The sequence below is a fragment of the Shouchella lonarensis genome (assembly GCF_900096965.1).
In the GTDB taxonomy this organism is placed as follows: Bacteria; Bacillota; Bacilli; order Bacillales; family Bacillaceae_D; genus Shouchella; species Shouchella lonarensis.
Window position 1 is genome coordinate 1 of record NZ_FMYM01000003.1, and the last position, 115,343, is coordinate 115,343.

At 45.5% G+C, this 115,343-nt stretch carries 109 protein-coding genes and 2 riboswitches (1 of these 111 running past the window's edge); of the genes, 98 read left to right on the top strand and 11 right to left on the bottom strand.

Features of this window, described 5'->3' with window-relative positions; translation table 11 throughout:
- Window positions 1–100: 100 nt before the first annotated feature.
- Complete coding sequence (locus tag BLT29_RS03150; protein WP_090774877.1) at window positions 101–1,687, bottom strand: ABC-F family ATP-binding cassette domain-containing protein; 1,587 nt, start codon at window positions 1,685–1,687, stop codon at window positions 101–103.
- A gap of 227 nt (window positions 1,688–1,914) precedes the next feature.
- On the opposite strand from BLT29_RS03150, the gene BLT29_RS13045 reads away from it, so the two are divergent.
- The 4 genes from BLT29_RS13045 (at window position 1,915) to ytxJ (ending at window position 6,709) form a co-directional block, all read left to right on the top strand.
- Window positions 1,915–3,186, top strand: coding sequence for an LPXTG cell wall anchor domain-containing protein (locus BLT29_RS13045; RefSeq protein WP_141769835.1), 1,272 nt, complete (start codon window positions 1,915–1,917; stop codon window positions 3,184–3,186).
- Between the two features lie 90 nt (window positions 3,187–3,276).
- Window positions 3,277–4,116 carry a hypothetical protein gene (locus BLT29_RS03160; RefSeq protein WP_090774878.1) on the top strand — a complete coding sequence of 280 codons (840 nt, stop codon included), beginning with the start codon at window positions 3,277–3,279 and terminating at the stop codon, window positions 4,114–4,116.
- A gap of 57 nt (window positions 4,117–4,173) precedes the next feature.
- On the top strand, window positions 4,174–6,303 hold the full coding sequence (recQ, locus tag BLT29_RS03165; RefSeq protein WP_245701035.1) for a DNA helicase RecQ: 2,130 nt from the start codon (window positions 4,174–4,176) through the stop codon (window positions 6,301–6,303).
- A gap of 82 nt (window positions 6,304–6,385) precedes the next feature.
- Window positions 6,386–6,709: a bacillithiol system redox-active protein YtxJ gene (ytxJ, locus tag BLT29_RS03170; protein WP_090774879.1), complete on the top strand. Its 324-nt coding sequence runs from the start codon at window positions 6,386–6,388 to the stop codon at window positions 6,707–6,709.
- Window positions 6,710–6,775: 66 nt separating this feature from the next.
- Here ytxJ and queF read toward each other — a convergent pair whose 3' ends face one another.
- From queF to queC, 4 genes are read right to left on the bottom strand one after another with little or no spacing between them, the layout of a single operon-like run.
- Window positions 6,776–7,273: a preQ(1) synthase gene (gene queF / locus BLT29_RS03175; RefSeq protein ID WP_090774880.1), complete on the bottom strand. Its 498-nt coding sequence runs from the start codon at window positions 7,271–7,273 to the stop codon at window positions 6,776–6,778.
- Between the two features lie 14 nt (window positions 7,274–7,287).
- Window positions 7,288–8,007 carry a 7-carboxy-7-deazaguanine synthase QueE gene (gene queE / locus BLT29_RS03180; RefSeq protein WP_090774881.1) on the bottom strand — a complete coding sequence of 240 codons (720 nt, stop codon included), beginning with the start codon at window positions 8,005–8,007 and terminating at the stop codon, window positions 7,288–7,290.
- Window positions 8,004–8,426, bottom strand: a complete 423-nt coding sequence (locus BLT29_RS03185) for a 6-carboxytetrahydropterin synthase (protein WP_090774882.1) — start codon at window positions 8,424–8,426, stop codon at window positions 8,004–8,006. The genes queE and BLT29_RS03185 overlap by 4 nt, the downstream gene beginning before the upstream one ends.
- Window positions 8,423–9,094 (bottom strand): 7-cyano-7-deazaguanine synthase QueC, encoded by a 672-nt coding sequence (gene queC / locus BLT29_RS03190; protein WP_090774883.1) that lies wholly within the window; start codon window positions 9,092–9,094, stop codon window positions 8,423–8,425. Before queC ends, BLT29_RS03185 begins: the two co-directional genes overlap by 4 nt.
- An 81-nt stretch (window positions 9,095–9,175) precedes the next feature.
- A riboswitch (PreQ1 riboswitch) is annotated at window positions 9,176–9,219 on the bottom strand.
- Window positions 9,220–9,327: 108 nt separating this feature from the next.
- Here queC and BLT29_RS03195 point away from each other — a divergent pair.
- The 38 genes from BLT29_RS03195 to BLT29_RS03380 all read left to right on the top strand — a co-directional run bounded on the left by BLT29_RS03195 (window position 9,328) and on the right by BLT29_RS03380 (window position 51,165).
- Entirely contained in the window at window positions 9,328–10,560 is a 1,233-nt protein-coding gene (locus BLT29_RS03195; protein WP_090774884.1) for an aminopeptidase, read from the top strand.
- A gap of 164 nt (window positions 10,561–10,724) precedes the next feature.
- Complete coding sequence (rplS, locus tag BLT29_RS03200; RefSeq protein WP_090774885.1) at window positions 10,725–11,072, top strand: 50S ribosomal protein L19; 348 nt, start codon at window positions 10,725–10,727, stop codon at window positions 11,070–11,072.
- 75 nt (window positions 11,073–11,147) lie between these two features.
- Entirely contained in the window at window positions 11,148–11,699 is a 552-nt protein-coding gene (gene lepB / locus BLT29_RS03205) for a signal peptidase I (RefSeq protein ID WP_245701037.1), read from the top strand.
- An 18-nt stretch (window positions 11,700–11,717) separates the two neighbouring features.
- Complete coding sequence (ylqF, locus tag BLT29_RS03210; protein ID WP_090774887.1) at window positions 11,718–12,611, top strand: ribosome biogenesis GTPase YlqF; 894 nt, start codon at window positions 11,718–11,720, stop codon at window positions 12,609–12,611.
- Window positions 12,589–13,350, top strand: coding sequence for a ribonuclease HII (gene rnhB / locus BLT29_RS03215; RefSeq protein WP_090774888.1), 762 nt, complete (start codon window positions 12,589–12,591; stop codon window positions 13,348–13,350). Before ylqF ends, rnhB begins: the two co-directional genes overlap by 23 nt.
- A 71-nt stretch (window positions 13,351–13,421) precedes the next feature.
- Window positions 13,422–13,607, top strand: coding sequence for a hypothetical protein (locus tag BLT29_RS03220; protein ID WP_090774889.1), 186 nt, complete (start codon window positions 13,422–13,424; stop codon window positions 13,605–13,607).
- 171 nt (window positions 13,608–13,778) lie between these two features.
- Window positions 13,779–14,939 (top strand): ADP-forming succinate--CoA ligase subunit beta, encoded by a 1,161-nt coding sequence (gene sucC, locus BLT29_RS03225; RefSeq protein WP_090774890.1) that lies wholly within the window; start codon window positions 13,779–13,781, stop codon window positions 14,937–14,939.
- Window positions 14,940–14,957: 18 nt separating this feature from the next.
- Complete coding sequence (sucD, locus tag BLT29_RS03230) at window positions 14,958–15,860, top strand: succinate--CoA ligase subunit alpha (RefSeq protein ID WP_090774891.1); 903 nt, start codon at window positions 14,958–14,960, stop codon at window positions 15,858–15,860.
- A 212-nt stretch (window positions 15,861–16,072) separates the two neighbouring features.
- On the top strand, window positions 16,073–16,846 hold the full coding sequence (gene dprA, locus BLT29_RS03235; protein WP_245701039.1) for a DNA-processing protein DprA: 774 nt from the start codon (window positions 16,073–16,075) through the stop codon (window positions 16,844–16,846).
- Between the two features lie 312 nt (window positions 16,847–17,158).
- On the top strand, window positions 17,159–19,225 hold the full coding sequence (gene topA, locus BLT29_RS03240) for a type I DNA topoisomerase (RefSeq protein ID WP_090774893.1): 2,067 nt from the start codon (window positions 17,159–17,161) through the stop codon (window positions 19,223–19,225).
- Between the two features lie 162 nt (window positions 19,226–19,387).
- Window positions 19,388–20,707: an FADH(2)-oxidizing methylenetetrahydrofolate--tRNA-(uracil(54)-C(5))-methyltransferase TrmFO gene (gene trmFO, locus BLT29_RS03245; protein ID WP_090774894.1), complete on the top strand. Its 1,320-nt coding sequence runs from the start codon at window positions 19,388–19,390 to the stop codon at window positions 20,705–20,707.
- A gap of 57 nt (window positions 20,708–20,764) precedes the next feature.
- Entirely contained in the window at window positions 20,765–21,679 is a 915-nt protein-coding gene (gene xerC, locus BLT29_RS03250) for a tyrosine recombinase XerC (RefSeq protein ID WP_090774895.1), read from the top strand.
- A 79-nt stretch (window positions 21,680–21,758) separates the two neighbouring features.
- Window positions 21,759–22,307: an ATP-dependent protease subunit HslV gene (gene hslV, locus BLT29_RS03255; RefSeq protein WP_090774896.1), complete on the top strand. Its 549-nt coding sequence runs from the start codon at window positions 21,759–21,761 to the stop codon at window positions 22,305–22,307.
- Between the two features lie 22 nt (window positions 22,308–22,329).
- Window positions 22,330–23,727, top strand: a complete 1,398-nt coding sequence (gene hslU / locus BLT29_RS03260; RefSeq protein ID WP_090774897.1) for an ATP-dependent protease ATPase subunit HslU — start codon at window positions 22,330–22,332, stop codon at window positions 23,725–23,727.
- 21 nt (window positions 23,728–23,748) lie between these two features.
- Window positions 23,749–24,528: a GTP-sensing pleiotropic transcriptional regulator CodY gene (gene codY, locus BLT29_RS03265; protein WP_090774898.1), complete on the top strand. Its 780-nt coding sequence runs from the start codon at window positions 23,749–23,751 to the stop codon at window positions 24,526–24,528.
- 178 nt (window positions 24,529–24,706) lie between these two features.
- Window positions 24,707–25,432, top strand: coding sequence for a 30S ribosomal protein S2 (gene rpsB, locus BLT29_RS03270; RefSeq protein WP_090774899.1), 726 nt, complete (start codon window positions 24,707–24,709; stop codon window positions 25,430–25,432).
- 131 nt (window positions 25,433–25,563) lie between these two features.
- The gene (gene tsf, locus BLT29_RS03275; protein WP_090774900.1) at window positions 25,564–26,448 is read left to right on the top strand and encodes a translation elongation factor Ts; all 885 of its coding nucleotides are present in this window, start codon (window positions 25,564–25,566) and stop codon (window positions 26,446–26,448) included.
- 82 nt (window positions 26,449–26,530) lie between these two features.
- Window positions 26,531–27,256, top strand: a complete 726-nt coding sequence (gene pyrH, locus BLT29_RS03280) for a UMP kinase (RefSeq protein ID WP_437182618.1) — start codon at window positions 26,531–26,533, stop codon at window positions 27,254–27,256.
- Window positions 27,253–27,804, top strand: a complete 552-nt coding sequence (gene frr / locus BLT29_RS03285) for a ribosome recycling factor (RefSeq protein ID WP_245701041.1) — start codon at window positions 27,253–27,255, stop codon at window positions 27,802–27,804. The genes pyrH and frr overlap by 4 nt, the downstream gene beginning before the upstream one ends.
- A gap of 254 nt (window positions 27,805–28,058) precedes the next feature.
- Complete coding sequence (gene uppS, locus BLT29_RS03290) at window positions 28,059–28,835, top strand: undecaprenyl pyrophosphate synthase (protein ID WP_090774902.1); 777 nt, start codon at window positions 28,059–28,061, stop codon at window positions 28,833–28,835.
- 82 nt (window positions 28,836–28,917) lie between these two features.
- Complete coding sequence (locus BLT29_RS03295; RefSeq protein WP_090774903.1) at window positions 28,918–29,718, top strand: phosphatidate cytidylyltransferase; 801 nt, start codon at window positions 28,918–28,920, stop codon at window positions 29,716–29,718.
- 78 nt (window positions 29,719–29,796) lie between these two features.
- On the top strand, window positions 29,797–30,945 hold the full coding sequence (locus BLT29_RS03300; protein WP_090774904.1) for a 1-deoxy-D-xylulose-5-phosphate reductoisomerase: 1,149 nt from the start codon (window positions 29,797–29,799) through the stop codon (window positions 30,943–30,945).
- Window positions 30,946–30,958: 13 nt separating this feature from the next.
- A complete protein-coding gene (gene rseP, locus BLT29_RS03305) occupies window positions 30,959–32,221 on the top strand; it encodes an RIP metalloprotease RseP (protein ID WP_090774905.1) in 1,263 nt (420 codons plus the stop codon).
- Window positions 32,222–32,245: 24 nt separating this feature from the next.
- A complete protein-coding gene (locus BLT29_RS03310) occupies window positions 32,246–33,943 on the top strand; it encodes a proline--tRNA ligase (protein ID WP_090774906.1) in 1,698 nt (565 codons plus the stop codon).
- A gap of 82 nt (window positions 33,944–34,025) precedes the next feature.
- On the top strand, window positions 34,026–38,324 hold the full coding sequence (locus BLT29_RS03315) for a PolC-type DNA polymerase III (protein WP_090774907.1): 4,299 nt from the start codon (window positions 34,026–34,028) through the stop codon (window positions 38,322–38,324).
- A gap of 236 nt (window positions 38,325–38,560) precedes the next feature.
- The gene (gene rimP / locus BLT29_RS03320) at window positions 38,561–39,031 is read left to right on the top strand and encodes a ribosome maturation factor RimP (RefSeq protein ID WP_090774908.1); all 471 of its coding nucleotides are present in this window, start codon (window positions 38,561–38,563) and stop codon (window positions 39,029–39,031) included.
- 33 nt (window positions 39,032–39,064) lie between these two features.
- Window positions 39,065–40,162, top strand: coding sequence for a transcription termination factor NusA (nusA, locus tag BLT29_RS03325; protein ID WP_090774909.1), 1,098 nt, complete (start codon window positions 39,065–39,067; stop codon window positions 40,160–40,162).
- 12 nt (window positions 40,163–40,174) lie between these two features.
- Complete coding sequence (gene rnpM / locus BLT29_RS03330) at window positions 40,175–40,444, top strand: RNase P modulator RnpM (RefSeq protein ID WP_090774910.1); 270 nt, start codon at window positions 40,175–40,177, stop codon at window positions 40,442–40,444.
- 1 nt (window position 40,445) lies between these two features.
- Entirely contained in the window at window positions 40,446–40,754 is a 309-nt protein-coding gene (locus BLT29_RS03335; RefSeq protein ID WP_090774911.1) for a YlxQ family RNA-binding protein, read from the top strand.
- A 15-nt stretch (window positions 40,755–40,769) separates the two neighbouring features.
- Window positions 40,770–43,013, top strand: coding sequence for a translation initiation factor IF-2 (gene infB, locus BLT29_RS03340; protein ID WP_090774912.1), 2,244 nt, complete (start codon window positions 40,770–40,772; stop codon window positions 43,011–43,013).
- On the top strand, window positions 43,013–43,291 hold the full coding sequence (locus BLT29_RS03345) for a DUF503 domain-containing protein (protein WP_090774913.1): 279 nt from the start codon (window positions 43,013–43,015) through the stop codon (window positions 43,289–43,291). The genes infB and BLT29_RS03345 overlap by 1 nt, the downstream gene beginning before the upstream one ends.
- A gap of 26 nt (window positions 43,292–43,317) precedes the next feature.
- The gene (gene rbfA, locus BLT29_RS03350) at window positions 43,318–43,671 is read left to right on the top strand and encodes a 30S ribosome-binding factor RbfA (protein ID WP_090774914.1); all 354 of its coding nucleotides are present in this window, start codon (window positions 43,318–43,320) and stop codon (window positions 43,669–43,671) included.
- 94 nt (window positions 43,672–43,765) lie between these two features.
- Window positions 43,766–44,695, top strand: a complete 930-nt coding sequence (gene truB, locus BLT29_RS03355; protein WP_090774915.1) for a tRNA pseudouridine(55) synthase TruB — start codon at window positions 43,766–43,768, stop codon at window positions 44,693–44,695.
- Window positions 44,692–45,657 carry a riboflavin biosynthesis protein RibF gene (gene ribF / locus BLT29_RS03360; RefSeq protein ID WP_090774916.1) on the top strand — a complete coding sequence of 322 codons (966 nt, stop codon included), beginning with the start codon at window positions 44,692–44,694 and terminating at the stop codon, window positions 45,655–45,657. Before truB ends, ribF begins: the two co-directional genes overlap by 4 nt.
- A 589-nt stretch (window positions 45,658–46,246) precedes the next feature.
- Complete coding sequence (gene rpsO, locus BLT29_RS03365; RefSeq protein WP_012959342.1) at window positions 46,247–46,516, top strand: 30S ribosomal protein S15; 270 nt, start codon at window positions 46,247–46,249, stop codon at window positions 46,514–46,516.
- Between the two features lie 134 nt (window positions 46,517–46,650).
- Window positions 46,651–48,762, top strand: a complete 2,112-nt coding sequence (gene pnp / locus BLT29_RS03370) for a polyribonucleotide nucleotidyltransferase (protein ID WP_090774917.1) — start codon at window positions 46,651–46,653, stop codon at window positions 48,760–48,762.
- A 185-nt stretch (window positions 48,763–48,947) separates the two neighbouring features.
- Entirely contained in the window at window positions 48,948–49,931 is a 984-nt protein-coding gene (locus BLT29_RS03375) for a polysaccharide deacetylase family protein (RefSeq protein ID WP_090774918.1), read from the top strand.
- On the top strand, window positions 49,924–51,165 hold the full coding sequence (locus tag BLT29_RS03380) for a M16 family metallopeptidase (RefSeq protein ID WP_090774919.1): 1,242 nt from the start codon (window positions 49,924–49,926) through the stop codon (window positions 51,163–51,165). Before BLT29_RS03375 ends, BLT29_RS03380 begins: the two co-directional genes overlap by 8 nt.
- 88 nt (window positions 51,166–51,253) lie before the next feature.
- Here BLT29_RS03380 and BLT29_RS13820 read toward each other — a convergent pair whose 3' ends face one another.
- Window positions 51,254–53,761 (bottom strand): alpha-helical endospore appendage domain-containing protein, encoded by a 2,508-nt coding sequence (locus BLT29_RS13820; protein ID WP_090774920.1) that lies wholly within the window; start codon window positions 53,759–53,761, stop codon window positions 51,254–51,256.
- Window positions 53,762–54,067: 306 nt separating this feature from the next.
- Window positions 54,068–56,551 (bottom strand): alpha-helical endospore appendage domain-containing protein, encoded by a 2,484-nt coding sequence (locus BLT29_RS03390; protein ID WP_141769836.1) that lies wholly within the window; start codon window positions 56,549–56,551, stop codon window positions 54,068–54,070.
- A gap of 212 nt (window positions 56,552–56,763) precedes the next feature.
- On the opposite strand from BLT29_RS03390, the gene dpaA reads away from it, so the two are divergent.
- The 8 genes from dpaA (at window position 56,764) to BLT29_RS03430 (ending at window position 64,791) form a co-directional block, all read left to right on the top strand.
- Window positions 56,764–57,648: a dipicolinic acid synthetase subunit A gene (gene dpaA, locus BLT29_RS03395; protein WP_090774922.1), complete on the top strand. Its 885-nt coding sequence runs from the start codon at window positions 56,764–56,766 to the stop codon at window positions 57,646–57,648.
- Window positions 57,649–57,661: 13 nt separating this feature from the next.
- Window positions 57,662–58,246, top strand: coding sequence for a dipicolinate synthase subunit B (gene dpaB / locus BLT29_RS03400; protein WP_090774923.1), 585 nt, complete (start codon window positions 57,662–57,664; stop codon window positions 58,244–58,246).
- A 104-nt stretch (window positions 58,247–58,350) separates the two neighbouring features.
- On the top strand, window positions 58,351–59,415 hold the full coding sequence (locus BLT29_RS03405) for an aspartate-semialdehyde dehydrogenase (protein ID WP_141769837.1): 1,065 nt from the start codon (window positions 58,351–58,353) through the stop codon (window positions 59,413–59,415).
- A complete protein-coding gene (gene dapG / locus BLT29_RS03410) occupies window positions 59,412–60,626 on the top strand; it encodes an aspartate kinase (RefSeq protein WP_090774925.1) in 1,215 nt (404 codons plus the stop codon). The genes BLT29_RS03405 and dapG overlap by 4 nt, the downstream gene beginning before the upstream one ends.
- Before the next feature lie 75 nt (window positions 60,627–60,701).
- Window positions 60,702–61,583 (top strand): 4-hydroxy-tetrahydrodipicolinate synthase, encoded by an 882-nt coding sequence (gene dapA, locus BLT29_RS03415; protein ID WP_090774926.1) that lies wholly within the window; start codon window positions 60,702–60,704, stop codon window positions 61,581–61,583.
- A gap of 400 nt (window positions 61,584–61,983) precedes the next feature.
- On the top strand, window positions 61,984–63,651 hold the full coding sequence (locus BLT29_RS03420) for a ribonuclease J (RefSeq protein WP_090774927.1): 1,668 nt from the start codon (window positions 61,984–61,986) through the stop codon (window positions 63,649–63,651).
- A gap of 187 nt (window positions 63,652–63,838) precedes the next feature.
- Window positions 63,839–64,570, top strand: a complete 732-nt coding sequence (locus BLT29_RS03425) for a ClpP family protease (protein WP_090775118.1) — start codon at window positions 63,839–63,841, stop codon at window positions 64,568–64,570.
- On the top strand, window positions 64,567–64,791 hold the full coding sequence (locus BLT29_RS03430; protein ID WP_090774928.1) for a YlzJ-like family protein: 225 nt from the start codon (window positions 64,567–64,569) through the stop codon (window positions 64,789–64,791). The genes BLT29_RS03425 and BLT29_RS03430 overlap by 4 nt, the downstream gene beginning before the upstream one ends.
- Before the next feature lie 133 nt (window positions 64,792–64,924).
- Here the strand turns inward: BLT29_RS03430 and BLT29_RS13560 are convergent, their stop codons facing one another.
- The 3 genes from BLT29_RS13560 to BLT29_RS03445 form a co-directional block, all read right to left on the bottom strand.
- A complete protein-coding gene (locus BLT29_RS13560) occupies window positions 64,925–67,411 on the bottom strand; it encodes an alpha-helical endospore appendage domain-containing protein (RefSeq protein ID WP_176763780.1) in 2,487 nt (828 codons plus the stop codon).
- A 239-nt stretch (window positions 67,412–67,650) separates the two neighbouring features.
- Window positions 67,651–68,706, bottom strand: coding sequence for an enoyl-CoA hydratase/isomerase family protein (locus BLT29_RS03440; RefSeq protein WP_090774929.1), 1,056 nt, complete (start codon window positions 68,704–68,706; stop codon window positions 67,651–67,653).
- Between the two features lie 84 nt (window positions 68,707–68,790).
- Window positions 68,791–70,368, bottom strand: a complete 1,578-nt coding sequence (locus tag BLT29_RS03445; protein WP_090774930.1) for a glycosyltransferase — start codon at window positions 70,366–70,368, stop codon at window positions 68,791–68,793.
- A gap of 138 nt (window positions 70,369–70,506) precedes the next feature.
- Between BLT29_RS03445 and wecB the strand changes: the two genes are divergently transcribed.
- The 37 genes from wecB to BLT29_RS03620 all read left to right on the top strand — a co-directional run bounded on the left by wecB (window position 70,507) and on the right by BLT29_RS03620 (window position 103,332).
- Window positions 70,507–71,628, top strand: a complete 1,122-nt coding sequence (wecB, locus tag BLT29_RS03450; protein WP_090774931.1) for a non-hydrolyzing UDP-N-acetylglucosamine 2-epimerase — start codon at window positions 70,507–70,509, stop codon at window positions 71,626–71,628.
- Window positions 71,629–72,079: 451 nt separating this feature from the next.
- Window positions 72,080–72,228: riboswitch (FMN riboswitch) on the top strand.
- 129 nt (window positions 72,229–72,357) lie between these two features.
- Window positions 72,358–73,008: a riboflavin synthase gene (gene ribE / locus BLT29_RS03455; RefSeq protein WP_090774932.1), complete on the top strand. Its 651-nt coding sequence runs from the start codon at window positions 72,358–72,360 to the stop codon at window positions 73,006–73,008.
- Between the two features lie 15 nt (window positions 73,009–73,023).
- Window positions 73,024–74,217, top strand: coding sequence for a bifunctional 3,4-dihydroxy-2-butanone-4-phosphate synthase/GTP cyclohydrolase II (locus BLT29_RS03460; protein WP_090774933.1), 1,194 nt, complete (start codon window positions 73,024–73,026; stop codon window positions 74,215–74,217).
- A gap of 15 nt (window positions 74,218–74,232) precedes the next feature.
- Window positions 74,233–74,697 (top strand): 6,7-dimethyl-8-ribityllumazine synthase, encoded by a 465-nt coding sequence (gene ribH, locus BLT29_RS03465; RefSeq protein WP_090774934.1) that lies wholly within the window; start codon window positions 74,233–74,235, stop codon window positions 74,695–74,697.
- A gap of 299 nt (window positions 74,698–74,996) precedes the next feature.
- Window positions 74,997–75,758, top strand: a complete 762-nt coding sequence (locus tag BLT29_RS03470; RefSeq protein ID WP_090774935.1) for a segregation/condensation protein A — start codon at window positions 74,997–74,999, stop codon at window positions 75,756–75,758.
- Entirely contained in the window at window positions 75,748–76,332 is a 585-nt protein-coding gene (scpB, locus tag BLT29_RS03475) for an SMC-Scp complex subunit ScpB (RefSeq protein WP_090774936.1), read from the top strand. Before BLT29_RS03470 ends, scpB begins: the two co-directional genes overlap by 11 nt.
- A 42-nt stretch (window positions 76,333–76,374) precedes the next feature.
- Entirely contained in the window at window positions 76,375–77,241 is an 867-nt protein-coding gene (locus BLT29_RS03480) for a GIY-YIG nuclease family protein (protein WP_090774937.1), read from the top strand.
- A 63-nt stretch (window positions 77,242–77,304) separates the two neighbouring features.
- On the top strand, window positions 77,305–77,889 hold the full coding sequence (locus BLT29_RS03485) for a hypothetical protein (protein WP_090774938.1): 585 nt from the start codon (window positions 77,305–77,307) through the stop codon (window positions 77,887–77,889).
- A 128-nt stretch (window positions 77,890–78,017) separates the two neighbouring features.
- The gene (locus BLT29_RS13565; RefSeq protein ID WP_245701044.1) at window positions 78,018–78,107 is read left to right on the top strand and encodes a putative holin-like toxin; all 90 of its coding nucleotides are present in this window, start codon (window positions 78,018–78,020) and stop codon (window positions 78,105–78,107) included.
- 519 nt (window positions 78,108–78,626) lie between these two features.
- A complete protein-coding gene (gene paaA, locus BLT29_RS03490; RefSeq protein WP_090774939.1) occupies window positions 78,627–79,571 on the top strand; it encodes a 1,2-phenylacetyl-CoA epoxidase subunit PaaA in 945 nt (314 codons plus the stop codon).
- 17 nt (window positions 79,572–79,588) lie between these two features.
- Complete coding sequence (gene paaB / locus BLT29_RS03495; RefSeq protein ID WP_090774940.1) at window positions 79,589–79,939, top strand: 1,2-phenylacetyl-CoA epoxidase subunit PaaB; 351 nt, start codon at window positions 79,589–79,591, stop codon at window positions 79,937–79,939.
- Window positions 79,936–80,727, top strand: coding sequence for a 1,2-phenylacetyl-CoA epoxidase subunit PaaC (gene paaC, locus BLT29_RS03500; RefSeq protein ID WP_090774941.1), 792 nt, complete (start codon window positions 79,936–79,938; stop codon window positions 80,725–80,727). Before paaB ends, paaC begins: the two co-directional genes overlap by 4 nt.
- A 16-nt stretch (window positions 80,728–80,743) precedes the next feature.
- Window positions 80,744–81,229, top strand: a complete 486-nt coding sequence (gene paaD / locus BLT29_RS03505; protein WP_090774942.1) for a 1,2-phenylacetyl-CoA epoxidase subunit PaaD — start codon at window positions 80,744–80,746, stop codon at window positions 81,227–81,229.
- Window positions 81,230–81,247: 18 nt separating this feature from the next.
- Entirely contained in the window at window positions 81,248–81,550 is a 303-nt protein-coding gene (locus tag BLT29_RS03510) for an EthD family reductase (protein WP_090774943.1), read from the top strand.
- 7 nt (window positions 81,551–81,557) lie between these two features.
- The gene (locus tag BLT29_RS03515; RefSeq protein ID WP_090774944.1) at window positions 81,558–82,328 is read left to right on the top strand and encodes an enoyl-CoA hydratase/isomerase family protein; all 771 of its coding nucleotides are present in this window, start codon (window positions 81,558–81,560) and stop codon (window positions 82,326–82,328) included.
- A 61-nt stretch (window positions 82,329–82,389) separates the two neighbouring features.
- Window positions 82,390–83,868, top strand: coding sequence for an aldehyde dehydrogenase family protein (locus BLT29_RS03520; RefSeq protein WP_090775119.1), 1,479 nt, complete (start codon window positions 82,390–82,392; stop codon window positions 83,866–83,868).
- Between the two features lie 61 nt (window positions 83,869–83,929).
- Entirely contained in the window at window positions 83,930–84,799 is an 870-nt protein-coding gene (locus BLT29_RS03525; protein ID WP_090774945.1) for a 3-hydroxyacyl-CoA dehydrogenase, read from the top strand.
- Window positions 84,796–85,998 carry an acetyl-CoA C-acyltransferase gene (locus BLT29_RS03530; RefSeq protein WP_090774946.1) on the top strand — a complete coding sequence of 401 codons (1,203 nt, stop codon included), beginning with the start codon at window positions 84,796–84,798 and terminating at the stop codon, window positions 85,996–85,998. The genes BLT29_RS03525 and BLT29_RS03530 overlap by 4 nt, the downstream gene beginning before the upstream one ends.
- Window positions 85,999–86,019: 21 nt before the next feature.
- Window positions 86,020–86,940: a phenylacetic acid degradation operon negative regulatory protein PaaX gene (paaX, locus tag BLT29_RS03535; RefSeq protein ID WP_090774947.1), complete on the top strand. Its 921-nt coding sequence runs from the start codon at window positions 86,020–86,022 to the stop codon at window positions 86,938–86,940.
- Entirely contained in the window at window positions 86,937–87,914 is a 978-nt protein-coding gene (locus tag BLT29_RS03540) for an NAD(P)H-dependent flavin oxidoreductase (protein ID WP_090774948.1), read from the top strand. The genes paaX and BLT29_RS03540 overlap by 4 nt, the downstream gene beginning before the upstream one ends.
- A 78-nt stretch (window positions 87,915–87,992) precedes the next feature.
- Window positions 87,993–89,345 carry a sodium-dependent transporter gene (locus BLT29_RS03545; protein WP_090774949.1) on the top strand — a complete coding sequence of 451 codons (1,353 nt, stop codon included), beginning with the start codon at window positions 87,993–87,995 and terminating at the stop codon, window positions 89,343–89,345.
- Between the two features lie 12 nt (window positions 89,346–89,357).
- The gene (locus BLT29_RS03550; protein ID WP_090774950.1) at window positions 89,358–90,497 is read left to right on the top strand and encodes a Leu/Phe/Val dehydrogenase; all 1,140 of its coding nucleotides are present in this window, start codon (window positions 89,358–89,360) and stop codon (window positions 90,495–90,497) included.
- 16 nt (window positions 90,498–90,513) lie between these two features.
- A complete protein-coding gene (gene pdhA / locus BLT29_RS03555; RefSeq protein ID WP_090774951.1) occupies window positions 90,514–91,575 on the top strand; it encodes a pyruvate dehydrogenase (acetyl-transferring) E1 component subunit alpha in 1,062 nt (353 codons plus the stop codon).
- Window positions 91,575–92,570 (top strand): alpha-ketoacid dehydrogenase subunit beta, encoded by a 996-nt coding sequence (locus BLT29_RS03560; protein ID WP_176763799.1) that lies wholly within the window; start codon window positions 91,575–91,577, stop codon window positions 92,568–92,570. Before pdhA ends, BLT29_RS03560 begins: the two co-directional genes overlap by 1 nt.
- Before the next feature lie 12 nt (window positions 92,571–92,582).
- Complete coding sequence (locus tag BLT29_RS03565) at window positions 92,583–93,797, top strand: dihydrolipoamide acetyltransferase family protein (protein WP_437182619.1); 1,215 nt, start codon at window positions 92,583–92,585, stop codon at window positions 93,795–93,797.
- On the top strand, window positions 93,797–95,230 hold the full coding sequence (locus BLT29_RS03570; protein WP_090774953.1) for a dihydrolipoyl dehydrogenase family protein: 1,434 nt from the start codon (window positions 93,797–93,799) through the stop codon (window positions 95,228–95,230). Before BLT29_RS03565 ends, BLT29_RS03570 begins: the two co-directional genes overlap by 1 nt.
- 33 nt (window positions 95,231–95,263) lie before the next feature.
- A complete protein-coding gene (locus BLT29_RS03575) occupies window positions 95,264–95,659 on the top strand; it encodes a PaaI family thioesterase (RefSeq protein ID WP_090775121.1) in 396 nt (131 codons plus the stop codon).
- Between the two features lie 349 nt (window positions 95,660–96,008).
- Window positions 96,009–97,232 carry an AimR family lysis-lysogeny pheromone receptor gene (locus BLT29_RS03580; protein ID WP_090774954.1) on the top strand — a complete coding sequence of 408 codons (1,224 nt, stop codon included), beginning with the start codon at window positions 96,009–96,011 and terminating at the stop codon, window positions 97,230–97,232.
- A gap of 2 nt (window positions 97,233–97,234) precedes the next feature.
- Window positions 97,235–97,372 carry a hypothetical protein gene (locus BLT29_RS13265; protein WP_176763781.1) on the top strand — a complete coding sequence of 46 codons (138 nt, stop codon included), beginning with the start codon at window positions 97,235–97,237 and terminating at the stop codon, window positions 97,370–97,372.
- 136 nt (window positions 97,373–97,508) lie between these two features.
- Window positions 97,509–98,090 (top strand): DUF3221 domain-containing protein, encoded by a 582-nt coding sequence (locus tag BLT29_RS03585; RefSeq protein WP_090774955.1) that lies wholly within the window; start codon window positions 97,509–97,511, stop codon window positions 98,088–98,090.
- Window positions 98,091–98,259: 169 nt separating this feature from the next.
- Window positions 98,260–98,655, top strand: a complete 396-nt coding sequence (locus BLT29_RS03590; RefSeq protein WP_090774956.1) for a YwqH-like family protein — start codon at window positions 98,260–98,262, stop codon at window positions 98,653–98,655.
- Between the two features lie 18 nt (window positions 98,656–98,673).
- Window positions 98,674–98,937, top strand: coding sequence for a DUF5344 family protein (locus BLT29_RS03595; protein ID WP_090774957.1), 264 nt, complete (start codon window positions 98,674–98,676; stop codon window positions 98,935–98,937).
- Window positions 98,938–98,949: 12 nt separating this feature from the next.
- Window positions 98,950–100,932, top strand: coding sequence for a DNA/RNA non-specific endonuclease (locus BLT29_RS03600; protein ID WP_090774958.1), 1,983 nt, complete (start codon window positions 98,950–98,952; stop codon window positions 100,930–100,932).
- Between the two features lie 15 nt (window positions 100,933–100,947).
- On the top strand, window positions 100,948–101,457 hold the full coding sequence (locus BLT29_RS03605; protein ID WP_090774959.1) for an immunity protein YezG family protein: 510 nt from the start codon (window positions 100,948–100,950) through the stop codon (window positions 101,455–101,457).
- Between the two features lie 121 nt (window positions 101,458–101,578).
- Window positions 101,579–102,481, top strand: coding sequence for a DNA/RNA non-specific endonuclease (locus BLT29_RS03610; RefSeq protein WP_090774960.1), 903 nt, complete (start codon window positions 101,579–101,581; stop codon window positions 102,479–102,481).
- A gap of 14 nt (window positions 102,482–102,495) precedes the next feature.
- The gene (locus BLT29_RS03615) at window positions 102,496–103,011 is read left to right on the top strand and encodes an immunity protein YezG family protein (protein ID WP_176763782.1); all 516 of its coding nucleotides are present in this window, start codon (window positions 102,496–102,498) and stop codon (window positions 103,009–103,011) included.
- 69 nt (window positions 103,012–103,080) lie between these two features.
- On the top strand, window positions 103,081–103,332 hold the full coding sequence (locus BLT29_RS03620; RefSeq protein WP_090774962.1) for a pre-toxin TG domain-containing protein: 252 nt from the start codon (window positions 103,081–103,083) through the stop codon (window positions 103,330–103,332).
- 148 nt (window positions 103,333–103,480) lie between these two features.
- On the opposite strand, the gene BLT29_RS03625 is transcribed toward BLT29_RS03620, so the two are convergent.
- Complete coding sequence (locus BLT29_RS03625) at window positions 103,481–104,350, bottom strand: YitT family protein (protein ID WP_090774963.1); 870 nt, start codon at window positions 104,348–104,350, stop codon at window positions 103,481–103,483.
- A 1,072-nt stretch (window positions 104,351–105,422) separates the two neighbouring features.
- On the opposite strand from BLT29_RS03625, the gene BLT29_RS03630 reads away from it, so the two are divergent.
- From BLT29_RS03630 to dinG, 11 genes are all read left to right on the top strand, one after another.
- On the top strand, window positions 105,423–105,731 hold the full coding sequence (locus BLT29_RS03630) for a nucleotide pyrophosphohydrolase (RefSeq protein ID WP_245701070.1): 309 nt from the start codon (window positions 105,423–105,425) through the stop codon (window positions 105,729–105,731).
- A 6-nt stretch (window positions 105,732–105,737) separates the two neighbouring features.
- Window positions 105,738–106,538, top strand: coding sequence for a 4-hydroxy-tetrahydrodipicolinate reductase (dapB, locus tag BLT29_RS03635; protein WP_090774965.1), 801 nt, complete (start codon window positions 105,738–105,740; stop codon window positions 106,536–106,538).
- Between the two features lie 81 nt (window positions 106,539–106,619).
- Window positions 106,620–107,318 carry a bacillithiol biosynthesis deacetylase BshB1 gene (gene bshB1, locus BLT29_RS03640; RefSeq protein ID WP_090774966.1) on the top strand — a complete coding sequence of 233 codons (699 nt, stop codon included), beginning with the start codon at window positions 106,620–106,622 and terminating at the stop codon, window positions 107,316–107,318.
- A gap of 9 nt (window positions 107,319–107,327) precedes the next feature.
- Window positions 107,328–108,473, top strand: a complete 1,146-nt coding sequence (bshA, locus tag BLT29_RS03645) for an N-acetyl-alpha-D-glucosaminyl L-malate synthase BshA (protein WP_090774967.1) — start codon at window positions 107,328–107,330, stop codon at window positions 108,471–108,473.
- Window positions 108,470–109,591, top strand: coding sequence for a CCA tRNA nucleotidyltransferase (locus BLT29_RS03650; RefSeq protein ID WP_176763783.1), 1,122 nt, complete (start codon window positions 108,470–108,472; stop codon window positions 109,589–109,591). Before bshA ends, BLT29_RS03650 begins: the two co-directional genes overlap by 4 nt.
- Window positions 109,588–110,559 carry a biotin--[acetyl-CoA-carboxylase] ligase gene (locus tag BLT29_RS03655; protein ID WP_090774969.1) on the top strand — a complete coding sequence of 324 codons (972 nt, stop codon included), beginning with the start codon at window positions 109,588–109,590 and terminating at the stop codon, window positions 110,557–110,559. The genes BLT29_RS03650 and BLT29_RS03655 overlap by 4 nt, the downstream gene beginning before the upstream one ends.
- 249 nt (window positions 110,560–110,808) lie before the next feature.
- A complete protein-coding gene (panB, locus tag BLT29_RS03660; protein ID WP_090774970.1) occupies window positions 110,809–111,645 on the top strand; it encodes a 3-methyl-2-oxobutanoate hydroxymethyltransferase in 837 nt (278 codons plus the stop codon).
- Window positions 111,642–112,505: a pantoate--beta-alanine ligase gene (gene panC / locus BLT29_RS03665; RefSeq protein WP_090774971.1), complete on the top strand. Its 864-nt coding sequence runs from the start codon at window positions 111,642–111,644 to the stop codon at window positions 112,503–112,505. Before panB ends, panC begins: the two co-directional genes overlap by 4 nt.
- Window positions 112,506–112,511: 6 nt before the next feature.
- Window positions 112,512–112,895, top strand: a complete 384-nt coding sequence (gene panD, locus BLT29_RS03670; RefSeq protein WP_090774972.1) for an aspartate 1-decarboxylase — start codon at window positions 112,512–112,514, stop codon at window positions 112,893–112,895.
- A 66-nt stretch (window positions 112,896–112,961) separates the two neighbouring features.
- A complete protein-coding gene (locus tag BLT29_RS03675; RefSeq protein ID WP_090774973.1) occupies window positions 112,962–113,891 on the top strand; it encodes a CDC27 family protein in 930 nt (309 codons plus the stop codon).
- A 39-nt stretch (window positions 113,892–113,930) separates the two neighbouring features.
- Window positions 113,931–115,343 carry the 5' portion of an ATP-dependent DNA helicase DinG gene (gene dinG / locus BLT29_RS03680; protein WP_090774974.1) on the top strand. It continues 1,335 nt past the right edge of the window, so the window shows 1,413 of its 2,748 coding nt (coding positions 1–1,413); its start codon is at window positions 113,931–113,933; its stop codon lies off the right edge, out of view.

Here is a 115,343-nt window from a genome sequence, read left to right on the forward strand (position 1 = left end):
GACACTTCTGGACAATAAAAACAAAAAACTCACTGATCAGACGTCAAAAACGTCAATCAGTGAGTTTGTTTTTCAGGGGCTTTTGGGACAGCCCCATGTGTTATTTCAGCGTTGCTAAATATGCTTCGTAGTCATCTTTATCAATGACACCATCGGTAGTCAACTCAATGAAGCGGTTTGCGATCGTGCGAATAAACTGCTGGTCATGTGAGCTAAAGAGCATCGCACCTTTGAATGCAATCAGACCATTGTTGAGTGCGGTGATTGATTCCAAATCTAAGTGGTTCGTCGGCTCATCAAGCAGCAACACATTCGCACCACTGAGCATCATTTTTGACAGCATACAACGTACTTTTTCTCCTCCAGACAGTACATTGGCTTCTTTTAACACTTCTTCTCCAGAGAAAAGCATTCGCCCGAGGAAGCCGCGTAAAAATGTTTCGCTATCATCTTCAGGAGAAAACTGGCGCAGCCAATCAACAAGGTTTAGTTGTGAGCCTTCGAAAAAGGCGCTGTTATCTTTTGGGAAGTAAGAACGAGAAGTCGTAATACCCCATTTAAAAGAGCCGCTATCAGCGTCCATTTCGCCCGCTAAAATTTTGAATAGCGTCGTCTTAGCAACATCATTTGCGCCGACAAGTGCGACTTTGTCGTCCCTGTTTAAGCGGAACGAGACATTGTTTAACACTTTCACACCATCGACTGTCTTCGTCAATCCTTCGACCTCTAGTAGATCGTTGCCAATCTCACGTTCAGGTGTGAAATGGATGTAAGGATATTTACGTGACGAAGGTTTGATGTCTTCTAGCGTAATTTTCTCGAGTTGTTTTTTTCGTGAAGTGGCTTGTTTAGATTTTGAAGCATTTGCACTAAAACGCGCAATGAAACTCTCTAGTTCTTTCATTTTCTCTTCTTTCTTCTTGTTTTGATCTTGGGTCATTTTTAAAGCGAGTTGGCTGGACTCATACCAAAAATCATAGTTTCCAACGTAAAGCTCAATTTTACTATAGTCAAGATCAGCAATATGAGTACAAACATTGTTTAAGAAATGGCGATCATGGGAAACGACAATGACTGTATTCTCAAAGTTAATGAGGAAGTCCTCGAGCCACTGAATTGCTTTAAGATCAAGTCCATTTGTTGGCTCGTCCAGTAATAGCACATCAGGCTTGCCAAACAATGCTTGGGCAAGAAGCACTTTTACTTTGTCTGATTCATTTAGTTCAGCCAATGTTTTTGTATGGAGAGATTCGTCAATGCCTAGGCCTTTGAGTAAAATGGCTGCATCGGACTCTGCCTCCCAACCATTCAGTTCCGCAAATTCTCCTTCAAGCTCGGCGGCTTTCATCCCATCTTCATCGGAGAAATCTTCTTTCATGTAAATGGCGTCTTTTTCTTTCATCACTTCAAAGAGGCGTGCATGTCCCATAATGACTGTTTGCAGCACTTCCTCATTTTCATAAGCAAAATGATCTTGTTTCAAAACAGCCATACGGTCGCCTGATTTCATGGAAACGTGTCCTTTTTGAGACTCGATCTCCCCAGATAAAACTTTCAAAAATGTAGATTTCCCAGCACCATTTGCGCCAATAAGTCCGTAGCAATTTCCTGGTGTAAATTTAATATTGACGTCTTCGAACAATTTGCGCCCACCAAACTGTAAGCTGACGTTTGTGACTGTAATCATAAAAAAATCCTCCTGCACAGTTGCAATTTTTAAGTGAATACGTTTTTAAAAAATATTCTCCGTATGTAGTGTAACGTTTAAATCGCTTTGTGTAAATGGGAAAGGTATTTTTTCGTTGAATAACACAACAAATTGCTTTAAATTTTCCGATTTTAATTGTCAATCTAGTTGAATATTGATAGAATGATAGTTGTATATGTACTATTATGTTTTGAGGACGGTGAAAAATGAGAAAAAAGTGTGATTACAAAGAAAAGATGCATCGATGTCAACGGCGTAAGCGAGTGCAACAAGCAAAAGCACTTTTTCTTGCTACATCAATCATGGTAGGTGCCCCAATGGCGATGATGACGACACCACATGGAGAGGCACAAGCTGTTGCTAGTATGCGTGTGTCTCAGGAGCAACCAGAAAATTTAATGAGGACGATTGGTGGACTAACATTGTTTCAAATTAAACATCATGCAGAGACAACAAGTCATCGCCTTGTTCACAATGGCAATGTACATTTAGATTTGCAACAACAAAAGCAACTAATTTATACGCTCCAATTTCCAGAAGAACTCGCACATGTATTACGTGATCACAAAATTATTTTTTCTCTGATGGGGGATATGGTAGATAAGGATGGGAACACCATTCGTCTTACCGGTGCATATGACTTTGTATCATATACCACGATAGATACGAGCAAAAATCGTGTAGTTTTTGATCTTCACGGGTTTCTAAAGGCAAACGAGCTAAAACCGATCGATGGACGCGCGCAGATTGGTATGAATGTTGATATTTTGACAGCATACCGGGCGATCGAGAAGGGTACTTACATTTTTCAAGCGGCGCTAACAGAGGGGCATGTGGGGGACGCAATGCCTGCAAATGCTCATCATGAACCTTTAGTTATTGAGTATAGTAGACCAGACCCGGGCGACCCAGGAGATCCGGGCGACCCAGGAGATCCGGGCGATCCAGGAGATCCGGGCGATCCAGGAGATCCCGGTGATCCGGGCGACCCAGGAGATCCCGGTGACCCAGGAGATCCGGGCGACCCAGGAGATCCAGGAGATCCGGGAGATCTAGAAGATCCGGGCGACCCAGGCGATCCAGAAGACCCAGGAGATCCGGGCGACCCAGGAGATCCGGGCGATCCAGGAGATCCCGGTGACCCAGGAGATCCGAGAGACCCAGGAGATCCGGGCGATCCAGGAGATCCCGGTGACCCAGGAGATCCGGGCGATCCAGGAGACCCACGCGATCCAAGAGATCCCGGCGATTCAAAAGCACCAAAAATATCAAAGGTAATCCACACCGGGGGAAAGAAACCGTTAGAGGGGAATAAAGTGATTTCTGCACCACCAACAAAACCATCTAGCAATATAAAAGGAGAAAGTCTACCACAAACAGCAACAAACAACTGGTGGTTCGGTTTTGCGGGTGCAACAGCTTTACTAATGGGAATGATGGTAAAACTTTTGACGCGGCTGCGACGGTCCATATCATAAAGATTGTACGACAAGAGATTCTCTGGGCGTAGTGATATATCCGGAGGATCTCTTTATTTGTTGTACTGGAAGGAGAAAGAGGGTAAGCATATGTATCAACGATTTAAACAAGGTCACAAGCAATCGGTGGAGAAGCTGTACAAGAAAAAGAATCGGGACGCACGGGAGTGGGCATCTACAAATACGATGACTGCTTGGCAAGGCGATCAACTTCAAGCTATAATCTATTGGTGGCGCTCACTTTATCATACAAAGGCACTATACATTGAGCTCACATCAAGGACAAAAGATACCGCCTTACTTACGGGCTTACTACAGTCTGTCCAACAAGAACATCCATTACAATGCTTGGTTTCAGAGGAAGACACCTGTGCGATGGCGTTGTTGTCACAACTAGGTTTTCAGAAGGTCCGTACGACGCATATGCCGACACTTTCATTGAAAAAGGAAAGCAAATACCAACTAACCGATGCCAATATCTATTCTCTTTCTCAGCTAGTAGAAAAGGAAGACTTGTGTCAGCAATATTTGCGGTTAGTTAAACAAAACTATGAAGACAGTCACCAAGTAAACCCGATTAAGGAAATGTCGCTTGCGGAATGGAGGGCACTTACTTTTACTTCTGACCTGCGGCAAGAAGAGAGTGCTGTATATGTAAACGATCACCAAGTACAGGCTTATGTAAATATTCATGATGGATCTACACCACGTCATGTAGAACTAGGTTGGGTCGGTGCGATGGCTTCGGTAGAGGGAGTGCTCATACGTCTTTTCGAGCATCAGTTGCGACAGTTGGCATACAAAGGTATAGCAAAAGTCGAGGCAGAAATTGACTGTAGCGATGCGTGGGCAAATCAATTATATGAAGCGTTCCCATTCCAAGCTGGACAGCGTTTCTTTACGTTTCAATATCGAAAACATCTTTCCTAAAATACCATTCTTCTAAGCTGTAAGACGTGTTATCATAGTAAAGAAGGGGGTGGGAACATGGTGCAAGCGCAAATGCAACGCGCAACAGAGGTGTTACAACATCAGTATGGCTATGATGCTTTCCGAGAGGGGCAATCACGGATTATTGAGCATGTTTTTTCACAAAAAGATGCCCTTGTTGTGATGCCAACTGGAGGAGGAAAGTCTCTTTGTTATCAAATTCCTGCTGTTGTATTAGAGGGCATCACCCTCGTCGTATCGCCGCTCATTTCTTTAATGAAAGATCAAGTCGATGCTGTGCGTGCGCTTGGCATTGCGGCTACATATATTAATAGTTCGTTAAGTAGACAAGAGGTATATGCGCGCTTCACGGCCATGATGAGTGGAGAATACCAGATGGTTTATGTTGCCCCAGAGCGGCTGCATGATCCGCAATTTCAAGCAATTTTGCAGAAGAAGCCACTTTCACTCATCGCAATTGATGAAGCGCATTGTCTCTCGCAATGGGGGCATGATTTTCGACCCAGTTACTTAGCGATGGCAGAGTGGATCAAGCATCATCCGCATCGTCCAACGGTACTCGCGCTAACAGCGACAGCGACGCCTGAAGTGGCAAATGATATTTGTGACCGCCTTGGTATTCCAGTAGACAATCAATATTGTACAGGCTTTGCGCGTGAAAATCTAACGTTCAAAGTCGTGAAAGGTGCTCGGAAACAAACATACATCCGTCAATATGTCGAGGCAAGGCAATCGCAAGCGGGTATTGTGTATGTGTCAACGCGCAAAGAAGCAGAGGCGTTATATCAGTTTTTGAGTAAATACACACGTGCAACCCTTTACCACGGTGGCTTATCAGAAGATGCGCGCCGGGCGCACCAAGAAGCATTTATTTACGATCAAGCAGATGTGATGATTGCGACCAATGCGTTTGGGATGGGCATTGATAAGGCCAATGTCCGTTACGTACTTCACGCGAACATGCCAGGAACGATTGAAGCGTATTATCAAGAAGCAGGTCGCGCGGGACGTGACGGTGAACCGAGTGAATGTGTGTTGCTATTCCAACCACAAGACGTGCAAACACAGCGCTTTTTTATTGAACAGCGTGACACGGAAGATGAGCAAAAGAAGGCGCATGATTTTGATAAGCTGCAAGTGATGAGTCGTTTTTGTCACACCGAACAATGTTTATCACAGTTTATGCGTAGTTATTTTGGGGAAGAAGATGCACCAACGTGTGGGCGTTGTAGTAACTGTGTGCGTGAGGGAGAGCAAGTTGAACGGACCACCGAGGCGCAAATGGTGCTTTCGTGTATTGTGCGGATGAAAGAACGGTTTGGAAAAACAGTTGTTGCCCAAGTGTTAACGGGGTCGAGAAATCAAAAGATCCTTACGATGAACTTACATAAACTACCTACTTACGGACTCATGAAAGATTATGGGGCAAAAGATGTGCAGGCATTCATTGATTTTCTAGCAGCCGAGGAGTATGTGGGGCTAACAAACGATGCCTATCCGACCTTACGCATATTACCGCGCGGGGCAGCGGTGTTGAAAAAAGAAGAGACTGTATTTCAATATGTCGACAAGGCACCTGCACCAGTGGCAGATGAAGATCCGATCTTTATTGCTTTACGCGCGCATCGGAAGGCGCTCGCAACAGAAAAAGGCATCCCGCCATATTTAATTTTTTCCGATAAGACGTTAAAGGAAATGAGCCGGCTGTTACCGCAAACGTACGAGGCGTTTGGTGAGATCTCAGGTGTCGGTGCGCAGAAGCTTGAACAGTACGGCGACTCGTTTTTAGCGGTGTTAAATCAATTCGATGCGGCAGACACAATGAAAGCAAGTGAACCACCGGACACGTTACAACGACCAAAAAAAGTGCAGCGCGCGAATGTGGAAGAGATCATTTGTCATTACCAAGCTGGGAAATCATTTACTGATATTGCCGAAGCGGTGCAGGTAACGGCGCAAACGGTTGTAAAGCATTTAATACAAGCGGAAAAACAAGGGGAAATTACGGGCTTGCTTGCGCGTATTGATCCAGAAAAACAAGCAAAAATTATGGCAGCGAGCACTAAAGTAGAGAGTCAATATTTAAAACCGATCAAAGAACAGTTACCCGAAACAATCACTTACGACGAAATTAGAATTGTCATGGCGTTGTCAGAGACGCCATGATGCGGCAAGTGCATATGAGTGGTGTTAGTGGGCGCGTTTCGTGTATGATAGCATTAGTGTAAAGAAGAAGGAGTGGGATAAGATGATTGAATTAACAACAGAAGCAGCATGGCATGATTTATATGAGCAATCTAAGGACAAGACGGTGCTTGTTTTTAAACATAGTACGCAATGCCCAGTAAGTAGCGATGCGCATAAACAGTTCCTTGCTTTCGTAGAAGAAAACCCAGATTTTGTATATGGATGGGTAAAAGTGATTGAATCTCGCCCGGTTTCTAACTTAATTGCCGAGGAATTAGAGACGGTGCATAAGTCACCACAATTGTTTGTGTTAAAGGATAAGAAAGTTGCTTGGACCACATCGCATTGGGATATTACAAAAGAAGCGATTGCGAAAAACGTTTAATGTAAAAACAACGTTCTCCTTTTGATAGGGAGCACGTTGTTTTATTTTAGGGATTCAAATATTTCCTTAACGATTCGTTATTGTTTCAGGATAGAGGTCATGATTCATTAACCGATGGTGTGCCATTTCCTCAAATAGGGTACCTTTCTTGCCGTAATTGCAGTACGGATCAATAGAAATACCTCCACGCGGGGTGAATTTCCCCCATACTTCAATGTAGCGTGGATCCATGAGTTTGATCAAGTCATTCATGATGACATTGACGGCGTCCTCGTGGAACCCACCGTGGTTACGAAAGCTAAATAAATACAGCTTTAGAGATTTGCTCTCAACCATTTGAATGTCTGGAATGTAGCTAATGTACAATGTTGCGAAGTCTGGCTGGTTCGTTTTCGGGCAAAGTGTCGTGAATTCTGGGCAGTTAAACTTGACCATATAATCGCGATTAGGATGGTTGTTTGTAAATGTTTCAAGTACATCTGGGTTGTAAGAGAAATCATAGTGGGTGTTTTGATTCCCTAGTAAAGTGATATGATTTAATGTTTGTTCGTCTCGATTTGTCATTTTGGTATGCTCCTTTATACACCGCGCTTGTTACCCCACATCCATGTGTGTAGCTGAGGCAAGACGCGTACGTTAGTTAGTGTCGAATCAAGCATGACTTTTTCTATCAATTGTTCGTAGTGATAGCGCAACTGTGTGAGTAACGTCGTGTCATCAGTTGTATGAATATCGTCATTACCGACTTGAAGGAAAAACGATATGTGCGGATAGCGCATGTGTACAAGTTTTGCAAATGCGTAATCTTCTTCATTAAAAATGACCACTTTTAAACTTGTTTTTTGTGGTGAAAGTTTTGTCATGAAAGTATCAAGCTTTTTCCAGTCCGTTTCCATACCAGAACTAGGTGGTTTTGGACTAATCGTCACATCGTCCACGTGCGTAAGCCAGTCTTGCCAAATCGTCCCCTGTGTTTCAACTGCGGCTTGAATGTTTTTTGCATGTAACTTGTGGATGAGGTCGCCAATCCCGGCATGTAAAGCTGGGTTCCCTCCTGAAAGGGTGACATGATCAAATCTGCCAGCAGCAAGCGTGTCAAGTTTGGAGATAATATCTTCTGCGACCATCGGTTTACTTTTCCCAGTACCGTCCCATGTGAACGCTGAATCACACCAACGGCAGCGGTAATCACAACCACCTGTACGAACAAACATTGTTTTGCGTCCGATTACCATGCCTTCCCCTTGAATCGTTGGGCCGAAAATTTCCATCACAGGAATAGGTTTTTGACCGGTCATGATTGCACCTGCTTTGGTTGGTAAACAACGTAGCTCGTTGGTGTTTCACGAACAATGACTTGGATGCAGACGGGCTTGTGTGCAAGTGGGGTGAGTAAATCATTGACAATTGTATAGATTGTTTCAGCTACTTTTTCGGTCGATGGGGGCGTCTGCGCAAATAATGGATCGTCATTGAGTAATGTATGATCGAATCGGCCGTGCACAGCTTCTTTAAGGTGTTTAAAATTAATGAGAAAGCCTGTCTCGTCAAGCTCGTTCCCGGCAATCGTGATGTTAATGACATACGTATGTCCGTGAACACGGGCGCAGTTGCCAGCCCGTTCGTTGTCGATATAGTGCGCAGTAGCAAGGTGCATATCTTTGTGAAGCTCAAATTGGTATGGATGGGTAACGGTCGGATAAAATTGTTGCATCATTGTGGTGCACCTGCCTTCTGTTCAAGATAAGCGGCGAGCCCGGCGGCGCGTAGTTTACAAGCCGGACAAGTGGTGCATCCCGTGCCTTTTATCCCTTCGTAACACGTTAATGTGTCGTGTTGAACGGTTTCAAGCTTCCCTAGTTGATCAGCGAGTGCCCACGTTGCTGTTTTGTTTAGCCACATTAACGGTGTATGAATAACAAAATCTGTATCCATGGCTAGATTAAGTGTGACATTCAGAGATTTAATAAAGATATCGCGACAATCTGGATAACCACTAAAATCGGTTTCGCATACGCCAGTGACAAGGTGCTTTGCACCAATTTCTTTAGCATAAATCGCCGCAAAAGACAAAAACAAATGATTGCGTCCAGGCACAAATGTACTGGGGAGAGCGTTGTTTTCATTCTGATCCGTAATCTCAATATCGTTTCGCGTGAGCGCGTTAGACGTTATGTCATTTAGCGTCGGGACTTCCAGTATACGCAGTGGCACACCTGCCTTTCTTGCAATGTCTTTTGCGCAAGCAATTTCTGCGGCGTGGCGTTGCCCATAAGCGAATGTTAGCGCGGATACATGGTCAAACTTTTCTAGTGCCCAAAAGAGGCATGTCGTACTATCTTGTCCGCCACTAAATACGACGACGGCTGAATCATTTTTCTTCATAAAAATACGCTCCTTCTCTGTAAGAACGAGCTTCGGCACACTCCAACAACATAAAAAACTGCGTGTTCAGTCACGGCAGTCTCCTGTTTAGTTTTTTATAGAGGGAGTTTTCGAACCTCTTCTATCGTTTATGTTACATAGGATTATTGTAACACAATTCCGTGGCATCGGCAGAAAAAAACTGTTACACTAGGAGAAGGTTCTATCAATACATAGAAGAAAGAGGCGATTTGATGACAACATTTGAGCAAAACTTGGAAAAATATGCAGATCTGGCTATTCGTGTAGGTCTGAACATCCAAAAAGGACAAACGTTAATTATTCGTACGCCTTTATTTGCAGCGGATTTTGTACGGGCAGCTGCGAAAAAGGCGTATGAGGCTGGTGCTAAACATGTTCGTGTTGACTGGGGCGACGAAGAGATAGCGAAGTTGAAGTTTGAACATGCTGCAGAAGAAGTATTTAGTGAGTTCCCGAGCTGGCAAGCACAATCGCTAGAAGAAGAGGCTGAAAAGGATGCCGCATTTCTAAGCATTACTGGAGGAGACCCTGACTTATTAAAAGATGTCGATCCGGAGCGTGTTGCAACAGCGAATAAAACAGCTGGAAAAGCACTAGATACATTCCGACGCTATATTCAGTCAGATAGTGTGAGCTGGTCGATCGTTGCTGTCCCATCTGTAGGTTGGGCGGAGAAAGTGTTCCCTGAAGCAGAAGGAGAAGAAGCGGTTCAAAAATTATGGGAAGCCATTTTTGCGGCGACACGTATTCACGAGGATGATCCAGTTGCGGCGTGGGAGAAACATTTAGCGACATTAGATGAAAAGATGGAGACATTGAATGAAAAGCATTTCCATGCGCTGCATTATACGGCGGAAGGAACGGATTTAACAATTGAATTGCCAGAGACGCATATATGGGCGTCAGGTGGTAGCGTCAGTAAATCGGGCACGCGTTTTGTGGCGAATATGCCGACAGAAGAAGTGTTTACTGCGGCGAAGAAAACCGGTGTTAATGGAAAAGTGACGAGCACGAAGCCATTAAACTATGGTGGCACATTGATCACAAACTTCACATTGACATTTAAAGATGGAAAAGTTGTTGATTTCACTGCGGAAAAAGGGTCAGAGACGCTGAAGCGTTTGCTTGATAGTGATGAAGGGTCTCGCTACATTGGTGAGGTGGCGCTTGTGCCTCATAAGTCACCGATTTCTGATACGAATATTATCTTCTATAATACGTTATTTGACGAAAACGCTTCGAACCATTTGGCGTTAGGAAGTGCGTATGCCTTCAACATTGAAGGTGGGAAAGAGATGGAGCCAGAAGCGTTGGAGAAAAACGGGTTAAACCAAAGCATTACACACGTCGACTTTATGATGGGTGCGGCTGATATGAACATTGACGGCATTCATGCAGATGGTACGCGTGAGCCGGTGTTCCGGAATGGTGGTTGGGCTTTTTAAGATCGACGCGTAAGAAAATATATAGCCTCTTGTTTTCTATTAAGAGCTATGCTATGATTATCTTTGTGGCTAATTGTGCCTGTGTGCGCATTTAGCGTGATTACGATGTTCCGCTGCCAGATAGTGTCGGCAAGAATGTCTGTGCGGAAGGAGGGAATTATACGATGAGCAACCTTTTACAAGACATTGGTAGTGAGCAATTACGCACTGACCATCCGGATTTTCGTCCAGGAGACACGTTGGTCGTTCACGTTAAGGTCGTGGAGGGCACACGTGAGCGGATTCAGCTGTTTGAAGGTGTTGTGATTAAACGTCGCGGTAGCGGGATTAGTGAGACGTTTACAGCGCGTAAAATCTCCTACGGTGTAGGTGTTGAGCGTACATTCCCATTACATTCACCAAAGATCGATAAGATCGAAGTGAAGCGTTACGGTAAAGTACGTCGTGCGAAACTTTACTACTTACGTAACCTTCGCGGTAAAGCAGCACGTATTAAAGAAATTCGTCGCTAAAAAGGTCAGAAGAAGCCCGGAGGTTATCCGAGCTTCTTTTTTCGATCAAATCATGAGTGGATGAGGAGGGATTTTTTGCGCGCAAAATCTCGGGTGGTCACTTGGCTCAAAGGGATTTCAGTGGTGATCTTCATTGTAATACTTGCCCGTTTATTTGTGTTCCTTCCAACGATGGTTGATGGCAACTCAATGCAGCCGACGTTAAATCCTGGAAACCGGATGATGATTAACCAACTTGCGTATTCTTTTAGTGAACCTGACCGTTTTGACATTGTCGTTTTTCTTGCACCAGGTGGTCAGCACTATATTAAACGCGTCATTGGTTTGCCTGGAGAAGAGTTGATGTATAAAGGTGATGTACTATACATTAATGGTGAGCCGCAATCAGAACCTTATTTAGAAGAAAGAAAACGATCCTTGCATGGAGAGCAACCACTGACAGGCGACTTTACGTTAGAAGAGCGGATTGGTAAAAAGAAAATTCCCGCAGACCAGTATTTTGTCATGGGGGATAACCGGCGCTTAAGCAAAGATAGTCGCGATATTGGCCTCATTTCGGCCGAGGACATCATAGGGGAAACAAGCATTGTTTTTTACCCATTTGAGGAGATAAAGATTGTGAAGTGAAGAAGGGAGGTCATCACCATGAAAACCATTCAATGGTTTCCTGGACATATGGCTAAAGCAAGGCGAGAAGTGAAAGAAAAGTTAAGCCAAATTGACGTGGTGATAGAATTATTAGATGCGCGCATCCCACGATCTTCACAAAATCCGATCATTGAAGAACTAACTGATGGAAAGCCGCGGCTGATTTTATTAAATAAAGCAGATCTTGCCGATGAGGGAAAAACAAATGAATGGATCGCACACTTCAAGAAGGACGGTGTAGATGCATTGCCCGTGGACGCACAAAGTGGGACGGGTGTAAAAAGAATTGGTCCAGCTTGTCGCATGTTGACGCAATCGTTACATGACAAGTGGCGTGCAAAAGGGATGAAACCACGTGAATTACGAGCAGTGATTTTAGGTATCCCGAATGTTGGAAAGTCGACATTGATGAACCGGCTTGTTGGAAAAAGGCAGGCGCCTGTCGGTGATCGCCCAGGAGTGACGAAAAAACAACAGTGGTTAAAAGTAGGTAGTGAACTTGCTTTGTTAGACACTCCAGGTATTTTATGGCCTAAATTTTCAAATCAAGAAGTTGGGTTACGCCTTGCGGTAACGGGTGCCATTAAAGATGAATTGCTAGATTATGGTGATGTGGCTGCTTATGCACTTCAGTTTTTAGCGCGTACATACCCACATCAATTAGCAGCACGGTATGATTTGTCTTATCCACTTGATCCCGAAGATATCGGCGAGTTATTTGAAGCGATCGGGAAGAAACGCGGCTGTATTGTTCGAGGTGGCATGGTCGACATGGACAAAGTCGCAGAACTTGTGCTTCGCGAACTACGTGCAGGAAAGATGGGTCGTCTTACATTAGAGACAGCTTCTGAAAAAGAGGTGGTGACTGATGAAGACAGTCGCGGAGATTAAAGCACAGTTTGCGAAAGGGACAGTAAACGCAGGAGAATTGAGCGTCTTACGCGCCGATCAACGTAAAGGTGTCCAGCAGCTTGTCGCTCGTTATGAACAGGCACTTGAAAAGCAAGCACGTGCAGAGGCAATTCATGAACGGATGTGGAAATTTGAACGGGCGTTGCAGCAAGAAGGATACGAGCTCATTGCGGGTGTAGATGAAGTTGGCCGCGGTCCACTAGCAGGTCCGGTTGTGGCTGCGGCTTGCATTTTGCCACAACAGTTTAAGTTAGTCGGGCTAACGGATTCGAAACAGCTTACAAAGTCGGCACGGGAACAATTTGCCCCGTATATTAAAGCAAAAGCACTCAGTTGGCATATTGCGAGTGTATCAGCAGAAGAAATTGATCGGACAAACATTTTGGTTGCAACAAAAGAAGCGATGTTACAAGCGATTCAAGGTTTAACGAAGACAGTGGATCATTTGTTGCTTGATGCAATCAAGTTGCCACATGGTGCCCCGCAAACCTCATTGATAAAAGGGGACACAAAAAGCATATCTATCGCAGCCAGTTCCGTATTGGCAAAAGTATGGCGCGATGAATACATGGTTGATCTAGCTCGTACGTATCCGCAATACGGATTTGAATATCATGCTGGCTACGGGACACGGGCACATTTACATGCATTAAAAAAATATGGACCGACGCAAGCGCATCGTCAGTCGTTTCGACCTGTGCGCGAATGCCTTGAATAACTGTCACATCATTTTTTCATCGTATGAATGAGATGCCTTTGTCCACACTAGTGGTGAAGGAGGCTGTATAAATGAAAGAAGAACACTTATCTACAGAGACAAAGAGTGCGCAGGAAGAATTTGCTCGAGAATTTGGTGTTTATCACCCTGCCAGTGAACAAGATCCTCTTTTTAAAGCTTTGGCGCATTTGCGGGACAAAAAAGAAGCGCAAAAGAAAAAAGATCACCCGAAAAAAGACGAGAAAAGAGACAATTAACCGTCATATTTTGGTTTTTTCGTGATATTAAGGGGAGAGGGTTAAAAATGATAGCGGTTACCCCCTCCCCAAAAAGTAAAAAAGATGTTAAACTGGAAAAGGATTTCGTGTGAACGCGAAAATTCGACGCAAGCAATCATTTGCACGAACGATTAGGAGGCTAAAGAGCGAATGAATATCCATGAGTATCAAGGAAAAGAAATTCTTCGTCAGTATGGAGTGGCCGTGCCAAACGGGAAAGTTGCATTCTCTGTTGATGAAGCAGTGGAAGCAGCAAAAGAACTAGGTTCGGCTGTCACCGTTGTGAAAGCGCAAATTCATGCTGGTGGTCGCGGAAAAGCAGGCGGCGTGAAAGTTGCTAAGAATTTAGAAGATGTGCGTACATATGCAGATGAAATTCTTGGTAAGACGCTTATTACGCATCAAACAGGTCCAGAAGGTAAGGAAGTTGGACGCTTACTCATTGAAGAAGGTTGCGATATTCAAAGCGAATATTATATTGGCTTAGTCGTGGACCGTGCGACTTCAAGCGTTGTTTTAATGGCTTCTGAAGAAGGTGGCACCGAGATTGAAGAAGTCGCAGAAGAGACACCAGAGAAGATTTTTAAAGAAGTCATTGATCCGGCTGTTGGCCTGCAAGGATTTCAAGCACGTCGCATTGCCTTTAACATTAACATTCCAAAACCACTCGTTGGTCAAGCAGTGAAGTTCATGATGGGACTTTATCAAGTATTTGTTGATAAAGATGCATCGATTGCAGAAATCAATCCGCTTGTAACAACTGGAGACGGGAAAGTAATGGCACTTGATGCGAAGTTTAACTTTGATGCCAACGCCTTGTATCGTCGAAAAGATGTTGCTGCGTTGCGTGATTTGGAAGAAGAAGATGTGAAAGAAATTGAAGCATCCAAGCATGACTTAAACTATATTGCACTTGACGGTAATATCGGCTGTATGGTAAACGGCGCTGGCCTTGCGATGGCAACGATGGATATTATTAAACATTATAGCGGTGACCCGGCGAACTTCCTCGATGTTGGGGGCGGTGCGACAGCCGAGAAGGTAACTGAGGCGTTTAAATTGATTCTATCAGATGAGAATGTAAAAGGAATTTTTGTAAATATTTTTGGTGGTATTATGCGTTGTGATGTCATTGCCGATGGCGTCGTTGCGGCGACGAAAGAAGTAGGATTAGACATTCCGCTCGTTGTTCGTTTAGAAGGAACGAATGTGGATCTAGGTAAGAAAATCTTACAAGAATCTGGTTTGAATATTACGGCAGCTGATTCAATGGCTGACGGTGCACAAAAAATTGTTTCGTTAGTGAAATAGAAGGGTGGAGCAGAACGGATGAGCATTTTAATCAATAAGGATACAAAAGTGATCGTTCAAGGTATTACAGGTGCAACGGGTTTGTTCCATACAAAGCAAGCGCTTGAGTACGGCACAAAGATTGTTGGCGGTGTGACACCTGGAAAAGGTGGCACAGAAATTGAAGGCGTTCCAGTATTTGATACCGTTGTTGATGCAGTAAAAGAGACTGGTGCAAATGCCACGGTCATTTATGTACCACCAGCATTTGCAGCGGATGCAATTATGGAAGCAGTCGATGCAGAACTAGATTTGGCGATTTGTATTACAGAAGGTATTCCTGTGCTTGACATGGTCAAAGTAAAACGATACATGGCAGGAAAGAATACACGCTTAATTGGACCAAATTGTCCGGGTGTGATCACACCAGAAGAATGTAAGATTGGCATTATGCCAGGATACATTCATAAAAAGGGACATATTGGCGTCGTTTCTCGCTCGGGAACGTTGACGTATGAAGCAGTTCATCAATTATCTACAGCTGGTATTGGGCAATCGTCAGCTGTCGGAATTGGTGGAGACCCGGTAAACGGTACTGACTTCATCGATGTCTTATCGCTATTTAATGATGATCCTGATACGTATGCGGTCATTATGATCGGTGAGATTGGTGGCACAGCCGAAGAAGAAGCGGCTGAGTGGGTGAAAGCAAACATGAAGAAACCAGTCGTTGGTTTCATTGGTGGCCAAACAGCGCCCCCAGGAAAGAGAATGGGTCATGCAGGCGCCATCATTTCGGGCGGTAAAGGCACAGCAGCTGAAAAGATTAAAACGCTGGAAGCATGCGGCATCCGGGTTGCAGAAACACCATCTGTGATGGGTGAGACACTCATAAAGTCTTTAAAAGAACACGATTTGTACGAAAAGAGTTTGACACACTAATCTATGTAGTGGTTACCGAAAGTCAGGGGGCATGTCCCTGTGGCTTTCGGGTTTTCATTTGATATAATGAAAGCGCTATCAATAGTAGAAAGGAATGATGAGACATTTGTTTTTCTCAGAAATTAATTCATATTCACACCTGGATGTATCGTTCTCCTCCAACAATGAAACGGTTGCTTCAGCATGATCCTGAGCTCAAACAAGTATTTCAAATGTCGTCCATGCAACTACAAACGTTGCTTGCGATTCCAAAACAACGAGCGGACGCATTTTACAAACACCTTCAACAAGCATCCCCCGAACAGACCTACAAACATTTACACGCGCAAAGAATTCAACCACTCACATTATTCGATGAACATTACCCTCTTTTATTAAAAACCATCTATGATCCACCCTATGTACTATATACGAAAGGGGATGTGCATTTACTGGCAACAAAAATGTTAGCCATTGTTGGTGCACGTAAGCCTACTTCTTATGCTCATGCAGCGTTACGTATGTGCATACCAATGCTTGCGAAACACCAAGTGACCATTGTTAGTGGTCTCGCACGTGGTGTCGACCGCTTTGCACATGAATTATCACTAGAATATGGGACGGGCACTGTCGCGGTGGTTGGTTCCGGTTTTCAACATGTATATCCTCCTGAGCATGTTTCATTGTTTCGTACATTAGCAAAAAAACACCTTGTAGTCAGCGAGTATCCGCCTATGGTCTCACCGCAAAAGTGGCATTTTCCGATGCGTAACCGTATTATTAGTGGTTTAGCGCTCGGGGTCTTGCTCATTGAAGCACGGGAGAGAAGTGGGTCACTGATTACCGCAGACCAAGCATTAGAACAAGGAAGGGAAGTGATGGCTATTCCAGGACCAATCACATCACGTGAATCGGTAGGAACGAATCATTTGATTCAACAAGGGGCACACCTCGTTCGACAAGCAGAAGATATTTTCTTCGCATGTCCGCAACTAAGTAATGAATAAGCTTAAACAGAAGTAAAGGAAAATAATTTTGGTGTCATATTTGACAAATAGGAATGGTCTGTTTCATAATGAGGAAGATTTAGCTTTCCAGAAGGCGGAAGTAAAAGGCCGAATTTAGGGTGAGAGCATAATCAAGGAAGAAGCGTATCAGCAATGACAGAATTCGGAGGTCAGAATCTGGAATTAGGAATGTAAGTGGGTTCAAGAAAGAATTGAACCAACGATTTCGCTTGAATCTGATTTCTGGCGATTGACGTCTGTGTTCTGGAATGGCTGACATCTGTATTTTGAAATGAGAGGGAGTCGATGTATATGAGCGATTATTTAGTTATCGTGGAATCTCCCGCTAAAGCCAAAACCATTGGCAAATATTTAGGGAAAAAATATGTCGTGAAAGCCTCTATGGGGCATGTTCGCGATCTACCTAAAAGTCAAATGGGCGTTAGTGTTGAAGAGAATTATGAACCTCGGTATATTACAATCCGCGGCAAGGGGCCGATGTTGAAAGAATTGAAAACCGCTGCAAAAAAAGCAAAACGAATCTATCTCGCGGCTGACCCCGATCGTGAAGGGGAAGCGATTGCATGGCACCTTGCGCACAGTTTGAACATGGATGATACATCTCCATGTCGTGTCGTGTTTAATGAAATTACAAAGACAGCCATTAAAGATGCATTTAAGCAACCAAGGCAAATTGATATGAACTTAGTTGATGCACAACAAGCCCGTCGGGTGTTAGATCGCCTCGTTGGTTATAACATTTCACCATTGCTATGGAAAAAAGTAAAAAAGGGTTTAAGCGCAGGGCGTGTTCAGTCTGTTGCTGTGAAGCTGATTACAGATAGAGAAAAAGAAATTAATCAGTTTCAGCCAGAAGAGTATTGGCATATTCAAGGGACTTTTTTAGCTGGGCATGAGACGTTTGAAGCGAAATTTCATGGTCGAAATGGCAAAAAGGAAAGCTTAGGCACACAAGCCGATGTCGATCAAGTGTTAGCACAAATGGACGGAGACGCTTTTCGTGTGGCAAGCGTAACGAAGAAAGAGCGTCGACGTAATCCTGTAACCCCATTTACGACCTCATCTCTTCAACAAGAAGCAGCGCGGAGACTGAACTTTCGTGCCAAAAAGACAATGATGGTCGCACAACAGCTTTATGAAGGCATTGATCTCGGGAAGCAAGGTACTGTTGGATTGATCACATATATGCGTACCGACTCAACCCGTATTTCAGAAACAGCAGAAAAAGAAACGCATGCATATATCGAAGCAACATACGGGAAAGCATATGTGCGCGAATCAAAGCCGAAAAAGAAGCAAAATAGTAAGGCGCAAGATGCCCATGAGGCCATTCGTCCTACGTCTACTTTACAAGATCCAAAATCACTTAAACCGTATTTATCCCGTGACCAGCATCGACTATATAAATTAATATGGGAGCGGCTTGTTGCAAGTGAGATGGCGCCAGCTGTCATGGATACGATGACAGTTGATCTAGAAAATCACGATGTGTACTTTCGGGCAACAGGTTCAAAAGTGAAGTTTCCCGGGTTTATGAAAGTGTATGTAGAAACGGGTGACGATAATAAGAAAGAAGAAGATCGTTTATTACCTGATTTACAGGAAGGTGAGCAAGTGACGGCTGAAAAGCTAGCGCCCACTCAACACTTTACGCAGCCACCACCTCGCTATACAGAGGCGCGTCTTGTAAAAACGTTAGAAGAGCTAGGCATTGGTCGCCCGTCTACTTATGCACCGACACTGGATACAATTCAACGCCGTCACTATGTGGCGCTTGATGGCAAGCGATTTGTGCCGACAGAACTTGGCATGATTGTTCTTGATTTAATTGTTGAATTTTTCCCCGAGATTCTTGATGTTGCTTTTACTGCGAAGATGGAGGAAGACTTAGATCTCATTGAAGAAGGTAGAGAAGATTGGGTCAATGTCATTGACCAGTTTTACCAAGGTTTTGAAGCGCGTTTAAAAGTGGCAGAGGAAGAAATGAGAGAAGTAGAGATTAAAGATGAGCCGGCTGGCGAGGATTGTGAAAAGTGCGGGCAAGAAATGGTCTTTAAAATGGGTCGTTATGGGAAATTCATGGCGTGTCCAAACTTTCCAGAATGTCGTCATACGAAAGCGATTGTGAAAGAGATTGGCGTGAAATGCCCAACTTGTCACGAAGGAAATGTTGTGGAGCGAAAAAGTAAAAAACGGCGTATCTTTTATGGATGTGACCGTTATCCAGATTGTGACTTTGTTTCTTGGGATAAGCCGATTGCGCGTCCTTGTCCAAAGTGTCAGAAGGTTTTAGTGGAGAAGAAAACAAAAAAAGGTGTCTCGGTTCATTGTACGAGTTGCGATTATGAAGAGTCATAATTGTAATGGTTTCAAGTGAACCAGTGTAAATGGTTGAATAAAAAAAAGAAACGTACTATGATGAGAGAGGCGCAGGTAAATGTGAGCTCACACCGGTAGACGGTGCGGGCTTTGCATGCTTGTGTCGTACAAATAATGTGTGACCAAGAAAAGAGGATTGTAATGGATGCAGCAAAAGAAACAGAGATAAATGTCATAGGCGCTGGCCTTGCTGGAAGCGAAGCGGCATGGCAAATCGCGAGAAGAGGTGGCAAAGTTCGGTTGTACGAGATGCGTCCGCATAAACAGACGCCTGCTCATCATACGGACCAATTTGCAGAGTTAGTCTGTAGCAACTCACTTCGGGGAAATTCGTTAGCGAATGCGGTAGGTGTTTTAAAAGAAGAAATGCGTCGCCTCGATTCAGTGATTATAAAAGCTGCAGATGAGGCGGCTGTACCAGCAGGTGGGGCACTTGCGGTTGACAGACATGATTTTTCTGCGCGTGTCACGCGCTATGTGAAAGAACATCCAAACGTGACTGTGCACCATGAAGAAATGACTTCCATTCCAGCGGGACCAACAATCATTGCAACAGGTCCACTCACATCAGCAACGTTGTCAGATGAGTTGAAATCACTTACAGGAGAAGCGCACTTATATTTTTATGATGCAGCCGCGCCGATCATTGATGCAGAGACGATTGATCGTGACAAAGTTTATTTAAAGAGCCGCTACGATAAAGGAGAGGCAGCTTACCTGAACTGTCCGATGACTGAAGGGGAGTTTACACGCTTTTATGAGGCATTGATCGCAGCAGAAACTGTACCATTAAAGGAATTTGAGAAAGAGATTTTCTTTGAAGGTTGTATGCCAATTGAAGTCATGGCGAAAAGAGGCAAGAAAACGATGTTGTTTGGGCCGTTAAAACCAGTTGGATTAGAAGATCCTAAGACAGGCAAGCGGCCATACGCGGTTGTACAATTACGACATGACAATGTGTCAGGCACCCTTTACAACATTGTCGGTTTTCAGACACATTTAAAGTGGGGGCCACAAAAAGAAGTGTTACGCTTGATCCCTGGCTTGGAGCATGCTGATATTGTTCGTTATGGTGTCATGCATCGTAATACGTTTTTAAATTCACCCAAGCTTTTGTCACCGACTTATGCGACAAAAGCGCGTAATGACTTGTTTTTTGCAGGACAAATTACAGGTGTGGAAGGATATGTGGAATCTGCAGCAGCAGGACTCGTCGCTGGTTTAAATGCATATCGCTTGACGCAGCAGCAACCGCTTGTTACATTTCCAGAAGAGACAATGATTGGGAGTCTCGCACATTACATCACCACCGCAAACCCGGACAACTTCCAGCCGATGAATGCGAACTTCGGTCTCGTTCCACCGTTAGAGATCCGTATTAAAGCGAAAAAAGAGCGTTATGAAGCACTTGCGGCGCGGGCATTATCAGCGATTGAACATTCCGTAAAAGAGATAGGCTGATAGTTGCCTTTTTTTACCCTTTTATGGTAAGATCAATCTGTCCTAGGAGGAAGCATGATGAGGGATAACAAGTTTGATCAATGGCTTTCCCGTTTTGTCCGATTTTTGCAAGTGGAAAAAAACTGCTCTACTTGGACGGTTCATCATTATCAAAAAGATGTTTACCAGTTTCAATTGTTTATTAAGCGAGAAGGAATTTCAGAATGGTCGGATGTCGATTATGTGCATGTGAGGGCGTATATGAGTGAGCTTGTAGATCAGCCTTATACAAGGCGAACCATTGCCCGCAAGTTGTCTGCACTTAGAACATTTGGGACATTTTTATTAACGGAAGAATACGCCAAAGAAAACCCTTTCCTTCGTGTATACTTGCCGAAGCAGGCGGCGCGGTTGCCCACAGTGTTATATGAGGAGGAACTAGACCGCTGGCTCACTGCCCTCCCACAAAAAACGCCACTTGATAAACGTGACCGTGCGATTTTGGAATTACTGTATGCGAGTGGTATGCGTGTGAGTGAATGTGCACAGTTAACTTTATCGCAGTATGATGAAGGAAGTGCGACATTTCGTGTATTTGGGAAAGGCAGAAAGGAAAGATATGTGCCGGTAGGAAAATTGGCACAACAAGCAATACATCTTTATATCGATGAAGCCCGACCACTTTTGCAAAAGAAACAGCCGACAAAAGAAGCAAGTGACCACTTATTTTTAAATTACCGTGGTGGTCCGCTCACCGATCGCAGCATTCGAAAGATTGTGGGAAAAAGAGTAAATGAAGCAGCTCTAACAAAACGAATCAGCCCTCACACGTTACGTCATTCATTTGCGACCCATCTATTAAATGGTGGCGCAGATTTGCGAACAGTTCAAGAATTGCTTGGACATGAGACGCTCCGCACCACGCAAATGTACACACATGTGAGCAAAGAGCGGTTACAGCGTGTGTACGACGACTTTCATCCACGGGCATGATGGAAGAAATTTTCAGTGATTCCGCTTGAATCTGACTTATGATGACCAAATGCTGTATTTTGGAGAGGAGGGGATGACGATGGGTGATTTTCATGCGACAACGATTTTTGCTGTCTCTCATAATGGGTCATGTGCAATGGCAGGGGATGGACAAGTCACTTTTGGACAAGCGGTTGTCATGAAGCATAAGGCAAAGAAGGTACGTAAACTTTATCAAAATAAAGTGTTGGCCGGATTTGCTGGTTCTGTTGCAGATGCATTTACGCTATTTGAGAAATTTGAATCAAAGCTTGAAGCCTATCACGGAAACTTGCAACGTGCAGCGGTTGAATTAGCAAAAGAATGGCGCAGTGACCGTGTGCTTCGAAAGTTGGAAGCGATGCTCATTGTGATGGATAAGTCCCATATTTTACTTGTATCTGGTACAGGGGAAGTGATTGAGCCAGACGATGGTATATTAGCGATTGGCTCAGGTGGGAATTATGCATTAAGTGCAGGGCGCGCATTAAAAAAGTATGCACCCACGTTGTCAGCTCGTGAGATTGCAGTGGCATCTTTAGAGACAGCAGGTGAAATTTGCGTTTACACAAATGATCAACTCGTCATTGAAGAATTGACGAACTCATGATTCAGGTGAAGGAGTGGGAAAGATGACAAGTGCGTTAACCCCAAGCCAAATTGTCGAGCAACTGGATCAATATATTGTCGGTCAGACGCAAGCGAAGCGCTCTGTTGCCATCGCGCTGCGCAATCGTTATCGACGAACGTTGCTAGATGAATCCATTCGTGATGAAATTACACCAAAAAATATTTTGATGATTGGTCCAACAGGCGTCGGTAAGACAGAAATTGCTAGGCGGCTTGCGAAGTTAGTTGGTGCGCCGTTTGTAAAAGTAGAGGCAACAAAGTTTACAGAAGTCGGTTACGTTGGCCGCGATGTTGAATCGATGGTGCGTGACCTCGTTGAAGCAAGTGTCCGCCTTGTGAAAGAGGAACGAATGAAATCAGTGCAAGAAAAAGCAAAAGATCAAGCAAATAAAAAGCTCGTGAAATTGCTTGTTCCATCGGGGAAAAAAGAAGCGACGACTAAAAATCCTTTTGAAGTGTTGTTTCATCAAGCTGAACAAGATGATGAAGTAGAAGATACGGTTGAAGAGGATGGATCAAATCGTAACGACTTAAAACGTAAGATGGCAGAGAAGCTAGCAAATGGTGAGCTAGAAGATCGTGAAGTGACTGTTGAGGTATTTGAAACAAAGCCAAATTTTATGGACATGCTCCCAGGCGGTGCAGGTATGGAGCAAATGGGCATGATGCAAGAAATGTTTCAAAACATGATGCCAAAGCAAAAGAAAAAACGACGTGTGACGGTAGCAGAGGCGCGAAAGTTGTTGATCGAGGAAGAAGCGCAAAAGCTCATTGATATGGATGACGTCGGTCAAGAAGCGGTGACACGTGCTGAACAAATTGGGATCATCTTTATCGATGAAATTGATAAAGTCGTGAAAAAAGGTGAACAAACAGCAGACGTATCTCGTGAAGGTGTGCAACGCGATATTTTACCAATCGTGGAAGGCTCGACAGTCATGACAAAATATGGTTCTGTCAATACAGATCATATGCTATTTATTGCAGCAGGTGCATTTCATATGGCTAAGCCATCTGATTTAATTCCTGAATTGCAGGGAAGGTTCCCGATCCGTGTTGAGCTATGTAATTTGACGGCAGATGATTTTGTGCGTATATTAGTAGAGCCAGACCATGCGTTGACGAAGCAGTATGCCGCGCTTTTGCAGACTGAGGGTATAAACATTTCTTTTTCAGACGAGGCTATTCATAAGATTGCAACGATTGCCACGGAAGTCAATCAAGAAACAGAAAATATTGGTGCCCGAAGACTGCATACGTTACTTGAAAAGTTGTTAGAAGACCTATCATTCGAAGCACCACAGATTCACCTAGAGTCGCTGGAAATTACAGCAGAATATGTTGATGAAAAACTTGGCTCGATTGCTAGAAATCGTGATTTAAATCAATTTATATTGTAAAAACCAAAGGAGAGATGCAAAATGAATTTGCTTTCAAGAACGAGAAAGATTAACGACATGTTACAAAAATCAAGTGGACAACACGTCAATTTTAGAGAAATGGCGATCACATTGCGTGAAGCGATTGGGTCAAATGTATTCGTAGTGAGTCGCCGTGGGAAATTGCTTGGATTCTCGCTTGAAGAAGAAATTGAAAATGACCGCATGAAAAAAATGCTTGATGATCGTCAGTTTCCAGAGGACTATACAGAAGGTTTATTTAAAATTGACGAAACTTCTGCGAACATCGACATTAACAGCGAACATACAGCTTTCCCTGTTGAAAACCGTGATATCTTCAAAGCGGGTTTGACAACAATTGTGCCGATTAAAGGTGGCGGACATCGCCTCGGAACATTGATTCTGTCGCGTATGAATGACGAGTTCAGTGATGATGATCTTGTGTTAGCAGAATACGGCGCAACGGTTGTTGGCATGGAGATTTTACATGAGAAAACGCAAGAAATTGAAGCGGAAGCGCGTAGTAAAGCAGTTGTACAAATGGCAGTTAGCTCTTTATCTTACAGTGAACTTGAAGCAGTGGAGCACATTTTTGAAGAACTTGATGGTTTACAAGGATTGCTTGTTGCAAGTAAGATTGCTGACCGTGTAGGCATTACGCGTTCTGTCATTGTAAATGCACTTCGTAAGTTAGAGAGTGCGGGTGTCATTGAGTCACGTTCTCTAGGGATGAAAGGGACATTCATTAAAGTATTGAACTCTAAATTTTTGCTAGAGCTAGAGCGTTTAAAAGAAGATTGAGCGAATGTCTTAGCAAATATAAAGAAAGGGGTTGCCATAACCCCTTTCTTGTGGTATATTAGTTGATGGTGTTAAAAATACACACGCCTCAGATTTTGGCGAAGGTGCTTTATATGTGTAAAGTGTCGTCAAAAAAGGAAGAGCGCGGCGGAATAAAAAACCAAAGGAGGTGTTCGGTGTGGCAGTAATTTCCATGAAACAATTACTCGAGGCAGGTGTCCACTTTGGCCATCAAACGCGTCGTTGGAACCCTAAAATGGATCGCTACATCTTCACAGAACGGAACGGTATTTATATTATTGACTTGCAAAAAACAGTCAAAAAAGTAGAGGCAGCGTATAATTTTGTACGTGACCTTGCAGCTGACGGAGGGAAAGTTCTTTTCGTTGGTACAAAGAAACAGGCGCAAGACTCTGTTCGCGACGAAGCAATTCGTTGTGGCATGTTCTACATCAACCAGCGCTGGCTTGGTGGAACGCTTACAAACTTTGAGACGATTCAAAAGCGGATTACGCGTTTGAAAAATCTTGAAAAGATGCAAGAAGATGGTACATTTGATGTACTACCGAAAAAAGAAGTGATCTTGCTGAAAAAAGAAATGGCGCGACTTGAGAAGTTTCTTGGCGGCATTAAAGAAATGAATGGTGTCCCAGATGCGTTATTTGTTATTGATCCCCGCAAAGAGCGGATTGCGATTGCAGAAGCGCATAAATTAAACATTCCAATCGTAGCGATTGTCGATACAAACTGTGATCCTGATGAGATTGATTATGTGATCCCAGGTAACGATGATGCGATTCGTGCTGTTAAATTATTAACAGGTAAAATGGCTGATGCTGTCATTGAAGCAACTTCTAGTGAAACAGAAGAAGAAGTGAGCGTCGAAGAAATTACTTCAGCATAAATATTGGACTCCAAGAGGGTGGTAAGGGGAGAGAAGCCCTTTATCCCCCTTTTTATTTGTTCGAAGCTGGAGCGTATTCAAACATAGCCAACCTGTAACAGAGTGGCATCTATTTTAAGGAGGAGACACATATGGCAGTAACAGCAAGTATGGTAAAAGAACTTCGCGAGAAAACAGGCGCGGGAATGATGGATTGTAAGAAAGCGCTTGTTGAAGTCGACGGAGATATGGAAAAGGCAATTGACTTTTTGCGTGAGAAAGGGATTGCAAAAGCAGAAAAGAAAGCGGATCGCATTGCAGCAGAGGGGCTTTCTGCTGTTGTAATTGAAGGCAACAAAGCAGTGATTTTAGAAGTGAACTCAGAAACGGATTTCGTTGCAAAAAATGAAAACTTCAAGGCGCTTGTTGGCGATCTTGCAGTGCATATTTTGCGCGAGAACCCTGTTGATGTAGAAACAGCATTGACACAAAACTTCAAAGGCGGCAGTGAAACTGTCCAAACACATATGAATACGGCAATTGCGAAGATCGGTGAGAAACTTTCTCTTCGTCGCTTCACCGTTGTTGAAAAAGAAGATAACGATACATTTGGTTCCTATTTGCACATGGGCGGTCGGATTGGTGTACTTACAGTCATTGGCAACTCATCTGACGAAGAACTTGCAAAAGACATCGCGATGCATGTAGCAGCGATCAATCCTAAATACATCTCGCGTGAAGAAGTCACACAAGATGTGGTTGATCGTGAGCGTGAAGTCTTACGCCAACAAGCATTGAATGAAGGAAAACCTGCCAATATTGTAGAGAAAATGATTGAAGGTCGTCTCAGCAAGTTTTTTGAGCAAGTTTGTTTACTTGACCAACCATTTGTGAAAGATGGCGATCAAAAAGTTGGCAAATACGTGAAGAGCAAAAACGCGACAGTAAAATCATTTGTTCGCTATGAAGTCGGCGAAGGGCTTGAAAAGCGTGACGACAACTTCGCAGAAGAAGTTATGGCGCAAGTTGACAAATAAAAAACAATGAAGGGGACACTGCTTGAAGTCGTGTCCCTTTTTCAAAGCGGAATCAGTGAGTCGTACGTGACCATAGGGGAAAATGGAGGAAAATATGAAATATAATCGTGTCGTTTTAAAATTAAGTGGTGAAGCATTAGCTGGCGAACAAGGTTATGGTATTGATCCTATCATCATTCAATCAATTGCAAAGCAAATAAAAGAATTGATTGACCTAGAAGTTGAGGTAGCGATCGTGGTTGGCGGTGGGAACATTTGGCGTGGAATGGCAGGGAGTGCAAAAGGGATGGACCGAGCAACGGCTGATTATATGGGAATGCTTGCGACCGTCATGAACTCTCTCGCGTTACAAGACAGTTTAGAAACAATGGGTGTTGAAACGCGTGTACAAACGTCGATTGAAATGCGCCAAGTAGCAGAACCGTATATTCGTCGAAAAGCAATTCGTCATTTACAAAAAAAGCGTGTGGTCATTTTTGCTGCTGGGACAGGAAATCCATATTTTTCTACTGATACGACATCTGCATTGCGGGCTGCTGAAATTGAGGCAGAAGTCATCTTAATGGCGAAAAATAATGTCGATGGCGTGTACAGTGCTGATCCTCGAGTTAATAAGGACGCGAAAAAGTACGACACACTCACATATATGGATGTATTAAAAGATGGTTTGCAAGTGATGGATTCTACAGCATCATCTCTATGTATGGACAACGACATCCCACTTGTTGTATTCTCGATAACAGAAGAAGGCAATATTAAACGTGCTGTTCTCGGCGAGGAGATTGGTACATTTGTAAAGGGGAAATGAACATGATGAATGAAGCAAAAGTCCGTATGGACAAAGCGCTTGAATCTTTAGGGAGAGAGTTAGCTAAACTGCGTGCCGGGCGCGCAAACCCTGCACTGTTAGATCGCGTCACTGTTGAGTATTATGGTACGCAAACACCACTGAATCAATTGGCTTCTGTTTCAGTACCAGAAGCACGCTTGCTCCTTGTACAGCCGTATGATAAATCTGCCGTTGGTGAGATTGAAAAAGCCATTTTAAAATCAGATTTAGGGTTAACGCCATCTAGTGATGGGCAAGTGATTCGGATTGTCATTCCAGCATTAACGGAAGAACGACGCAAAGAGCTAGTGAAAATCGTTGGCAAGACGGCAGAAGAATCGAAAGTTGCGATTCGTAATATTCGTCGAGATACAAATGATGCGTTAAAAAAGCAGCAAAAAGACGGTGAGTTAACAGAAGACGCGTTACGCGGAGCGACCGATGATGTTCAAAAGTTGACTGACAGTTATATAGAGAAAGTAGATACAAAAGCAAAAGAGAAAGAACAGGAGATTATGGAAGTGTAACCATCTCTTCTTGTTCATTTAAGTATTTTGTGAGGTAAATATAAGACCCTCTTGTTAAGGGGGTCTTTACCCTTTATAATAAGCATTTAAAGCAAATGTTTTTCTTGGGAAACAACTGAAGGGTGAAAGTATATACAAGGAATGAAAGACTTTATATAAATTATTTAGTCTGTCTTGCGCACTTTTATAAAGGGGCGCTGGTAGAACGAATTTTTATTTATTTCATTCCTTATATATAGGATGGGGGACGTGCGATGCTTGAGAAGTTTTCAAAGTGGAGGGCGAGTTTAACGGCTACCGCGGACGATACATATCAGAAGGAATTAGACAAAGAAAATATTCCTCAACATGTGGCGATTATTATGGATGGCAATGGTCGTTGGGCAAAATCAAAAGGGTTGCCGCGTATCGCCGGACACCGGGAAGGCATGAAAGCTGTCCGAAAGATTGTTCGCGCTGCAGACGGAGTAGGCGTGAGGATTCTAACACTCTATGCTTTTTCAACTGAAAATTGGAGCCGTCCGAAAACAGAAGTGGATTTTTTATTGAAATTACCAGAACGGTACTTAAAAAGTGAACTACCGACATTGATCGCAGAAAATGTACAAGTCCGTTTAATGGGTGTGACAGATGGTTTGCCTGCTTCTACAGTGCGTGCAATTGATGAAGCGATTGAAATGACACGCCATAATACCGGTCTAGTTTTAAACTTGGCCTTAAATTATGGCAGCCGATTTGAAATGGTTCAAGTAATGCAGCAATTGGCTGAGAAAGTAGCGAATGGCACATTGCCCATCGATCAAATTGACGCTGAATGTGTTGATAAACATTTGATGAGCCAGTCATTGCGTGATCCGGACTTGTTAATTCGGACGAGCGGAGAAATACGTTTGAGTAATTTTATGCTATGGCAATTGGCGTATAGTGAGCTATGGTTTACAGATGTACTTTGGCCTGATTTTACTGAATCACACTTGAAAGAAGCCATTTGTGTATACCAACAGCGAGGACGTCGTTACGGTGGGATTTAATGAAAACCTACTTTATCGGTAATGATAATGAATGAGGGCGTAAAAAAAGATTCATGACCATATAATGAAAGGGGGCATACAGATGAGAACGCGGATGATCACAGGTGCTTTTTTTGGCTTGACGATGATTATACTTGTGTGGCTAGGTGGCTGGCCGTTTTCTTTATTAATAAGTGTTGTTGCAAGTATCGCGATGGTAGAATTATTAAGGATGCGTAACATTAAAGCCTTATCGCTTGAAGGAATTGCTGGATTGCTTAGTATGTGGTTATGGTTTGTACCAGAAGATTGGTTTTCAACTGTATTGTCGATAGAGTTTACAAAAGTGGAGATGTTCGCCTTCCTTATTCTTATTTTGTTGATGTTAACAGTTATGACGAAAAACAAGTTTACATTTGATGAGGTTGGCTTTATTGTTGTTTCAAGTATTTATGTCGGGTTCGGTTTTCATTATTTACTTTTAACAAGAGAGATTCCTGGTGATGGCATATGGCTTTTATTTTATGTGCTCGTGCTCATTTGGGCAACAGACTCAGGTGCGTATTTTATTGGGAAAGCGATTGGAAAGCATAAGCTTTGGCCACATATTAGCCCAAACAAAACGATTGAAGGTGCGGTAGGCGGTATTTTGCTTGCAGTGTTTGTTGGCTCAGTTTTTTATATGATTTATCCAGTGACACCATTATACATAACGGCGTTTTGCATCATGCTTGTAACCTCTATTTTTGGGCAGATGGGTGATTTGGTCGAGTCGGCGTTGAAGCGTCATTACGCGGTGAAAGATTCTGGTCATGTATTACCTGGTCATGGCGGAATATTGGATCGCTTCGATAGTTTGATTTATGTGTTGCCGATATTGCACTTACTGCAATTAATCGCATAGTTGTATACGAATACTAGAAATCGGATATGAAAAAAAGTAAATTCGGGAGAGAAGATTCTAGGAGAGGGGGAAGTGTAAGTGAAAAAGGTCAGTTTGCTTGGTTCAACGGGTTCGATTGGTACACAAACATTAGATGTCATTCATGCCAACGCTGAACATTTTTCCGTTGTCGGTCTTGCTTGTGGGACAAATATCGCGTTAGCACGCGAACAAATAACAACATTTCGCCCAGAGATTGTCAGTGTCGCGCATGCCGCTGATGCAAAAATGTTGCAAGAAGAGTTTGGTCGATCGATCACGTTCTGTCACGGTGTAGACGGTTTAGTGGAAGTGGCACGATGGCAGGAAGCTGACGTTGTGGTCACTGCGGTAACCGGAGCAGTGGGACTTGTGCCAACGCTGGCAGCGATTGAATCAGGAAAAACGATTGCGCTTGCAAATAAAGAAACGCTTGTGACGGCCGGTCATCTTGTGATGGCGGCCGCACGTAAGCACAATGTCGCGATCATTCCGGTGGACAGTGAACATGCTGCCATCTTTCAATGTTTAAATGGTGAATCACGTACGACAGTTGACAGGCTTATTTTAACCGCGTCGGGTGGAAGTTTCCGTGATCGTACTCGCGCTGAGCTTGCGGGGGTCACCGTAGAACAAGCACTTGCTCATCCAAATTGGTCAATGGGCGCGAAAATCACGATTGATTCCGCAACAATGATGAATAAAGGTTTAGAAGTGATTGAAGCGCACTGGCTTTTTGACATTGATTATGACAAAATAGATGTAGTCATCCACCAAGAAAGTATCATTCATTCGATGGTCGAATATGTTGATCGAAATGTCATCGCGCAACTAGGTACGCCGGACATGCGTGTACCGATCCAGTATGCGTTAACTTACCCAGATCGGCTCGCACGCCCGCAAACTGAGCGGTTGCGCCTGCATGAACTAGGTACGCTCCACTTTGCAAAATTAGATACGAGACGTTACCCAGCTATGAAGTTTGCTTATGATGCCGGTCGTGCAGGAGGAACGATGCCGACCGTGTTAAATGCAGCAAACGAAGTGGCAGTTGCAGCATTTTTACAAGGGAAAATATCATTTTTGCAAATTGAAGAGATGATCGAACGTGCATTGACAGAGCATACACGAATGGATCATCCAACGCTTGAGGAGATTCAGGCTGTTGACCATGAAGTGAGAAAAAAATTACAATCAGTTTGTAGCTGAGAGGAGGCGTGCGATGAATACGTTACTCGCATTTCTAGCAATATTTAGTGTGATTGTTTTTGTTCATGAGTGGGGTCATTTATATTTTGCCAAAAAGGTTGGGATTATGTGTCATGAGTTTGCGATTGGGATGGGACCCAAATTGTTCTCATTTGAACGAAATGACACGGTATATACGATTCGCTTGTTGCCAATCGGGGGCTATGTGCGGATGGCAGGCGAGGAGCCAGAAGAATCACGGGTCCGACCTGGGCATGAAGTGGGACTTGTGTTTGATCGTAATCAACAAGTGACTGAAATCATTGTCAATAATAAAGATAAACATCCAGAAGCACATGTTGTTCAAATTGAACAAATTGACCTCGTACATGAGTTATTCATTGAAGCACGTGATGAAGAGACAGATGAAATGATTCGTTATGCTGTGTCTGATCGCGCACTGGTCGTAGAAGATGAAGTTGCAGAGCGCATTGCACCATGGTCAAAGCAGTTCCACTCAAAGTCGATTCCAAAACGTGCGATGGCTATTTTTGCCGGACCGCTCATGAATTTTGTGTTGGCATTTGTGATTTTGCTTGGGTTGGCGTTGTATCAAGGGGTTCGATTGAGCCCGGAAGTGGTTGTATCAGATAGCCCTGATTCCAAAACGGCTATACAAGCTGGTCTAGAAACAGGCGATGTGATTACCGCAGTTGAAGGAGCGCCTGTTTCCTCTTGGAAAGAGATGACAGCAGAAATTGAACGTTATCCGGGCGAAGAAGTGACGATTGAATTTGAACGAGCTGGCGAACTGAAACAAACAACAGCGACACTCGGGAAACGAGAGATTGCTCCAGGGAAATACCAAGGGGTGCTTGGTGTGCATGGTATTTCGGAGTTTTCTGTACTTGGTTCAATTGAAAAAGCTGTCAATGACATATATAGGACAGCCACATCTATTTTCAATACACTTGGGTTAATCTTTACGGGGCAGTTCTCGCTCGATTATGTTGCTGGACCGGTTGGTATTTATAACTTTACAGGGCAAGCAGTTACACAGGGGTGGATAACGGTTGTCTTTTTCACAGCAATGCTGAGTGTCAACATCGGGATCATTAACTTATTACCCATTCCGGCAATGGATGGAGGGCGCCTCGTGTTTCTTGGACTTGAAGCAATTCGCCGTAAACCGATTCCGCGTGAAAAAGAAGCGACGATTGGTTTTGTCAGCTTTGCTTTGCTCATGCTGTTAATCATTGTGGTGACATGGAATGACATTCATAAACTATTTTCTTAGACTTCATAAAAAGGATGTGACCTCATGAGACAATCGACTTATTTTGCGCCGACGATGCGTGATATGCCAGCTGATGCGGATGTGAAAAGCCATCAGCTCATGTTACGGGCAGGTTATATGCGCCAAGTGGCGGCTGGGGTATATGCGTACTTGCCGTTAGCAAAGCGTGTTATTCATAAAATAGAAGCGATCGTGCGTGAAGAATTGGATCGTACAGGGGCGCAAGAGATGACGATGCCGGCGCTGCACCCGGCAGAGTTGTGGCAACAATCTGGGCGCTGGACAGAGATGGGGGACGAACTCATCCGTTTAAAAGACCGGCACGGGCGCGATTTTGTACTTAGTCCGACCCACGAAGAAGTCGTGACGATGCTCATCCGTGATGGGATTGCGTCTTATAAAAAGTTGCCACTCAATGTGTATCAAATCCAAACAAAGTTTCGTGACGAACGCCGTCCGCGGTTTGGACTTTTGCGTGGCCGTGAGTTTGTGATGAAAGATGGCTATTCGTTTCATGATACAGAAGAGAGTTTAGCAGAAGCCTACCAAGAAATGTACGATGCATATGGGCGTATTTTTACACGGTTAGGACTCACATTCCGTCCCGTTATTGCTGATTCCGGTGCAATGGGTGGAAAAGATACGCATGAATTCATGGCGCTTGCTGAAGTTGGCGAAGATACCATTGCGTATTCAGATGCATCCGACTATGCTGCGAATCTCGAGATGGCAACAAGTCTTGCACCAACACCGGTTACACCAACTGTTTCAGGCACGCTTGAGAAAAAGCCGACGCCAAATGCGAGAACAGTAGATGAAGCGGCGACACAACTCGGCCTTGCATCAGAGGACATTTTAAAAGCACTTGTTGTTGTTGCTGATGATGCGCTCGTCATGCTGTTGCTGCGCGGAAACGATGAGCTAAATGAAGTAAAAGCGGCGCACGAGCTTGGCGTCAAACACTTGCGGATGGCAACAGAGCGAGAAGTACGCGATACATTTGGGGCGGAGCCAGGCTCTCTCGGACCAATTGGTAACGGTGAAGTGCCCGTGTATGCAGATCACGCAACACGAGCGATGACGACGATTGCGTGTGGCGCAAATGAAACGGGCTACCACTATATCAATGTGTCTCCGGATAAAGATTACACAGTACAAGCGTATAAAGACTTCCGACTTGTACAAGCGGGTGATCAGTCACCAGATGGGCAAGGGACGCTACAATTTGCACGCGGGATTGAAATTGGCCAAGTGTTTAAATTAGGCACGCGTTATTCTGAGACATTGCAAGCACAGTTTTTGGATGAGAACGGGAAAGCCAAGCCATTTTATATGGGCTGCTACGGTATTGGCGTCACGCGCGTTCTGGCGGCAGTCATTGAGCAACACAATGACGACAATGGCATTGTGTGGCCAAAAGCAGTTGCCCCGTTTGCCGTGCATTTATTATGCTTGAATGTGAAAAATGAAGCGCAAAAACAGCTTGCTGAGGAAGTATACGCGCAGTTACAGGCTGCAAACATTGAAGTGTTATACGATGACCGCGCTGAACGGGCGGGCGTGAAATTTAAAGACGCCGATTTGATTGGGATGCCTGTACGTATTGCGATTGGGAAGCGGGCTGATGAACAAATAGTAGAAGTGAAGGAGCGTCACACCGGCGCGCAACACGATATTTCCGTCGAGCAATTAATTGATTGGGTGAAGGACTACTTGAAATAAAAGATTCCTGATAGAAAAAGAGAGCGGGCAGCGCAAATGGTGCTGTCCGTTTTTCTATATGTCAAAGAAGGAGGTTCCTAGCATGGATGCGAGAAAACAAACGGGGCAGGAACGTTTCCAACTGCTTCTTGAACAGTTAAACATGCCGGCAACATCACTGCCTTATTTTAAACACGGTGCGATCGAAAAGCTTGCCATTTTAAAGGCAGAACGTACGTGGCACTTTTACATAACGCTTGAAAAACTCATTCCGGCCGAACATTATGCTGCCTTTCGTAGCCGCCTCATCACAACATTTAAAGAGATTGCGTATACTCAGTGTACGATTACGTACAAGCATGCGCCTTCTTTAGCAGAAGCTTGGCCCGGTTATTGGTCTCTTTTAGTTGAAGACCTCGTTAAACAAACCCCTTCTCTCGCAAATACGTGGCGCAAGCAAACGCCAACCGTAACAAACCGCGCCTTGCAACTCGTTGCGGCGCACGAGGCTGAGGCGGGGATGATGAACCGCAAATTAAAAGAGTTAGCTAGACCGCTGTGTCAATCACTTGGCTTGGCGGAAATGCCATTTCAAATTACGGTAAAATCTTCGGAAGCCGATTACGAGGCATTCGCGGAACAACGCGCCCAGGAAGACTATTCAAAAGTGGTGGAAGCGATGCTCGAAAAAAAGCGGCGTGAAGAAGAGGGCGCGAAAGAGGAAGTTGTGACATCCGTTTCCATTGGCTATCCAATAAAAGAAGAAGCGACTCCGCTTGAAGGAATTGTAGACGAAGAAAGACGTATCACAATTCAAGGGTATGTCTTTTCGGCAGATATTCGGGAATTGCGAAGCGGGCGTACGCTGTTGACGTTCAAAATAACCGATTACACGGATTCCATCCTTGTAAAAATGTTTTCTCGTGACAAAGAAGACGTCCCAGCGATGAAAGCGATAAAAAAAGGTATGTGGTTGAAAGTACGTGGTGGCATTCAAAATGATACATTTGTGCGCGACCTCGTCATGATTGCCAACGACATTGCGCAGTACACACCGCAACTGCGAAAAGACACAGCGACAGAAGATGAGAAGCGGATTGAATTGCATGCCCACTCCACGATGAGTCAGATGGATGGCATGGTCTCCGTTGAGCGCTACGTGAAGCGAGCAGCGGAATGGGGGCACAAAGCGTTTGCGATTACTGACCATGGCGTCGTCCAAGCGTTCCCTGAGGCGTATGCAGCCGGGAAAAAGCACGGGGTGAAAATTTTGTACGGCATGGAGGCGAATCTTGTTGATGATGGTGTGCCAATTGCTTATAATTTAGCACATCGCTCACTTGAAGATGAGGTGTATGTGGTGTTTGATGTGGAGACGACAGGGCTTTCTGCTGTGTACAATCAAATCATTGAACTTGCAGCCGTAAAAATAAAAAACGGTGAGATCATTGAGCGCTATGAGTCATTTGCGGATCCGAAAGAGCCACTATCAGCGAAAATCATTGAACTAACGGGGATTACGGACGACATGGTGCAAGGAGCGAAAGATCCACTTGATGTGCTAAAAGAATTTCGCGCCTTTGCAGGTGATGCGACGATTGTTGCGCATAATGCCAGTTTTGACGTCGGTTTTGTCAATGTTGGTTACAAAAAACTGGGTTACGATGAAGTGCAAAATCCCGTCATTGATACGTTAGAGCTGGGACGCTTTTTATATCCCGAGTTTAAAAACCACCGCCTAAATACATTATGTAAGAAATTCGGCATTGAATTAACGAGCCATCACCGGGCGATATATGACACGGAAGCGACCGCTTATTTATTGTGGCGCATGGTCAAAGACGCTGCGGAAAAAGACATTCATTATCACGATGCGTTAAATGATCATATGGGAAAAGGCAATTTTTATCGTGGGCGCCCGTCTCATTGTACGTTACTTGTGACATCACAAGAAGGGTTGAAAAATTTATACAAACTTGTGACGCTATCCCATGTGGATTATTACTTTCGCACCCCACGCATTCCACGCTCGCAATTAAACCGTCATCGCGCCGGTTTGCTTGTTGGCTCTGCCTGTGATAAAGGGGAAGTCTTTGAAGCGATGATGCAAAAATCAGCGGATGAAGTCACGGAGATCGCGCGCTTCTATGATTATTTCGAAGTACAGCCACCAGTTTGTTATCAGCATTTAATTGAGAAGGAATTGGTCAAAGACAAAGAAACATTACAAGACATCATCGCTAACATTGTGCAGCTTGGAAAAGAGCTAGAGAAGCCGGTTGTTGCAACAGGGAATGTGCATTATTTAGACGAAGAAGATGCGGTATATCGGCAAATTTTAATTGCCTCACAAGGGGGAGCGAACCCACTCAATCGGCAAACGTTGCCACCGGTGCACTTCCGGACAACGGCGGAAATGTTAGCGGCATTTCAATTTTTAGGTGAAGAAACAGCCAAAGACGTGGTCATCACCGCAACACATGACATGGCCAGTCGAATTGCAGACATTAAGCCGATTCCTGATGATTTATATACACCGAAAATGGCTGGTGCCGATGATGAAATCCGTGACATGACGTATACACGTGCGCGTGAGATTTATGGTGACCCGCTTCCGGAAATTGTGGAGGCGCGCATTCAAAAAGAATTAAAGAGTATTATTGGTCACGGGTTTGCCGTTATTTATTTAATCTCGCAAAAGCTTGTGAAAAAGTCTCTCGATGATGGTTATCTCGTCGGCTCGCGGGGATCAGTGGGTTCTTCCTTTGTTGCGACGATGACAGAAATTACGGAAGTGAATCCACTCCCACCGCATTATGTTTGTCCGGGCTGTTGTCACTCACAATTCTTTAATGATGGTTCCGTCGCGTCAGGATATGACTTACCAGAAGAAAACTGTCCAAAATGTGGGACGACTTATGTGAAAGAAGGACAGGACATTCCGTTTGAGACGTTCCTTGGCTTTAAAGGAGACAAAGTGCCAGATATTGATTTAAACTTTTCGGGTGAGTATCAAGCACGTGCACATGCTTACACGAAAGAATTGTTTGGCGCAGAATATGTGTACCGCGCCGGAACGATTGGCACGGTGGCAGAAAAAACGGCCTATGGTTTTGTGAAAGGCTTTCAAAGCGATCATGAGTTCATGATGCGCGGGGCAGAGATTGATCGCCTCGTTTCAGGTTGTACGGGCGTAAAACGAACGACGGGACAACATCCAGGTGGCATTATCGTTGTGCCCGATGATATGGATATTCATGATTTTTCGCCGGTGCAATATCCAGCAGACGATAAAAATGCCGAATGGAAAACAACTCATTTTGATTTCCACTCGATCCATGATAACTTGTTAAAGCTAGACATACTCGGACACGATGATCCGACGGCCATTCGGATGTTGCAAGATTTAAGCGGCATTGATCCAAAAACGATCCCAATGGATGATCCGAAAGTGATGGAGATTTTTTCAGGACCGGAAGTTTTAGGCGTGACCGCTGAACAAATTATGTGTAAAACAGGCACGCTCGGCATCCCCGAATTTGGCACCCGTTTTGTTCGGCAAATGCTTGAAGAGACGAAACCAAAAACATTTTCTGAGCTACTGCAAATCTCTGGACTCTCACACGGAACGGATGTGTGGTTAGGAAATGCAAGTGAGCTCATCGCCAACGGGACATGTGAGCTAAAAGATGTCATTGGGTGTCGTGACGACATTATGATTTATTTAATTTATAAAGGGTTGGAGTCATCGCTCGCGTTTAAAATTACCGAGTTTGTTCGAAAGGGGAAAGGGCTTCAGCCAGAATGGATTGAAGAAATGCGCAAACACAATGTTCCAGACTGGTACATTGATTCATGTATGAAAATCAAATATATGTTTCCAAAAGCGCATGCGACCGCTTATGTAATGATGGCGGTACGGATTGCCTACTTTAAAGTGCATTATCCGGCGCTGTATTACGCAACCTACTTCTCCGTCCGCGCCAGTGACTTTGATCTCGACACGATGGTCAAAGGAGAAGCGGCAATTAAGGCAAAGATTGAAGAGATTAACGAGAAAGGCTTAGATGCCTCCCCGAAGGAAAAATCGGTTTTAACTGTGCTTGAATTGGCATTAGAAATGTGTGCCCGAGGGTTATCTTTTCAAAAAGTTGACTTGTACCGTTCGCAAGCGACGGAATTTATTGTCGATGGCGAGACGTTACTTCCACCATTCAGCGCGTTAAATGGTGTGAGCACAAATGCGGGGTTAGGCATTGTCCGTGAGCGTGAAGCAGGGCACTTTTTGTCAAAAGAAGACTTGCAACAACGGGCGCGACTGACAAAAACGGTCATCGAGCATTTGAATGACCACGGTTGTTTAACAGATTTACCGGAAACGAACCAGTTGACGCTGTTTTAAGATGGTGACACGGCGAATCAAATCGACAATCCATTTGCATCTCACGATCATTTGTGGTACACTCACAAGTGGTAATTGTTAGCATATGAAAGAACAAAGAGAGTGGGCTGCCCCACTCTCTTTGTTCGCCATAGAATGGCGCGAGTTTTCCTCCACGACATCTGGAATAGGCGCCATTGTGGAACGAAAAAGGGTTTTCTTTCGTCAGCGTCTAAGATAAAAGGAGTGGATAGAAGGTGAAAAAAAGCATTTCCGATCAGGTCGCATCATTGGCTGCGCCGATCGTGGAACAATTAAGTTTGAAGCTTGTTGCGGTCACGTATACAAAAGAAGGCCCAAACTGGTTTTTGCGCGTAGCAATTGATTCAACAACGGGCGTAAACTTAGATGATTGCGAGGCTGTAAGCGAACGTTTAAGTGAAGTGCTGGATGCAAAGGATCCGATTTCAGGACCTTATTTCTTAGAAGTATCATCTCCAGGAGCTGAGAGGTCGTTGAAGGACGAGGATGATGTGAAGCAGGCAGTCGGGACAGGGGTGTATGTGACAACATATGAACCAATTTCTGGTCAAAAATCGTTCGAAGGTGTGTTAAAGTCATTTACCGATGGTGTACTGACAATTGAAGGAAAAGTAAAGACAAAATCGATCACTTATGCGGTGCCATATGAAAAAGTGGCGAGCGCACGTCGGTCCATTTTGATTTAAGCTGTCAAGGAAAAAAGGGAGGATTAGCAGCCCATGAACAGTGAATTTATGGAAGCCTTAGCGACTTTAGAAGCGGATAAAGGCATTGAAAAGGAAGTTATCATTGAAGCGATTGAAGCCGCATTAATCTCAGGTTATAAACGCAATTTTTCGCAGGCGCAAAACGTCCGTGTAGATGTCGACCGATTGACAGGTCGCATTCGTGTATTTGCGCGTAAAGTGGTTGTTGAAGAAGTGTTTGACAAGCGATTAGAGATTTCATTAGGAGAAGCGCATGAAATCAGTCCGAGTTATGAAGTGGATGATGTCGTCGAGATTGAAGTGACGCCAAAAGACTTTGGTCGAATTGCTGCGCAAACCGCTAAACAAGTTGTCACCCAACGTGTGCGCGAGGCGGAGCGAGGCATTATTTATGCGGATTTCATTGACCGAGAAGAAGACATTATGACGGGGATCGTCCAACGTCAAGATAACCGTTTTATTTACGTTGATTTAGGAAAAGTCGAGGCACTGTTGCCTGTATCTGAACAAATGCCAAACGAGACATTCCGACATCATGACCGGATTAAAGCGTTTGTCACAAAAGTAGAAAAGACGACAAAAGGACCGCAAATTTTAATTTCACGGACGCATCCAGGTTTGCTAAAGCGCTTGTTTGAGTTAGAGGTGCCAGAGATTTATGATGGAACGGTGGAAATTAAATCCGTGTCTCGTGAAGCAGGAGACCGTTCTAAAATTGCCGTTCACTCTGATAACCCTGAAGTGGATGCAGTTGGTGCCTGTGTTGGTCCACGCGGTGGTCGTGTGCAAATGATTGTTGACGAGTTAAAAGGTGAGAAAATCGATATTGTTGCTTGGTCAGAAGATCCTGTTGTGTATGTTGCAAATGCACTGAGCCCTGCACAAGTATTGAATGTCACAATATGTGAAGATGAGAAAACGACGCGCGTCATTGTCCCTGACTATCAATTGTCACTCGCAATTGGCAAACGTGGACAAAATGCCCGACTCGCAGCGAAGCTAACTGGCTGGAAAATTGATATTAAAAGTGAGACGGAAGCGCGTGAGTCAGGTCTCTTAGATGAAATGCACGCAGAAGACGAAGTGGACATGATTGCAGAAGAAGAATAAGGGGCGATCGTCATGAAACAACGAAAAATTCCTCTTAGAAAATGTATTGTTACGCAAGAAATGAAACCAAAGGCCGAGCTCGTACGCATTGTTCGTACACCGGAGGGAGACATTATGGTGGATCCAACCGGCAAAAAAAATGGCCGCGGTGCTTACTTAACGAATGAGGAAGAAGTGTTTTTGATTGCGAAAAAACGTGATAGTTTGTCACGTCACTTGCAAGTGAACGTAGGTGCGGACGACTATGATCGTTTAATAGCAGAGCGAAAGGCAACCGTCTAACATGAATGATGAAACGCGGTTTTTATCATTGTTAGGATTAGCTGCACGCGCGCGTGAATTGGTGACGGGGGAAGAACTCGTTTTAAAAGACATTCGTAAGAACACAGTGGAAATTGTGTTACTTTCAAGTGATGTGTCACAAGGAACGAAGAAGAAAGTAATGGATAAATGTACGTTTTACCATATCCCAGTCTATGAAACATATCCGCGTGAAGTGATCGGTCGGGCGATTGGTAAAGAGGAACGAGTTGTCATTGGTGTAAAGAGTAAAGGATTCGCGAAGAAATTAGTCGCGTTATTGAGTGAGTAAACTGGAGGGACGTATATGTCAAAAATGCGCGTTTATGAATATGCGAAAGCAAATGGCGTGGAAAGCAAACAATTGATTCATCGTTTAAAAGCGATGAATGTGGAAGTTTCCAATCATATGTCTGTTGTTGATGAACAAACATTAGCCAAGGCGTTGTCAGGAAAAGAGTCTGGGCAAGCACGCGGCACTAAAAGTGGGACGACCCAATCAAAATCAACAAGTCAAAGTGGATCGGGACAGAAACCTAGTCAACCGAAAACGAAGAATGAAGGAACCTCTAGTGGCAACAAACCACAGCCGAAGCGCAATGGGGCGAATACTAGCTCGTCGCAGCCTAAGAAAAAACAAGATGCAAGTCCAAACGGGTATACACAGCAACGATATAGCGGTAAGAAAAATTCATCAGCTGGTGGCAACCGTCCTGGTGGGCGTCACCAAGGCAATCGTGGTCGTCGTCGCGGTGGTGGTGGCGGACAATCTAAGGCTGCACGTCACCAAATGCCATTACCAGAGAAAATTGTTGTTGCTGGATCGCTTACTGTCAGCGAACTAGCAGCAAAATTACACCGAGAAGCATCTGAGTTGATCAAAAAATTGATGGGACTTGGCGTCATGGCGACAATTAACCAAGAACTTGATCGCGACGCAATTGAATTACTCGCAACAGACTACGGTGTGGCGGTAGAAGACGCGGTTTTCATTGATGAGCTGGACATTGATATATACGATGAGACAGATAAAGAAGAAGACTTGCAAGAACGTCCACCTGTCGTAACGATTATGGGACATGTAGACCACGGAAAGACGACGTTGCTTGATTCGATTCGCAATACGAAAGTGACCGCGAATGAAGCGGGTGGCATTACACAACATATTGGTGCGTACCAAATTTCGCAAGCAGGCAAGAAAATCACCTTTTTAGATACACCGGGTCACGCTGCATTTACAACGATGCGGGCACGTGGGGCGCAAGTAACAGACATTACAATTCTCGTTGTTGCCGCTGATGATGGTGTGATGCCGCAAACGAAAGAAGCAATTAGCCACGCGAAAGATGCGGGTGTGCCGATTATCGTTGCTGTCAACAAAATTGATAAAGAAGCAGCAAACCCAGACCGAGTGATGCAAGAATTAACCGAGTACGAGCTTGTCCCAGAAGCATGGGGCGGCGACACAATTTTTGTGAACGTCTCAGCGCTCCAAGGTGACGGCATTGATGAGTTGATGGAAATGATTTTACTTGTTTCTGAAGTGGAGGAGCTAAAAGCAAATCCAAATAAATTAGCAACAGGTACAGTTGTTGAGGCGCAACTCGACAAAGGACGCGGGCCGGTTGCTACACTCCTTGTGCAAAATGGTACACTCAGTGTGGGTGATGCGGTGGTTGTTGGCAACACGTTTGGCCGAGTACGTGCGCTTGTAAATGATTTAGGGCGCCGTGAGCAAACAGCAGGCCCATCTACACCAGTAGAGATTACAGGGTTAAATGATGTGCCACAAGCTGGCGATCGTTTCCAAGCATTCAAAGATGAGAAGAAAGCACGTCAAGTTGGTGAAGGGTTGATGGCACGTTACCGGGAACAAAACTTGTCCGAGTCGTCGAAAGTAAGTCTCGATGATCTCTTTAACCAAATCCAACAGGGAACAGTCAAAGATATCCGCGTCATTATTAAAGCCGACGTCCAAGGATCGGTTGAAGCAATGAAAGGATCGCTTGAAAAAATTAATGTTGAAGGTGTGAAAGTGAATATCATTCATACTGGCGTTGGTGCGATCACTGAGTCAGACATTATTTTAGCCGCTGCTTCAAATGCAATTGTGATCGGCTTTAACGTTCGTCCTGACACAAATGCGAAGCGTATCGCTGAAGCTGAGAATGTCGACATTCGTTTGCACCGTGTCATTTATAACGCCATTGATGAAATCGAGCAGGCGATGAAGGGCGCGCTTGATCCAGAGTTTGTCGAAAAAATCATTGGTCAAGTTGAGGTTCGTACGACATTTAAAGTGTCTAAAATCGGCACGATTGCTGGATCCTATGTAACAGACGGAAAAATTACACGCCATTCATCTGTGAGATTGGTTCGTGATGGCATCGTCGTCTACGAAGGAGAGTTAAATGCGTTAAAACGCTTTAAAGATGACGTAAAAGAAGTGGCTGCCGGTTATGAATGTGGGATCACATTAGAAAACTTCAACGACATTAAAGAAGGCGACACGATTGAAGTATACGTGATGGAAGAAGTAAAACGTAGCTAATGATCGGGTTTATCCGTTGCGAATTATTCATCGGAGAACCACAGTCATTAAAGGAAAAAAGGTCCATCATGAAGCGGCTCACTGTGACGCTGAGGCAACGTTACAACGTCAGTGTCGCAGAAACCGCTTATCAAGACTTGTGGCAACGGGCTGAATTGTCCTTATGTGTGGTTTCCAGCCACAAAAAAGGGGCAGAAGCAGTGTTGACGCGTGCGCTCGCCCATATCGATTCCGAGACCGCGGTTGAGCGCACAGTCACAAACTGGGAATGGCTGTAACTTTGCATTTTTTGAGGTGATGAAGAATGGCAAGCAACCGCGCAATGCGTGTTGGTGAACAAGTAAAAAAAGAGTTATGCGACTTACTTTTGCGCGATATAAAAGACCCTCGTGTACGGTTTGTCACAGTGACTGGTGTCGATGTGACTGGTGACTTGCAACAGGCAACGGTGTATATTACAGTGCTAGGTGAAGAAGAAGCGCGTACAGAGGCATTAAAAGGGCTTGAAAAAGCGTCGGGGTTTATCCGCTCCGAAATCGGTAAACGTATTCGCCTCCGTAAAACACCAGAGATTACTTTTGCCATTGACGAGTCGGTGCAATACGGGAACCGAATTGAATCATTGTTGCGAGAAGTGAATCGGCAAGACATGGAGTAAACAGGGCCTTTTTTCATGAATGAATGAGGAGAAAGGATCGGGAGGTGGCATGTGATGCTGCCTTCTTTCTTCATGATGAAAGGAGACACAAAAAATGGCACCATCAGGGATTTTAGTTTTACATAAACCAACTGGAATGACGTCACATGATTGCGTGTACCGTATCCGCAAATTGTTTCAAACAAAAAAAGTCGGGCATACGGGTACACTTGATCCGGAAGTGGACGGCGTACTCCCAATTTGTTTAGGAAAAGCGACGAAGGTTGTACCTTATATGATCGACTTTTCGAAGACGTACCGAGGACAAGTGACGCTCGGGTTGGCGACAACGACAGAAGATCGGACAGGAGACGTGATTGAGCGGAAAGAAGTGACATCACCGATTTCACGCGCACAATTGACCGATGTACTGAGCCAGTTTTTAGGGGAACAAACGCAAATCCCACCTTATTACTCGGCCGTAAAAGTAAACGGGAAAAAGTTGTATGAATATGCGCGCGCTGGACTAGAAGTAGAACGTCCCGTCCGACAAGTAATAATTCACCAACTAGCATTGCAAGAGATGGCTGCGTCCATTCATGAAGGTACCTACTCATTCTCTTTTGAAGTGACATGCAGCAAAGGTACTTACGTCCGGACACTCGCGGTTGATATCGGGACAGCATTAGGTTATCCTGCTCATATGTCACAACTGACACGGACATCATCTGGCCCATTTCAGGCGCATGAGGCAATCACTTTTTCGCAGCTAGAAGAAGCGACGCTCGATGAACGCGTTGCGATGTTACGTCCGTTTGATTTAGCATTGCAAGCATTTCCGCGCGTGCAAGCGAGTGTGTTATTGGAACAAAAAATCCGCAACGGGGCTGTCTTGCAGCAAGATGCATCTTTTGGCAGCGGAAAATTTTTATTTTATAATCAACAAGGGACATGCTTGGCGTTGTATACACCACATCCAACAAAAATAGGTCTCGTCAAGCCAGAGAGGTTGTTTTGCCAGGGAGAAGAGGAGGAAACACAATGAAGCTCGTTTATTTAGATGTACATACAGCTACGCAAAAAGCTGATTTTCCTGCGTGTGTGCTTGCGCTCGGTTATTTTGATGGCATTCATCGCGGGCATCGCACCGTCATTGAAACAGCAATGAACGAAGCGCAGCAACGCGACGTACAAACAGCAGTCATGACGTTTTATCCGCATCCAAAAGAAGTGCTCGGTCGTCCCGAAAGCCCAATGCGTTATTTAACTCCATTAGAAGCCAAAGTAACGCAGTTCGAACGTTTAGGGGTCGATGTTGTCTACGCTGTTCATTTTACAAGAGCACTCTCGCAATTATCATGCCAGCAATTTGTTGACCAATTTATTGTTGAACTAAATGCTTCTCATGTGGTTGCTGGTTTTGATTTTACGTATGGTGCCAAGGGGCAGGGAACGATGCAACATATGCCAGCGTATGCCCAAGGGAGGTTTACACAAACGACCGTTGAAAAGGTAAGTGACGTTGGAGAAAAAATCTCGTCGACCCGTATTCGAGAAGCGCTTGACCAAGGAGACGTTGCAACAGCAGCGACATTACTCGGTACACCCTATGAAGTAGCTGGTACTGTCATTCATGGCGATGCACGTGGGCGACAAATTGGCTTTCCAACGGCAAATGTTTCACTTAAACAGCGTTATCACTTACCTAAAAACGGTGTCTATGTCGTCCAACTTGATGTCAAAGGTGCTACTCATCAAGGGATGGCAAACATTGGCGTGCGCCCGACGTTTAAAGCGGATGAGGCAGAACCTACACTTGAGGTGCACTTATTTGATTTTACAAGCGATATTTACGACGAACAGGTGACCGTTCGTTTTTATGAACGCATTCGATCTGAACGTGTGTTTAACGGCGTCGATGAACTAAAAGCACAACTGGCGCAAGATGAAGTAGAAGCTAGAGCTTATTTTAAGTCTCGTAGTGACAATATGAAAAATACTTTTTGACACATAATGCTGGTTGTGTGTATACTAAAGGTAAGAATGACTTACAATGTAAAAAAGACCACTGTTCGTATACCAGTGGTCAGTAATGGCATCACGTCCCCGTGAAGGGGTAGGCGCTGCACGGCGTATTTAACCCGCTAGAGCTGTGAACTCGAAGGCGGGTTTATTTCTCCTTATTACGGACAAGCGTCATGACAGCGGTTACAAATAAGCCCAATGATCCAACGACCAAGAACTAAGCTTGTAGTTCTGTCATATGCCTCACCCCCTTTCAAAAGGGAGCGTCCTACCGCCTTCAAAGTTACGTAGATGCTATTACGTATCATGATAACGCACTGTGTAGAATTTGTACATTGTTTGTCAAAAAAAAACAGATTTTGTTGCCCGTCAGTTTTAACACGCAAAGGTGGGTTTATTTGTGGTTCAAAGAGTCTGCAACATCCTTCTCAAAAACCCTTGCATTCCCGATCAAATAACGGTACAATAATCTTTGTGCATACCTTTCATGTGGTGCATATCCCATTCTAGGCAACACGCTTCACCAACGTTTGCGTGGAATGCGGAGTAAAAGAAAAAGGAGGTGGCTCTCATGGCTTTGACACAAGAGCGTAAAAATGAACTGATTGCTGAATTTAAAACGCATGATACAGATACGGGTTCACCAGAAGTTCAAGTTGCTATTTTGACAGAACAAATTAATACGTTGAATGAACACTTGCGCACGCACAAAAAAGATCACCATTCTCGTCGTGGTTTGTTGAAAATGGTTGGTCAACGTCGTAATTTGCTTACGTATTTGCGTAATAAGGATGTTACACGTTATCGTAACCTCGTTGACAAACTTGGTTTGCGTCGATAGTTCTACGAAAAAAAAGCGGGGGATGCTCCCGCTTTTTTCTTCATCAAGAAAAAGAATCTTTTAAACTGGCGTTGAATCGGTCATAATAGAAATGAAGAAGTATTTTTGAGATGTACGAGAGGAGTCCGCATTTTATGGAACATGAACGACGTGAATTTACGATAGAATGGGCTGGACGTACGTTACGCGTAGAGACGGGTCAACTTGCCAAGCAGGCAAATGGGGCTGTGCTTGTGCGCTACGGTGACACAGCTGTCCTATCAACCGCAACGGCTTCTAAGGAGCCAAAAGATTTGCCTTTCTTTCCATTAACGGTGAATTATGAAGAACGCTTGTATGCAGCAGGAAAGATTCCAGGAGGCTTTATTAAACGAGAAGGACGTCCAAGTGATCGTGCCATTTTAACGAGTCGATTGATTGACCGCCCGATTCGACCACTATTTCCTGACGGCTTCCGTAATGAAGTACAAGTCATTAGCATTGTCATGAGTTCTGATCAAGAGGCGTCATCAGAAATGGCAGCAATGCTTGGGTCATCGCTTGCTTTATCTATTTCCGACATTCCTTTTTCCGGTCCGATTGCTGGGGCAACCGTTGGCCGTGTAAATGGTGAATTTATCATTAACCCAACCCCAGCACAACTAGCAGAAAGCGACATTGACCTTGTTGTGGCAGGGACAAAAGAGGCGATTAACATGGTTGAAGCAGGTGCAAAAGAAGTACCTGAGGAAACAATGTTAGAAGCGATGATGCTCGGTCATGAAGAAATTAAGCGTTTGATTGCATTCCAGGAAAAAATTATTGCTGAGTGTGGCAAAGCAAAGCGTGAAGTTGTACTAAAGACATTCGATGCGGATCTTGAAACGCGGTTACGAGACACAGCAGAGACAAGCATTAAAGAAGCGGTACGTGTCGTTGAGAAGCATGCACGTCAAGACGCAATTGATGCAGTAATGAATGCGCAAGTTTCATTATATGAAGATGATGAAACAGTGAACGTGAATGAAGTGAAGGGCATTTTACAAATGTTTGTGAAAGAAGAAGTCCGGCGTTTAATTACCGTTGAAAAGGTGCGCCCTGATGGTCGCCAAATTGATGAAATTCGTCCATTATCTTCACAAATTGATTTATTACCACGTGCACATGGATCTGGCTTGTTTACGCGTGGACAAACCCAAGCGTTAAGTGTATGTACACTTGGTGCCCTCGGTGATGTACAAGTGCTAGACGGTCTTGGCATAGAAGAGTCGAAGCGCTTTATGCATCATTACAATTTCCCGCAGTTTAGTGTTGGCGAAACGGGACCGATTCGTGGCCCGGGACGACGTGAGATTGGTCATGGTGCCCTTGGTGAGCGAGCGCTTGAGCAAGTATTGCCAGATGAAAAATCATTTCCGTATACGATTCGACTCGTATCAGAAGTATTAGAATCGAACGGTTCGACCTCTCAAGCGAGTATTTGTGCAAGTACACTAGCGATGATGCATGCAGGTGTACCAATTAAAGCACCAGTTGCAGGGATTGCGATGGGACTTGTTAAGCAAGGAGAACATTTAAGCGTCCTGACCGATATTCAAGGAATGGAAGACGCACTTGGAGACATGGACTTTAAAGTTGCAGGAACAGCAAATGGTATCACTGCCTTGCAGATGGACATTAAAATTTCAGGGATTAACCGTGAAGTTCTTGAACAAGCGTTGGCACAAGCCAAAGCGGGTCGAATGAAAATTTTAGAAAACATGTTGACCGCTATTGAGATGCCTCGAACAGAGTTGTCTGTTTACGCACCGAAAATTCTGATCTTGAACATTCATCCCGACAAAATTCGTGATGTCATTGGTCCAAGTGGTAAGGTGATCAATAAAATCATTGAAGAAACTGGCGTGAAAATTGATATTGAGCAAGACGGAACAGTTTATATTGCGTCGCTTGATCAGTCAATGAATGAACGGGCAAAAGCAATTATTGAGGATCTTGTTCGTGAAGTAGAAGTCGGTCAAACGTATCTTGGCAAAGTGAAGCGGATCGAAAAGTTCGGTGCTTTTGTGGAGATTTTCAAAGGAAAAGATGGTTTGCTACACATTTCTCAAATTGCTGAGGAACGGATTCAAAAAGTAGAAGACGTCTTGAAAATAGGCGATGACATTGAAGTACGCGTCACCGAGATTGACCAACAAGGTCGAGTCAACTTATCACGCAAAGTGTTGCTTAAGGAACAAAAGGAACGAGAACAACAAAGCAAATAACGTACAAAGACTGGGGATGCCTAGTCTTTTTTTGTTTACATTATACATAGATTATGCATAACGAAGAATTCTGCATTGGTTAATCTGTACATAGTGCGTGATGAAGTCGTGTTAGTTGAATTTATGTCTAGTTTGTCCTTTGCCTGCATACAATGCGATAAGCATTAGATAGTGGAGGGACGAAGATGAAAAAAGTGTGGATACACATTGGGCTTTGTGCACTGGTTGTCGTGTTGGCATACGGAGCGGTTGCGAATCCTCTTTCTATGCAGTATATTGAAACGCTTTCTACTCGCACAATGAAGGATGAGTTACGGTTACAAATTGAAGAACATGCAAAAAAAGTAAATATTCCACCTCAAGATGCACGCGTCGACAAAGTGTGGAAGGCGTTGCCCGGTTACAATGGGTTGGAGGTTGACGTCAATCAATCATATGATAAGATGAAGGAGCTTGGTCATTTCAGTCAGTCACAGCTTGTGTTTAAGGAGACCTTTCCAGCGGTACATTTACACGATTTACCACCAGCGCCGACGTACCGTGGTGTGCAAGAGAAACCAATGGTTAGTCTATTGATTAATGTGTCATGGGGGGATGAGTATATTCCCGATATGTTAAAGACACTTCAAAAATATGATACAAAGGCAACATTTTTTTTAGATGGTTCTTGGGTGAAAAAAACACCCCATTTGGCACAAATGATTCAAGAAGAAGGTCATGAAATTGGTAGTCATGCGTATTCTCATCCACACATGAATCGGCTCTCAGCAGCCAAAATTGATGAAGAGCTGGAAAAAACGACAGAAGTGCTTCAGTCGGTACTGAATGTCACGCCGAAATGGTTTGCACCACCGAGTGGAGAATTTAATGAACGCGTCATTGAACGTGTGGCAGCACATAATATGCATACCATTATGTGGTCAGTCGATACAATTGATTGGAAGAAACCAGATCCGAATGTGATGGTCGAGCGTGTTGTGAACCAGATCGAGGCGGGGTCGATGTTACTCATGCATCCAACGGAAGCGACTTCAAAAGGGTTGGCGCGTATCATCGAAGGCATTCAAAAAAAGAATTTACAAATTGGGACGGTTACGGAATTGATGGATGAAAAAAGAATTGCACATAAAGTGATGACGGACAACAATGGGGGTACAAACCGTGATTAAGAAGGTAACGTTACGAAACGGTGTTCGAATGATGTCTGAAATGAACAAGACGGTACGCTCAGTCTCGATCGGTATATGGGTGAAAACAGGTTCAAGAAACGAAGCGCGTACACAAAATGGCATTTCACACTTTATCGAACACATGTTATTTAAAGGAACAAAACATCGCACAGCACAACAGATTGCCGAAGCGTTTGATCGCATCGGCGGTCAAGTAAATGCATTTACAGCAAAAGAGTATACTTGTTACCATGCGAAAGTACTAGATGAACATGCGCGAATTGCACTTGACGTTCTCCAAGACATGTTTTTTCACTCTACATTTGAAGAGAGAGAAATAGAAAAAGAAAAGCAAGTTGTATTTGAAGAAATTAAAATGGTTGAAGATACACCAGACGATCAAGTTCATGATTTACTCAGTGAAGCGAGTTTTGGACGAAGCACACTCGCGTATCCTATTTTGGGGCAAAAGGAAGTACTTGCGGATTTGTGTGCTGAAGATTTGCATGACTATATGGCACGTTTTTACACAGGTGATCGTGTCGTTGTTTCTGTTGCAGGGCGCTTTGACGAGGCATTGCTCGCGGAAATGGAAGAGATTTTTTCACAAGTACCACGTGGACAAGGGTCCTTTCACGTACCCGAAGCATTATTCACGCCAACAATGAAATATCGGCAAAAGGAAACAGAGCAGGCTCATCTTTGTCTCGCCTATCCTGGATTACCAATTGGTGCAGACCACACGTTTGCACTTGTATTGTTAAACAATGCGCTAGGTGGAAGCATGAGTAGTCGGTTATTCCAAGCAATTCGTGAAGAGCAGGGACTATGTTATTCCGTCTTTTCCTATCATGCCGCATATGAAGAAACGGGTCTGTTAAATATTTATGCAGCAACGCAGCATCAGCAATTGCAACAATTAGCAGAAGAAATGAACCAAGTAATCAAACATATACAGCGCGATGGCATTACAAAAAATGAACTAGACAACGGGAAAGAACAATTAAAAGGTAGTATCATGCTTGGACTAGAGAGTATGAACAGCCGAATGAACCGGAATGGCAAGAATGAACTACTGCGTCAAAGGAGTCGCTCACTAGATGAATTAATTGCAGATATTCAAACAGTAACCCTTGAAGAAGTAAATGCACTTGCAGAGGCGATTTTTATAGAGAAACCAGCGGTATCTTTAATTTCTGCAAGTGAGGATGTGCCAGAGACGTTGTATACGTGAGACCGAGGTTAGAAACAAGAGGACTGAGTACAGATAGAAAGAATTGGCACACATCATGGCGATGTGTGCCAATTCTTATGGCTTGCAGCTACCTGTTTAAATCAAGAATTTGTACCCAGCGAGGGCTATTTCCAACAGTAATCGTTGCGAAGATGTTATTAGTAACTTGGTCGACTAGCGCCACTGAATCGGGTGAAGCATCGCCATTTATTACATAAAGAACAGATGCGGAGAAATTGTTTAAAATATTTGGCACTGGCAAAGAATTGACAGCAAGTTCACGACCATTGGATCCAAAACCACCAATGGTTGCGATAATGGAGTTGTCATTCGCATCAATGACATAAACCCAACTATTTGGAGCAGCTGCTACACGTTTTACATAAAGTCGATTGGTGAGTGTATTGATATCACAACCTATTGGGTTTTGTATATTGGTAATCGTATGAATTACTGTATTGCTTGTTGTATCGATGACAGAAACGGAGGTAGCACCGTTGTTAGCAATATAAGCGCGACCGGATGCAGGATTGACAGCAATTTGGTGATCGCCCCCGCCAACGGCAATGGTTTGAATGAGCGTGTTAAAGTTAGGGCTATTTTCATCACTATCAATGACAGCAATTGAATCGTTTCCCCAGTTTGAAAAATAAACCACGTTTTGGAGCACATTTACGTTCCCTTCTAATGGTCTGTTCACACCGTCAGCAGGAACAAGTGTGACAACGTGATTGTGGTCCCCATCAAAAACAGAGATACTGCTAGTGGCCAAGTTGGTTCCAAAGTTAGAAATATAAACATAATTGTTATTAGGATTAACGGCACCGCCGCGAGGTGTGCTGCCTACTGTCAGCGTTGCAATCACTGTATTCGTGATGGCATCAATAACGGACGCATTCGCACTGCCAGAATTCGCTACATATACGCGGTTGTTAGAAGGGTTAATAGCTCCTCCCCAAGGAGAGGTCCCTACAGGGATTGTAGCGACGACTGTAAGTGTTCGACCATTAATGACAGAAACGTTAGCTGAGTTAAAGTTTTGGGCATACACAAATGGGGTTGTGATCGCATCTCCTGTTGGTCCACGGAATCCGGTCGGTCCAGTCGGTCCAGTCGGTCCGGTCGGTCCAGTCGCGCCAGTGACGCCCGTAACGCCGGTCGCTCCCGTAACGCCGGTCGCTCCCGTAACGCCGGTCGCCCCGGTCGCTCCCGTAACCCCGGTCGGTCCAGTGACGCCGGTCGGTCCCGTGGCGCCGGTCGGTCCGGTCACACCCGTAGGTCCGGTAACGCCGGTTGGTCCAGTTATACCAGTGGCGCCGGTAACGCCGGTTGCTCCAGTCACACCTGTAACGCCAGTTGGTCCGGTCACCCCGGTCGGTCCAGTCGGTCCGGTGACGCCTGTGATACCAGTGACGCCGGTCGGTCCGGTGACGCCCGTGGGTCCGGTAACGCCGGTGGTGCCAGTCGCTCCAGTCGCTCCAGTCGGTCCGGTCACGCCAATCACGCCAGTGGTACCCGAGGCGCCAGTGACGCCGGTGGCGCCAGTCGCCCCAGTCGCCCCAGTAATCCCAGTAATCCCAGTCACGCCAGTCGCCCCGGTGGTGCCCGTTGCCCCAGTCACGCCAGTTGCGCCAGTCGGCCCGGTAATGCCTGTGATCCCAGTGACGCCCGTGACCCCAGTTGTGCCAGTCGCTCCAGTCGGTCCGGTTGGTCCAGTCGGTCCGGTCACACCAGTCACGCCAGTCGCCCCAGTGGCGCCAGTCGCCCCGGTGGCGCCAGTCGCCCCGGTTGCACCCGTGGCTCCTGCAACCCCAGCCCCCGTTGGTCCGGTCGGTCCTTGTGTACCGAGCTCTTCCCAAGGATTCCAAGTTGTTCCTGTATCATCGGTTGCGCTTCTTACATAAATTGTCGGGTTGCCAATGAGCAATTGTAAAATCGATGTTGTCGGTCCCGGTGTAATGATAGAAACATACAATGTCCATATTGGACTTGTAAACCCAAGTGGACCGTTCACAGGTCCGCCTGCATTCCCTTCAGAACTGTACACACCTTCCGTAATAAACGAATCTAAATCACTCCCTGAAGGCACTTCTTCATACGGAAAAGCACCGACATCCTCAGCATTTAACGTCAAACTACCATCTGGCGCGGCAGTAATCCCGTTAATATTTTCAATGCCTCCTGGAATAGCGCCAATTGTAAGGGTGACATTGCCTGCGCCATCAGAGAGGATATTATTAACGCTAATGACACTCCCTGCAGGACCAATAGCGCCGGTCGCTCCGGTTGGTCCGATGACGGTCGGTATATTTGTCGCTGCTTTCATTTTCGATTCAAGAACAATTTCTTTCTTGAAAATCGTGTCAAGCATGTCGGCAGCACTTTCGTTGATCGCTAGAATTTCTTGTAGTGTAGCTGGTGGTCCAGTAAGGCCATTCAATGTTCCAAGAGCGTATTGAATCTTCTCTCCTTCCGCATTAATAATATGCGCCAAACCCATTTCTTCCATCGCGATCGATGCGAGCAGTAAATTGACGACATCGTCGCGATCGAGGGTAATATTGGGCGTGAAATTGGGCATGTTTGGTTGAGACATGTCTTTCACCTCGCTTTTTTATTGAATCACTTATCATACAACACATTTAAAGACAAGCGATGAATAATATTAATGTATGTTTTTCTTATTTTTTTGGTGAGTGGTTGTGCCCAAATAAAAATGTCTTCTTAATGTTTTTATTCTAGATTGGAAAAGTCTTAATGACATTAAGCGGTATCTTTCATTTTCCCTCTAGTAATGATCGAGCGGTTGTATACGTAGTTGGGGAGCAGGATATGATAAAAAAGAGTTAATCCGCATCATCGCACACGATGCGGATTAACTGTGTTTACACGTAGTTTCATGTTACATATCAAGAATTTGTACCCAACGTGGGTTTCCACCAACTGTGATTGTCGCAAAGACGTTATTTGAAACTTGATCCACTAGCGATATGACATCTGGGTTGGCATTTCCGTTTGTTACATAAACGACAGAAGCAGAGAAATTGTTTAAAATGTTTGGCACCGGTAAAGAGTTGACGGCAAGTTCACGACCGTTGGTGCCAAAACCACCAATGGTTGTAATGATTGTGTTGTCATCGGCATTGATGACATAAACCCAAGCATTTGGCGCTGTTGTTGAGCGTTTTACATAAAGTCGATTCGTAAGCGTGTTAATATCGCAGCCTATTGGACCTTGCACACCAGTAATTGTGTCAATCACCGTGTTGCTTGTCGTATCAATGACAGACACTGAGTTCCCACCATTGTTGGCAACATAAGCGCGGCTGGATGCTGGGTTGACAGCAATTTGATGATCGCCAGTACCAACGGAAATGTTTTGAATCACTGTGTTAAAGGTGCCACTCGTTTCATCGCTGTCAATAACAGCAATTGAGCTAGTACCCAAGTTAGAAAAATAGACAACGTTTTGTAAAACATTCACATTTCCTTCTAATGGTTGGCTAATACCGGTGGCAATGGTTGTGACGAAGTTATTGTCGCCATCGTAGACAGAGATATTACCACTTCCAAAATTTGAAATATAAACATAGTTATTATTTGGATTGACAGCGCCTCCCCTAGGAGTAGTTCCGGCTGCTAGTGTTGCGATGACTGTATTCGTTGTTGCATCAATAACGGAAGCATTTGCACTACCTGAATTTGAGACATACACCCGATTATTAGACGGATTGACCATTCCACCCCAAGGCGAGGTTCCTACAGTAATTGTCGCGATGACTGTATTTGTTCGACCATTAATAACTGAAACGTTATTTGTGTCGCCATTTTGTGCATAAACAAATGGTGTTGTAAAACCATCTCCTGTTGGTCCCGGAGGTCCAGTCGGTCCGGTCGCCCCGGTCGGTCCGGTAATACCAGTCGCGCCAGTCGCTCCGGTCGCGCCAGTTGCCCCAGTGACACCGGTCGGTCCAGTGACACCGGTCGGTCCAGTGGCGCCGGTCGGTCCAGTGGCGCCGGTCGGTCCAGTGATGCCGGTCGGTCCAGTGACACCAGTCGGTCCAGTCGGTCCAGTCGCCCCCGTAGCGCCGGTAACGCCAGTGACGCCGGTCGGTCCAGTCGGTCCAGTCGCCCCCGTAGCGCCGGTCGGTCCAGTCGATCCAGTCGCCCCAGTCGGTCCAGTGGCGCCGGTCGATCCAGTGGCGCCAGTCGGTCCAGTGGCGCCGGTCGGTCCAGTAACGCCAGTGACACCGGTTGGTCCAGTGGCGCCAGTCGGTCCAGTGGCGCCGGTAACACCGGTCGCGCCAGTTGTGCCCGTGGTGCCCGTAGCGCCAGTGGCGCCAGTCGGTCCAGTCGGTCCGGTCGCCCCAGTCGGTCCAGTCGGTCCAGTGGCGCCGGTCGATCCAGTCGGTCCAGTGGCGCCGGTCGGTCCAGTGGCGCCCGTAGCGCCGGTCGGTCCAGTGGCGCCAGTCGGTCCAGTGGCGCCCGTAGCGCCCGTAGCACCAGTTGGTCCAGTGGCGCCCGTAGCGCCAGTCGGTCCAGTGGCGCCAGTCGGTCCAGTGGCGCCCGTAGCGCCCGTGGCCCCCGTAGCGCCGGTGACCCCAGCCCCGGTCGGTCCGGTCGGTCCTTGTGTACCGAGCGCTTCCCAAGGGTTCCAAGTTGTTCCTGTATCATCGGTTGCACTTCGTACATAAATCGTTGGGTTGCCAATAAGCAATTGTAAGATGGATGTGGTCGGTCCCGGCGTAATGACAGAGACATACAATGTCCATATCGGGCTTGTAAACCCAAGTGGACCGTTCACAGGTCCGCCAGCATTCCCTTCAGAACTGTACACACCCTCGGTAATAAACGAATCTAGGTCACTACCGGATGGCACTTCTTCGTAAGGAAAAGCACCGACATCTTCCGCATTTAAAGTCAAACTACCATCTGGTGCAGCTGTGATGCCGTTAATGTTTTCAATGCCGCCGGGAATATCGCCAATGGTGAGAATGACATTGCCACCGGCATCGGGAAGGATGTTGTTGACAGCGACAACATCTCCTGCGGGTCCCGTTGCCCCGGTCGCCCCAGTCGGTCCAATCATTGTTGGAATGTTCGCAGCTGCTTTCATTTTCGACTCAAGAATAATTTCTTTCTTGAAAATCGTGTCAAGCATGTCAGCAGCACTTTCGTTGACAGATAATATTTCTTGTAATGTTGCAGGTGGACCAGTGAGGCCATTCAATGTCCCTAAGGCGTACTGAATTTTCTCTCCTTCCGCATTAATAATATGCGCCAAGCCCATTTCCTCCATCGCGATTGATGCGAGCAGTAAATTGACGACATCGTCGCGATCGAGGGTAATATCGGGCGTGAAATTGGGCATGTTTGGTTGGCTCATTTTCTTTCCCTCCATTAAAATAAATTAGATGACTGAATAAGTGACGGCTACTCTATTTGTATGTGCTTTTTTTCTTTTGGTGAGCCATTGTGCCCATCTTGTCGTAGAAGGGCAATCCTTCCTTGTTCGCCGGGTCCCTTTGCACATATGCCCATACATTGCATAAGATAAAGTGTTTAAGAAATGTTTTAAAGAAAGGCAGGAGGTGTGCCATGTTAACCGGCATGCATGTGGTCATGGTTGGTGGTGACGCACGGCAGTTAGAAATCATCCGCAATTTATCAGCGCTCGATGCAAAAATCTCGCTCGTTGGGTTTGAACAGTTAGACGACGGATTCATTGGTGCAAGTAAGCAGACAATGACAGAAATTGATTGGGGTACTGTCGATGCGGTGCTATTACCTGTAGGTGGGATGGCTAGTGACGGGACGATTAGCAGCATTTTTGCAGATAAACCATTAAAACTTGGGGCGAGACAATTGAATGAAACATCTGACCAATGCCCAATTTACACAGGTATTACTTCGAAACGATTGGATAAATTGGCAAACGATACTTCATGTAAAGTCGTTGTGCTTATGAACCGTGATGATGTGGCAATTTATAATTCGATTCCAACCGCAGAGGGCGCAGTCATGCTGTCGATCCAGCATACTGACTATACGATACATCATGCAAATGTGGCGGTATTAGGTTTTGGAAGGGTGGGTATGACGGTAGCGCGTACATTTCATGCGCTAGGTGCCCATGTAAAAGTAGGTGCGAGAGACGGCGCCCATTTGGCGCGGGCAACAGAGATGGGGCTAGAAACATTCCCGATGCAACAAGTGAAAGAGGCGCTTTGTGATATTGATATCGTCATTAATACGATTCCGGCAAAAGTTGTGACAGCACGGGTGTTGGCAGAAATGCCGCAACATGCCTTTGTGCTTGATTTGGCATCACGACCAGGAGGCGTTGACTTTTCTTATGCCGAAAAGCGCGGTTTAAAGGCCATGCTTGCACCAGGATTACCAGGGATGGTGGCGCCAAAGACAGCGGGAAAAATTTTAGCGAATGTCATTGCAGATTTATTGCTTGAACAAGCGAATGGGTGAAGGGGGGATAGCGATGTTGTCAGGAAAACATATCGGATTCGGTTTAACGGGTTCACATTGTACGTACGAGGCGGTGTATCCGCAAATTGAAAAACTTGTAAAGATGGGTGCGAAAGTGACACCATTTTTAACGTATACCGTTGCCAACACAGATACAAAATTTGGCGATAGTGCCGATTGGCTTGCTCGCCTGCAGAAGATCACAAGTGAACCTTTTGTGAATTCAATGGTGAAAGCAGAACCGTTTGGACCAAAAACACCGCTCGATCTTATGATTATTGCGCCAATGACGGGAAATTCGATTTCAAAATTCGCAAACGCGATGACCGATTCTCCTGTGCTGATGGGCGCAAAGGCAACACTACGTAATGGTAAGCCCGTTTTGCTAGGTATTTCAACAAATGATGGGCTCGGTTTAAATGGGGTAAATATTATGCGGTTAATGGCGACAAAAAATATTTACTTTATTCCTTATGGGCAAGATGACCCAGAAAAAAAACCGAATTCACTCGTGGCGCATATGGATCAGCTTATTCCCGCAGCAGAAGCGGCTTTACATGGTAAGCAGTATCAGCCTGTTCTCATAGAAAACAAGTAAAATAGGCTAGGAACAGTTGCACATCCGTGCGAAATCCCGTAAAGTTTAGTAGAATAGAGAAGACAAAAGAAGTGTGCTGAACTTTAAGGGAGGAATCGGAGATCATGGAACAACAAAGGTATCATATGGCCGTTGTCGGTGCAACCGGTGCCGTGGGTGAACAAATTTTACACATATTAGAAGAACGTCAATTCCCGATTGCAACATTGAAATTACTATCATCGAAGCGGTCTGCCGGAAAGCGTGTGTTGTTTAAAGGGGAGCCATATATCGTCGAAGAAGCAACACCAAATGTGTTTGACGGCGTTGACATTGCAATCTTTTCTGCTGGTGGGAGCGTATCAAAAGCGCTTGTGCCTGAAGCTGTCCAACGTGGCGTTGTTTGTGTTGATAATACGAGTGCATTTCGGATGACAGAAGGTGTGCCGCTCGTTGTGCCAGAAGTGAATGAATCGGATTTGGCACAGCATCAAGGGATTATTGCCAACCCAAACTGTTCAACGATCCAAATGGTGGTCGCGTTAGAACCCATTCGCAAGCAATTAGGACTGAAAAAAATCATTGTGTCCACATATCAAGCCGTTTCCGGTGCAGGACTTGCCGCAGTTGAGGAAATGCGTGAACAAACACGGGCATTATTAAATAACGAGCAACCAGAAGCGGCAGTTTTACCTGTCGGCTCAGAAAAAAAGCATTATCCCATTGCTTTTAATGCGATTCCACAAATTGATGTATTCCAAGAGAACGGGTATACATTTGAGGAAATGAAAATGATTCAAGAGACGAAGAAAATTATGCATATGCCAACTTTAGAAGTGGCAGCAACGTGTGTACGTTTGCCAATTGAGACAGGGCACTCAGAGTCCATTTATTTCGAGACGGAAACGGGCGGGGCAAGTGTACAGGAGATGAAAGAACTGCTTGCAAGCGCGCCGGGTGTGACTGTACAAGATGAACCAAGTGCACAAGTGTACCCGATGGCGACGACTTCTGTTGGGCAAAAAGATGTATTTGTTGGTCGTATTCGTCGCGATTTAGATAGAGACAATGGTTATCATGCTTGGGTTGTATCAGACAACTTAGTGAAAGGTGCGGCTTGGAATTCTGTGCAAATTGCCGAATCGCTCGCACGTCTTCAGCTTGTCCGGAAGACGGGTGCAGTCCAATGAAGTTAGTTGTACAAAAGTTCGGTGGCACATCAGTACAGACAGATTCGTCTCGCGGGCAAGCAGTCCGTCAAGTACAGAAGGCAATAGACAATGGTTATAAAGTGGTGGTCGTTGTTTCGGCAATGGGGCGAGAGGGGGATCCTTACGCCACAGACACGTTATGTTCTCTCGTAGATACAGCACATATTTCGGCGCGCGAACAAGACTTACTCATGTCATGTGGTGAAGTCATCTCTTCTGTCGTGTTCTCCTCATTGTTAAATCAGCATGGGATCGCATCAACTGCGATGACAGGAGCGCGAGCAGGGTTTCGCACAGATGAGACATTTACAAATGCAAAAATTATTGAAATGAAATGCGAGCATGTACGTAAGTCTCTCACAAAATATGACGTTGTTGTTGTGACGGGCTTCCAAGGTCAGTCTAAGAGCGGAGAGACAACGACGCTTGGTCGCGGCGGGAGCGATACATCCGCGACGGCACTTGGCGCAGCGTTGCGAGCGGAATGGGTTGATATTTTTACAGACGTAGAAGGTGTCATGACAGCAGACCCACGTATTGTCGAAGATGCACGCGCACTTGCGACGATGTCTTATAATGAAATTTGTAATATGGCTTACCAAGGCGCGAAAGTCATTCATCCGCGTGCAGTCGAGATTGCAATGCAAGCGAAGGTGCCAATCCGCGTACGGGCGACGAACTCTGACCGCGAAGGCACGCTCATCACGACGATGACAGGCGAGCGTGGGATGGATGTCAGTGAGCGTCCAATTACAGGGATTGCCCATGTTCCAAACGTCACACAATTGAAAGTTGCTGCCAAGGAAGGGCAATTTGACTTACAGGAGAACGTTTTTCAGTCGATGGCACGAGCGAAAATTAGTGTTGATTTTATAAATATTAGTCCGAGTGGGGTGACATACACCGTTAGTGATGATGTCGCAGACGAGGCGCTTGAGTTGCTTCACGGACTCGGTTATCAAACATCGTGCCAACGTGGCTGTGCAAAAGTATCCGCAGTTGGCGCGGGTATGAGTGGTGTCCCTGGAATCACTGCCAAGATTGTGACCGCATTAAGCGCGGAGAATATTCCAATTCTGCAATCAGCAGACTCGCATACAACAATTTGGATGCTTGTGAAAAACGAAGACATGTCACGCGCCGTCAATGCACTTCATCGGATGTTCCAATTAAGTGAAGCAAGCGTTTGAAATAAATAGGACAAAAAACACCTGCCACGAAACGACAGTTTGTGGCAGGTCGTTGTACGAAAGGAGTTTTTGAGAATGAAACCAACAGGAATGTTTGGTCCAGTGTGGACAGCGATGGTGACACCTTTTCAGCCATCGGGGGAGATTGATTTTACTGCATGTGGCGAATTGATCGATCATTTGTTAAAGACAGGAACAGATGTATTGGTTGTTGGCGGAACAACAGGAGAATCACCTGTATTATCTAATGAGGAAAAACTGGCGCTTTTTTCTTTTTGTGTCAAGCATGTTGGTGGAAAAGCGCCCGTCATTGCAGGCACCGGATCCAATGACACAAAAGGGACGATTGCGCTCACAAAAGCTGCTGAAAAAACCGGTGTGCAAGGGGCGATGCTTGTAACGCCATACTATAGCAAGCCTTCGCAAGCAGGTTTGCAGGCACATTTCACTGCCGTAGCTGAAGCGACAACACTTCCCATCATGCTCTACAATGTTCCTGGGAGAACGGGTGTGAATATGGTGGCGGAAACGACCATCGCGCTTTCGGCTGTTCCAAACATTGTCGCGGTGAAAGAGGCGAGTGGTGACCTTGCGCAAATTGAAAGCATTATAAAGCAAGTGCCTGACACATTTGCTGTGTATAGCGGTGATGACGGTTTAACATTGCCTGTGCTTGAGCTTGGTGGTGATGGCATTGTTTCTGTTGTTTCTCATGTGATTGGTGATGAGATGCAAGCATTGGTTCGTGCTTTTCACACGGGTAGGGATGAAGAAGCGCAACAATTACAAGACAACATTGTTCCAGTTGTAGAAGCATTGTTTGCCGCACCAAATCCAACATGTGTCAAATATGCGCTCAACAAACAAGGCGTCCATGTAGGAGAAGTGAAATTGCCTTTAGTCCCTGCGAATGAGCAGGAGCAAGCACTCGTGAATCAAGTTTTAGCTCATAGGTAACCATGCTTCGTTAAGGCGCAGTAAATCAGGCGATCCACAACTTTTGTGGGTGGCTTTTTTCTTTTCTAAAGATCCCCTCTTGTTTTCAACTAGAAAAATGGGGTATACTATAAGCACGTGATACGTACGGCAATGGGCAGCAGCGGCAAGCTGTCATTTTTTCATTCATAAGAGCAGTGTATCGGAACGAGATTGTGGAAGGCTGAAATGTTTCTTAGAATTTGAAATGAGCGTACGGGTGATAGGTGGCTTCTTTGAGGGAGCCGAATCGCTCAGAAGTACGAAAGTCTGTATTACGACGGATATCGTTATCAACCAGTGATGGATGATCATAAAAAAGAAAATACAACCGTTTACTATGAAAGATGAGGAATCGTAGTTGTAATAGGAGGATGAATCGTTGTCTAAGCAACATACAGAGAAAGTACGTGTCTTTGCACTCGGCGGTGTCGGCGAGATTGGAAAGAACATGTACGTAGTTGAGGTAAATGAAGATATTATTGTCATTGATGCAGGGCTAATGTTCCCTGACGATGATATGTTAGGGGTTGACATCGTCATTCCTGACGTCACGTATTTGGTAGAAAATGCTGAACGTGTACGCGCCATTATTTTGACACATGGACATGAAGACCATATCGGCGGACTGTCGTACGTGTTAAAACAAGTAAATGTCCCAGTGTATGGGACGAAGCTAACCCTTGGCTTAGTCGAGGAGAAATTGAAAGAAGCAGGCATTCATCGCGATACGACATTGCGGCTAATTGATTCAAATTCGCAAATCAAAGTTGGCGAAACGTCTGTCTCATTTTTCCGTACAAGTCATAGTATTCCTGACTGTGTCGGTGTGTGTGTGGAAACAGCACTTGGACCTGTCGTACACACAGGTGACTTCAAATTTGACCAGACACCGGTTGATGGGAAGCATGCAGAAGTCGGAAAAATGGCGATGATCGGTGAGCGTGGGGTGCTTTGCTTATTATCAGACTCTACGAATGCTGAGCGTCCGGGAACGACAAAGTCTGAGGCAGAGGTCGGTCAAGGGATTCAAGACGTATTTGCTCGCACGACCGGTCGATTAATTGTTACAGCGTTCGCGTCGAACGTGCACCGCATGCAACAAGTGATCCAAGCAACGGTACAATCGAAACGGAAATTGGCTGTTGTCGGGCGTAGCATGGTGCGTGTATTAACGATTGCGGCTGATCTTGGTTATTTGGAAGTCCCAGAAGGTTTGCTCATTGAAATTGATGAGGTGAAACGCTACAAGCCAGAGCAAGTGGTGATTTTAACAACTGGAAGTCAAGGAGAACCGATGTCTGCATTAACGCGGATGGCGCGTGGTGCGCACCGTTCGATTACGTTAACGCATGAAGATACGGTCGTCATTGCTGCTTCAGCCATTCCAGGGAATGAAAAAAGTGTATCGGCAGTGATTGATCAATTGCATCGTCTTGGTGCAGATGTCGTTTATGGTAATCAATCCGTTCACGCATCAGGTCATGGCTCTCAAGAAGAATTAAAGCTCATGCTCAATTTAATGCGCCCTAAGTACTTTTTACCGATTCACGGTGAAATTCGTATGCAACATGCACACCGGTCGCTTGCAACGAGTGTTGGGATTGCTGAAAATGATGTTTACATCATTGAAAAAGGTGAGGTTGTTGAGTTTACGCAAAACGGCGCCCGTCTTGCTGGGAAAGTCCCGTCAGGTCATGTATTAATTGACGGGCTTGGTGTAGGTGATGTTGGCAATATCGTTTTACGTGATCGACGCTTATTATCAAAAGATGGGATTCTCGTCGTTGTGGTGACACTTAATAAGAAACAAGGAATCATTGTTTCAGGTCCGAATGTCATCTCACGTGGATTTGTGTATGTACGCGAATCTGAAGAGTTGTTAGAGCAGGCAAACCATTTGGTTACCTCTATTTTACAAAAATGTATGGCAGAGAAAAAACATGATTGGGCTGGTTTAAAGAGCAGTGTTCGAGATGGTTTAAGTCGGTTCTTATTTGAAAAGACGAAGCGCCGTCCAATGATTTTACCAATCATGATGGAAGTATAATGAATGCTCCGTGTTGATCACAAATGTGGTTGGCACGGAGCTTTTTACATGTGCGCGGATATTCTTTTTTTGGCGGATCATACTACATATAGATTGTCGGGATTGTGAGGAACAGAAGTCGACTGCACGAGGAGTCGGAATGATGGCAACGGAATTCCAAATGCTGGAATGGATGGAGTGTGTGAACATGGCGCAAAATGAACAGCCCACAACAGAACCAAAGGTGGAAAAACCTGAAGAAAAAAGTACGTTAGTCGATAAACTGCAACAATTAGGACAAACAAATGTCCCTGATATGGGTTCATCCAACATTCACTGCTTAACCATTATTGGACAAATTGAAGGGCATATGCAGTTGCCGCCACAAAATAAGACGAGTAAATATGAACACATTATCCCGCAACTTGTGGCAGTCGAGCAAAACAAGAAGATGGAAGGTCTTTTAATTATTTTAAATACAGTTGGTGGTGATGTGGAGGCCGGGTTGGCGTTGGCAGAAATGATCGCGTCTTTGTCTAAACCGACAGTCACACTCGTGCTTGGTGGTGGACATTCAATTGGTGTACCGATCGCGACAGCTGCAGATCATTCTTTTATCGCAAACACAGCGACGATGACGATTCATCCTGTCCGACTGACAGGAATGGTCATCGGTGTCCCGCAAACGTTTGAGTATTTGGATAAGATGCAAGAACGAGTGATTCAATTTGTGACGACACACTCGAATATTTCAGAAGAGAAGTTTAAAGAGTTAATGTTTTCAAAAGGGAATTTGACACGTGATATTGGCACAAATGTGATCGGGACAGATGCGGTTCAGTATGGATTAATTAATGAAGTCGGTGGGGTTGGACAAGCGTTGAAAAAATTGAATGCACTGATAGAAGAACAACGGAGTGAACAGGAGGCGCATGAATGATTTTATATACACATGTACCACTAGAACATATTTTCCCAGAAGATGCCAGCGCATATCAGTCGCAAATGACGATCTCATGTCCGGAAGGTCATCTCATCGTTGAACAAATCGATGGTGGTGACTGGCGCATTGTTCGGCTTTTATCGAGTGATCCAAATGCATTTTTGAATCCAGCATATGAGCCGGGGATGGTTTTAAGGGCGGGACCGGTGTTGAGGTGAGAAAGAAAATAAGAAAAAGCTGTCCGAAGTTGAAATATAAATTTTTGGACAGCTTTTTCTTACTTTATGAGGTTTATTTTTGCTCTTAGATAAATAACGTTCACTTTACTCATCTGCAATCGTGTAAACTAAACTACGTGATAAATGGATCAACAGCAGTCCAGAACGGTCCGCCACTATCCCCGCTTCCAGTCATTGCTGTCTGGATGCGATCAAAAAATTGGTGTGTAACTTGGTCTACGACGCCAACACTATTCCCATTAGTTCCTTGATATATCCCTGTATAAACAAGCTTGGTTTGAACGGTTCCGCCAAAAAGAATGATATAAGGGTTAAGAGATATCCCATCATTACCACTACCGCCAACGACTGGCTGTGATACTAGTGTAAAGGTTTCTCCATCAAATACAGAAATGTTGGAGACATTGTGTTCTGAGACATAAAATAGATTATCTATTAAATTTCCTGTAATATTGGTAGGATTAGCCACACCAGAAATAACTGTAACTGTAGTCACTGCATTAATGTCGGATACATCCATCACATACACCAGGTTAGGACCAAATCCAGATATCCACAATCTTTTACGTAACGGATCAACGAAGTTTCCAGATACTTGACCTGTCAATGTAATTGTAGTCGTTATTGTATCACTAGCTCCATCAATAACTGTAACATTTGAACTTCCGTCATTGGAGACATAAATAAGGTTTGTTAATGGATCAATCGTTACATGAATCGGTCGAGTTCCACAAGTAATCGTTGAGACTGTATTTTGTTCAACATCGATGACCCAGGCATTAGTAGATCCGACCGCCCAGTTTGCAACATACACCTTATTTGTGAAGGGGTTCACATCTACTCCTCGTGGTGAACCACCTACTGTGTATGTTGCGACAAGTTGATTTGTTAACGTGTCAATCGCATTTACGACGCCGTTGCTTGGCTGCCCATGTGAGAAATAAACACGGTGATGAAGTGGATCTGCAACGCCCCCTGACCATTGGGCGATAGCGGTATTAACAGTAATTGTAGCGACAATCTGATGAGTCAACGTGTTAATTGCATTCACCCACGTATTTCCTCCTATATAAAGCATCGCGGGTTGTAATGCTCCGGGAGGTCCAGTGACGCCAGTAGGTCCAGTGGCTCCAGTAGGTCCAGTGGCGCCAGTAACGCCAGTGGCGCCAGTAGGTCCAGTGGCGCCAGTAACGCCAGTGACGCCCGTAGGTCCAGTGGCGCCAGTAGGTCCAGTGGCGCCAGTAGGTCCAGTGGCTCCAGTAACGCCAGTGACGCCAGTAGGTCCAGTGGCTCCAGTAACGCCAGTGACGCCAGTAGGTCCAGTGGCTCCAGTAACGCCAGTGACGCCAGTAGGTCCAGTGGCGCCAGTAACGCCAGTAGCGCCAGTAGCGCCAGTGACGCCAGTAGGTCCAGTGGCTCCAGTAACGCCAGTCGCCCCTGTGGCACCTGTGACGCCGGTAGGTCCAGTAACGCCAGTGGCTCCAGTCACTCCCGTAACGCCAGTCGGTCCGGTCATGCCAGTCACCCCCGTAGCGCCAGTAGCGCCAGTGGCACCTGTGACGCCGGTAGGTCCAGTAACGCCAGTCGGTCCGGTCATGCCAGTAACGCCAGTAGCGCCAGTAGCGCCAGTGGCCCCCGTAGCGCCAGTCGCCCCTGTGGCACCTGTGACGCCAGTAACACCAGTAGCCCCGGTCGCCCCGGTCGCGCCAGTGGCTCCAGTAACGCCGGTCGCCCCAGTAACGCCGGTAGCGCCCGTAGCGCCAGTAACGCCAGTAGCCCCGGTCACGCCAGTAGCGCCGGTAGCGCCCGTTACCCCAGCCCCCGTTGGTCCGGTCGGTCCTTGTGTACCGAGCTCTTCCCAAGGATTCCAAGTTGTTCCTGTATCATCGGTTGCGCTTCTTACATAAATTGTCGGGTTGCCAATGAGCAATTGTAAAATAGATGTTGTCGGTCCCGGTGTAATGATAGAAACATACAATGTCCATATTGGACTTGTAAACCCAAGTGGACCATTCACAGGTCCCCCTGCATTCCCTTCAGAACTGTATACCCCTGCGGTAATAAACGAATCTAAATCACTCCCAGAAGGCACTTCATCATACGGAAAAGCGCCGACATCCTCAGCGTCTAGTGTTAAACTGCCATCAGGCGCGGCAGTAATGCCGTTGATGTTTTCAATGCCTCCTGGAATGTCGCCAATGGTGAAGACGACATTGCCTGAGCCATCAGGAAGGATGTTGTTCACACTTGTTACACTTCCAGCTGGACCCGTCGCGCCAGTCGCACCCGTCGGTCCGATCAACGTAGGAATGTTTGTCGCTGCTTTCATTTTTGATTCAAGGATAATTTCTTTCTTGAAAATCGTGTCGAGCATGTCCGCAGCACTTTCGTTGATCGACAAAATTTCCTGTAGTGTTGCAGGGGGTCCAGTGAGACCGTTTAATGTCCCTAAGGCATATTGAATCTTCTCTCCTTCCGCATTAATAATGTGTGCTAAGCCCATTTCCTCCATCGCAATCGATGCGAGTAGTAAGTTGACAACATCATCACGGTCGAGGGTAATATTGGGCGTGAAATTTGGCATGTTTGGTTGAGACACTTGAATCATTCCCTTCTTAATGTGATTGGAATACTCTTTCATAATAGTGTATGTTTTTTTTTTTTTTGGTTCGGGCTTTAAGGCATGAGGGCAGGAATAAAGAGGATAATGGATGTATAACTACTTTGGAAGAGCTGGAACGGGTAGGAGGTTAGTAGGAAGCAGATTCAATTTTTGTGCTGGATTTTTGCTAAGAAATGAAAATTGGCGAACCGCTATGGCTCGCCAATTTTCTCATTTTATCGGACTTCATTTGTTGCGAAGAAAGGCACAATCGCTTTGTCTGGGACAGCTTCAACCGTTTCATACTGATACGTCGGCTGCCTCGTTTTATCAATTAATACAGCACGCACGCCTTCGTAAAAGTCTGGACACGTTAAAAATTGGAGTGCGAGCTGAATGTCATTTGCATACGTCTCTTTTAACGTTGTGTGCGCTGACTGTTGTAAATGCGCAAGGGTCACTTTTAATGAAAGTGGTGACAATTGACGAAGTGTGTTTGCTGTTTCCTTTGCAAAGTCGGTGTCGCTTGCTTCTAATGAGTGAATGATGCCTTCCATTGTCTCATGAGAGAAGTGTTGGTCGATTTCTGATTGCCATTTACTTAATTTGCTTTCAGGTGGCGCTGTTTCATGAATAGAAATGAGTTCATCCACATCGTTTTCTGGATTAGGCGTGTGAATCCAATCATAGGCAAGCAAGGTTTCTTTCAGTTTCGAGAGGACATCCGCTTTGACATAATGATCAGCCGCACCTAGAAGCATCGCGTCTTCTCCGCGGATGACGGCGGCCGTTAGCGCAGCGTAGCGTCCTGCATAGCCAGGTGACTGGTTGAGAAAGTGACACGCACCGACGTCAGGGAAGAAGCTAATGTTCATTTCTGGCATGGACCATTTTGTTTGATCGGTGACAATCCGGTGGCTCGCGCCGTAAGAGAGACCAACACCGCCGCCCATGACAATGCCATCTAGTAAAGCAATGATTGGTTTTTCAAATGTCGCGATAAGGAGGTCTAGTTCATACTCCAATGTGAAAAATTGTTTGGCAGCGGCAATGCCATTTTCATGTTCTCGCGCTTGATACAATGTTTTAATATCGCCACCAGCACAAAATGCTTTTTCGCCCGCACCTTCAAGGATGATGATATGAACATCAGGGTCATGGTGCCATGACTTTAATGTCGTCAACATGCTTTCGATCATATCATAAGAAAGTGCGTTTAATGCTTTCTCTCGTGCCAATGTTATGCGACCGACCCCAGTGTTTGTTTTTTCAATGATTACGTTGTTCGTCATCGGTTCACCTCATCTAAAATATAAAAGTAATCGTTTACATCTTTATTGTGCCGTATTGTGAGGGGGGATTGCAACTATCATGACTCATTCTTCCCATTTGATCAGACGAGGGTGGGTGTCAAGGATGCTGTGATATTGTTCAAGCACACCATATGTGCCATCTGGATCGTGTTGCAAATAGCGTTCATATTTTTTGATGCGATCGGCTTCTTTCGCCCAGCCAAAATGTTTCAGTCGCAACGATGATTTGTATATACGCGAGTCGAGGACATTTTTAGGAAATCGCCCACAATGGAGTGGTGTTTCATGCCATGTATCATATCTGCTCGGGTCATATTTGACTAAAAAAGGACGATAAGTGAGGTGGGCACACCAAAACGGGTCTTCACGATAATGGGTGTCATCCCAAAAATCATACAGTCGAAAACAAATTGTGTCATAGTCATCGGTTTCAATAAGTGCGTGTATGTGGTTTTTGAAACGTGATTCAAACATTTCATCTGCATCGACGTTTAAAATCCAGCCGGGATCAGTTTTAATCGTTTCATGCCACTGTTGTTTCCGTAAGTTGATTTCATTTTCAAACGCCGAGACGTTGTTTTGGACGAGGTAGAGTGGGATACCTTGTAATACGTCTTGGCAAATTGCAACACTGTCATCATCACTTCCATCATCAATGATGACAGCCGCATCAATATATTGTTTATGTTCTTCTAGCACTCGTTGTAAATAACGATCGGCTTCATTTTTCATGACCATTGAGAGGGTCAATTTCTGTTTTCGGTTGTTTGTCTGTATGGTGGGTGCTTGATGCGTTTGTTCAAAAACAGGCTGCGCTTCTTCTTTCAAACCACATGCTTTTTTAAAACGTGTCACACCCGCTAAGTCTGCTTCTCTATAAATGTGGTAAGCCGGGTAATGTGTATCTACAAACAACGGGAAACCAAGCGCGACGGCGCGTACACAAAAATGACGATCTTCTCCAAGTAAGGAGAGGTTGTGAATATCGTTGAAATTGACACCGGCAGTGAGTGCTTTGTTGCTTATTAAGGTGCAAGCGCCTAAGCCGCCCACTTCATATAGACCGGGTTTTTTCAGTTGTTTCAAAAAGGAGAGGTTTCGCTGTGACTCTTCGCTTGCGGACAGTTCTTCCCCTTCTTCACGACGGAATAAGTCGTATTGGTTGCACATCCATACTTGTGGGAGCGGGATGGATTCCGGCTGCCACTGTGTCCAATACACTTCACAGACGATGTCTTTTTCCGTTTGGACTAAGTGTTCAATGGTGTGAGGATGGATGAGGACGTCGGAGTCAATAAGGAATAAGTAGTCATAATCTTTTTCTATTGCGTATTGGATCATATCGTTTTTAAAGGTGGCAACTTTTTTTACTAAAGAGACGTCCCAACCGTGTGTCATGTCATCTTTATGGTAAGGCATCGTCTTTGGATAAGTTGAAGGACGGACAATACATCGTGCGGTTTTCTTTGCGAATGTTTGTAGTCGTGCACGCGATGTATGATCGTCATTGTCATCAAGAAACAAATAATCAATGCTTATTGTCTCTTGTTCGATGTGGGAAAGCATATCTAAAAAAGGACGTAAAATTTGTGGGGTTTGATTGACTGGACTTCCGATGAGCACACGCATTTGTTTTTTCATCCGTCGATCCTCCTCGTTGAGAGACGCGCTATATTTATCGTATGAGTCGATTTTTGGGAAGATGCGTGAATGTTTCCGTTTGTGCTGGGTGGCTAAATTGGCGCATAGATTAATGATAGATCGATAAGAGGTGATCATATGAAGCGACGATTAAAAGTGATGACCGTTTTCGGGACAAGACCAGAAGCGATTAAAATGGTACCAGTGATTGCTGCATTGAAGGAGGATGTCGGGTCATTTCATACAACGGTGGTGGTCACCGGTCAACATCGGCACATGCTTGATCAAGTGTTGACAACGTTTCAAATAAAGCCGGATTGTGATCTGGCGGTGATGCAGACAGGGCAAGACTTGACCAATTTAACAGCGCTTATTTTACAAGGAATGCAGCGTGTGTTTCAAACAGAAAGACCAGATATTGTGCTCGTTCAAGGAGATACGACAACAACATTTGCAGCAAGTTTAGCGGCATTTTATGAGAAAATCGCTATCGGTCATATTGAAGCTGGCTTACGAACAGATAGGAAGTACGCCCCATTCCCAGAAGAGATGAATCGGCAAATGACGAGTGTGCTTGCAGACATTCATTTTGCGCCGACGAAGAGAGCGGCAGCGCACTTAGAGATTGGAAATAGACGGAAAGATTCGATCGTCGTGACGGGAAACACAGCGATTGACACGCTGAAGTTGACGGTGAGAGGAGATTACACGCATCCATTATTGCAAAAAATAGGTGACAATCGATTTTTACTGTTAACGGTTCACCGAAGAGAAAACATCGGGGAGCCATTACAACGTATTTTTCGGGCGATGAAAGAGATTGTGATGATGGATCGTCATGTACATGTCGTTTGTCCGCTCCACTTGAATCCACTTGTTCGTAAGCAGGCGGATGCGATGTTACGAGGGGTTGAGCGGATTCATTTAATTGAACCGTTGAGTGTACGTGACTTCCATAATTTCATGGCAAAAGCGGATGCAATTTTGACAGACTCTGGCGGTGTACAAGAGGAGGCACCGTCACTTGGTGTGCCTGTGCTTGTTTTGCGTGATGTGACGGAAAGAGTAGAAGGGGTGGAAGTGGGCGCGTTGAAATTAGTTGGCACCGAGGAGGCACGCATTGTTGAAATGGCGAGCGCGCTGCTGAATAAGCACGCAGTTTACGAAAAGATGCGTCAAGTGCGCCACCCCTACGGTGATGGCACAGCAGCGCACCGTATCGCTAAAGCGCTTTTACAGCGCTATGATTGGTGGATTTGAAAAGTGTCTTGCAATGCTTTTCGTTATCGTGTATAATAGATTAAATACCATATAGAAAGTAAACTTCTTTTTTCTACTCCACATTGGAAGTAGATGCCTTCCTTTGATTTAAATCCCCCTAAATGATGAGTAAGATAAGATTGTAGGAAAAAGACTTTTTGTAACACAATTCACACTGGCACGGCTTCGGAGCCGTAAGGACGATTGAGAGGTAGGGCTTTCGTTGTTTTGTACGCAAGAACTTCCATGACGTTTGCTTTCGTCTCTTCGAAAAAACGGAACTTAGAAGAGTAAATATAAAATAAGCTGCTGGCACAATGCTGGCAGCTTTTTCACTTGCTTTTACAACGGAAGTCATGATATGATGACAGTACATACACGAACATTGTGTCAATTTTTGTTGAAATGATTGTGCGTATGTTCGGTATAAGTAAATTGACAACTTCATACAAAATAACTTCGGGGCAGGGTGAAATTCCCTACCGGCGGTGATGAGGGAGTGTCCCTCTCAGTCCGTGACCCGTGCTTGCTTCACGCAAGCCGGTGGATCTGGTGTAACTCCAGAGCCGACAGTGAGAGTCTGGATGGGAGAAGTTGTGAGCACACATGTTTATTTGGTGTGCGCGGTTTATGAAAAAATATTTTCTAAACGTTTATTTGTCTTGCCCTGGAAGGAAAGTTCTTTCAGGGTTTTATTGTGTTTTTAAGTTGTGGCGAGGGGGAATCACAGTGTTTACAGGCATTATTGAAGAGATTGGCACGGTCAAGCAGTTACACCAGACCGGTCAAGCCCTGCGCTTGGTGATTGGTTGTCAAAAAGTATTAACAGATGTAAATCTAGGCGATAGCATCGCGGTGAATGGGGTGTGTTTAACGGTTACATCCTATGATTCATCTTCGTTTACAGCCGATGTGATGCCGGAGACGGTGCAAGCAACAACACTTTCACATCTCGTTCGCGGATCGGCGGTCAATTTAGAACGGGCAATGCTTGCGTCTAGTCGGTTTGGTGGGCATATCGTTTCTGGGCATGTCGATGGTGTTGGTCAAGTTGTCCGGCGCACGCCTGCTCATAATGCCGTTTACTTCGAGGTGAGCGCAGCACCAGCATTGATTCATTACATCGTCAAAAAAGGGTCGGTTGCAATGGACGGGACGAGTTTAACGGTGTTTGCGGTGTCAGAAACGACGTTTACCGTCTCGATTATCCCACATACATTAACCGAAACGATCATCGGTATGAAACAAGCGGGTGATCCTGTGAATATTGAGTGTGATATGATCGGAAAATATGTAGAGAAGATGTTGCAACCAAAGGAAGGCAATCGTTCCACATCTCTTTCGCAGTTGCTTGAAGAGAACGGATTTTATGGAAGTTAATAAGGAGGCGAGCCGATGTTTGATACAATTGAAAAAGCACTCACAGTATTAAAAGCAGGTGGCATGATCATCGTTTGTGATGACGAAGATCGTGAAAATGAAGGTGACCTTTTAGCACTGGCTGAATATACGACAGCTGAAACGATCAATTTTATGGCGACGCATGCACGTGGTTTAATTTGTGTGCCATTGACGGAAGAGCGGGCTGCGGCGCTTGATCTCGGGCCGATGGTGACAAATAATACTGATCCACATGGGACCGCGTTTACGGTGAGCGTGGACCATGCAAGTTCGACGACAGGGATTTCTGCGCATGAGCGGGCAGTTACGGTACGTGCGCTTGTTGATACGCATGTACTCGGTGACGATTTCAAAAGACCAGGGCACATTTTTCCTTTAGTCGCAAAAGCAGGTGGTGTATTGCGCCGGGCTGGGCATACAGAAGCAGCGGTGGACTTAGCAAAACTAGTAGGTGCGAAGCCGGCAGGTGTCATCTGTGAAGTGATGAATGAGGACGGAACGATGGCGCGCGTGCCGGAATTACGCAAATTAGCGGATAAGCACGACTTACCAATGATCACAATTAAAGATTTGATTCATTATCGCCGGCAAAAAGAAACGTTCATTCAGCGCGAAGTCGATATTAGCTTGCCGACAGAATTTGGTGATTTCCGGGCGATTGGTTATACGAATGAATTGGACGGAAAAGAAAGTGTCGCGCTCGTCAAAGGAGACATTGGGACTGGCGAACCGGTGCTGGTACGGGTGCATTCTGAATGCTTGACAGGTGATGTCTTTGGCTCGAAGCGCTGTGATTGTGGACCGCAACTCCATGCCGCGCTGGCGCAAATTGACGCGGCTGGGCGTGGCGTCTTGCTTTACATGCGCCAAGAAGGACGCGGGATTGGCTTGATGAATAAGCTTAAAGCCTACAAGCTGCAAGAAGAAGGCTATGATACCGTTGAAGCGAATGAGCGCTTAGGGTTCCCGCCTGACTTGCGCGATTACGGGATTGGGGCGCAAATTCTTCGTGATTTAGGTGTGAAAAAGATGCGCTTACTAACGAATAACCCGCGTAAAATTGCCGGTCTAGAAGGATATGAGTTAGAAGTCGTTGAGCGGGTGCCGTTGCAATTTGCGCCAGTGAAGGAAAATGAGCACTATTTAAAAACAAAAACAGAAAAACTTGGGCATATGCTTCAGTTTTAAGAGGAGACGGGACAAATGGGAAACGTATATGAAGGACAATTAGTCGCAACAGGATTGAAAGTAGGCATCGTCGTTGGACGTTTTAATGAATTTATTACGAGTAAACTATTAGGCGGTGCTGAAGACGCGTTGAAGCGCCACGGGGCAGAAAGTGCGGATGTGGCATGGGTACCTGGCGCATTTGAAATTCCATTTGCGGCAAAAAAGATGGCCGAGAGTGGAAAATACGATGCGGTCATTACACTTGGAACAGTGATACGAGGCTCAACGCCACACTTTGATTATGTTTGTAATGAAGTGGCCAAAGGTGTATCGTCGTTGTCGCTCACTTCAGGTATCCCGGTCATCTTCGGTGTACTTACGACCGATACGATCGAACAAGCTGTAGAGCGCGCCGGAACAAAAGCCGGCAACAAAGGTTGGGAAGCGGCAACAGCAGCAATCGAAATGGCTAACTTGGCAAAATCACTTGCTGAATAAGGGTATATACGAAGAGGAGCGCAGTTCACATGGATGCATGTGGATGGCGCTTTTTTTTGTGAAATTAATGATTGACAACGGCAGTAAAGCTTGATATTATTGCACAAAGGAAATAAAGTTTCCTTAAGGCAATAAAAGGGGATCTAAATAAGCCTAGGTTCTCTTCCTCCTGGTAAAAAGGCCGTGCGCTTGCGTGCGGCTTTTTGCACGTAGTCTTCGGACGAAAATTTTAGCCCCTGACCACTCATTTCTGGTATGATATAATGACCGATAGTAAAGAGGAGAATGATGGTGATGGCATGGATACATACCAGGTGAAAGTGGACTCCTTTGAAGGACCGCTTGATTTGTTGTTGCATTTAATATCGCAAGCGGAAGTTGACATTTATGACATTCCGGTGGCGCGCATTACTGATCAATACTTGCAGTATGTTCATGCGATGCAACGGTTGGAACTCGATGTCGTAAGTGAATATTTGGTGATGGCGGCGACACTGATTCATATGAAAAGCCAACTATTGTTGCCGAAACGAGAAGAAGTGTTGTTTGACGGAGAAGATTGGGTGGAAGAAGATCCGCGTGATGCATTGGTAGAGCAATTACTGGAATATCGTACGTTAAAAGAGGCAGCCAAATCATTGCAACAGACGGCGCAGGAACGAGACATTGTTTATACGCGCCCGCCGGAGTCGCTGGATGAATTTTTAAATGAAGAAGAGAAATGTGCCTTACAAATTGGCGATGTCGGTGTCGCGGACATGGTCCGTGCATTTCAACAAATGTTGGCGCGACAGCGTGTGCGAGCACCGAAGTTAAAAGTAATTCAGCGTGAAGTCGTGTCGGTAGAAGCGCGTATGGAGGAGATTGCTACGCAGCTCAAGGCATGCTCGGGACGAACTGCCTTTGAAACATTGCTCGCATCAGGTGATCGCGCCGATATCGTCGTGACATTTTTGGCGTTGTTGGAGTTAATGAAAACACGGGTTGTTCGCTGTGTGCAAGAAAGGAATTTTACAGATATGGTGATTTACATAAGGGATGAGGCAGCTTATGCAGACTGATCTATTGGCGCAGGTGGAAGGGCTCTTATTTGTAAGCGGAGAGGAAGGGCTGTCCGTAAAAGAAATGGTAACGTTGCTTAACTGCCCGGAAGTGGAAATAGATGCCGCATTAATCGTACTTTCTGGAAGGATGGCACAAGACGACCGCGGGATCCGCCTCGCCCGTTTAGGGGACCGGTACCGTCTGACGACAAAAGCACAGCACGCACATCTTTATAAAGACTTGGCTGCTTCGCCTATTCGTAGCCAATTATCGCGGGCGGCATTAGAAGTGTTAGCGATGGTTGCTTACCATGAGCCAATTACTCGCGTTGAAATTGACGAAGTACGTGGGGTCAATTCGGAGAGAGTGATCACTTCACTTGTGACAAAGCAATTAATTGAGACATGCGGCCGTGCGGAAGGGCCAGGACGGGCATTACTGTACCGAACGACGCCGGCGTTTCTCGACCATTTCGGATTGGAAACGCGCGCTGATTTGCCACCGCTCGAGTCGTTTGCACTGTTTGAAGAGGAAGAAGATGACGCGCTATTTCATGAAGGGGAGCTTTTGGAAGAGGAGCGCTCATCATGAGTCGGCGGTATCATCTAAGAGAGAGATTACGGGGGAGAGATTATGACTGTACGTGGGAAAAGTATCAACTTGTTTTTAATGGATGGTCATGCGAATGGGCGGGTGAAATGCACGCTTGCGAATTGGACTGGCGTCGTTTATAAAATTCCGCGCACTGAGCTTGAGAAGTGCAAAGAGCGTGAGCATCTTTCTCAAAGCGGCGTTTATTTTCTGTTTGGTACGTCTGATCAAACAGAGGAAAATGTCGTTTACATCGGTCAAGCGGGTGTGCGAAAAAATGGTGAAGGCATTCTTAGTCGTTTGCAGGAGCACAAACGCAATCCTGAAAAGGGATACTGGACAGAGGTAGTCGTGTTCACTACATCGAATAATTCCTTCGGTCCAACTGAAATCAGTTATCTCGAAAACCGCTTTTGTTCTATGGCCGTAAAGGCACAACGGTATGAAGTTAAAAATGGTAATGAACCTACTCCCGGTAACATTACCGAGGAGAAGGAAAGTGAACTTGAGGCATTCATCGATTACGCAAAAATTATCATGGGCACATTGGGGCATCAAGTGTTTGAGCCGAAACGGGTAACAAGCGACAACTTAAAGTTATATCTTACATGGGGAGTCGACCAGGAATTTAAAGCAGTAGGGAAACGAACGAGTGAAGGGTTTGTTGTTCTGAAAAATAGTCATGTTAAAAAGGAAGACGTTAATAGTATTCCGTTGGCCACCAAAGAGCGTCGGGAGATAGCCAGGAGAAAAGGTTTGATTAGTAAGAATGGGATATTGAAAGAGGATGAACTTTTTCATAGCCCGTCTGCTGCGGCAAAATTTGTGCTGGGGTCTTCTGTAAATGGTCTTAAATACTGGAAAGATAAAGATGGAAAAACTCTAAAAGAGATTCAAGAGGATGAATAAAAAACATTTGGAACGTCGCAGATAGTGCAAGGAAAAGGAAATCTTTGAAGAGGAGCATTCATCATGAGTCAGCGGTTACCGTGTTTTGAAATTCGATTAAGAGGGGAAATTTCAAATACGTTCTTACAATTAGGCGTGACAAACTTTCATGAAGCGGTAACTTTTGTACATCAATTGCCTTACGGGAGAAATACGGATCGAACAGAATACGAAAGTGTATTGACTGAGAGAAAAGGGACGTGTAGTACAAAGCACGCACTATTATCAGCGCTGTGTATAGAACAAGCGGTCGAGGAAGTCAAATTGCTTACAGGAATCTATGAGATGGAAGAAAGTAATACGCCTGGTGTCGGTCAAGTTCTACACGCTTATGGATTACAATCGATTCCGGAGGCACATTGTTACTTAAAATATCGAGGAAAGCGTTTTGACTTTACAAGGTTTCATCATGCTGGAGAGCCAATCCGCACGTTTTTAGTAGAACAGGAAATTACCCCTGTGCAAATCGGCGACTTTAAGCTTGCGTTCCATCGTGCCGTGATGGCGCAGTGGTTAAATGAGCGTGAGCTACATCGGACATTTGATGTACCGCGTTTGTGGTACATTAGGGAGCAATGTATCGAGGCTTTAGCGGAAAGTAAAACATAATTAGGATGTGGAAATATGTTTGATTGAATCATATTGTCAAAAATAGATTCATTGTGTTACGATAATAGTGCGGTAACTAGGATCTTTAAGGGTGGGCAGCATCCCCTCTAGAAAGGGGGTGATGCGCGATGACGACATTTCAAGCACTAGTGCTCATGATTGCATTTGGTGGTTTGATCGTATCGGTCATCGGTTTGTTGCAACAAGCCAACAAATAAACCACCCTTGTAGCTGCCACGGCTGGTAGGGTGGTTTGAACTTGCTAGTATAGGCTGTCCCTCTTAAAGGGAATCCAGTTACGCGCGACCGTGGGTGCGCCCGAGCACCTGCGGTCTTTTTAGTTTATGCTCTGTTCAGATTTATTATACACTTGGCGTTTGTAAGGTGTCAACAGCCACTGTTCAAGTTTAACCCGCAGAAAAAGCGTTCCTCTAACACAGTTTAATTCCCTTTTTCTTTCACCGTAAGTGTTTCGCTCTTTGTTTCCCAAGTATTAGTACGCTTCTAAGTCTCTATATATCATTGTCAGGTTGGGAATTTCACATAAGAGAAGAAATGCCGCCCCTCCCACCACCATGCAAAATCTGTCGAGAAAAACATTTTGACAGCGCTTTCATACGGTGTTACGCTTGACTCATGTTACACAATTGTGAACGATAAACATAAAAGTGTTATCTTGACGCACACGGATCATTGTGCACCTGCTTTTTAGGATGAAGAGGGAAAGAGGTGGTGGAATGAGCATAGCGAAAGGAACGGTGACAGATGAAGCGCGTCACCAAGCTTTTATTGACAGAATTGATGCTGGAGAAAAGATTGAAGCAGATGATTGGATGCCGGAAGAATACCGGACGACATTAATCAAATTAATTTCGATGCACGCGATTAGTGAGATTATGGGGGCACTGCCGGAAAAAGAGTGGGTGCCACGTGCGCCAACGTTACGGCGCAAACTAGGGATTATGGCCAAAGTGCAGGATGAGATGGGTCATGGACAATTGCTTTTGCGTGTGGTCGAAGATTTAATGAAACGTGATGGGCGCGGGCGTGAAGATTTGATGAATGACTTATTTTCAGGAAGACTGAAGTTTCATAACGTCTTTCACATGCCGACAAAAACGTGGGCAGATGCTGGAATCATCGGTTGGTTAGTAGACGGGGCTGCGATCATTACGCAAACGAATATGCTCCACGCTTCATATGGCCCGTACGCACGTGCATTAAAGCGGATTTGTGCCGAGGAAGTGTTCCATGCCCAGCATGGCGAGTCAATTATGCTGGCGCTCGTAGAAGGGAGCAAGCGGCAGCGGGAAATGGTACAAGAAGCGCTCAACCGTTGGTGGGAGCCACTCTTAATGTTTTTTGGCCCGGCGAGCAAAGCGACGACAGGTTCTTCAAAGCAAGATGTGACGATCAAATATAAGATCCGCACGAACACGAATGAAGAATTGCGGCAACGTTTTTTAACGAAATACATCCCGCGTGTGCAAGCGCTCGGGTTGACGCTGCCGGATCCCACATTGCGATACGATGAGGCAACGAAAACATGGACATACAAAGAGCCTGACTGGGAGGAATTTAAGAAAATCACGCGAAATGAAGGGCCGCGCTCAACAGAGCGTCTACAATTACGTCGAACAGCTTACGATGAACATGCCTGGGTGCGACAAGCGTTGCGATAACGAAAGGGGGCACATGAATGTCGGAGCAAGAAAGTTTTTATAAAGAGTACGAAGTGTTTAGTAAGCGAACAGAGACGTCTGATCTGACCCATAAGTTCAGTCTCGTCGCCCCAAATTCAGAATTGGCACTTGCAATGGCACAAGAAAATTTCATGCGTCGTGAACCGGTTGCGGATATTTGGGTCGTTGAGCGGAAAAGAATTCGCTCAATGAATGAAACAGAAAAAGCAACGCTTAAACGCCTCGACAATAAAGATTATCGCAATACGAAAGGGTATGGCTATTTAAAGCAAAAATGGCGCAAGTACGAGCAAAAAGTGTTGGATGAAAAAGAGATTATGTCGTGGTCGGGTGGTGATACAACATGAGTCAAGTGGCACAAGATGCAATCATCACATTGGCATTGCAATTAGCGGACGATGATTTTCTGTTTGCTTACCGTGGATCGGAATGGCTAGGTATTGCCCCGCACATTGAAGAAGATGTTGCCTCGGCTTCAATTAGTCAAAATAGTATGGGGCATGCGGCGATGTTTTATGAGCTTGCAAGCGAGCTTGGTGCCGGAACGGTTGATGAGCTGGCTCATGGGCGCAAAGCAACTGAGCGGAAAAATAGCATACTCGTTGAGCGCGTCAATGGACCGGGCAGTTACATGGGACAACCGGCGTATGACTTCGCTTATGCGGTCGTTCGAAACTATTTTTATACAGAAGCGAAGAAAATTAAGATGGATTCTCTTGAAAACAGCGCGTGTGAACCATTAAGAGAGATTGCCACAAAGGTGAATATGGAACTTCACTATCATATCTTTCACTGGAAGACGTGGTTTGTCGCGCTCATACAAGCAAACGATGAAGCGAAGGTGAGGATGACAACAGCAATTGCGCGGGTGATGGAAGACTTCGGTGACTTGTTTTCATATGGTCATGATGCCGCAAAGATCGAAGCAGCACAGCTGATAGAAACAGAGGAAGAACTTGCGGCACGTTTTACCGAGACGGTCGGTCACGTGCTTCAGTCTGTCGGATTAAATGAAGACATGCTCGCATATACATGCAAGCAGAATGGGCGCAACCACATTCATACAGACGACTTGACCGCGGCGCTTGCGACGTTATCTGAAGTGTATTGCACCGATGTCACGGCGGCGTGGTGACAAAGGGGGCGCGGAAATGAAAGAAAGTGATGTTTGGCAACAACTAAGACACGTCAAAGATCCGGAAATAGAGACGGTGAGTATTGTTGATCTTGGCATGGTTGAAGAGATCGTCATAGATGAAGCGAATGTCACGGTCACCATTTTGCCGACATTTCTTGGGTGCCCGGCGCTGTCTATCATTCAACAAAACATTGAAAATAGGCTGCGTGCGCTGCCACGCATTGGTGAGGTAACCGTGGCATTTGTTCGTCATCCACCGTGGACATCGGCACGGATTACAGATCGCGGACGGGAAGCCTTAAAAGCATTTGGCATTGCGCCCCCCCCGTCGATGCCGGCTGAAAATGGTGAGTGGCATGTCGCGTGTCCTTATTGTGATTCAACGTATGTCACGCTTGATAATTTGTTTGGACCGACAGCTTGTCGGAGCATTTTGTATTGCAAAACGTGTAAAAATCCGTTTGAAGCGATGAAACCGATCGCTACCCTATCATCATAAAAAAAGGAGAGATTGACAATGGCAAAACTAGTCGCAATGTATAAGCATCCAGAGGATAAGGAAGCATTTGACAAGCATTATTTTGAGGTTCATGCGCCGTTAACAGCGAAGATTCCTGGGTTAAAAGAAATGAAAGTGACGAAATTTACGGGTTCACCAATGGGGGGCGAGACGCCGTATTACCTTATGTGTGAAATGATTTATGACAGCATGGATGATATGAAAAAAGGGATGCGCTCTGAAGAAGGAAAAGCGTCGGGGAAAGATTTAATGGGCTTTGCCGGGAAACTTGTGACGTTAATGATTGGTGAAGAGGCGTAAGTGGCGCATGTACGATTATATTGACACATCGGTGACAGATGGGGTTGCGCGCATTGAGCTGAACCGTCCAAATCAATTTAACGCGCTGAATCGGGTGATGGTCAAAGAGATTGTTTCCACACTCACAATGTACGACCGTGATGACGAGGTGCGTGTGCTCATGTTAACCGGGAAAGGACGCGCGTTTTCAGCGGGCGCCGACATTGATGAAATGGTGAGTGAGACGCCGATCTCGCTTGAGTTGCTCAATCAATTTGCGGATTGGGATCAGTTCGCATCGTTAAAAAAGCCATTGATCGGTGCGGTACACGGTTATGTGTTTGGTGGGGGCTTCGAACTTGCGCTCTGTTGTGACTTACTCATCGCTGCAGAGGGCACGACCTTCGCCTTTCCTGAAGTGAACCTAGGTGTCATGCCCGGGGCTGGCGGGACGCAACGGTTAACAAAGTTGATTGGGCGCACAAGGGCACTCCGCTGGCTATTAACAGGTGAACGGATGGCAGTAGATGAGGCAAAAGCGTGCGGAATTGTCATAGATGTCGTCCATCCTGAGGCGCTTGAATCAGAAGCACACAAGTACGCGACGACACTCGCAGCAAAGCCGCCGCTGTCTTTACGGATGATCAAAGACGCAGTCAATTATGCGGTCGATGTGCCACTGCGAGAGGGCATGGGCTATGAGCGCAAAAATTTTTATGCATTATTTGCTTCAGAGGACCAAACAGAAGGGATGTGCGCGTTTGTGGACAAGCGCACGCCGCAGTTTAAAGGGAAGTGAATGAAAAAGGAGGAATGTTGAAGTGGCGCACCAAACAGAAGTGACAGCGCAAGCAAAAGAAATGAAACGTGATTTTTACGGATTATTCATCAACGGTGAAATGGTAAGTAGTGAGCGGGGCGAGGCAATGACGACTGTCAACCCCGCAACAGGGGAAGTGGTTGCCGAAGTGGCGAAAGCATCGACTGTCGATGTCGACCGTGCGATTGCCGCTGCACGTGACGCGTTTGAAAATGGCAAGTGGAAAAAGTACCCCGTCGGCCGGCGCGCGAAAGTGATGCATAAAATTGCTGATCTCATGCGCGAGCGGTTCGCGCAACTTGTTGAGCTAGAAATGTTAGACACTGGGAAAGCCCTATCGGCAGCGCAAGGCCAAGTGCACCAGGCAATTGAAAACTTTGAGTTTTATGCGGGTGCGATCGTTGGCCACCGCGGGACGGTGAACAATGTCCCGGGACAATTCCACAATTACACGGAAAAAGAGCCAATCGGCGTTTGTGCTCAAATCATTCCGTGGAATTACCCACTTATGATGGCGTCGTGGAAAATTGCCCCGGCCATTGCGGCAGGTTGTTCCATTGTCGTGAAACCGGCAAGTTTGACGCCTTTGACAGCGTTAATTTTAGGAGAAATATGCACAGAAGCTGGTGTGCCTGCAGGGGTCGTGAACATCGTCCCTGGTGCTGGACGCGAAGTCGGCGAATATATGGTTGCCCATGAAGACGTCAATAAAGTTGCGTTTACCGGCTCAACCGAAGTCGGCAAGCACATTATGGAGATGGCGGCGAAAACATTGAAGCGTGTAACGCTTGAATTAGGCGGGAAATCGCCAAATCTTGTGTTTGAAGATGCCGACATGGAAGCTGCGGTGGATGGTTCATTGTTCGGTATTTTTTATAACACCGGTCAATCGTGTGAAGCGCGGTCACGTTTATACGTGCATGAAGACATTTATGAAGAGTTTATGGCTCGGTTTGTGGAAAAAGCGAAACAGTTAAAGCTCGGCGATCCATTTGATAAAGGAACCCATATCGGTGCGATCATTGACGAAGCACAATGTGAAACGATTGATGCATACGTTCAGTCAGCGATCAAACAAGGTGCAGAAGTGGTCACTGGTGGAAAACGCGCCGTGGTGCCAGGCTTTGAAGGTGGTTGCTGGTATGAGCCGACAATATTAACAGGGGTTTCGCAAGAGATGGATGTTGTGAAAGAAGAAATCTTTGGTCCTGTCGTTGTCGTGTCCACTTTTAAGGATGAAAAAGAAGCAATCAAGCTGGCAAATGACACTGCTTATGGCCTCGGTTCAGCGATTTGGTCGACAAGCGACGCACGGACAAAGCGGGTTGCAGATGCGATTGAAGCTGGGATTGTCATGGTCAATTGCCCGTTCTCAGCGTTCCCAGGCACACCATTTGGTGGCTACAAACAGTCTGGATTTGGGCGCGAACTTTGTATAGAGACCCTTGATTTGTATACGGAGACAAAAAGCATTTTATCTTACTACGGCAAGCGCCCACTGAATCCGTTTGGCATTTAAATGAAGAGGGGGACACCCCCCTCTTTTGTCAACTGACTTTGCATGTAAGGAGCGAAAAGAGATGGAACATATTGTCGTTGTCGGTGCAGGTGTGATGGGCAGAGGGATTGCGTATGTTGCAGCAACGCATCACTTTTCTGTTACGTTAGTTGATATTAACGACGCAGCGTTACAAAGTGCCGAAGAAGAGGTGAAACAATTATTTGCGCAAGCGCTCACGCGTCAAAAGCTTACGGAAGAACAAGTTCGTACTACCAAACAGCGCCTGACGTATGCGCATTCTTTACAGCAAGCAGTGGCGACAGCGGACTTGGTAATTGAAGCGGTGCCTGAGCGGGCGGCCATAAAGAAAGCAGTGTTTGAAACACTGTCGCAATATGCCCCGCCTACATGTTTGTTTGCGACAAATACGTCAACGATGAGTCCGACGGAGATTGCCGCTTACGGTGATCGGCCGGCGCAAACGATGGCGATGCATTTTTTCAATCCGGTTCATAAAATGCCCCTCGTGGAACTGGTGAAAGGACTAGAAACGAGCGAGGAAACGGTTCAGGCGATGACGCGTATCGCCCATGCAATGGGCAAGAAAACCGTGACGATTCAAGACTTCCCCGGGTTTGTGACGAGCCGAATGAGCGCACTTGTCGGCAATGAAGCCTTTCATATGTTGCAAGAAGGCATTGGCACGGCAGAAGAGATCGATCAAGCGATCAAACTGGGATTGCATTACCCGATGGGGCCATTTGAACTCGTTGATCTCGTTGGCTTAGATGTACGCTTAAATAATTTACGGTACTTGCACGAAAAACTCGGTGAAAAATACCGCCCCGCACCATTGCTGGAAAAATATGTGCAAGCAGGGCGACTCGGCCGGAAAACAGGGCGCGGTATTTACGACTATACGACATCAAGTGAGGGCGTGACGAAATGAGAGAGGTCGTCATTGTCGATGCGGTGCGCACCCCGATTGGACGCTATAAAGGCGCATTAAAATACGTGCGCCCAGATGATCTCGCCGCACAAGTTATTGCAGCTCTAATGGAACGAAATGAGAGCGTGCCAGCAGATGAGGTGGAAGAAGTCATTCTTGGGAATGCCAACCAAGCTGGTGAAGACAATCGCAATGTTGCCCGAATGGCGGCACTACTGGCGGGGTTACCGGTGTCAGTCGGTGGGAGTACGATCAATCGTTTATGCGGTTCAGGATTAGACGCGGTTATCTATGCAGCGCGTGCGCTTGCTTGCGGAGAAGCGGATGTGATGATTGCTGGCGGCGTGGAAAGCATGACGCGCGCGCCGTATGTACTTGGAAAACCGGAGATAGCCTTTTCTCGTGGAGAAATGACATTGCAAGATACGACCATTGGCTGGCGATTTACGAATGAGCGATTGGCAGCAATGTATGGTGCCGACTCGATGGCACAAACGGCTGAAAATGTTGCGAGCCGCTATAAAATTTCGCGCGCGGAGCAAGACCAATTTGCCGCGCAAAGCCAAGCACGAACGAAACAAACAATGGCCCAACAGACGTTTGCGCGAGAAATGGTGCCAGTAGTAGCAAAAGACCCGAAAGGAAACGTAGAGACAGTCACAGTTGATGAACACCCACGTCCAGAAACAACCGTTGAGACGTTGGCACGGCTGAGACCAATTTTTCCGGGAGGGACGATCACAGCAGGCAATGCTTCCGGCATTAATGATGGTGCAAGTGCACTATTATTGATGACAGCAGACAAAGCGGCTGCCCTCGGGATGAAGCCAATTGCGCGATTTGTGGCTAGTGCCGTAGCTGGTGTAGCGCCTCGTTTCATGGGGATTGGACCGATTGAGGCAACACAAAAAGCACTTAAGCGTGCCAATTTAACAATTGCGCAGTTGGATGTGATCGAATTAAATGAAGCTTTTGCTGCGCAAGCATTGGCATGCATCCGCTCGCTCGGTTTGGATGAAACGCGCGTAAACGTGAATGGTGGTGCGATTGCCCTCGGTCACCCGCTCGGCGCAAGTGGGGCGCGAATTTTAACGACGTTGGTGCATGAACTAGAGCGAAGAGACGCGCAATATGGACTCGCAACGATGTGTATCGGTGTTGGACAAGGCATTGCGGTAATTGTCGAACGGATGAAATAACTAAGAAGAGAGAGGCGATAAATGGAAACGAACACGCGGGCGTTAATTTTTACAATTTACGGCGATTACATTCGTCATTACGGGAATCAAATTTGGATCGGTAGTCTTATTCGTTTGTTGCAACAATTTGGTCATCATGAGCAAGCGGTACGTGTCGCAATTTCGCGGATGGTGAAACAAGGGTGGCTCAAGTCTAACAAAGACGGCACCAAAAGCTATTATTCGTTGACCTCTCGTGGTGTGGCGCGCATTGATGAAGCAGCAAAGCGGATTTTCAAATTTGAGCAATATCAGTGGGATGGAAAATGGCGTTTGTTCATGCACCAAATTCCGACGAGCGCGCGACAAGTTCGCGAGACATTAAAACAAGAATTGCTTTGGAGTGGCTTCGGTCAGTTTGCGAGCGGCTGTTTTATTTCTCCGCATTGCTTAGATGAGCAAGTCGATGCACTCATTGAAAAATATGAGGTTGCCCATGAGGTCGACTACTTTGAAGCGGTTTACAAAGGTACAAGGACGAATGAAGCGTTGGTAGCGCAAAGCTGGTCCTTGGCGACAATTAATGAAAAGTATACGCAATTTATGGACGGGTATGGTGTATTGTTTCGTCAACACGAGCAAGCGCTCCGTACCGGAAAGCTCGACGCCGCTGCTTGTTTCGTTGCCCGTACGAAGCTTGTCCATGAGTACCGCAAGTTTTTGTTCATTGATCCTGGGTTACCACAACAATTACGTCCCCCTAGGTGGCAAGGACATGAAGCAATGCAGCTATTTCGTCGGTACTATGAATTATTAGCGGTACCCGCGAGTCAATTTTTTGAAAGCATTTTTGCAGAGGACAATGATTTGGCGCGGAAAACAACGACGTATGATGCACGGGATCATCCGCTCATTGCCCGTGAAGCACGTGAATGGAGTGGAAAGGAGGAGGGGAAACAGTGAGGCAGCTTTGTAACATATTAAACATACAGTACCCACTCATCCAAGGAGGAATGGGAAACATTAGTCATCCAGCACTTGTCGCAGCCGTTTCCGAAGCGGGCGGACTCGGTACGATTGGTTGCGGTACACGGTCACCGGAAGAAGTAGCGAAGTTGATTGAAGAGACCCGCACCCGGACAGCACGCCCATTCGCAGTCAATATCGCTCTCAATATGAAACAAGATGTTCCCGCACTCATTGATCTTGTCATTCGTGCGCGAATCCCTGTTGTTTCGTTGTCTGCTGGAAACCCAGCATCGTATATGGCGCGGTTAAAAGCCGCTGGCATAAAGGTCATGTGTGTTGTTGCGACCGTCCGCCATGCACTGCGTGCTGAAGCAAGTGGCGCAGATGTGCTCGTCGCAGAAGGATTCGAGGCGGCAGGCATTAATTCGCCTAAGGAACTGACGACATTTACGTTAATTCCGCAAATCGCAAGCCGTGTCAACATTCCGGTTGTCGCTGCTGGGGGCATTGCTGATGGGCGCGGGCTTGCGGCCGCATTGTCACTTGGTGCGTCTGGCGTGCAAATGGGAACGAGGTTGATCGCGACAAAGGAAGCCCCGTATCATGATCGCTATAAACAACGCATTATCGAGGCGGGAGATGAAGAAACGATTGTGATTGGACGGCATTTCGGTCAAGTGCGTCGCGTGTTAAAAGGGACGTATAGTGAAAATATTCACCGTTTAGAATCCACCCTCTCTATAGAAGAGTATGTGGAAATGACATCAGAAGTGGCTCATGTAAAAGGAACCCTTGAAGGAGATGAGCAACGCGGCTTCATGAACAGTGGACAAGTGGCCGGTTTAATTTCCGAAATGCCGTCAGTTTCAGTGTTATTCACGACAATGATGAACGAGGCCATTGCGCAAATGAGTGAGGCAAAAGCAGTGCTCACTGAAATGTGTGATCAAAAAAGACACCCTCAATAAAAAAAGTTGCAGATTATTGGCGCGGAGTGTGTGATTATGTGGTAATATAGTTACATTTACTCGAATGGGGGAATGGATATGGGACGTCAACAATGGTCTTCGAAACTAGGTTTTATTTTAGCAGCTGCAGGCTCTGCAGTCGGGTTAGGTGCAATTTGGCAGTTCCCATATGTCACTGGGGTAAGTGGTGGTGGCGCTTTTTTTCTCATCTTTATTTTCTTTACTCTTTTAGTTGCATTACCGCTTCTCATTGGCGAGTTTGTGATCGGGCGGAGTACGCAAAAAAATGCGGTTGAGTCGTACCGGGAGATTGCGCCAAGCAAACCATGGTATTTGATTGGGAAACTTGGTATGGTCACATGTTTTCTTTTATTATCTTTTTACAGTGTTGTAGGTGGCTGGATTCTTATTTACATTTGGAAAACCGCAACGGGCGCACTTGTTCATCTCGGAACAGAAGAATATGGTCCGTTATTTGCTAAAACGATTGAAAACCCTGTTGTGATGGTTGGTGCACACTTATTGTTTATGGTCCTTGTCATGTTTGTCATCTCTCGCGGGGTGCAAAAAGGCATTGAACGGGCGAGTGTATGGCTCATGCCAGGATTATTTGTATTATTTTTAGTGATTGTCATTCGCTCGCTCACACTAGAGGGCGCGATGGAGGGCGTCGCATTTTTCTTACAACCTAATTTTTCTTCCATTACACCGGAAGTGATCCTTTTTGCGATGGGGCAATCGTTTTTTATGCTTAGTGTGGGAACATCGGTCATGGTCACCTATAGCTCGTACTTAGATAAAAAGGCAAACCTTGTTCAATCAGGCTTGTCCATTGTTGGAATGAATTTTTTCGTAGCGCTACTTGCGGGATTAGCGATATTTCCAGCCGTATTTTCGGTCGGTATGGATCCGGCACAAGGTGAGACTTTATTATTTGTAACCTTACCAGCTGTATTTGACCAGTTACCATTCGGAATGTTCTTTTTGTTGATTTTCTTGATCTTGTTTTTGTTTGCTGCGTTAACATCGGCGTTCTCTATGTTAGAAATTATTGTTGCTGTACGATCGAATGGAGATGATCGTAAGCGTAGCAAAGTCACATGGACTGTGGGTTTACTCATTTTTCTTGTTGGCGTACCATCGGCACTTTCCTTTGGCGTTTGGAAAGACGTCTTAATTTTTGACAAGAACATCTTTGGGGCGGTGGCTTTTCTAGTAAGCAATATTTTGTTGCCAATTGGTGTACTATTAATCGCCGTGTTTGTACCACTAAAAATGTCTCGTCAAGTCTTAATGGATGAGTTGATCAAAGGAAAGTATTTTGGCAAAAAGCTATTTATCTGTTGGTTGCTATTGCTTAAATATGTCGTGCCAATTGCAATCGTGCTTGTTTTTCTAAGTGTCATTGGTGTGTTCGACTTACTATTTTAATCGCAAAGGATGATGAAGATGGAATTGAGTCCGTCAATGGAAACCGCTTCGTGGGATGTGTTTGCCGAAATGTCAGAGCATGAACAAGTGGTGTTTTGCAATGATCGCGCAAGCGGGTTACGGGCAATCATCGCCATCCATAATACAACGTTAGGGCCTGCTTTAGGAGGGTGTCGGATGTATCCGTACCCTTCTACGGAAGCGGCGCTAGATGATGTGTTGCGCTTGTCGCGCGGGATGACGAAAAAATGTGCTGCTGTCGATGTCGATTTTGGTGGTGGGAAAGCGGTGATTATTGGTGACCCGAAAAAAGACAAATCACCAGATTTGTTTCGTGCATTTGGTCAATTTGTTGAGTCATTACAAGGCCGCTTTTATACGGGGACGGATATGGGGACAGCGCTTGATGACTTCGTTCATTGTTTGAAAGAAACACACTGCATTGCTGGAAAGCCGAAAGAGTACGGTGGGAACGGAGATACGTCTATTCCAACTGCGGCTGGTGTTTTAAATAGTTTGCGGGCGGTCAATCAGTTTATGTATGGCGATGATACGCTGGCTGGTTACACCTATGCGATACAAGGGCTTGGAAAAGTTGGTTTAAAAGTAGCTTATCAGTTGCTTGAAGCAGGATGCGATCTATATGTGTCGGATCCAGAAGAAGCTGCCATCACAGAAGTGAAAGCGTATTCACAGGCGCTAGGAAGAACGGTACATGTCGCCTACGGTGATGATATTTATACGGCTGATGCGGATGTATTTGTCCCGTGTGCACGTGGAGGTATTTTAAACGACGATTCGATTGCAAAGTTAAAAGTACGTGCAGTCGTGGGAGCGGCCAACAATCAATTAGAGAAAGAACATCATAGCGTCATGCTTGACCAGCGCGGCATTATTTATGCGCCCGATTACATCGTCAATAGCGGCGGTTTAATTCAAGTGGCCGACGAATTGTATGGTGGCAATGCCGACCGTGTCATGATGAAAGTGGCAGACATTTACCATTCATTATTAGAGGTTTTGCAAACAGCAAAGTCAGAAAAAGTGACGACGCATGTTGCTGCGGACCGGATATGTGAGCGACGGTTGCAAGAGAGAATGAGTAGAAACAGCTTTTTTAGTCCACGTGTGCGTCCCAAGTGGAATTTTTAAAAGGAGTGATAGAAGGATGACAGAGTTTCCGTTATATCAATGCATTGATAAAGAAGGAGAGTGGATTGCCGCACTGGAGCGCCCGTCAGAAAAGTTCACGATGGCATGTTACCGCAATATGTTGCGCATTCGCTCATTTGACCGGAAAGCGGTGATGCTACAACGACAAGGACGACTTGGTACGTATGCGATGTTTGAAGGACAAGAAGCAGCGCAAGTTGGTAGTGCACTTGCATTAGAGGATACGGACTGGCTGTTCCCGACATATCGAGACCATGGCGCGATGTTGACGTTTGGTGCGGATATGGTGCGGACATTTTTATATTGGAATGGCCGATTGGAGGGGTGTGTACCGCCTGAGGGGAAACACATTTTCCCAGCTGCCGTGCCAATTGCGACACAACTTCCGCATGCGGCGGGTGTGGCAATGTCATTGAAGCGAAAAAAAAGTAAGCAAGCAGTCATTGCATACTTTGGTGATGGCGCGACATCAGAAGGTGACTTCCATGAAGGATTAAACTTTGCCAGTGTTTTTCAAGTTCCTGCGGTTTTCTTTTGCCAAAATAATCAATTTGCTATTTCCGTTCCGATTGAAAAACAAATGAATTCTGAGACGATTGCGCAAAAGTCTGTTGCTTATGGGATACCTGGAGTCCGGGTCGATGGTAACGATGTGTTTGCAGTGCACCATGCGGTGAGAGAAGCGCTTACGCGAGCACGGGCAGGAGACGGCCCGACGCTCATAGAAGCGGTGACCTGGCGGTTTGGCGCTCATACGACGGCGGACGATCCAACACGTTATCGTGATCAAGAAAAGAGCGAGTTTTACAGAAAAAACAACGATCCGCTTGCACGATTAGAGCGGTATATGCGCAAGTGCGGCATATTGACAGACGAGAAGAAAACGGAGATTGAGAAAGCATCAGCAACAGAAATTAATGAAGCCGTTGCGGCGATGGAAGCCTACCCAGCAGCGAATGTGAATGATTTATTTGATCATGTGTTCGCGACACCGGTGTGGCCAATTACGGAACAAAAAGAGAAGTACATGGCTGAGTTGAAAGGAGTGAGTCGATGATTCAAACAGAAAAAGGGGTATCCTCACTCAATCTCGTGCAAGCGGTCACTGAGGCGCTCGCGTATAAACTAGAAACAGATGAGGATGTCATTTTACTAGGCGAAGACATTGGTAAAAATGGCGGTGTGTTTCGCGCGACAGAAGGTTTGCAAGCGACTTTTGGGGAAGACCGTGTCATTGACACACCCCTCAGTGAATCGGGTATTATCGGCAGCGCAGTCGGCATGGCTGTAAGCGGCACAAAACCGGTCGCAGAAATGCAATTTCTTGGCTTTATTTACCCAGCTTTTGAACAAATTATGAGCCATGTGACCCGGATTCGGATGCGGACGATGGGGCATTATCACGTGCCGATGGTTATTCGCGCACCATACGGGGCCGGCATTCGTGCACCGGAAATTCATTCTGACAGTACCGAAGCATTATTTACGCATATGCCGGGGATTAAAGTCATTTGCCCGTCACACCCAGCAGATGCAAAAGGATTGCTTATTGCCGCGATTGAAGATCCAGATCCAGTATTATTTTTAGAATCGATGCGCTTGTATCGAAGCACAAAAGCGCCCGTCCCAGACGAAGGTTATCGCGTTGAGATTGGCAAAGCGAAGACGGTCGCAGAAGGAGATGACGTGACATTGCTGGCGTGGGGAGCGATGGTTCCTGTTGCGGAACAAGCAGCGCAGGCAGCAGCAAAAGAAGGCGTTTCTTGTGATGTGATTGACTTGCGCACGCTGTTTCCGCTTGATCGCGCCTGCATCGCTGAGTCCGTGCAAAAAACCGGGCGCGTCGTCATTGTTCACGAAGCCCATGCAACAGGTGGGTTTGGGAATGATTTGATCTCACTCATCAATGACACGTCATTTTTATATATGAAAGCCCCGATTGAACGCGTGACTGGCTTCGATGTGCCACCACCATTATTTGCACTCGAAGATCATTATTTGCCCACTCCAGAACGGGTGGAGAGAGCCATTGCCCGGGTGATGACATTTTAGGAGGTGAAAAAGGTGATCGAAGTAAAGTTACACGATATTGGCGAAGGCATGTCCGAAGGGGAAATTCTACAGTATTTTGTTAAAGTCGGTGATCAAGTCGATATGGATCAGCCACTCGTTGAAGTGCAAACCGATAAAGTTGCCGCAGAAATCGCCGCCCCGCAAGCTGGCATTGTAAAAGCGATTGAAGCCAAGCCGGGAGAGACGATTGCGGTTGGGACAACACTCATTGTGTTAGAAAGCGAAGGGGCGATGCGTCCGTCTGAAATTTCTCACACCGCGGTCGCGGTCGCAGAAGCTCCACCAAAAACTGAAAAAAAAGCCCCAGCGCGCTCATTACAGCGCGTGCTCGCGGCGCCGTATACACGGAAAATTGCCCGAGAACATGGCATAGACATCACCGACGTGGTCGGAACGGGTCCAGGCGGGCGGGTGCTCGATGAAGATGTGTACGCTTTTGTACAGCAGCAATCAGCACCTGAAAAAACGCCAGCGGTAGAGAAAATTGTACCCGCACCTGTGTCACCGCAAACGTCCACAAAAACAATGCCGTTCACTGGGCGGCGCAAGCAAATTGCCAAAAAAATGACCGAGTCCATTTACACGATCCCACATGTGACCCATTTTGAAGAAGCGGATGTCACGGCGCTCATCGCATGGCGTAAGCAATGCAAAGAAGCAGGGCGCGCTTTTTCACTCAGTGCTTATTTTGTTAAAACGCTCGCCCTCACATTACGCGATTTCCCAATCTTCAACGCGGAGCTAGATGAAGAACAGGGAGAAATCCGGCTTCATGAGTATTGTCATATTGGGTTAGCGACAGAAGCAAAAGAAGGCTTGATTGTGCCCGTGTTAAAACACGTAGAACAAAAGTCTCTCCTTGAAATTGATCAAGAAATGAAGGTGCTAACGAAAAAAGCGCAAGACAACGAACTTTCAGCAGCACAATTACAAGGAGGTACATTTACAGTGAGCAACGTCGGTCCACTTGGTGGTATCGGCGCAACGCCGATCATTAATGCACCACAAACTGCGCTCATGGCCATCCATAAAACGAAACGACGCCCGATTGTGACCGCAAATGATGAAATTACGATTGGTGACGTGATGACGATGTCACTTTCATTTGATCATCGGGTTGCTGATGGGGCAACGGCCGTCGCGTTCACGAATCGCTGGGTGACGCTACTAGAAGACCCAACGATACTTGCATTGGAGTTGATATAATGGTTGTTGGTGAAATGGTACAAGAGCGTGAACTCATCATCATTGGTGGCGGTCCCGGTGGGTACCATGCCGCAATTCGTGCGGCACAACTTGGCTTAGAGGTGACACTCATCGAAAAAGAACAGCTCGGTGGGGTGTGTCTGAACAAAGGTTGTATCCCATCAAAAATATACGCCCACGCCGCTCATATGTGGCAAAAAGCGCAGCAGCAAACCCATTTAGGCATACCAGTCCCACAAGAGCCGTACCAATTTGCGAACTTGGCTGCACATCGAGAGACCGTGATGACCCGTTTGCGTGAAGGCGTGTCACAGTTATGTCAAGCGCAAAAAATTGAAGTCGTCACCGGAGAGGCAAGCTTTTTAGCAGAAGACCGCATCGGCGTGACGAGCGGGCATCAATTTGACGTGTATCGTTTCAAGCAGGCGATCATTGCGACTGGGCAGCGACCAGACAACGTGACAGACGCACTGGCTGGTGTAGCGCTCACCGCCCATACGCTGTTTATGCAAGAAGAGATTCCGCCATCACTCATTGTAATCGGCCAAGATGTGATTGCACTTGAAGCAGCGTTTAGCTACCAAGCGCTCGGGAGCGAAGTGACGTTGTTTGTGGAAACGCCGCTTTCGTTGGAAGATTCTTTGGAAAAAGAACTATGGCGCGCGGCGAAAAAAGCCGGCATGCGTGTCGTGAAGGATGCTGCCATTGCCACACTCGATGCCCAGTCTAGTGGGATAACATTGACGTATGAAAAAGGCGGCAAGCACACAACAATTGAAGCAGCGCGGCTATATGAAGCGGACTTGTGGCGGGCAAACACGGACAATTTAGGGCTCGAGCGACTCGGAATCACGACCGATGAAAGAGGTTACATTGAAGTCGATCAAGCGTTAAAAACGTCGAGTCCATCCATTTGGGCGATTGGCGACGTCATCCAAGGCGCGGTGCACCTCGCCACCAATGCGATCAAACAAGCGACGGTTGTTGCCGGACAAATCGCGAAACAACCGACGGAATGGGATGAAACGTTTATCCCACGCGTATATAGAACAATCCCACCAATGGCCACCGTCGGATGGACTTCCGCAGAAGCGACGCAAGCAGGAAGAGAAGTGGTCGTCAGTACAACTCCGTTCCGTAGCAACGGCTATGCGACATTATCGAATGAAAATGATGGGCATTGCACGTTAGTGAAAGATGCCGATACAGATGAACTACTTGGCATGCACGTCATCGGAGAAGGCGCGGCTGAACTTATTACAATGGGCACGCTCGGACTGGAAATGGTCGCGCGTGATGAAGACATTCGTTTCCCACTTTACCCGCACCCGTCTTATGCAGAAGTGGTGATGGAAACAGCAGACGGCTGGCTCGATCAAACGATCCATCAACCACCTAAGAAAAAGCGTCCAAAAAAACAAGTGACGACATAGAAAGGAGCAAACAACGTGTCAGCAAATCGCTTAATGGAAGTTGTGTTAGAAGGAAAAGAACCACCCGCGTGTGACGATACATTAGCAATTGAAGTCGTTACCGCAAGCGACGGCTGCGCGCGGGCATTGTGGCAGCCAGATGAACGGTTTGTTAACGGCGTCGGTGTTGTCATGGGTGGCTACGTCTCTTCGGCGGCTGATGTTGCGATGGCGTATGCGATCTCTTCTTTACTTACATCGTCGCAAACATTTGGTTCCATAAACTTAAATGTCACGTTCCATCGCCCGGTGTTTCCAGGAGAAGTAACAGTCGAAGCGAAAGTTGAAAAAGTCGGGAAGACGGTTTGTTACTTGACCGCGACGATGATGCAAAAAGATAAACTTGTTGCGAGTGCGACTTCTTCGGTGGTGGTGAGGGAGATGGGATAAGGATATACACAGAAAAGTGACATTATAGCAGGAGGGATTTTTGTCAAATAGGTTGCACCTCGTATTTTCTCCGCGTGAAAAAGATTGGTGCGTTGGGGGATTTGTTAAGAAGGTTTTATTTGAACGTAGTGGGTTATGAAGGCAGTGCGTCTCTCCACATCACAAGTTTTGTTGAACTTAGTGGTTATAACCACAACAATCCATCAAATTGCGACACTTTTCGCCAATCATATTATGTAGGCAGCAGAAAATGTCGCACGAAAAGCCAACCTCTTAGCAGGAATCTCCGCTCATCACGTCGAAAAAGGTTCTTTAAAGCTGTTATTTCGTTCGAAAGGTGGAGGGGATTTTGCAAAAATATCGAGAGCGATGGCGCGAGAACTTTACGCAATACCGCAAAGGGATGGTTCCGAAGCAAATTAGTAAAGATACGAGAATATACTTACAACAGGCAGGGTTGTGGGAGGAAGAAAGCGCATGGACAGACCGAGTGATGCGCGACCTAGCTTTATCCCGAGATAAAGATGGACAGCCAGTGCTCGCGTTTGAACAAGTCATGTTTGCGGTAAGGACTTTTGCTGCTGACCGGCTTGTATCACTGATGAATGAATATTCTCTTGCTTTGCAATCACCCGATCACATCCGAGATGCCTTTGAATATGCTGTTCAGTATAGACAAGTTGATTTATTGGAACAGCTTGTTAAGTGGGGAGAAGACCGTGATTCATTGAAAGAATGGGCACTTGTTTATCGCTTGTTTCTCGATGTGATGAAAGAGCGGGTGACACATGAAGAGACGATTGAGCAAGCACGCGATTTGGTTGGTCATGTGACATCTTCACTATTGAAAGTGCGATTGGAATTGCTTGAGGTGCATGTCTATTTGAAATTAGGTTGCCACGCTAGAACAGCAGGTCTTGGTGAGAAAGTACCGAAGCAGTTAGAGCAAGCGAAAGAAAGCTTCGCAAAAAAGGTAGCGGAAAGCCGGGCAAAATTCCACATTGCTTATGATTTATTGTACAATCAGGGAAAACAGGCTGAGGCGGAGAAGCATGTCATGCAGTCTGTCCTTAACGGTGCTACACCAGAGACAATGCTGGCATATTGTTATCATTTGCTTTCGTATGCAACATTGTTGCGACCGGTGAGTCCTGAGTCTGCGATGTTAGAAGTAGATCCGCTCAGCATGCAATATATACAGCGTGCGCTTTTCTATGCCGAAGAAACTGGGTTGAAAGAGTACAGCAAATGTTTACAGACGCGGGATCTTCCTTTTATATGGAATATGAATGGCGAACAGTTTGATCTCGACGGAATAGATCCATATGAACAAGTTCATCAGTATATTGTTCGTGGTGAACGCGAAACAGTACTACAACTTATTGAAAAGCTTGAGCGGGAAGGGCAAGTTGGAGCATTTTTAATCTTTTATAAAGGGAAGGCGACAAAAAGTGCGTCTTTATTAGCTGAAGCGATGCGACGATTTGTCCAAGAAGGCTGGACGAATATGCTCCCACTTGTCGAGCAAGAAGTGAAAAAGATCGACCAATCTCAACTTAAAGGAGAGGTTTGATAATGAAACGATTGTTTTATGCCTTTATTTTGACGGTATGTTTAGCAGTAGCGATCGGTGTACAAAGTGCGGATGCTGTTGAACCTTCAAATGGACCTTCCCATCCAAATCCAATGAACTTACCTCACCCTCAATCATAGCGAAGCGAAATGAAAGGAACCCACATATATTTGAACTGGGTTCTTTTTTATGAAGTTTACGAAATAGGAGCGCTTTAATGTTATGTAGGGGATTACAAAATTCCATTGAAATTAAACGCATTTAGGAGGGAGCGTTTTGAATATACGTCGTCGACCTCGTCTGTTTTTGTTTGCACTACTCGTCGTCTCCGTCGCCGGCTGTCAAGTAGAAGAGAACCATAGGATCCCACAAGTCGATAAAGATGGACGGTTTGCTCGTGTTGCGCAGGTTTCTCCGCTGATGGTCGATCATATGGAAGGGCATTCGAATTTCGAACCGATATTTATCGGGGTACAAGCAGAAGATCAGGTCACGCCTTTACTTGTAGATCAACTTGAAATTGGCGATCATATCAAATTATGGACTACAGGCATTTTGATGGAGAGTTACCCTCCACAAATGATCGCTGTGAAAATTGAACGCGTTGAAGAAGGCGAACTGCTTTCTATGAAAGCAACCGTGCTGGAAAAAGCCGATTCGCTATTGATTGTCGATGATAGAGGGGTCTCTGTACACGTTTCTCTTAATAAAGAGCAAAGCTTATTGATGGATGAAATCGAGGTCGATGACCAAATTGATCTGACTTATACAGTTATCGAAGCAGGAGATTATATGAATAGAGAGTATCACCCACCTTTGATTGCTGCGGAGGGAATAGAGATTGTGAGAAAGGAATAAGTGTCGTTGGTATAATATTAATAGATCGTGAGTGCAGGGTACGCTAGTCACATAGAAGAAGGATAACAATATGTTGTCCTTTTTTATTGTCGCATCTCCACAAGAATGGTAAAATATATGTGAACCATGGGCGATTTTACCAACAATCACGCTATTAGGAGAATACAAGATGAACGATGCACTAAAAATCAGCCAACTGAACAGTGAAATTGACTCGCTAACTAGTGTCGTTTCTGATGCGACAGCGCAGCGCGGAGAACTACTCGAGATACGACAGTCTTTGGGGAGGAAAAAAGATGATTTAGAAAGCGATAACAAGTGGATTCATGAGCCAGAAATCGAAAACGAAATCACACGTGGTACCCTTTCAACCACCCATGATGGTGTGCGCAATCTCATTGAACGCACGTACAAAGAAACACCCGAACAAGTTCAAGACATGATGAATGCGATCACGGAAGAAAGAAGCCGGCTCCAACGAGAAATTAATCGCAACAATACAATCATTGCATCGAAGAGAAATAGTATAACAACATTAAAAACAAAGCAACGAATATTTCGGTAGAAAGGAGGAAGCAACAAAGTGGAAATAAAGATTAATGTAGAAGAAGCTGCACTCATGTTGAAAGCGGCTGGAGATGTTGCCGGAAGTTTTGAGATGACAACGGCCGAAAGTACAGACGAACTGGATATGATGACAAAGCTCGATAGTCAAAGAGAAGCATTTAATGAAACACTAGAAGCATATATGCAAGCGTCTTATGCAATGGCACTTGAATTTGAAAAGCTTGTCCTCCAATATGAGCGCGTCGATCAAGAACTAGCTACAAAAATAGGCTCAGGTTAAGGAGGGGAAGAAATGGCAAAATTTCTTGATGTCGCAAAACACTTAAATATCATTGACCAAAATATTTCATCTATCCAAAGAGGGCTTGATCATTGTGATTTTAAAACAGCGGCGATCACAGGCGTTTTAGATATGCAAGGATCCATCTCTGGAGAAGGTGGAGAAGCGATGTTGCGTAACTACGCTGAATTGCAGTTACCAGCCTTGCGGACATGCCGCGCCTTTGGCACCCAACTCATTGAGAAGCTGGAAAAAGTAAAGGAGCGCATTCTCGAGTTTGAACCGTCTGAAGATGGATTAGTCTCTGAAGAATATTGGGGACATGAAGTGCCGATCGGCTATAATCGAGTTGAAGAATTTCTGTATGAAAATAAAACTGAAATCGACGCCCTCGCCGCGCGGGCAAGTGCGATTATGGGCAAAAACATCGGTAAACTTGATGTGACGGATGTGGAAACCAATATTGATTACGCGCGCCAACACGCAAGCGACATAGTAGACGGCTTACATATCCTCGACAATGAATGTATGAGTCTACTAGAAGAAATTGATGGCGATATGGAGGAATTCCAAGCTGTCCTCAAGCAAGCGACAGACTGGACGAATACTGGTGGTTTGTTCATGACAGGTGTGAACATTAACAATGTAAGAACTTATTTTGAAGATAAAAAGTTACATACAGAGGCACCGCCATTAAAATGGGCAAACGATCCGATGTTTAACCAAGCTGTCGCAAACGATCCAACATTACGCCGGCAAGTGTCGATCCTCTATACGATGGTGACGATGGGCGCGCATCCCGAAGTGGTCGCAGAGTTGGCGCTACAACTGGATGACTATTACGGTCATCGGATTTCAAAAGCGATTATCCAAGCGGCCGCAGTATCAGAGCCAATGGACATTGCCCCAGGTGCCGGCATGTATGCATTCTCCTTTCCGATTGACTACCAATTTGGCTATGGACGTAGTATCATGGAGAAGCCAGATATTCAATATATGGGCGACGTAGATGTAAACAAACAACTGGACGCCAACAGTCGTCTACGACAGTCCATTGAACAAGATTACGCAACGACCATTTATCAAACAATGGATCGCCAAGTAGAAGCCCAAACCCTACGCGCCAAAGCCCGCGCCATTATGAAAGACCCAGAAAAAGCCGGAGAGATGGATAAATGGGTACACGCGAACGCCCTCAGTAAAGCCGACCCAGAAAAGATGGAACAACTCATTTACGAAGAGCTCGTAAAAGAGAAGAAAAGAGAAGCCGCATCCAAAGGCTTCTACCAGTCCGAAGAATTTTCGACGATGCTAGACTTCACGTATGGCGCAGGCACGGTGAAATCCGGGGTGGAGGCAGTCACCGGCGTTGACCCGATCACGGGAAGACAACTAGACCCGGTAGAAAGAATCCTTGCGAGTGTAGGTATGGTGTTTCCGGTAGTAAAAGGCGCATCTAAAGCCGGAAAAGCCGTGAAAGGCGCTGGAGGCGCAGCACAAGCAGCAAAAGGCTATATGCGTGTGAAGTATGGAGATCATTATATGCGGACGAATCGGAAGAAAGTGTTGAAGGCGAATGTGGAGTATATCACGCCAGCGGGGCATTTGTATCGCACAGACAAGTATGGGCGGATTCGTCACGTGGAAGGTGATTTGTCAATTGGGGCGGCGAAGAAAAACAAATACGCCCAAAGAGTTGTCGGACGTGGCGACCGCTTGCCTGATGATGACGGTGGTCACTTGATTGCGTCGATGTTTAAAGGATCGGGGCAATTGGATAACCTTGTGCCGATGAATAGGAATTTGAATCAGCAGGGAGCGTATAGGGATTTAGAAAGGCGTTGGGAACAGGCATTAAGAGCAAAACCACCTCAAGATGTGAAAGTGCAGATTATCCCCAAATATAGGGGGGATTCACAACGTCCTGAGATGTTTGAAGTTCGATATAAAATCGGAAATCAAGGATGGCAGAAGAAGGATCTAATTAATGATTAAAGGGGAGGAAAGGTTATGTCAGCACAAGTAGAGTCATATTACCAACAAATGGCTAATTTGATTGTGGATATGATACCGGAGGATTGGCAAGAAGTAAAGCTTTACGCAGAATCAAGAAGAGGATACCAAGGTATTTTTTTCTACTACTTTTCCAACGAAAAGGATGAATGGGTATACTACATGGACATCCCCGAAAAGTGTGATGTTCCTCAAGAAGAATTTGATAATCTGAATACCAACCTTTCTTTCTGTATCAAGGATTTTAAGAATGATTATGAGGCAGAGTTTGAGGAGCCGTGGACTGGTTTCCAGTTAACATTGAGTCACAATGGTAATTTCAATGTTCACTTCAATTACGACGAGAATTCCCTAGACCCCATGTTAACAGAGGTAGCTTGGGCATACGAACAACTAGGCTTAGTACCATCAGAAGACTCGTTTAACAAAACCCTTCTCGACGAATACCTTGAAGAAAAAGAGAAAGGCAAGCGTTACCCATTTTTAGAGCCAGTGAAAGAAGAATAGAAGAGAGTTGCCCCTGTCGCCAAGCTGTTGCTGGCTCAGGGGATTTTAATGACTTCAACTACAGTCGCAAATGATCTAGCAGTCCATCGAACAAGATTACGCAACGACCATTTATCAAACGATGGATCGCCAAGTAGAAGTCCAGACCCTACGCGCCAAAGCCCGCGCCATTATGAAAGACCCAGAAAAAGCCGGAGAGATGGATAAATGGGTACACGCGAACGCCCTCAGTAAAGGCGACCCAGAAAAGATGGAACAACTCATTTACGAAGAGCTCGTAAAAGAGAAGAAAAGAGAAGCTAAAGCCGCAGGTTTCTATGAGTCTGAAGAATTTTCGATGATGCTAGACTTCACGTACGGAGCTGGAACGTTGAAATCCGGGATCGAGGCAGTTACCGGCGTGGATCCAATCACTGGAAGAGAACTAGCTCCAGTAGAAAGAATCCTTGCGAGTGTAGGCATGGTGTTTCCAGTCGTAAAAGGCGCATCTAAAGCGGGAAAAGCCGTGAAAGGCGCTGGAGGTGCAGCACAAGCAGCAAAAGGGTATACGCGCGTCGAATATGGTGATCATTATATGCGGACAAAGCGGAAGAAAGTGTTAAAGCCGAATGTGGAGTATGTGACGCCAGCGGGGCATTTGTATCGCACAGACAAGTATGGGCGGATTCGTCACGTGGAAGGTGATTTGTCTGCAGGTGTTGCCAAGCGTAATGAATATGCGCAAAGAAATGTCGGTGGAAAAGATCGTTTGCCAGATGATGATGGAGGGCACTTAATTGCTTCGATCTTCAAGGGATCGGGTGATTTGGATAATCTTGTGCCGATGAATAAGAATATTAATCGTGGGGCGTATAAGAGACTTGAAAATCGTTGGAAACAAGCATTAGACAAAAATCCACCCGAAAACGTGCAAGTAAAGATTACACCTAAATATAAAGGTGATTCACAACGTCCAGCGAAATTTGATGTTCAATATAAAATTGGTGATCGACCATGGGAAAAGGATGTCTTGAAGAATAGTTAAAGGGGATGAAAGAAGTGAAAGATCGAGTAGAACAATATTATCAAAAGCTAGCCAGCTTAATTGTAGAGATGATCCCAGAAGATTGGACAGAAATAAAATTTTATGCTCAAGAAGATGAAGAAGGCTCCCAAAAATACTTCTTTTATTATCAGTCATCTAAGACACAGGAATGGGTCTATAACATGACTATTACTGAGAATTTTGAGTTTCCGGAAGAGGAATTTGATAAACTAGAGGATGAACTTTCCTTTTGTATTAGTGATTTTAAACAGGATTATCAAGAGGAATTTGGCGAGGTTTGGACAAGTTTTCAAATGACATTGAATTCAAATGGTAAGTTTAATATTCATTTTAGCTATGAAGAAAACCCTTTCGATTCGTTACTAACACATATTGCATGGCAGTATGAGAACTTTGGCACAACATATGAGGAAGACTCATTTTATCAAGATTTACTTGAAGAATATCTTGAAGAAAAATCTCAAGGCAAGCGTTATCCGTTTTTAGAGCCAATTGAAAAAGAGGAATAATTATTACAGTCCCTTGTGTCATATATGTGTTTCTGACGCAGGGGGCTTTTCCATCACGTAGCAGAAAAGATGGAGCAACTTATTTACGAAGAGCTCATAAAAGAGAAGAAAAGAGATGCTAAATCCAAAGGTTTCTATGAGTCTGAAGAATTTTCGATGATACTAGACTTCACATACGGAGCCGGAACGTTGAAATCCGGGATCGAGGCAGTTACCGGCGTGGATCCAATCACTGGAAGAGAACTAGCTCCAGTAGAAAGAATCCTTGCGAGTGTAGGCATGGTGTTTCCGGTAGTAAAGGATTTACTTTCTTGTGGGTGAGCTAACCTCAAGAAAGTTATAACGATTATAGCGAAGTTTTTAAAGAAGATATCTAAAAAAGCAGCCCCTTGGAATGTGGGCTACTCTCTCTTTGATTATCTAAAGCTTTGGGGCCTTTAGAGGGTTCATTCGCGAGACACTCTTTCACTCACTCCATCTGCAACGGCCTTTTGTTACTATCCAGTGTAAAGCCTTCGCCGGAAGCTTCAGACACATCTTGAATCGTTAAAAAGGCGTGCGGATCAATGCGGTGGACGATGTTGCGCAATCGCACAATTTCGTTTCGCGCAATGACGCAATACAAAATCTCTTTTTCGTTGTTCGTAAAGGTGCCCCGTCCCTGAAGCGCAGTGGCGCCGCGCCCTATTTCGCGTGCGATGTCGTCGGAAATTGCTTGAATATGGTCGGAGATGATGAAAGCTGCTTTGGCTGAATAGGCACCTTGCTGCATGAAGTCAATCACTTTGGCGGATATAAAGACGTAAACCACCGTATACATCGCTTCCCGTAAATCGAGGAAAAAGACGACTGATAAAGCGATGACGCACGAGTCAAACACAAACAATGTACGACCAATGCTCCATCCAAAATAACGTAAACAAAGTTTGGCTAAAATATCTGCGCCGCCAGTTGTGCCACCGAAGCGAAACACAATGCCGAGACCAACCCCGATAATTACACCCGCGAATAGGGCGGCGAGCATCAAATCATCATGAAGAACGAAATTGATAGGAATCCGTTGGAACACATCCAAAAAAGCAGATAGACTCACCGTTCCAATGATGGTGTAAATAAACGTTGTGCGCCCAAGTAATCGCCAGCCAATAAATAGAAGGGGAATGTTAATAAGTATATTAGAAATTGCTGGATTGAAGCTGAATAAAAAGAATAACAACAACGTAATACCAGTAATGCCACCGTCCGCTAATTTATGTGTCATGTTAAAATAAACAAGTCCCATTGCAATGAGCGCAGTGCCGAGTAAAATAAAAGCAATGTTTTTAAAGTGTCGTATCATGAGGATACCTCCTTTTCTTGTGCTGTGTTTTTTAAAGAATCATCATTTTAAGCGTTTACAGAGCGAGTGTCTTATTTTGCCCTGATCCTTAGTGTACTCAACTTTTCATAAAAAAGGAATGTTTATATCGTTATTTTTTCTGATGATGTCTAGCTGTTATTTTTGGTTAGTATGTACATTAAATAGAAAGGCATATGCTGTTCATGTCGTTCTAATTAAGACTTTATGAGGAAGTGACAAGGGGAAATAGTCTAAAAACTAAGCGCCCGAGTATATGAGATGACACTATCTATGGTTTGTGGTAATTTTAATATGTAAGTGCGTGGATCGCTTTTGAAAAAATATGCGTTACTGTTAACTCAAGTTGCATGTAACTTATCAGTGCGAACCCCAAGTGCACATAAAATCCCTAGGGGGTTCGCACCAAAAAAGATGCAGTTTATGGGTTATTTATTTATTTTTGGTTACTTGTATACTTCTCTAATGTTTCTTCAGGGAAAAATATGCGGTTTTATTCCAGAAAAAGCATTTAATTTCCTTTTTTTGTAATAAAACGCTGTCGCATCCCATGTGGGTGCGCGGATTGAAATCCCTTTCGCATGCTCACGAGGGACGTTGGATGACGTCGCATCCCATGTGGGTGCGCGGATTGAAATGCCGACTTGCGCCATTTTGGTCATAAATGCTTGGATGTCGCATCCCATGTGGGTGCGCGGATTGAAATATCGAAGTTATTCTTTTTAGATTCGATGGCGGCAGTCGCATCCCATGTGGGTGCGCGGATTGAAATGACCGTTAACTTTAATCGGACCCGTGACCGTAAGTCGCATCCCATGTGGGTGCCTGGATTGAAATCGGTTGTCCGCGTAAAAAGGTTTTGCTTCTCCGCGTCGCACCCCGCGTGGGTGCGTGGATTGAAATTATTGCAAACAGCTCCATCATTCTTGTTCTGCCTTGTCGCACCCCATCCGGGTGCGACGATTGAAATTATCCTGCTTTCCCCATCTAGGTGCATCAATTAAAATGTTGAAGAATGACAAAGGAGGTGCAAGCCTTGGAACAGGAAAAGACCATGCAGCAAATGCAAAAAGAAGTCGATGATTATATTGGGCAATTTAAAGAAGGCTATTTCAGTCCACTCGCGATGCTTGCTCGGTTTACTGAGGAACTAGGAGAACTTGCGCGCGAAGTAAACCACTACTATGGTGAGAAACCGAAAAAAGAAACAGAAGCAGAGAATACAATTGAACAAGAAATGGGCGATTTGTTGTTTGTGCTCATTTGCTTAGCAAATTCCCTGCAAATCGACTTAAGCACAGCACATGATGAAGTGCTACATAAATTTAAAACGCGGGATGCACACCGCTGGACGAGAGGATAACTGAAAATGAATACATATAAATTAGTTGTTGCTGGACCACGGGGGAAAATGGGACGAGAGGCGGTGGCGCTTTGTTTGCGCGAATCGCAATTTGAGCTTGTGGCAGTCATTGATACGCAGCATGATGGTGCACTATTAAAAGACCTTGATGGGTACATAGAAGGAGATATTCCTGTTTATACAAATATGGAGAGATGTTTTTCTGAACTTCATGTTGACGTCCTCATTGATTTAACGACACCAGCTGTTGCGAAAACGCATATGGAGATCGCGCTTGCTCACGGCGTGCGCCCGGTTGTAGGTACGACCGGCTTTACAGAGGATGATATTCATTCATTACGGGCGCAAGCGGAACAAAAAGGCATTGGTGCTGTCATTGCCCCGAATTTTGCGATTGGTGCGATTCTGATGATGAAGTTTGCGCAAATGGCAGCGCAATATATGACGGATGTAGAGATCATTGAGCAGCACCATGATGCAAAGTTAGATGCACCGTCGGGGACAGCATTAAAAACGGCACAGCTCATTAGCGAAGTGCGTGCGCCAAAGACACAGGGACATTCGGATGAAGAAGAAACACTTGCGCATTGTCGCGGCGGTGATTTTGAAGGCATGCGAATTCATAGTGTCCGTTTGCCAGGTCGGGTCGCACATCAAGAGGTGCTGTTTGGTGGAGAAGGGCAGACGCTCTCTATTAGACACGACTCGTTAAATCGCGCGAGCTTTATGCCTGGTGTGAAGCTCGCGGTAGAACAAGTGATGACACTAAAGACGCTTGTGTACGGACTCGAACACTTACTTGACTGAACTTCCTAATGTGAGGCAGATTATTTTTGTCATTGTGACGAATGTGATATAGTGAGAACGAATGGAAAGTAGGGATGCCGTATGACGGAAACAGTCGATATACTCGCGTGCGGCGCCCATCCTGATGATATTGAAATCGGCATGGGTGGGACGATTGCAGCATATGTAGCAAAGGGGGCGCGGGTCGCCTTTTTAACGTTGACAAAAGCGGAGCTGTCATCGAATGGGACGGTTGCGACACGACAGGAGGAAGCAGCGCGTGCGGCGGCGATTCTCGGCGTTCATGCACGTTATCAGCTTGATTTTCCGGATCGTGGTTTACGTGATATAAAAGATGCGCAGCTTTCTCAAATTGTGAAGTTGGTACGCGCACTGCAACCACAGCTCGTTTTTTACCCACATCATGATCGCCACCCTGACCACGGGCATTGTGGTCAAATGGTGAAAGAAGCCGTGTTTAACGCCGCCATTCGTCGTTTTGCAACGGAAGGCGTTTCCGCGCATCGTGTAAAGGCAAGTTATGCGTATTTTATAAACGGGATCCCGGCGCCGTCTTTTTTAACAGACGTTAGTGCAGTATATGAGCAGAAGAAGCAAGCGCTCCAAGCATATGAAAGTCAATTTACACCGGCGGATGGTGTGAGTACACCGCTAACGGATGCGTACATTGATACCGTCATTGGCCGTGACCGATTGTTAGGGAAAGAAGCAGGCGTGCAGTTTGCGGAAGGCTTTTATAGTGACCGTGCGCCAGTTGTCGCGAATTTATTAGAAGGGTGAGGGCGCCCCATGAAAACAAAAAAAATTGGTATTAGTTGTTACCCGACAGTAGGGGGTTCCGGTGTCGTCGCGACAGAGCTAGGAAAACAGCTTGCCTCTCGTGGCCACGAAGTCCACTTTATCACGACCGACATTCCTTTCCGATTAGACGATAAAGTGTATGCAAACATTTATTTTCATGAAGTCGAAGTGAATCAATACGCGGTATTTAAACACCCACCCCATGACTTAACGGTGGCGAGTAAGATGGCGGAAATCATTCGTACGCATGAGCTGGATATTTTACATGTTCATTATGCGGTGCCTCACGCCGTATGTGCGATTTTGGCGCGGCAAATGAGTGGGAGAGATGTGAAAATTGTGACGACGTTGCATGGAACGGATATTACTGTACTCGGCTGGGACCCGTCTTTGCGCCAGTTAATTCGTTTTGGGGTGGAAGAGTCAGATGCGGTGACAGCTGTGTCGGCGGATTTAGTGCGCGCGACAAACAAGCTTGTCGGAACGGATAAGCCGATTGAAACGATTTATAATTTTATTGATGAATCAATTTATTACCCCAAGCCGGTCGCGACATTGCGGGGCTGTTACGGCATTGCTGAGGACGAGGATGTGCTCATTCATATTTCCAATTACCGTCCGGTCAAGCGTGTCCTAGACATCGTGAAGACGTTTCATTTCATTAGCAAACGGCGGCGGGCAAAGTTGTTACTCATTGGTAATGGACCGGAAATTCCAATTGCTCGGCAGTATATTATGGAACATGACTTAGAAGAAAATGTGCTCGTCCTCGGGAACCAAAAACATATTGTTGAGTTGCTTTCTATGAGTGATTTGTTGCTATTGTTAAGTGAGAAAGAGAGCTTTGGTCTTGTTGCGTTGGAAGCGATGGCATGCGGGGTGCCGGTGATCGCGACAAATATCGGAGGCATTCCGGAAGTTGTTGAGGACGGGGTGACGGGATTTTTATGTCCGGTAAACGATCCAGAAACAGCGAGTCAACGCGCGCTCACATTGTTGGAAAATGATGTATTGCGTGCGCAATTTAAAGAGGCGGCGCTTGCGCGTGTGCGAAACATGTTTTACTCGCAAGATGTGGTTGATCAGTATGAGCAATTATATGAAAGTTTGTTATTAAAGGATGGATGCTTGTGAGTGTCGAAAAAGCATATCCAGTGTTGCGGTGCTTGCATGAAGCGGGGTATGAAGCTTACGTTGTGGGTGGCGCCGTAAGAGATACGTTACTTGCGCGCCCTGTCCATGATTTAGACGTGGCAACTTCGGCAGATGCTGCGACGGTGCGGAAATTATTTCCAAAAACAGTCCAGATGAATGAGCGACATGAGACGGTCCTATTGTTTCACAACGGGGTACCTGTCGAAGTGACGATGTTTAAAGGTGAGACGCTAGAAGCGGATTTACAAAAGCGTGATCTCACAATCAATAGCCTTGCGATGACAGCGGAAGGGGCGCTCATTGATGTTGTCGGTGGACAAGCCGATTTACAAATCGGTATTTTGCGTGCGTATGCACCTGAGGATGTGTTTGTCGATGACCCGCTTCGGCTGTTACGGGTGGCCCGCTTCCAGAGCGAGCTCGGGTTTCGTGTCGATGAAATGTTACAGGCTGAAATGACGGCGCGGCGCGCGCAACTGACAAATGTCGCAAACGAGCGCGTTGCCGCTGAGCTTGAACGGTTGTTTGCGGGGGCGTTTGCGCAAGCATCACTATCATTGTTACATCATACCGGGGTTGGGGCACATATTGCGGTTTTTCCATTGACAGACGCGCGCTATCAGCAGTTGCGGACGCTACCGGATGAGCACTGGGATGATGGTGTGCGGGTATGGCTGGAAGTGGCAGTGAGCCTAGGCGAAGTGGGCTTTTTAGCAGCACTTCCGATTGCAAAGAAGCAAAAGCAATCAGTAAAACAGGCATATGCTGGTTACATAAAACGGCAAATGGCAGCTTTAAATGATTGGGAGCTATATGAACTCGGATTGCCGCTCGCCCAGTTAATTGAAGATGTGCGACGCTCTCGGGGTGAAGATGCCATTTCTCGTGTAGTATTGGCGCAACAGTATGAGGCGCTACCGATCCAGTCACGTCATGCTCTTGCCATAAATGGCCATGATTTACTCGCTGTATCGGGGAAAAAGCCTGGCCCGTGGCTCGCTGCTGCACTAGAAAAAGCGGAATATGCAGTGGTGACAGGGGTAGTGGCAAATGAGCGCGCTGCTTTACAATCGTTTTTGCAAGGAGAGATAGGATGAAAGAAAAAATTTTATCGTTACTAAATGAGAAAACGTACGTATCAGGTGAGGAAATTAGCCAGCAGCTCGGTGTGTCGCGTACAGCGATATGGAAACAAATGAAAGCGCTCGTTGCTGAAGGATATACGTTTGATGCTGTCACGCGCAAAGGGTACCGCATTGTTTCGCGTCCCGACACATTAAAAAGTTATGACATTTGGCCATATTTAACCACATCATTCCTGGGTCGACACATTCATGATTACGAGGTGGTGTCATCCACACAGTTTGTTGCCCATGAGTACGCGAATAAAGAGGCACCAGAAGGGACACTCATTGTCGCGGATGCGCAACAACAAGGGCGAGGACGGCTGGCGCGTCCGTGGCAGTCAAAGCAAGGTGTCGGTATTTCAATGAGCTTGTTACTGAGGCCGCAAATTGAGCCGCAGCGTGCGCCGCAATTAACGTTACTAGCAGCTGTGGCGGTTGTTCGTGCGATTGAACAAGTAAGTGGACTCTCTTGTGATATTAAGTGGCCGAACGATATTTTGTATAAAGGAAAAAAATTGGTCGGTATTTTAACGGAGATGGCCGCAGACCCAGACTGGGTCAAATATGTCATTGTTGGGATGGGTGTGAATTGTCATCATGAGCGAGAAGATTTTGCAGATGGTTTGGCAGATGTGGCGACATCCATTCAATTAGAAACAGGGAAACGAATTTCGCGTGCTAACCTCGTCGCGGCAACTATAAATGAATTTGAATGGTTGTATGAGGCTTATGTGGAGGAAGGATTTATGGCGATCAAGCCGTTGTGGGAAGCACGGGCGATTAGCTTACATACATATGTGCACGTCCGAACGTCGCGTGAGACGTTACATGGTTATGCGCTTGGGATCACTGATGATGGGCGCTTACGAGTGCGGGATGAGGGTGGCGACATCCATTTGGTTTATTCAGCCGATATTGAGTTAGACACAACACGGTAATCGTATGATATACTAGAAGCGCAAGGGCTGTATCTGTAAGAACGGCACCGATCATAGGGCTTTCTTCACTTGTTTTGGGGAAGAATGGCCTGTAGTTAGGGAAAGGATACGTGCATATTGAATGAGCTCTGATTCCATCAGGAACAGAGACTCCTGAGAAAATGTGCGCTGCTTGATAATGAATCAAGCAATCCTGGCCGTTTCATGCAGTTCGATTTGAACACATGAAACTGTAAGGAGAGATTGAATATGAAGACAACGAAGACATTTTTGCAAATGAAAAAAGAGGGTGTACCAATCGCGATGTTAACGGCGTATGACGCACCATCTGCACGCTTAGCTGAACGAGCAGGGGTTGACATGATCCTCGTTGGCGATTCGCTTGGAATGGTTGTGCTTGGCTATAATTCGACTGTACCCGTAACAGTCGATGATATTGTGCTGCATACAAAAGCGGTGAAACGTGGCGCGCCGAGCACATTTGTTGTTGCTGATTTGCCGTTTTTTTCTTATCATACGTCTTTTAGTGAGACTGCCACACATGTACGTAGGCTCATTCAAGAAGCTGGGGCAGATGCAGTTAAGCTTGAAGGTGGATATGAGCGAGTCGAGACGGTACGACAGCTCGTGCAAGCGGGTGTGCCTGTTGTCGGGCATGTCGGTTTAACACCACAATCAGTGGGTGTACTAGGTGGTTACCGCGTGCAAGGAAAGGAAGAAGATGATGCACGTCGCATCGTTGAAGAAGCGAAGGCACTAGAGCAAGCGGGTATTCTCGCGCTCGTAGTCGAATGTGTCCCGCAACAACTAGGTCAGCTACTCTCACAAACGTTGACGATTCCTGTCATTGGGATCGGTGCAGGTGAGACGGATGGTCAAGTGCTTGTTTACCATGATGTCATCGGGTATGAATCGGCACACATTCCAAAGTTTGTGAAGCAATATGCGAACGTTTCGGAAGTAATTGAAGCAGGACTACAAAGCTACGTTGATGATGTAAAGGTGCGTAAGTTTCCCGAGAAAACCCATATGTATATGACGAAACAAGCAGAAAAGCTGTCGTTATACGGGGGCGAACAAAAATGATTGTTGCAAAGACGATTGCTGCGCTCACATCAGCACTCGCCCCCTATCGGGAACAAGGAAAGACCATCGGCTTTGTGCCGACGATGGGCGCGCTTCACGAGGGACATGTGTCACTCATCGAAGCAGCGCGTCAGAAAAGTGATGTCGTCGTGCTCAGCATATTCGTTAACCGGCTCCAATTTGGTCCTGGGGAAGACTTTGATGCGTACCCGCGCAATGTTGCGCATGATTGTGACATCGCGAAACAAGCGGGGTGTGACGTTGTGTTTGCCCCTGCCGAAGCAGAGCTGTATCCAGAAACACCCATGCATATCGTAACCGTGCGTGAAGGAGCCGATGTGTTGTGTGGAAAAAGTCGTCCGGGTCATTTTGACGGTGTTGCAACAATTGTGTTAAAATTATTCGGTGTTGTGCAGCCAACGTATGCGTTTTTTGGCGAAAAAGATGCCCAGCAAGTGGCGATTATTTCGCAACTCATTCGCGAGTTTTATTTGCCAATCACACTTGTTGTTTGTCCAACAGTGCGGGAAACTGATGGCTTGGCACGAAGTTCTCGCAATACGTATTTGACAGCGGAAGAGCGTGCACTTGCGCCAGTGTTATATGAAGCATTACAAGCGGCAAAGCAGTGCGTGCAACAAGGAGAACGTGATGTTGCGACACTCGTTCAAATTATACGCACGAGGTTAGCGCAACTGCCCCTTGGAGAAATTGATTATGTTGAAGCCTATACGTATCCGTCGTTAAAGCGAGTAGTGATTGGAAAAGATAAGATGATTTTAGCACTTGCGTATCGCTTTCCATCCGCGCGTTTAATTGATCATATACAATTGGACTTTGCTAATAGAGAAATGGAGTGACGAAAGATGTATCGTACGATGATGAAAGGCAAACTGCATCGCGCCCGCGTCACAGAGGCAAATTTAAATTATGTTGGTAGTATTACCATTGATGAGGATTTAATGGATGCAGTCGATATATTGGAAAATGAGAAGGTACAAATTGTCAATAATAATAACGGCCAAAGATTTGAAACGTATGTCATTAAAGGTCCACGCGGACAACGCGATATTTGTATAAATGGTGCAGCAGCTCGGTTAGTTCAGCCGGGTGACGTTGTCATTATTTTGTCTTATGCAATGATGTCTACAGATGAGGTGAAAACGCATGTTCCTCGTGTAGCGATCATGAATGAGCACAATGAGATTGATGAAATGTTAGGAACAGAGCCAGCTTCTACCGTTCGATAATCCGCATATTCCCCTTTTTCCTGTTGCACACTTATAAGTAAGATATGCAATAGGGAGGGGATTTTTTTGCATCAATTTATTTCACAGTGGCAGACATTATACGAGCATGCGCGTACGACACCAATTGCAGGCGATCATCCATATGTGAAAACATTGGAACATATGACGCAGCAATTATTGAACTTATGGGGAACGATGGATGAGCAATTGCAAGCATTAAAGCACGAATTGGCAAACCGGCGCGCATTTTTGGCTTATGAAACAAAAGGAACAGAATTGTTTGCGGCGGACTGTTTTGAACAAGCGCTTGAACAATTACAGACAGAAGAAGCATGTGGTGAAGCAGATTGCGTTCGCCGGCTGTACGTTGGTTATGCGGCGCTCTATACGGAGAAAAACGAGTGTGCGCGCGACCATTTTGCTTACGTATTACAAGTCGCTGTCACACCGCTTTTAACGCATTTTGCTTATTTTGGCTTAGGGTTACTTGCGATGGTCAGACATGATTGGGAACAGGCGATCATTCATTTTGAACGAGCAGAATCACTCACATCCAATACGGATGTCGTATATAATTTAGGTGTATGTTATTATTTACTTGGTGCATATGAGAGCGCGGCGTGCTATTTCCATACGTATGTCAATCGACATGAAGATTGTGATGTCTATGTGTTGTGGGGATTATCATTAATGAAAGCAGGTCGTGTTGAAGAGGGGAAAAAGGTGTGGCTTGCGAGTGCGGCGTTAACGGATTCAGATGCCTTGCTTGCCCGACTTGCGGAATCAGCAGAGTGGTTTGGTGTGCATGATCTTGCTTGTCATTGTTACGAGCAGCTCATGCAGATAAATGGGGAAACGATCCCGTTATTACACGGTTTTGCCTGGAATAAAGCGCTAAGTGGGGATGAGGAAGGGTTGCTTCTCTTAGCAACATTAGGACAAGCAGACGCAGAAGCCCATCGGTCATGGTGCCTTCTTCACGAAGCAACAAAATAACTAAAGAAGAAATCGCGCCAGGGGAGCTGAGATATTCATATGTCAGAGCGATTTGTCATTGTAGATTTAGAAACGACAGGTAATACACCAACACAAGGGGCACGAATTATTCAAATAGGGGCAGTGAAAGTCGAAGGCCGAAAGATCATTGACCGTTTTAATACGTTTGTCGATCCGGCTTGCGAAATCCCACCTTTTATTGCGGAATTAACAGGAATTACTGCCGCAGAAGTGAAGGGGGCGCCGGCTTTTGCTGAGGTTGCTCCGCAGTTGCTGGCGTTTATGGACGGGTGCGCGTTTGTGGCGCATAACGTTCCTTTTGATCAAGGTTTTTTAACGGCGCAATTAGACATGGAAGGCTATCACTGGTTGCCACAGGTCAGTTTTGACACAGTTGAAATGAGCCGGGTGTTATTCCCGAGCCAGGATAGTTACAAGTTATCGGAACTCAGCGGTTTTTTGGCGCTTAACCATACGCGTCCGCACCAAGCAGACAGTGACGCGCTAATAACTGCTGAGTTATTTCTTTCATTGGTACATAAATTGGAATCACTTCCACTTGCAACATTGCAACAACTGGATAAGGTTACTTTACGCTTATCCAGTGATTGGTCCCAACTTATCCGTCCAGTCATAAAGAAAAAGATGAATATTCATGCGGCATTGGCAGAGACACAATATGACATGTTCGGTCAGCTTGTATTAAAGCGACACGAAGAAAAAAGTGAGAAGCAACCTTCTTTATCTCAACCATCTTTCACGGATACGATGACAACTGCTTTTACGCATGCCACTGACCATGTTGAGGATCGCCCAGGTCAGCGTCTCATGATGGAACGAGTATACAAGGCGCTTTCAAGCGAGGCATATTTATTACTTGAAGCAGGCACAGGTACAGGAAAAACATTGGGCTATTTATTACCAAGTGTACATGTCGCAAAGAAAACTGGAAAGCCTGTCGTTGTGTCTACGTATACCGTGGCGCTGCAAGAACAATTATTACAAGAGGATATCCCATTGTTATGTGCACTAGTTGATTTTCCGGTTGAAGCAGCGATATTAAAAGGGCGTCATCATTATTTAGACGTAAAAAAGTTTGAGCGTTCACTCGCTTATTGTGAAGAGGATTCATACGATGTGTTGCTTACGAAAGCACAAATATTAGTATGGCTACTAGAAACAGCTAATGGGGACCGAACAGAATTGAATTTAAGCTCCGGTGGCGAAAATTATTGGTTGACCGTACAGAGTGACTATGGGGACGCGTCAGACCCACGTTGCTTTTATCAACGCGCCCAAATGCATGCGACAGAAGCAGATATCATTATTGTCAATCATGCATTATTAATGATCGATACAATACGAGAGGTGCCTGCTCTACCCTCTGTTTCCCATGTCATAGTTGATGAAGCACATCATTTTGCTGATGTCGCCCGGGATCATTTAGGGACA

Coding starts and splice junctions, on each gene's coding strand:
- BLT29_RS03545 (WP_090774949.1), top strand. CDS start 87,993: ATGGGACGTCAACAATGGTCTTCGAAACTAGGTTTTATTTTAGCAGCT.
- sucD (WP_090774891.1), top strand. CDS start 14,958: ATGAGCATTTTAATCAATAAGGATACAAAAGTGATCGTTCAAGGTATT.
- BLT29_RS03430 (WP_090774928.1), top strand. CDS start 64,567: ATGATTTTATATACACATGTACCACTAGAACATATTTTCCCAGAAGAT.
- rseP (WP_090774905.1), top strand. CDS start 30,959: ATGAATACGTTACTCGCATTTCTAGCAATATTTAGTGTGATTGTTTTT.
- uppS (WP_090774902.1), top strand. CDS start 28,059: ATGCTTGAGAAGTTTTCAAAGTGGAGGGCGAGTTTAACGGCTACCGCG.
- queE (WP_090774881.1), bottom strand. CDS start 8,007: ATGACCGGTCAAAAACCTATTCCTGTGATGGAAATTTTCGGCCCAACG.
- paaC (WP_090774941.1), top strand. CDS start 79,936: ATGAGTCAAGTGGCACAAGATGCAATCATCACATTGGCATTGCAATTA.
- BLT29_RS03575 (WP_090775121.1), top strand. CDS start 95,264: ATGGAAGTTGTGTTAGAAGGAAAAGAACCACCCGCGTGTGACGATACA.
- BLT29_RS03160 (WP_090774878.1), top strand. CDS start 3,277: ATGTATCAACGATTTAAACAAGGTCACAAGCAATCGGTGGAGAAGCTG.
- ribH (WP_090774934.1), top strand. CDS start 74,233: ATGGGAAACGTATATGAAGGACAATTAGTCGCAACAGGATTGAAAGTA.
- dapG (WP_090774925.1), top strand. CDS start 59,412: ATGAAGTTAGTTGTACAAAAGTTCGGTGGCACATCAGTACAGACAGAT.
- BLT29_RS03655 (WP_090774969.1), top strand. CDS start 109,588: ATGAAAGAAAAAATTTTATCGTTACTAAATGAGAAAACGTACGTATCA.
- rnpM (WP_090774910.1), top strand. CDS start 40,175: ATGAAACAACGAAAAATTCCTCTTAGAAAATGTATTGTTACGCAAGAA.
- BLT29_RS03445 (WP_090774930.1), bottom strand. CDS start 70,368: ATGAAAAAACAAATGCGTGTGCTCATCGGAAGTCCAGTCAATCAAACC.
- pnp (WP_090774917.1), top strand. CDS start 46,651: ATGGAACATGAACGACGTGAATTTACGATAGAATGGGCTGGACGTACG.
- BLT29_RS03390 (WP_141769836.1), bottom strand. CDS start 56,551: ATGAGCCAACCAAACATGCCCAATTTCACGCCCGATATTACCCTCGAT.
- BLT29_RS03630 (WP_245701070.1), top strand. CDS start 105,423: ATGCAGCAAATGCAAAAAGAAGTCGATGATTATATTGGGCAATTTAAA.
- trmFO (WP_090774894.1), top strand. CDS start 19,388: ATGGATGCAGCAAAAGAAACAGAGATAAATGTCATAGGCGCTGGCCTT.
- BLT29_RS13820 (WP_090774920.1), bottom strand. CDS start 53,761: ATGTCTCAACCAAACATGCCCAATTTCACGCCCAATATTACCCTCGAT.
- BLT29_RS03405 (WP_141769837.1), top strand. CDS start 58,351: ATGGAACAACAAAGGTATCATATGGCCGTTGTCGGTGCAACCGGTGCC.
- frr (WP_245701041.1), top strand. CDS start 27,253: ATGAACATGATGAATGAAGCAAAAGTCCGTATGGACAAAGCGCTTGAA.
- codY (WP_090774898.1), top strand. CDS start 23,749: ATGAATTTGCTTTCAAGAACGAGAAAGATTAACGACATGTTACAAAAA.
- BLT29_RS03295 (WP_090774903.1), top strand. CDS start 28,918: ATGAGAACGCGGATGATCACAGGTGCTTTTTTTGGCTTGACGATGATT.
- dapA (WP_090774926.1), top strand. CDS start 60,702: ATGAAACCAACAGGAATGTTTGGTCCAGTGTGGACAGCGATGGTGACA.
- pyrH (WP_437182618.1), top strand. CDS start 26,531: ATGGAGGAAAATATGAAATATAATCGTGTCGTTTTAAAATTAAGTGGT.
- panD (WP_090774972.1), top strand. CDS start 112,512: ATGTATCGTACGATGATGAAAGGCAAACTGCATCGCGCCCGCGTCACA.
- BLT29_RS03510 (WP_090774943.1), top strand. CDS start 81,248: ATGGCAAAACTAGTCGCAATGTATAAGCATCCAGAGGATAAGGAAGCA.
- paaD (WP_090774942.1), top strand. CDS start 80,744: ATGAAAGAAAGTGATGTTTGGCAACAACTAAGACACGTCAAAGATCCG.
- dapB (WP_090774965.1), top strand. CDS start 105,738: ATGAATACATATAAATTAGTTGTTGCTGGACCACGGGGGAAAATGGGA.
- wecB (WP_090774931.1), top strand. CDS start 70,507: ATGAAGCGACGATTAAAAGTGATGACCGTTTTCGGGACAAGACCAGAA.
- BLT29_RS03520 (WP_090775119.1), top strand. CDS start 82,390: ATGAAACGTGATTTTTACGGATTATTCATCAACGGTGAAATGGTAAGT.
- dpaB (WP_090774923.1), top strand. CDS start 57,662: ATGTTGTCAGGAAAACATATCGGATTCGGTTTAACGGGTTCACATTGT.
- BLT29_RS03220 (WP_090774889.1), top strand. CDS start 13,422: ATGAAAGAAGAACACTTATCTACAGAGACAAAGAGTGCGCAGGAAGAA.
- nusA (WP_090774909.1), top strand. CDS start 39,065: ATGAACAGTGAATTTATGGAAGCCTTAGCGACTTTAGAAGCGGATAAA.
- hslU (WP_090774897.1), top strand. CDS start 22,330: ATGACAAGTGCGTTAACCCCAAGCCAAATTGTCGAGCAACTGGATCAA.
- scpB (WP_090774936.1), top strand. CDS start 75,748: ATGCAGACTGATCTATTGGCGCAGGTGGAAGGGCTCTTATTTGTAAGC.
- ribF (WP_090774916.1), top strand. CDS start 44,692: ATGAAGCTCGTTTATTTAGATGTACATACAGCTACGCAAAAAGCTGAT.
- BLT29_RS03150 (WP_090774877.1), bottom strand. CDS start 1,687: ATGATTACAGTCACAAACGTCAGCTTACAGTTTGGTGGGCGCAAATTG.
- BLT29_RS03335 (WP_090774911.1), top strand. CDS start 40,446: ATGAATGATGAAACGCGGTTTTTATCATTGTTAGGATTAGCTGCACGC.
- BLT29_RS03570 (WP_090774953.1), top strand. CDS start 93,797: ATGGTTGTTGGTGAAATGGTACAAGAGCGTGAACTCATCATCATTGGT.
- ylqF (WP_090774887.1), top strand. CDS start 11,718: ATGAAAACCATTCAATGGTTTCCTGGACATATGGCTAAAGCAAGGCGA.
- BLT29_RS03515 (WP_090774944.1), top strand. CDS start 81,558: ATGTACGATTATATTGACACATCGGTGACAGATGGGGTTGCGCGCATT.
- BLT29_RS03485 (WP_090774938.1), top strand. CDS start 77,305: ATGAGTCAGCGGTTACCGTGTTTTGAAATTCGATTAAGAGGGGAAATT.
- panB (WP_090774970.1), top strand. CDS start 110,809: ATGAAGACAACGAAGACATTTTTGCAAATGAAAAAAGAGGGTGTACCA.
- BLT29_RS03530 (WP_090774946.1), top strand. CDS start 84,796: ATGAGAGAGGTCGTCATTGTCGATGCGGTGCGCACCCCGATTGGACGC.
- ytxJ (WP_090774879.1), top strand. CDS start 6,386: ATGATTGAATTAACAACAGAAGCAGCATGGCATGATTTATATGAGCAA.
- paaA (WP_090774939.1), top strand. CDS start 78,627: ATGAGCATAGCGAAAGGAACGGTGACAGATGAAGCGCGTCACCAAGCT.
- bshB1 (WP_090774966.1), top strand. CDS start 106,620: ATGACGGAAACAGTCGATATACTCGCGTGCGGCGCCCATCCTGATGAT.
- topA (WP_090774893.1), top strand. CDS start 17,159: ATGAGCGATTATTTAGTTATCGTGGAATCTCCCGCTAAAGCCAAAACC.
- tsf (WP_090774900.1), top strand. CDS start 25,564: ATGGCAGTAACAGCAAGTATGGTAAAAGAACTTCGCGAGAAAACAGGC.
- BLT29_RS03480 (WP_090774937.1), top strand. CDS start 76,375: ATGACTGTACGTGGGAAAAGTATCAACTTGTTTTTAATGGATGGTCAT.
- BLT29_RS13045 (WP_141769835.1), top strand. CDS start 1,915: ATGAGAAAAAAGTGTGATTACAAAGAAAAGATGCATCGATGTCAACGG.
- BLT29_RS03195 (WP_090774884.1), top strand. CDS start 9,328: ATGACAACATTTGAGCAAAACTTGGAAAAATATGCAGATCTGGCTATT.
- BLT29_RS03600 (WP_090774958.1), top strand. CDS start 98,950: ATGGCAAAATTTCTTGATGTCGCAAAACACTTAAATATCATTGACCAA.
- queF (WP_090774880.1), bottom strand. CDS start 7,273: ATGACAAATCGAGACGAACAAACATTAAATCATATCACTTTACTAGGG.
- dpaA (WP_090774922.1), top strand. CDS start 56,764: ATGTTAACCGGCATGCATGTGGTCATGGTTGGTGGTGACGCACGGCAG.
- dprA (WP_245701039.1), top strand. CDS start 16,073: ATGTCGTCCATGCAACTACAAACGTTGCTTGCGATTCCAAAACAACGA.
- BLT29_RS03470 (WP_090774935.1), top strand. CDS start 74,997: ATGGATACATACCAGGTGAAAGTGGACTCCTTTGAAGGACCGCTTGAT.
- BLT29_RS13265 (WP_176763781.1), top strand. CDS start 97,235: ATGAAACGATTGTTTTATGCCTTTATTTTGACGGTATGTTTAGCAGTA.
- rpsO (WP_012959342.1), top strand. CDS start 46,247: ATGGCTTTGACACAAGAGCGTAAAAATGAACTGATTGCTGAATTTAAA.
- hslV (WP_090774896.1), top strand. CDS start 21,759: ATGGGTGATTTTCATGCGACAACGATTTTTGCTGTCTCTCATAATGGG.
- truB (WP_090774915.1), top strand. CDS start 43,766: ATGGCACCATCAGGGATTTTAGTTTTACATAAACCAACTGGAATGACG.
- BLT29_RS03625 (WP_090774963.1), bottom strand. CDS start 104,350: ATGATACGACACTTTAAAAACATTGCTTTTATTTTACTCGGCACTGCG.
- BLT29_RS03440 (WP_090774929.1), bottom strand. CDS start 68,706: ATGACGAACAACGTAATCATTGAAAAAACAAACACTGGGGTCGGTCGC.
- xerC (WP_090774895.1), top strand. CDS start 20,765: ATGAGGGATAACAAGTTTGATCAATGGCTTTCCCGTTTTGTCCGATTT.
- queC (WP_090774883.1), bottom strand. CDS start 9,094: ATGAAGAAAAATGATTCAGCCGTCGTCGTATTTAGTGGCGGACAAGAT.
- recQ (WP_245701035.1), top strand. CDS start 4,174: ATGGTGCAAGCGCAAATGCAACGCGCAACAGAGGTGTTACAACATCAG.
- BLT29_RS03375 (WP_090774918.1), top strand. CDS start 48,948: ATGAAAAAAGTGTGGATACACATTGGGCTTTGTGCACTGGTTGTCGTG.
- BLT29_RS03185 (WP_090774882.1), bottom strand. CDS start 8,426: ATGATGCAACAATTTTATCCGACCGTTACCCATCCATACCAATTTGAG.
- panC (WP_090774971.1), top strand. CDS start 111,642: ATGATTGTTGCAAAGACGATTGCTGCGCTCACATCAGCACTCGCCCCC.
- BLT29_RS03605 (WP_090774959.1), top strand. CDS start 100,948: ATGTCAGCACAAGTAGAGTCATATTACCAACAAATGGCTAATTTGATT.
- BLT29_RS03590 (WP_090774956.1), top strand. CDS start 98,260: ATGAACGATGCACTAAAAATCAGCCAACTGAACAGTGAAATTGACTCG.
- BLT29_RS03620 (WP_090774962.1), top strand. CDS start 103,081: ATGGAGCAACTTATTTACGAAGAGCTCATAAAAGAGAAGAAAAGAGAT.
- BLT29_RS03525 (WP_090774945.1), top strand. CDS start 83,930: ATGGAACATATTGTCGTTGTCGGTGCAGGTGTGATGGGCAGAGGGATT.
- infB (WP_090774912.1), top strand. CDS start 40,770: ATGTCAAAAATGCGCGTTTATGAATATGCGAAAGCAAATGGCGTGGAA.
- BLT29_RS03315 (WP_090774907.1), top strand. CDS start 34,026: ATGGATGCGAGAAAACAAACGGGGCAGGAACGTTTCCAACTGCTTCTT.
- rbfA (WP_090774914.1), top strand. CDS start 43,318: ATGGCAAGCAACCGCGCAATGCGTGTTGGTGAACAAGTAAAAAAAGAG.
- paaX (WP_090774947.1), top strand. CDS start 86,020: ATGGAAACGAACACGCGGGCGTTAATTTTTACAATTTACGGCGATTAC.
- bshA (WP_090774967.1), top strand. CDS start 107,328: ATGAAAACAAAAAAAATTGGTATTAGTTGTTACCCGACAGTAGGGGGT.
- BLT29_RS03345 (WP_090774913.1), top strand. CDS start 43,013: ATGATCGGGTTTATCCGTTGCGAATTATTCATCGGAGAACCACAGTCA.
- sucC (WP_090774890.1), top strand. CDS start 13,779: ATGAATATCCATGAGTATCAAGGAAAAGAAATTCTTCGTCAGTATGGA.
- BLT29_RS03425 (WP_090775118.1), top strand. CDS start 63,839: ATGGCGCAAAATGAACAGCCCACAACAGAACCAAAGGTGGAAAAACCT.
- pdhA (WP_090774951.1), top strand. CDS start 90,514: ATGACAGAGTTTCCGTTATATCAATGCATTGATAAAGAAGGAGAGTGG.
- rplS (WP_090774885.1), top strand. CDS start 10,725: ATGAGCAACCTTTTACAAGACATTGGTAGTGAGCAATTACGCACTGAC.
- BLT29_RS03310 (WP_090774906.1), top strand. CDS start 32,246: ATGAGACAATCGACTTATTTTGCGCCGACGATGCGTGATATGCCAGCT.
- paaB (WP_090774940.1), top strand. CDS start 79,589: ATGTCGGAGCAAGAAAGTTTTTATAAAGAGTACGAAGTGTTTAGTAAG.
- BLT29_RS03550 (WP_090774950.1), top strand. CDS start 89,358: ATGAAGATGGAATTGAGTCCGTCAATGGAAACCGCTTCGTGGGATGTG.
- BLT29_RS03460 (WP_090774933.1), top strand. CDS start 73,024: ATGTTTGATACAATTGAAAAAGCACTCACAGTATTAAAAGCAGGTGGC.
- BLT29_RS13565 (WP_245701044.1), top strand. CDS start 78,018: ATGACGACATTTCAAGCACTAGTGCTCATGATTGCATTTGGTGGTTTG.
- rnhB (WP_090774888.1), top strand. CDS start 12,589: ATGAAGACAGTCGCGGAGATTAAAGCACAGTTTGCGAAAGGGACAGTA.
- BLT29_RS03610 (WP_090774960.1), top strand. CDS start 101,579: ATGGATCGCCAAGTAGAAGTCCAGACCCTACGCGCCAAAGCCCGCGCC.